Below are 84,902 nucleotides of genomic sequence, written 5' to 3' on the forward strand. Positions count from 1 at the left end.
TGACCACCTGGCTCCGCCTACACGCCTACGCCTACCTACACCTGTTCTGCGCCCGCACCCACCTGACCCACCACCGGCTGCCCTGGGAACCCGCCACCACCACCACCCCGACCCCCGGCCAGACCCGCCGACAGGTTTCGCCCGCTCTACGCAACGCCTGGCAACCACCAGGCCACCCGAAACCCGGCCACCCCGGCCCCGGACGCCCCGCAGGCAAACGCCGCAAACGCCGCACCCGATACCCGATCATCCGCAAAAACGCCATCCACAAGGGCAAGTAACAACCCTCACCACACCACCACCAACACACCCACACCACACCGCCAGACCACCCTGCCCACACAACGGTCAAAACACGAGCGTTGGCCGGCACCCGGTTCGGGTGCCGGCCAACGGCCGTCTGCACCCTCTACCAGGGCAGTCCGGCGATGAACTCGATCCCATCAGTGCGACCAGCAGCACTCAGAGGCTCAACAGAAGGCGGGAGCATCCGCCGCCAGCGGCAAGCAGGGACCCAGACCCCCGAACGCGCCGACAGGATCAACGAAGGCCGACCAGGTCAGGCTGGGGCGACCGTGCCCGGCGTAGGGATCAAGCCGGACCGCCCGAAGCCGGGCACGGTCGCCCCAGCCCAAACCGCAACCACCCAAGAACAAAGCCGCAGAGCCGAGCACAATTCACCCCAGGGACGATCAAAGGAGGGGAAGAACCCCGACCACATCCCCCACCACCACGACCGCCGGCGGCCGTACCCCCGCAGCCGCCACGTCCTCTGCCACCGAACCTAGCGTCGACCGCAGGGTTCGCTGCCCCCCGGTGGTGGCCTCCTGGACCACTGCCGCCGGGGTGTCCGCCGGTCGCCCGTGTTGAAGCAGGGTGGCCGTGATCGCCGATAGGTTCTTCAGCCCCATCAGGATCACCAGGGTGCCGCGCAGGGCGGCCAGCGCCTCCCAGCGCACCAGCGAGGCCGCCGAGTCGGGCGCTACGTGCCCGGAGACCACGGTGAACTCGTGCGCCACTCCCCGGTGGGTGACCGGGATCCCGGCCGCCGCCGGGGCGGCGACGGAACTGGTCACCCCCGGTACCAGGGTCACCGGTACGCCAGCTTCCGCGCAGGCCAGCAACTCCTCCCCGCCGCGTCCGAAGACGTACGGGTCACCGCCCTTGAGGCGGACCACGAAGGCACCGGCCAACGCCCGGTCCACCAGGATCCGGTTGATCTCCTCCTGGGCGCGGGCCGGGCCGTAGGGGATCTTCGAGGCGTCCACCAGTTCCACGCCGGTACGCAGTTCGTCGAGGAGCAGGCCGGGCACCAGCCGGTCGGCGACCACCACGTCGGCCTCGGTGAGCAACCGCCAACCCCGGAGGGTGATCAACTCCGGGTCCCCCGGCCCGGCCCCCACCAGAGCAACTCGCCCAGGTGACCCGGCCCCGGTGTTAACAGGGGACCCCTGCTCTACCGAATCCGTTAACAGGGGGCCCTTCCTTTCACTTTCGCGCAGGAGGGGGCGGATGGCGTCGCGGATGGTCATGGCGCGGCGGGGGTCGCCGCCACCGAGGACGGCCACGGTTACCGGGCCGTGTCGGGTCACCGCCGGGGTCCAGGCGGTGGCCGCCTCCCGGTCGTCGGCGCGTACGCAGAAGATGCGGCGCTGGGCTGCGGCGGCGCTGACGGCGGCGGCGGCCTGCGGGTCGTCGATGGCGACGTGGACCAGCCAGGCGCCTTCCAGGTCCTCGGGGTCGAACGGGCGGGGGATCCAGCGCAGTCGGCCGGCGTCGGCGTGGGCCCGCAGCGCCGGGGTGATCTCCGGTGCGACCAGCAGGAGTTCGGCGCCCGCGTCGAGCAGGGCCGGTACCCGCCGGGTGGCCACGGCTCCCCCGCCCACCATGACGACCCGCAGGCCGGCCAGTCGAAGCCCGAGGGGGTACGGATTGCTCACTTCTCGGTCACGCCGGCTGAGTCGAAGGTGGCGACCTCGTGCAGTACCCGCACGGCGCCGGTGACCATGGGCAGGGCCAGCAGGGCGCCGGTGCCCTCGCCGAGGCGCAGGCCTAGGTCGATCAGCGGGATGAGGCCGAGTCGCTGCAGGGCTACGGTGGCCCCGGGCTCGGCGGAGCGGTGCCCGGCGATCATCGCGCCGACCGCCTCCGGGGCGAAGGCCGCGGCGGCCAGCGCGGCGGAGACCGCGATGACCCCGTCCAACAGCACGGGTACGCGTCGCGCGGCGGCGCCGAGGAGCAGCCCGGTCAGCGCGGCGTGTTCCAGTCCACCCACGGCGGCCAGCACCCCGAGGGGGTCTGTCGGGTCGGGTGTGTGCCGGGCCAGTGCCGCCCGGACCACTTCGATCTTGTGCTGGTAGGTGGGGTCGTCGATGCCGGTGCCCCGACCGGTGGCCTCGGCGGCGTCGACTCCGGTGAAGGCGGCGATCAGCGCGGCGGCCGGGGTGGTGTTGGCGATCCCCATGTCCCCGGTGATCAACAGGGCCGCCCCGGAGTCGATCAGCTCCCCGGCGATCCGGATGCCGACCGCTACGGCGGACCGCGCCTCGTCCCGGGTGAGCGCGGCGGTGACGGTCATGTCCCGGGTACCCCGCCGGACATTGGCCTCGACCAGCCGCGGCACGTCGACCAGCCGCGGCATGTCGTCGGGGGTGGGCAGGGGGGTGGCCACCCCGACGTCGACCACGGTGACCGTGGCGTCGGCTTGGCGGGCGAAGGCGTTGACGACCGCACCTCCGGCCAGGAAGTTGCCGACCATCTGGACGGTGACCTCCTGCGGCCAGGGGGTCACCTGCTGGGCGTGCACCCCGTGGTCACCGGCGAAGATGGCCACGGCCGCCGGGCTGGGCAGCGGTGGCGGGCAGGTGCCGGCCAGACCGGCCAGGCGTACGGACAGCTCCTCCAGGAGGCCGAGCGAGCCGGCGGGTTTGGTCAGCCGGGCCTGCAACTGCCGTGCCGTGCTCATCGCCGCCTCGTCGAGCGGGCCGATCGCCGCGATCGTGGTCTCCAGCATCATGCCTCCAGAAATTTCGCCAGTACCTCGATGAACGCGTCCGTGCAGGCCCGGTCCCGCACCGCGATCCGCAGCCAGTCCGGGCCGAGCCCGGGAAAGGTGTCTCCTCGGCGTACCGCCCAGCCATGATCGCGTAGGACGGCGCGGAGCCGGTCCGCGCCCGGCCGATGGATCAGTACGAAGGCGCTGGTCGGTCGCCCGACCACGCGTACCCCGGGCAGGGCCGACAGGCGGGTCACCAGGTGGTCGCGGTCGGCGGCCAGTTGCGCGGCGATGGCGCGCTCGGCCCGGACCGCGGTGGGGCCGGCGCAGGCGGTCGCGGCGGCCAGGGCGGGGGTGGAGACCGCCCAGAGGGGTTGTACGGCGGCCAGTCGGCGCAACAGGTCCGCCGGGCCGAGCAGGTAGCCGATCCGCAGCCCGGCCAGCCCCCAGGTCTTGGTGAGGCTGCGCACGACCAGCAGCCCGGGAAGGTCGCGGCGGGCCGCCAGGGATTCGGGCTCGCCGTGGTGTCCGGGTGCGGCCGTGGTGTCGGCGAAGGCCTCGTCGACCACCAGCACCCGACCGGGCCGGGCCAGGGCGGCCAGGTCGGCGGCGGGATGCAGCACCGAGGTGGGGTTGGTGGGATTGCCGATCATGACCAGGTCGGCGTCGGCGGGGATCCGGTCGGGATCCAGCCGGAAGTCCTCCGCCGGGTCCAGCAGTACCCGCTGCACCTGGTGTCCGGCGGCCCGCAGGGCGGCCTCCGGCTCGGTGAACTGGGGGTGCACCACCACCGGTCGACGGATGCCGCGCAGTGCCTGGGCGATCAGCACGAACCCCTCGGCGGCACCGGCGGTCAGCAGTACCTCCTCCAGGGGCCTACCGTGCCGGGCGGCTACCGCGGCCCGGGCCGGGCCGGGATCCGGGTACGCGGCCAGGTCGGTCAGGGTCGCCGTGATCGGTTCGGCCAGCCAGCTCGGCATCGGCGCACGCCGTACGTTGACGGCCAGGTCGACCAGCCCGGCACCCACCTCCGCGTCACCGTGATGGGTGAGGTCCGGCTCGGTGGCCGGAATCAGGGGTGCGTGCATGTCCGCGATCCTGCCGGGAAGGCGGCACCGGGGACAGCAACCCGAGGGGTGGGCCGCATCACCACCGCATCACCACCGATCACTTCATGAGTATTTCTCATGGATGATTCGGAAATGTCATAACTTATCGGTGTGAGCAATCGACCCCTTGCTGCCGCTGGTCGTTTCGTTCCCCTGCTCCGTGCCGGGCTGATCGCCGGCCTCGTCGTCGCCGCCGTGGCGTACCCCGTGGTCGCCCTGACCGGTGTCGGGGCCAAGGCGACCGCGCACGCCGTGGAGAACAAGACCAGACTGCTGACCACCGCCCTGCCCGCCGAGACCTCCTACCTCTACGCGCCCGACGGCAAGACCGTGCTGACCATGTTCTTCGAGGAGTACCGGCAGTACACCAAGCTGTCGGACATCTCGCCGCACATGCAGCAGGCGATCGTGTCGGCCGAGGACAACCGCTTCTACCGGCACCACGGCGTCGACCCCAAGGGGGTGGCCCGCGCCTTCGTGGCGAACGCCCGCTCCAGCGGGGTGTCCCAGGGTGCCTCGACCCTGACCATGCAGTACGTCCGGATGGCGCTGCGGGACAGCGCGAGCACTCCCAAGGAGGTGCAGGAGGCCACCGCCCAGACCCCGGTCCGCAAGGTCAAGGAGATGCGGATGGCGGTCGACCTGGAGAAGGAGCTGAGCAAGGAGGACATCCTGGAGCGCTACCTCAACTCGGCGTACTTCGGGCACCGGGCGTACGGCATCTACGCCGCCAGCGAGATCTTCTTCTCCAAGACCCCTAAGGAACTCACCCCGGTCGAGGCGGCCACCCTGGCCGGCCTGGTGAAGTCCCCCTCCCAGTACGACCCGGCCAGCTCGGACCAGAAGGAGGCCACCGCCCGGCGCAACTACGTGCTGGACAACATGGCCCGGCTGGGCTACCTGTCCCCGGACTCGGTGCAGGCGGCGAAGAGCGAGCCGATCCGGCTGCGGCTGACCTACCCGCCGAACGACTGCGCCTCCGTGCCGGAGAAGTGGAACAGCTGGGGCTTCCTCTGCGACTACCTGAAGAACTGGTGGAGTGCCCAGCCGGCCTTCGGAGACAACCGGCTGGAACGCCTGGACAAGCTACGACGGGGCGGCTATCGGATCGTGCTCAGCATGGACCCGAAGATCCAGTCGGCGGCCGAGGACAACGTCGGCACCAAGGGCAACACCGGCAGCCCCTTCGCCAACGGCATCGTGCTGGCCGAACCGGGCACCGGGCGGATCAAGGCGATGGCGGTGAACCGCACATACTCGTTGCAGGTGGACGAGAACCCGCTGAGCTCCAACCCGGAGGCGGGCCCGAAGGTGCGGGCCAACTATCCGAACACGGTCGCACCCCTGATGGGCGGCGGCGACCTGCCCGGCTACCAGGCCGGATCGACCTTCAAGATGTTCCCCATGCTGGCCGCGCTGGACGCCGGCATGACCCTGAACACCGCCTTCAACGCACCGCACCGGTACCAGTCGGAGATCTACGACGGCTGGGCACCGACCAACGCCAGTGGCGCGATGAGCGGCATGCAGACCATGTGGTCCGGTTTCGGCAAGTCCGTCAACACCTACTTCGTCTGGCTGGAGGAACAGGTCGGCGCGGAGCGGGCCGTGCGGCTGGCCGAGCAGTTGGGGCTGCGCTGGCGTACCGACGTGGACCGCGACCACGCCTCCCCCTCGAAGGCCAACAAGTGGGGGGCCTTCACCCTGGGGGTCTCCGACGCCACCCCGCTGGAGATGGCCAACGCGTACGCCGCCGTAGCCGCCGACGGGCGGTACTGCGAGGCGATGCCGGTAACCGCGATCTACAACCGGGACGGCACCCCGGCCACCTACACGACTCCCGGTGGCATCGCCCGGGAGGTGGCCAAGCCCCGCTGCCGCCAGGTGGTCAGCGCGGACGCCGCCCGGGCCGCCACGGACGCCGCCCGCTGCCCGACCGGCGACACCCCGGCCAAGGGTGGCTGCGGTGGCTGGTCGACCGCGGACAGTGTGCGGGGCACGGTGGGTCGCCCGGTGGCCGGCAAGACCGGTACCACGGACAGCACCCGGTCGGCCTGGTTCGTCGGCTACACCCCGGAACTGGCCGCGGCCAGCTTCATCTCCGACCCGGACAACCCGTTCAACGCGGTGGGTGACGGCCAGTCACAGATCCCGATCGCCGCGGTCGCCAACACCCTCCGCGACGCCCTGAAGGGCCAACCCGTCCGGCAGTTCACCCCACCATCGGACCGGATAGTGGGCTGACCACCGGCCCGGCGTCCGACTCGGGCGCCGGGCCCTCCGCCCCCGCCACCGACCCTCCGGATACCAGGGCCGGTCCGCCGGCCACCGCAGGCGAGCCAGCAGGTACGGCAGGTGGGCCAGCAGGTACAGCGGGCGAGCCAGCGGGTACGGCGGGCTGGCCCACGGGCACGGCGGGTGGGCCGGCGGTCGCGGCGGTGACCAGGCGGGTCGCCAGGTGGGGGTACCCGGCCCAGTGCGGGACCAGTTGGGAGGCGTGCACGCCACGCCAGACGAACCCCTCCGGGGCGCCACCGGCCCAACTCCAGGCCGGGCGCGGGCCACCCCGGGGGGACAGCACCCCCCGGTGTTCCTTGTGCCCCACGACCACCTCACCCCGGGTGGTGATGATGCTGTCGCTCTGGGCGGTGGCCTCCCGGTAGCCGACGACCAGTCCGTCGCGGAGGCTGCCGACCGCGTCCAGCACCCCGCACATGGGCAGCCCGTCCACCTCCCGGGCCAGCCACAGCAGGCCGGCCCCTTCGGCGACCACCGGCCGCCCGGTGCGGGCCAGTTCCGCTACCGCGATGCAGAGCCGCCGGTTGGCGGACAACTGCTCGACGTACGACTCGGGCAGGGCGCCACCGACCACCAGGGCCCCGGTACCGGTCGGCAGCGCCTCGTCGGCGAAGGGGTCCACCGTCACCACCTGCGCCCCCGCCGCCCGCAGCAACTCGATCGTCTCGACCTGGCTGTAGGTGCCGCCCGGCCCGCCGACCACCCCGATGATCGGGCCGGGGGTACCCGAGGGCGGCGCCTCGGCGGGCTGGGGTGACCAGGGCGTCAGGCCCAGGGCCGGGGCGGACCGGGCCAACCCGAGCAGCCGTTCCAGGTCGACCGTGGCGGCGACCGCCTCGCCGAGTCGCCGGACCGCCCGGGTGGCCTCCCCGGAGCCGGTCACCACCGGCCCCACCTGGTGCCGCCGCGACGGCAACACCGCCGGCAGATCCTGCCGACGCAGGGCCCCGTAGACCGGCATGCCGATGTCGTCCAGCGCCTCGCGCAGCAACGCCTCGTGTCGGGAGGAGGCGACCCGGTTGAGGATCACCCCGCCGATCCACAACTGCTCGTCGTACGCCCGGAAGCCGTGCACCAGAGCCGCCACCGACTGACCCATCGCGGCGACATCGACCACCAGCACTACCGGGCTGCGCAGGGCGGTGGCGACCGCGGCGGTCGACTCGGTGTCGCCCCGGCCGCTGAGGCTGTCGTACAGGCCCATGCTGCCCTGCACCAGCGCCAGGCCGGTGCCGGCGGCACCGTGCAGCAGCAGCGGGGCGATCCGCTCCAGGCCGACCAGTCGCGCGTCCAGGTTGCGCCCGGGTCGGCCGGAGGCCAACCCCAGGTAGGCCGCGTCGACCTGATCCGGGCCGATCTTGAAGCCTGCCACCTCGGTCCCCCGGTCGGCCAGCGCGGCGAGCAGGCCGATCGCCAACGCGTTCTTGCCGTGCCCGGACGAGGGGGCGCTGAGCACCAGACGCGGCACGACAGTCATCATCGACTCCTCGCGTACGGACGGGCGTGCCGACCGTCGGCGCGCTCCGCCCGCGTGACGATAGCCGAACCGGACGACTGGCACGCACCGGCCGGTACCCCTCCCATTCCGACCTCCCACCCCTAGCGCCCATCGCAGCACCGGTACGGTGCGTCACCGCGCAGCATGGCGGCGATGGCCGACCGGGTAGCCTCTTGGCGTGTACCGGTTCCTGCTGACCCCACGCTGGCTGGGCATTCTCGCGCTGACTCTGGTCGCCGCCACGGTGATGGTGCTGCTGGGCAACTGGCAACTGGACCGTTACCGGGGTCGTACCGCGATCAACGAGCGGATCGACGCCGGCCTGCGGATGGCGGCGGTGCCGCTGCGGGACGCCCTGCCCGCCCCCACCGGGGGTCCGGGCACGGTAGGGCCCCCGCCGGCCGAGGAGCGGACCTTCACCCGGGTCACCCTGACCGGCCGGTACGACACCGACAACACCGTGTTCGTCCGAGGTCGTACGGTCGACAGCAAGGTCGGTTTCGAGGTGCTCACCCCCCTGGTGCTGACCGACGGCACCGCCGTGGTGGTGAACCGGGGTTGGATCCCGCCCGCCCCGGGTGGGGCGCTGGCCCAGCCGGTGCTGCCGACCACCCCGACGGGCGAGGTCACCGTCGAGGGTCGGGTACGCGCCAGCGAGAGCGGGGACGCCAAGGTGTCCCGCCGGGAGGGCCGGTTGGAGAGCCGCCGGGTTTCCCTGCCCCAGCTCGCTCCCCAACTGCCGTACCCGCTGCACGGGGGGTACGTGCTGCTCGACGAGCAGACCCCGGCCGCCGATCCGGTGTTCAAGGCGGTGCCGGTGGGGCACGCCAACAACTGGCAGAACCTGGGCTACGTGGTCCAGTGGTGGATCTTCGGGGGGATGACCGTCTTCGGTTTCGGGTGGATCGCCCGTCGGGAGGCCCGCCGCCTGGCCGGGGTGACCGACGACCGGCCCCGCGACCGCGCCGCCGACCCCTCCCCCGCCTGACCGCCCGCTACGGCTACCCCGCCGGCGGGCGGCCCGCCCGGATGGCGCGAACGGTGTCGATGGTGTCGGCCTCGGCGGCGGACTTGTCCTCGCGGTAGCGCACCACCCGGGCGAAGCGCAGCGCCACGCCGCCGGGATAGCGGGTGCTGGTCTGCACCCCGTCGAAGGCGATCTCCACCACCTGTTCGGGGCGGACCCGGACCACCCACTCCCCCCGCTGGACCGCCAGGGCCAGGAAGCGTTCGGTCTGCCAGCGCAGCATCTCGTCGGTAAGGCCCTTGAAGGTCTTGCCGAGCATCACGAAGTCGCCGGTACCCGGATCGCGTGCCCCCAGGTGCAGGTTGGACAGCCAGCCGGTGCGTCGGCCACTGCCCCACTCGACGGCCAGCACGACCAGGTCCAGGGTGTGCCGGGGCTTGACCTTGATCCAGGCCGCGCCTCGCCTACCGGCCTCGTACGGCGCCTCGGGTGCCTTGACCACGACACCCTCCTGACCGGCGGCCAGGGCGGCGGCCATCGCCTGGCCGGCCTGCTGCGGCCCGGTAACCGCCATCCGTCCCACCAGCAGGGCGGGGTCGACCGTGTCACCCAGCGCCGCCCACCGCTCCCGTCCGGGCAGGTCGATCAGATCCGTCCCGTCCAGATGCAGCAGATCGAAGAAGTACGGGGTGAGCACGGCCGCGCCGGTGCGGGCGGCGACAGCGCGCACCGCCGGGGCGACTTCGGCTGATCCGGTGGTGCGCCGTGCGGCCGCGCTGGAGGTCTGCTGGAAGGGCAGCGGCCGGCCGGTCTCGTCCAGCCCGATGGCCTCCCCGTCGAGGACCAGTTCCCGGGCCGGCAGGGCCCGCACCGCCTCGACCACCGCGGGCAGCCGGGTGGTGATCTCGTCCAGGCTGCGGGTGTAGACCGCGATGTCCGACCCGCTGCGGTGCACCTGGATGCGGATGCCGTCGAGCTTGACATCGACCACGGCGGGCAGGCCGGTGGCGGTCAAGGCCTCGTCGACCGTCGCGGCACTCTGCGCCAGCATGGGGGCCAGGGGCCGCCCGACCCGCAGCCCGAATCCGGCCAGGGCGGCGGACCCACCGGCCAGGGCGGCCACCGCCACCTCCCGCAGGTCACCGGCGAGCAGCAGGGCCCGGCGTACGGCCGTCACCGGCACCTCGGCGGCCCGGGCGATCGCGTCGGCGAGCAGCCCCGCCTGGGCGCCGTGGCGCAGCTCGCCGAGGAACAGGCCGGTCAGCAGCCGTTGCTCGTCGGCGGTCGCCGCCGCGTAGAGGCGGTGCACCAGGGCACGCCGACGGGCCTGCGATCCGCTGCCGTGCACCGCGGCGATCTCGTCGATCGCCGCGTCGACCGCACCGACCGTCAGGGTGGGCTCCGCCGCCGGCGGGGGCAGGTCACGCAGACCGGCCCAGCCGACTCCGGTCTGCCGTTGGCGCAGCTCACCGGCGAGCCAGCCGGCCCCGGCCGGAACCTCGACCGGGTCCAGCCGGCGCAACGCCTCGGCCAGCAGCTCGACCTTGGCCAGTCGGCCGGTGGTGGCGGCGACGGCTGCGGAGGTGGCGGCCAGGTCGAGGAATCGCACGACCCCGATCCTGCCAGCCACCTCCGACAACAGCCGCCGATCGCCGCGCCGTCGATCCCCCAGGGGGCGACGAATCCGCTCACCACCGGCCCGCCAGCCGGAAGCCGGTGCCGCAGACCCGCCGGTCAGCCGAGCCGCCGCTCAGCCGGTGCGGCCGACCCGCCGGTCAGGCCGCCACCGGTTCCTCGACGCGCAGGCCCCGGGCACGGACCCCCTCAGCGATGCGGGACAGCGAGGCGTCCAGGGCTACCAGGGCGGCGGACAGCTCCGCGAGCTGTTCCTTGAGCGTGTCCTCGGACCACGCGGAGACGTCGATGTCTCCCAGAGCGCTGACGGCGGCCCCCAGGCGGGCCATCTCCTCGTTCGTACGCATGTTCGAGAGGCTACAACAGCCCCGCGTCCGACACACCGGAAACGGCCACCAATCGTCGGAAGTTACGGGTCGCGTCGTGAACCGACCTCGGCCACCTTGGCCAGCAACAACGCCTCGGCCAGGCAGACCCGGGCGAACTCCCCCAGGTGCAGGCTCTCGTTCGGCCCGTGCGCCCGGGCGTGCGGATCCTCCACACCGGTCACCAGGATCGCCGCCTCGGGGAACATCTCCTGGAAGGTGGCGATGAAGGGGATCGAGCCGCCGACGCCGATGTCCACCGGATCGGTGCCCTCCCAGGCCGTCCGGAAGGCCGACCGCGCCGCGTCGAACATCGGGCCGCTGGCCTCGATGACGCAGGGCGCTCCGTCGTGTTCGAGGGTGACCTGGACCTGGGCGCCCCAGGGGGCGTACCGGTGCAGGTGGTCGCGCAGCGCCGCGTACGCCTTCTTGGGGTCGTCACCCGGGGCCAGCCGTACGCTCACCTTCGCCTTGGCCGCCGGGACCAGGGCGTTGGGCGCCTCGGCGGTGGCCGGGGCGTCGATGCCGAGCACGGCGAGGGCCGGCTTGGTCCAGAGCCGGTCGGTGATCTTGCCGGTACCCAGCAGGCCCACCCCCTCGACCAGGCTGGCCTCGGCGCGGAACCGGTCCTCGGGATAGTCGACCGTGGCGCCCTCCCGGCCGGTCAGGCCCTGCACCGCCACATTGCCGGCGTCGTCGTGCAGGGTGGCCAGCAGCCGCACGAGGGTGGTCAGGGCGTCCGGCACCGGCCCGCCGAACATGCCGCTGTGCACGGCGTGCTCCAGGGTGCGCACCTCGACGAAGCAGTTGACGATGCCCCGCAGCGAGGTGGTCAGCGCCGGTACGCCGACATCCCAGTTGGTCGAGTCGGCGATCACGATCACGTCGGACTCGAGGGTGTCGCGGTGCTCGGCCAGCAGCCGTTCGAGGGAGTCGGAGCCGTACTCCTCCTCGCCCTCGATGAACAGCACCACCCCTACCGGCAGCCGGTCGCCGAAGGCCCGCAGCGCGGCGATGTGGGCCATGATGCCGGCCTTGTCGTCGGCGGCACCCCGGCCGTACAGCCGTCCCTCGCGCTCCACCGGCTCGAAGGGGTCGGATTCCCACAGGGTCCGATCACCGACCGGCTGCACGTCGTGGTGGGCGTAGAGCATGACCGTCGGCGCACCGGCCGGGGCCGCCTTGCGGCCGATCACCGCCGGCTGCCCACCGGCCCGCACGATGTCCACCTCCAGGCCACAGTCGCGCAGCAGCTGCGCCACCGCCTCGGCGGAGCGTTCCACCTGGGTGTGGTCGAACCCTTCGAAGGCGATGCCGGGGATACGCACCAGGCGTTCCAGGTCGGCCCGTACCCCGGGCAGTTCCCGCTGCACGGCGGCGTGCAGCTCGGCCTCGGTCATGATCGGTGTGGTCATGACCGGCATCGTATTCCGGCCTTACCGCACCCCGACGCCCACATCGCCGACTCCGGTCCCGCCGCCCGCAGTCGACCCCGCCGCCAGGTAGTAGCGGTCCGGATCGTGCGGCAGGCTCGGTGCGCCGTCGACCACCAGGTCGGCGCGGGAGACGGTGCGATCGGCCTCGAAGTGCTCCTGCTCGCCGAGGTGCCACCGCCGCAGCTCAGTCAGGATGGCCGGGCCGTCCCGGGCCACCGCCCGGGTCAGCCGCAGGGGCTGCGGGGCGGTGACGAAGACCGCCAGGCTCAGGTCGGGCTGTGCCTCGGCCCGGGCCGCGCTGACCCCCTCCACGATCAGCACCGGCCCCACCGGCACCGGCACCGGGTGAGGCAGAAACCCCTGCCGGACCCAGCTGTACCGCTGGTAGGCGCCGGCCTGACCGGCCCGGACCGGGGCCAGCACGCCGGACTCCAGGCGGGGCCAGAAGGTGAGTTGGTCGTCCCACCCGTCGAGCAGATCGTCGGTGTGCACCACCGGTGGGCGGCCCGCGTCGGTGGCGGCCAGGGCGTCGGCAAGCCGCGCCGCGAAGGCGGTCTTGCCCGCACCGCTGGGACCGTCGATCGCCACCAACCGGGTACCCCCCAACCGGGCCGGCCGGGCCAGCACCCGTCGGGCCAGATCGGCGTACGCCGCGAAGATCACCACCACGGGCAGGAACGTTACCGTTCGTGTTGTCCCACACCGCTTCCGGCCGCTAATCGCCTACCCAGACGGCACGATCGGATCGTGTCCCATTCCGTGATGAGTCCCGGCGTCGAGGCGTTGCTGGAGCAGGCCCGCGCGGGCATGACCCGGTTGACCCCGCAGGAGACGGTGCAGGCCGCGGCCCGCGGCGCACTCGTGATCGACACCCGTACCGACGCCCAACGTCGGGAACAGGGCGAACTACCCGGCGTTCTCGTGATCGACCGGACGGTGCTGGAGTGGCGGCTCGACCCGGCCAGCGACTGGCGCATCCCCGAGGCCACCGGGTACGACATCGAGGTCGTCGTGGTGTGCCGCCAGGGATACAGCTCCAGCCTCGCCGCCGCCAGCCTGCGCGCCCTCGGCCTGCACCGGGCCACCGACATGATCGGCGGAGTCGACGCCTGGCGCGCGGCGGGCCTCCCCTTCTCCGATCAGCCGGCCGACGTACGTCTCTGAGCCGTCCGGCGCGCGGGCGTCGACGCGGCGGCTGCTCAGGCCGTCATCAGCGTCAACGTCTCCTCCACGTACGCGACCATCAGCGCCTCCATCTCGGCATCTCCGAGCGCCTCAGGTCCGGCCGTGAAGAGTTCGACCATGACGTACGCGTCACCGCGCGCCACGTGCACCTTCGCCCTCCGGCCCGCCATCGGTCCGTACTCGGGGATCTCCTCCTTCTCGACCGGCATGAGCCATATCCAGGCGCCGTCACCGAGTTGCGGCAGTTCATGCCAGGTGCCGAGGATGTCCCGTACCGGTTGCTCCGGCACGGCTTCCCGGGCGTCCTGCGGGGAATCGGCGAGCACCATGAAGACGGTGAGGTCGTGCAGTGCGGTCGGATCCCGCTGCATGACCCCGAGCGCGCATTTACGCGCCGGATCATCCGCCCGCGACGGCCAGTCCCGGGTCGCCGTGGTGCCGCCATACAGATCGAGCAACGGCTGCGGGTCGAGCTTCGCGCACAGCTCGTCCACCAGTTGATAGGTCGGCGGAGACGGCTGCGGGGTGGCCAGCTCCGACGGGGGGCCGGCGCAACCGGCCAGCAGGGTGCCGAACAGCGCGGGCAGCAGCACGACGGCACGCCGTGGCAGACGGCTGGGAAACGTCACGGCAAGATCATGTCACGGCTTTCCGGTACGAGGTCAGCCCAGCGTTCCTGCGAGCGGTGCTCCTGGCGGGACGACGAGGGGTGCTCCTGGCGGGACGAACGGGAGGCCGGTCGGCGGGCCGGACTCGATCAGCCGCCACAGGGCGGTCGTGTCCAGGTGTTCCTCGACCAGGTCACCCAGCAGGTCGAGGGTGCGTTCCCGGGCGGTGGCGAAGGAGGTGTCCGGGGCGACCCGGAAGCCGGTACGCCCGGCGAGGCGGGCCACCCGGGTGAGGAACCAGCGGCGGAACTCGTCGGACTCGAAGGCGCCGTGCCAGTGGGTGCCGTGCACGACCCCGTGGGCCGCACCCTCCCCTACGCCGTCCAGGCCCCGTAGCAGCGGAGTCAGCTGCGCATCGGCGGCCGAGACGTACCCGTGGTGGATCTCGTACCCGCGTACCGGCCGGTCATCGGAGAAGGTGCCGGCCGCCGGGCGGACCGTCTTGCGGGGAGCGAAGGTGATCTCGATGGGGAGCAGACCCAGGCCGGGTACGGTGCCGTGTCGACTCTCCACCGGGTCGTGGATGGCGCGGGCGAGCATCTGGAAGCCGCCGCAGATGCCCAGCAGTGGCCGACCCGCCACCACATGAGCGGTGACCACCTCGGCCAGGCCGGTCTGCCGCAGCCAGGCCAGATCCGCCACGGTCGACTTGGATCCGGGCAGCACGATCAGATCGGCGGCGGCCAACTCGGCCGGCTCGACGGTCAGCCGCACCCGTACCCCGGGCTCGGTCGCCAGGGCCTCGACGTCGGTGGCGTTGCTGATTCGGGGCAACCGCACCACGGCCACGTCGAGCCACTCGGTGCCGTGCGGGGCGGCGGGTCGACCGAGTGCCCGGCCGTAGGCGAGGGAGTCCTCCGCGTCCAACCACAGGTCCACCGACCAGGGCAGCACGCCGTAGGTCGGGCGTCCGGTGAGCTGTCCCAGCATCGCCAGCCCCGGTTCCAGCAGGCCCCGGTCGCCACGGAACTTGTTGACCACGAAACCGGCGATCAGTGCCTGGTCGGCGGGATCGAGCAGGGCCAGGGTGCCGAACATGGCGGCGAACACCCCACCCCGGTCGATGTCACCGACCACGATCGTCGGCAGCCCGGCCTGCCGGGCCAGGCCCATGTTGACGTAGTCACCCTCCCGCAGGTTGATCTCCGCCGGGCTGCCGGCCCCTTCACAGACCACCACCTCGTACGCCGACCGCAGCTCGGCCAGCGCGGCGTAGGCGGTCTCGGCAAGGCGCGGACGCAGCGCCGGGAAGGTGTCCGCGGTCATCGTGTCGACCGCCTCGCCGAGCAGCACCACCTGGCTGGACAGGTCACTGCCCGGCTTGAGCAGCACCGGGTTGAACCGCAGATCCGGGGCCAGTCCGCAGGCCGCCGCCTGCATCGCCTGGGCCCGCCCGATCTCGCCGCCCCGCCCGTCCGGACCGACGACCACGGCCGAGTTGTTGGACATGTTCTGCGCCTTGAACGGCGCTACCCGCACACCCTGGCGGTGCAGCCAGCGACAGATGCCGGCGGTCACCACGCTCTTGCCCGCGTCCGAGGTCGTACCGGCGACCAGCAGACCCCCGGTCATCCCCGATGCCCTGCCCGGCCGGCCCTAGCCCCGACAGCCCGGCGGGCTACGGCGGCGGTCAGCCGGCCGACCGTCAGCGGGTAGGCCGCCGCCAGCCCGAGCGCCGCCAGCCCTACCGCACCGGAGATCCGGGCGGCCCGGGGCAGGTGACGGGCCTCCGGACGTGGCCCGTCACCGAGGAACGGACGCGCCTCCGAGCGACCGAAGTAGACGTTGCGCCCACCCAGCCGTACGCCCAGGGCCCCGGCCATCGCCGCCTCACACTGCCCGGCGTTGGGGCTCGGGTGGTCGGCGCGGTCCCGCTGCCACACCCGCCAGGCCTGCTGCCGGTCGCCGTGCCCGACCGGGGCCAGGGCGACCGTCAGCAGACCGGTCAGTCGCGCCGGCACCAGGTTGAGCAGGTCGTCCAGGCGGGCGGCCGGGGTGCCGAAGCGGGCGTACCGGGCTGAGCGGTGACCGACCATCGCGTCCAGGGTGTTCGCCGCCCGGTAGCCGAGCAGCCCCGGCAGCCCGGCCACCGCACCCCAGACCAGGGGGGCCACCACGGCATCGGAGGTGTTCTCCGCCACCGACTCGACCGTGGCCCGGGCCAACTCGGGCTCGTCCAGGGTCGAGGGGTCCCGCCCACAGAGGTTGCCGAGCCGTTGCCGGGCGGCCGGCACGTCACCGGCGCGCAGTTCGCTGCCCATCGCCCTGGCCTCATGCCGCAGACTGCGCCCACCCAGCACCGCCCAGGTCCCGGCGGCGACCAGGGCCGCGCGGGCGATCGGCCGGTGTCGGGTGGCGTAGGCAGCGGCGGCACCCACCAGCACCGGCGCGCCGACGGAGAGCGCGGTGAAGGCGGCACCGGACAGCCGGTCGGGCCGGTAGAGACGGCGCTCCAGGGTGGCGGCGGCCCGGCCGAACCCGGCGACCGGATGCCCGCGTCGAGGGTCACCGAGCAACGCGTCCAGCGCGTACCCGGCGACGAGCCCTCCCGCATTCGCCACCGCACCCGCGAGCCGCACCACACCACCTCCGGCCGGCAGCCTAACCGAGCCCGGCACGTCGATTAGCCCGATGCCAGGTCACGACAGCCCGACCGGCAGTCGACAAGAGGCGATCAGCCCGATGCAGTTACTGCGTCTCTTCGTCGGCCAGCCGCCGGCCACGCCGTTCGGCGTAGGCGCGCACGTCGGCAGCATCCCAGATCCGGCCAACGGTCAGGGTGTCGATAGGCGCGGGGAAGTCCGGTCGGTCGACCAGGATTGCGGCACGCTGGCGCGATACGCCGAGGTGGTCGGCGACCTCTGCTAGCGCCATGACTCGCACGGGCGGACCTTCCGGCGACACGGATAGGCAGGTTGCCACCGGGGACGTTTGACTACCCACCCGCCCCGGGCCCGTGGCTTCCCCCGTTCACGGGTCCGGGGCGGGGCCCGCGCGCCGAGATGCCCCGGCGCGCAGGTCGCTGGCCGCGCGGGTCGCCGGGCCGTGCACCACCCGGACCAGCGCGGTCAGGCTGGCTGCGGCAACCGTCCGCGACCCCGCCGGCTTCGCCCGGCCATCGCGACGTCCGCCTCCGCCGAATCCGCCTCGGGTTCCGCGCCCTCGGGGGGCGACGGCGCCAACTCGTCGGTGGACGCCTGCTCGCTGTCGGCAAGCTCGTCGAACGGATCGGACGGAAGCAGGTCGCCCTCGTCGGGGCCGACGCCCTCGCCGTAGCTGCCGGTTCCCGACAGTCCGGTACGCGGCGAATCGAAGCCGGGCACCTCGAAGTCCTCGTCGACCGGGCCCTGGTCGAAGCGGGCGGGGGCCTCCTCGTCCGGTACCGACTCGGTCGGCTCGCCGTGCACCCGCTGCTCGGCCTCGGCGTCGGAGACCGCACTGGTGCTCAGGCTGGGCCGGTTACGCAGGAAGCGACCCCGCCCCCGGGACAGGTCGTGCCCGACGGCGACGGCCTCCAACTCGTAGAGGGTGCGGTGGTTGCCGGCCTCGTCGGTCCAGTCCCGGGTGTAGAGGCGCCCGCAGACGACCACCGGATCGCCGACCATCACCGAGGAGGCCACCCCCTCGGCGAGCTTGCGCCAGCAGTTCACGCGTACCCGCAGACTGTTGCCGTCTACCCACCGGCCGCTGTCCCGGTCCAGGCGCCGGGCGGTCGAGGCGACCTTGAAGTTGGCCACCAGGGTGTTGCTCTGGGTCGTACGACGCCACTGCGGCGCGGTCAGCACGTTGCCGACGATGGTGACATAGGTATCGAACATCGCCCCTCCACCGGGGTCCGGGGCTCACCTGCGTGAGCCGACTCGCCACCGAGCCTGCGCCGCCGTCCGCCGTCGGTCAGCCCCGTACGGAGGATCTGTGGACAGCCACGACCCCTGTGGACAAACGCCTGATCAAGGTCCCGGTGTGGTAGGCCACCCGGCCCTGTCACCCGCCCGCCCGACCGGGCAATGATCGAGACGCACCAACGTTCCGGATGACTCTCGACGGGGTAGGGATCTCCCCGACCGCGACGTCGAACGAAAGGTCAGCGATCATGAGGATGACCATCAGCCGTTGCACCCGCGTCCCCGGTGAGGTGCGGCGATGACCGCCAACCCGGCCACCGTGGCGCAGTGCCTGCGGCTCAACGCCGGCTTCTCGCAGGCCGACCGGGACTGGATCGCCGAAGAGTTCGCCACCCTCGACGCCCGGCTGGCCGGCTTCCACGCCGACGCCACCGACCTGGAGTTGTCGATCAAGAACCGGGAGGCGCGGGGCCAGCGGGTCACCCTGGAGTGCCGGATCGCGGGCCGCGAGAAGATCGTCACCACCTCCTCGGAGGAGGACCTGCGCGCCGCGCTCCACGACGTCCGCGACGACCTGCGCCGCAAGCTCAACGACGCCAAGACCCGGCAGGAGCCGCGCAACAACAAGCACCTGCGGGTCACCACCCCGCCCGGCCCGGACACCCCGGTCGAGGGCGAGGAGTTGATCGAGGCGGGGACGACGACCGACGAGAGGTGAGGCGGTCGCCCCGGCGCCTTTCGGGAAAGCCCGAGGTGAGCCCCGTCCGTCAGCCGTGGGCGGACGGGGCTACCACTCGGTAGGTGGGGCGGCGTACCGTCGGCGATGTGGAACCGGATCTGCTGGGACCGCCGTACGAGCGGCACGTCATCGACCTGGGCAACGACGACGAGGGCCGGGTGGTCGCCACCCTGGTCCGCCGCCGGGCCGAGAGCCCGAGCCGGCGGGCCGTGCTGTACGTGCACGGCTTCGTCGACTACTTCTTCCAGACCCATGTGGCGGACTTCTTCGCCGCCCGAGGCTGGGACTTCTACGCCCTCGACCTGCGCAAGTACGGTCGCAGTCTGCTGCCGCACCAGACCCCCAACTTCTGCCGCGACCTCGGCGACTACTTCCCCGAACTGGACGCCGCCGCCGAGATCATCCGCAATGAGGACGGGCACGACACCCTGCTGGCCATGGGCCACTCCACCGGCGGCCTGATCGTCTCGCTCTGGGCGCACGACCGCCGTGACGCCGGCCTGGTCGACGGCATCGTCCTCAACAGCCCCTTCTTCGACCTCAACGCCCCCTGGCTGGTGCGTCGGCCCCTCGTGGCCGCCGTCGCGCGCCTGGGCCGCCGGTCGCCGCAGCGCGTCCTTCCGTTCAGCCTGGGCACGGTGTACGGCGAGAGCCTGCACGCCGACCATCGCGGCGAATGGCGGTACGACCTGGCCTGGAAGCCGCTGGCCGGGTTCCCCGTGCGGGCCGGCTGGATCAACGCCGTCCGCACCGGCCAACGCCGCCTGCGGGCCGGACTCGACATCCAGGTGCCGGTGCTGCTCGCCTGCTCCACCCGGTCCTTCCGCGGCACCAAGTGGCACGAGTCGGCCACCCTGGCCGACGCCGTACTCGACGTGGAACACATGGTCCGCTGGGCCCCCCGCCTCGGCCCGCACGTCACCCTGGCCCGCTTCGACGGCGGCCTGCACGACCTGACCCTCTCCGGCCCCGCCGTACGCGAGAAGGTCTTCGCCGAGGTCGGACGCTGGGCCGACGCCTTCCTCGGCGCCGGACCGACGCCGACCGACCCGCCCGTGCCCGACCCCCGCCGCGCCACCTCCGGCGACGACGCCGCGGCCGAGCCCGCGCAGGCCGATGCGACGCCCTGAACACGGCCGACAGCCCCGAGTAACCGAGTGCGCGACACCCCGACGCGTGCGACGCTGACCCGGCCACCCATTCCGTCGCGCGGGGCAGGGACGGCGGTACCCTTCTCGCGCGATATCACGGCGCGCCCGTAGCTCAGCGGATAGAGCAGGGGACTTCTAATCCCAAGGCCGCAGGTTCGAATCCTGCCGGGCGCACAGCCACTTTCTTCCTTCGAGCCCCTCGCGTGGGCTATTCGTGGTGCCAGCGGGCTACGGCCCCGCGGCAGCCTCGAACGGACGCACCAAGCGTCAGCGCGGCGAGATCGAAGCCCTTAGCCGACCGGCCGGTCGCCCCTGCTCGGCATGATGGGTCTATGCGTCTGCTGGTGCTCGGCGGAACCTGGTTCGTGGGACACGCGATCGTCACCGCTGCGATCGATGCTGGCTGGGAGGTCACGACGTTCAACCGAGGCACCTCAGATCCCTTCCTGGAAGCCGTACGGCCCATCCGGGGCGACCGGACCGATCCTGAGGACGTAGCTGCCCTCGCCGCTGCTGGCCCTTGGGATGCCGTGCTCGACACCTCGGGCTACGTGCCGAGGAATGTCCTCGACGTGGCTCGCGCCCTCGCTCCCGTCGCCGATCGCTACGTCTTCATGTCCACGGTCAGCGTCTACCGAGACTGGCCGCTGAAACCCCTCAGCGAGCAGTCGGAAGTGCTCTACTGCCCGCCTGACGCCGGCCCCGAGACCGAGGACGGACCGAGCCCGTACGGCTACCGGAAAGCCGGCTGTGAGGCAGCGGCCGTCGCCGCGTTCGGTGCTGACCGGACAACGATCCTGCGCCCCGGTGTCGTGCTGGGTCCGCGTGAGTACGTCGGCCGCCTGCCATGGTGGCTGCGCCGCGTGGCTGCCGGTGGAGAAGTCCTGGCCCCCGGCTCCCCCGACCGCATGATCCAGCCGATCGACGTACGCGACCTGGCCGCGTTCACACTCCACACCATCACCGAAGAATCCTCCGGCGCGTTCAACGTCTGCGCCCCGATGGGTGGCGCCACCTTCGCAGGACTACTGGCGGACTGCGCCCACGCGACCCGGGCTGACGCCATCTTCGACTGGGTGCCCGACGAGGTGTTGCTCAGCCATGGCGTACGGCAGGGGTCCGAGCTGCCCCTCTGGCGCACGTCCGGCGGCGTGTGGCGCGTCGACACGACCAGGGCGCAGGCAGCCGGCCTGCGCTGCCGGCCGCTCTCCCTGACCGTACGCGACACCTGGCGCTGGATGGTGGAGAGCGGCGAGGCCGGCAACCACGATCAGGCCGCCGAGATCGGCATTGGCAGGGAGAAAGAGGAGCAGGTGTTGGCTGCCTGGCACTCCTCAGGTAGGCGGACGGGCTAGGCGTTCGACGGCGATCACCACTGCATCAGCGGAGGAACTTGAAGATCGTTTCGGTGGCGTCCAGTGGACGCGGGCCGGCTGCGAGCCGGTGAACGCCGACAGGGAATCGCACATCGTCCGGAGCGTGGAATGCCTCCTCCGCGAGGCCGGCATCTCTATCAGATCAAGGCGGTCCGCAGGCGGGCCGCGCCGGCCTGCGGGCAGGCACCGATACTTGGCCAATGGACGAACATCTCGCACCGGTTCTTCGGGTCACCGATGCCGACGCCTCCGCCCGGTGGTACGAGAGGCTCGGCTTCGTCAAGCAGTGGGAACACCGGTTCGCGCCTGACCTGCCACGCTACGTGGGGATTACCCGAGGAGGCATGCACCTGCACCTGTCCGAGCACACAGGTGATGCCCGCCCCGGCACATTGGTCTACCTCTACGTCGGAGACGTTGATGCGATGGCCGCCGCTTGTGGCATCTCGGAGGTCGATGACATGGAGTGGGGACGCGATTTTGAGGTGACCGACCCGGACGGCAACAGGTTGCGCGTAGGCACACCGAAGACGGCAATCTGATCCGCCACTCAGGTCTCGGAGTCCTCTCGCTGCGCAGTGCAAAGGGCACACCGGGCAACAGCAACATGGCAGAGTGGCATACCTTCCTGGAGCCGTCGCACCGGAGGCATCATGAGCAGACCGATTGATCGCCACGCTGTCGGCGCGGTTGTCGCCTGGGTGGTGTTCGTCGCGCAGGTGCCCGTCATCTACGCCGGACTGCTCGTGTACGTGTGGATCACCGATGGGGATCCCGGTGGCCCACTCGCCCTTCCGGCGATCTGCTGCTCGGTGGCGTGCTTGGGTGCCGCCCTGGTGCCGCTGCTGTTCGTGCCGGCGGTCTGGGTCGGCGAGATTTCCGCGAAGAGCGGACGGCTTTACGCGAAGTTGCTGGTCGCGTTCGCCGTCGCCGCAGCGCTGGCAACGTTCTACGTAGCAGGCATCGCAGCACTGACCGACGGATCGACGGTCGTTGCCACACTGTGGGTGTGCCTTTTCAGCGCGGGCGCTGTGCTTGGCCCTACTGCGGCCTACGTCGCCGTAGCCCACCGCAGGCTGAGAACGGGTTCGAGCTAGCTGCTTTTCCGGCTGCTGCCGCGCCATCCGCGCGCCAGTAGCACCGTTGCCGCGCCAGCACTACTCGCGGCGGTCCGCCAGCGTGGCGACGCATGTCGAGCCGGGTCAGGGCCGAGCAACTTTCGGTATGGCGGCCGACCGCGTCGGCCTACGAGGTGTGGGCGCGGGGCGCTGTAGCCGTAGTCCGGCCGGCTGTACGAAGATCGATCGGCGGACCACGGCGTCGCCCTTGGCGTTCAGCTCATACACATCGAGCCAGCACCACCCGTCGTACGTGGTCCAGTCGAGCACTCGGATGACTCGGCACATGATCGGCTTGATGAACTGCACGCTGGCCGAGCCGGTCACTCGCACCAGGTCGCCGGCCCTCGGTAGCTGGGAACTCATCGCCATCCCCAGAGGTGGCGGAATCTGCGCCACACCCTGATCCGGGCACGGGCGACCTCCAGCGAGGGTGGGGAGGTCGGAGCCCAAGCGCCAGTTCGATCCGGATAGACGGTGGCCGGGCCGGTCCGGTCTAGCGGCGGCGACTGCGCTGGGCAGCCGACCAGTCGGCGCAGGACACGTTTGATCACCGGACGCAGCGTGAGCATTCGAGTCCTCTCCGTTGTTTACCGCTCACGCAAAAGGTAATGCAGCTGGCCCTAGAAGTCCAGGAGGTACAACTTGTCTAGTACGTACAAGACTTACTCGATGACTGGTGCTTCCTGGTCGTACGTAGGTTGACGTGATGGTCGATCAGTTCTCGCCGACGCCCCTGTACGTGCAGCTCGCTGACCTGATCACCAAGCGCATCGAGTCGGGAGAGTTGCAGCCACTCAAGCCACTCCCGAGCGAACTCCGGCTACAGCAGGAGTACGGCGTGGCGCGCGGCACGGTCCGCGCTGCGATCGCGCTATTGCGGGAGCGGGGGTTGGTCATGACCATGCCGCAGCGCGGAACGTACGTGACGGAGCGTCAGCCCGAGGCGTAGACAGCAGCCGGGTAGCCGCCCACCGATTTGGCCGCCGGTGTGCTGACGCCTTCCCCGGTCTTCTGCTGAGGGCCGCGCGAGCCGCAGCGGCTCCGGTGGCCAGATGCTCAGCGCACTACCACCTGCTGGCCGTTCCAGAACAACGCACCGCCCTGGAACCGCTGGATGCGTCCCCCTTCGTGGTCTTCCTCGTGGGAGATCGGGTATCGGAGATGACTTTTCTCGAAGCCCATCTCCGCCCACTTCTGGCGGATCCCGCCGTACACCTCATGGGCACCGGTCTGCTGCGTCCAGTAGATCGAGGCGTCGACGGGCCCGTTCGGCGTGAACGCACGGAAGTGGTTGAACCGGCCGATCCCGTCCGGGGTGGCCGTCTCGTCCGTGATGGGGTAGCCGAACTGCTCCTTGCCGATCTGGAGCCAGCGCTCGCCGATCAGGCCCCAGATGACGAAGGCCCCGATCTGGGGGTGCCAGTAGATCATTCCGCCTTCGAAGTTCTGGAACCGACCGACTCCGTCGGCCACGGCGCCCTCGCTCATGACCGGAAACTTCAGCGGACTGTTCGAGTACCCCATCGACGCCCACTTCTCCAGAATGGCGCCGAAGACGGCGTGGCCCCTCGTGTCCACCGGGCGTAGGTGGTACTTCACGTGCGCCATGTCGCCCGATCCCGCGATGCAGTCCAGGTGGAACGCCAACCTGTCGGCACCGTCAAGGCGGGCGTCGCAATCCACCTCGCCGACGAACGGATGGTTCCAACCGATTCGCACCGTCGTGTTGGAGTCGCCGAGGCGATAGGTGACCGAACCGTTCGTTCCGGTGGCGAAGGAGTCGGCCTTGCTCTGCGAACCGAAGATGTCGATCGTCTCAGCCGGCACCTCGGCACTCGGCGGCTCCGCGAACCCGCCGTGATCGTGGGTGTGGGATTGTACTCGCAGCACATGCCCTGTCCGGTTCGTCAACTCGATCAGACAGGAACGGGAGCCGTGGAGCAGGTCCGCCACCCTCTTCGACCCCTCGTTGATGCCCGCAGTCCCAGCGGCGGCAGCCAGCGCTACTCCCACACCCATCACCGTCTCCCCTTCGACCATGGGTCGCTCAAGCTGCGGGCGGTTACCCCGGCGGATCGGGAATACACGGCATGAACGAGCCGCATCGCTCACCGTTCAGGGGTTCTCGGACACCTCCCGGCGGGCCGGGCCGACGATCGAGTACGTGACCAGGCCGCCCAGGGCGAGTGTCGCGGCGACAAGGGTGGCGGCGTCGCTGTCGGGTGGCTGGCTCTGCCAGGTCGCGGCGGCTCCCCAGGTGCCGGTCATCGGATAGAGGGCCGCGACGGTGGTCCAGCCCAGCGGCAGGAACCACGACCGGGCGGCACCGACCACGCTCGCGCACAGGGCGGTCAGCCCGAGCAGACCGGCGGCGTCGCGGACCACCAGGGCGACCGGCCCGAACCGGGCGCCGGTGTACCGGGTGACGAGCAGGACCCCGAGCGCGACAAGCAGTACGGCGAGCAGGTGTGCCGCGCGTCGCCAGGGCCACCGCATCGAGGCGGTCCGGTCCAGGTCGTCGTCCGGGCCGGCGAGGGTCGGTGCCAGCACCGCGACCATCAGCAGGACGGTCATGACGACCACCGTCGAGGCGACGTCCCGCTCCTCGGCAAAGGCCAGACACAGGGCCCAGACCACTGTCGCGCCGCCGAGGGCCGCAGCCAGAGCCAGGGGTACCCGCCGCGAGCGCAGGTACAGCATCGTCCAGGTCACCGGGCGCTCCCGGGCAGGATCCCGCTGATGTCCGCGCAGTCCAGGAGGGCGTCGCGGACCGCCGTGACCCGGGCCAGCGCCTCGTCGTCGGGCAGCTCCCGCAGCCCCTGCCAGAGCGTGACCGCCTCGGTGTTGATCTCTGGGTCCTCGAAGATGAGTTCAGGAATCACTCCGACATCCGACTGCGGCTCACGGCCCAGGAGCCAGTAGGCCGCCGCACGTTCGACCACCTCATCGCGGTTCTGGCACTGCAGCTCGTACGAGACTCCCAGCCCTTTGACGATCTCGATCAGCACAGCGTCCGGGTGGGCTAGCTTGCCACGTTCGTCGATCCGGACCGGGATCGTGACGGCATCGCTCCGGGGCGGCCTGACCTCGTCGAGCATGTACATGTGGGTGTCCTCGTGCACGGCGGTCGGTGCGTTCGGCAGTTTCGCCAGCACCGTCAGGCCCTCTCGGGCCAACGGGGTCAGCGCGTCGAGCACGTTGGCGTGGATCCGACTGACGCACACCGTCGGGGTGTCGTCGGTACAGACCAACTCCCGCGCTACCGGGTCGACCGGCCAGTTCACTACGTCTTCATCCCGGGGTACGACCGCGATCGCCGCGGTGAGCCCGAGCACCAACGGCACCACCGCCGCCGTACGGGCACGCCAGCCACCGGCCACGAACAACAGCAGGCCGGTGACGGCGAGCGCGGCCATCGAGATCGCGAGCGCACCGCTGACCCGGTTGTCGATCGTCTGGTAGGCGTGAAACATGCTCGAACCGTGGACCGGGTTGAGCGCCGCAGCCAGCCAGTCGTCCAGCCGGATGGCGCTGAGGAAGACCAGCAGGACGCCGGCCACCGCCAGGGCGGGGGCGGTCACCAGGGCGGGGAGCATGCGCCCGATCCCCAGTCCGAGCCACGCCGCGGCGATCAGGGACAGCGCACCGACTCCGGTCACGACGGCGAAGTTCAGCACGGGCAGGTGCTGGGCGGTGGTGATGATCCCGATGATGCCCGCCCCGGTCACCAGCAGGTAGGCGACCGCGAGGGTGATGGCCATCGCACCGAGGACCGGCAGCATCCGCTGGGCGCGGGGCCGGGCGGTGGTGGTGAACAGTTCGCCGACCTTCGCCCGGTGCTCCCGGCGGCCCTGCCAGGCACCGGCGGCCAGGGCCAGCGGCCACAGCAGGAGCAGGTACTCCCGGATGGCCATGGCCAGCGGCATCCAGCCACTCGACCAGCGGCCGGTTGCGCCATAGAGCGCGCCGACCCCGATCACCACCGTGGCCAGGGCCGCACCCAGGGCGGCGGAGCGGCGCAGTTCGATGCCGAGGATGCTCATCGGGCGGCCTCCGTACGGCTGCGGCGCAGGATGGCGGAGTAGCCGCGTTCGGCCGCGCTGTCGCCGGCGTACTCCTGGCCGCCCTGGGCGATCAGCATCTCCGGGGTGCCCTGCCACTCCAGCCGGCCCTCGTTGACCAGCAGGACCTCCGTGCAGGCCGCCGCCACGTCCTCGACCAGGTGGGTGGAGACCAGCACGCAGCTGTCGGTGCCGATCTCCCGCAGCAGTTCGCGGAAGTCCAGTCGCTGTTCCGGGTCCAGGCCGACGGTCGGCTCGTCGAGCAGCAGGATCTGCGGATCGTTGACGATGGCCTGCGCGATGCCGGCCCGGCGCAACATGCCGCCGGAGAGGGTCTTGAGTCGGGCGTCGGCCTTGGCGGTCAGCCCTACCCGGTCGATGGACCGCTGTACGGCGGCGGGGATGCGCGTCTTGGGCATCTCCTTGAGCCAGGCCATGTACGCGACGAACTCCCGCACCGTGAACCGGGGGTAGAAGCCGAAGTGCTGTGGCAGGTAGCCGAGGGTGCGGCGCACCGCTCGCAGGTCGGCGCGGCCGTCGACCGGTTGCCCGAGCAGGGTCAGCCGACCGCCGGACGGGGCCAGGACGGTCGCCAGGGCCCGCATCAGGGTGGTCTTCCCGGCGCCGTTGGGGCCGAGCAGCCCGTGCACCCCGGGGTTCAGGGTCAGGTCCAGGCCGTCGACGGCCAGGTGCCGTCCGGCGCGGACCCGCAGGCCCTCCGCGTGGATCACCCAGGGATGGGTGGTGGGGGCCGTTTCGGCCGTACTCAGGGCACGCATCATCGTCTCTTCTCAGTTCGGTGGTCGGCGGGTTCGCCTAGTCGTGGTGGGACAGCCGCCGGAATCCGTTGACCCGGAGGATCGCGCCGACGGTCAGGACCGCCGTGGCCAGCGCCCACACGGTGGCGCTTTCCGGTTCCAGGAGCACCGGCATCCGGGCGGTGGCCAGGCTGGGTGCGACCACGACGATCGTCCAGGTCAGGATCAGCCCAATCGCGGCTCGCCGTACCCCGACGAGGGTTCCCAGCAGGAGGGTGGCGACCGTGAAGGCCAGGCAGGGCAGCAGGATCAGCGCCAACGACACCCCGGTCCCGGCGCCGACGAGAGCGAGCCCGGGAATGACAAAGGCCAACACCACAGCGGTACGCCGCAGCAGGGTGATCAGGCCGGCAGCGGGTGTGGCGGCGACCACTTCCCAGGCCGGATCGGCCCGGCGGTGCCAGGCGACCGCCACCCCGGGCAGCGGGGCCAGCGGTGCGATCAGCAGCACCAGGGAGGGCAGCCCGGTCCGCAGCCCGCTGAGCAGGGCGGCGCAGGCGATCACCGCGGCGGTCATCGCCAGCCAGGGCGCCAGGGTGCCGACCAGCCACCGGTGCCGCAGCACCGACCAGGGTCGGGTACGGGTGTCCGGAGCCGGTGACGCGGCGATCTCCCGGGCCAGGCCGGCCGCGACCCGCTCGATCACCGCCCGGCTGTCGCCGGTGGTGCTACCGGCCAACCGGGCCCGGCAGTCCGCGCACTCCTCCAGGTGCACCTCGATCGCCCAGACGCTGGGTTCGTCGAGGGCGGGATCCCCGGCGGCGTACCGGTCGAGCTGTGACAGGGAGACGTGGGTGCTCATGACAGGGCCTCCCGCAGGGCGATCCGCGCTCGGCGGACCCGGGATTTGACGGTGTTCTCCGGTACCCCCAGCAGCACCGACGCCTCACGGGAGGAGAGTCCGTCGAGGACGGTGGCCCGCAGGGCGGCACGGACCTCGGCCGGCAGGGCGAGCAGGGCCTGTTCCAGTTCCTGCCCGACCCGGGCGGCCATCACCTCGTCCTCCGCCGCGGGGGCGGTGGCCGGCATCAGGGGTACCTGCGGCCGCTGGGCCCGGCGGGCCCGGCGGCGGAAGGCGTCGACCAGGTGGTGGGCGGCGATGGTCCACAGCCAGCCCACCGCGCTGCCCCGCGCCCCGCCGCCCCCGCGGCCGGCGAAGCTGCCCGCGGCCCGCCACATGGTCAGGTAGGTGTCCTGCAACACCTCGGCGACCAGGTCGGGATCGGCGCACCGGCGGCGGAGGCGCACCTCCAGCCACGGCGCGGTACGCCGGTAGAGCTCGTCGAACGCCCGCCGATCTCCCCGGGCGATCCGACGTACGAGTTCTCCCTCGTCAGCCGCGTCCATGCCTGCTTTCACAACCGGTAAGACGACCGGCGTACCGGCTTCGGGTCCCGATTCGGCGTGACCGCCGTCACATCGACTGTCCGGGGTGGGCAACAAGGTGCGGCCCGGCCCGCACCGCCGACCGGGCGGTGGCGGGCTGGGCCGCACCAGGGTACGTCGAGGATCGCTGGTGGTCAGCCGACCTGACAGGTCGTGCCGTTGAGCCGGAAGTCGTTGGGCGGGTTGTTGGTGCCGGAGTAGGTGGCCTGGAAGCCGAAGCTCGCCGTGCCGTTCGTCGGCAGGGCGGCGTTCCATCCGGCATTGCGTGCGGTCACGGTACGCCCGGACTGGGTGATCTCGGCGTTCCATCCTCCGGTGACCTGCTGGTTACCGCTGAAGGACCAGGTCAGGGTCCAACCGTTGAGGGCGGCGCCCCGGTTGGTGACCCGTACCTCGGCGGTGAAGCCGGTGTTCCACTGGTTGACCGTCCAACTCACCGTGCAGGCCGCCGGCCCGGAGGTGGGCGGCGGGGTGGTCGGCGGAGGCGTGGTCGGCGGCGGGGTGGTGGGCGGAGGCGACGTCGGCGGGGGCGTGGTGGGCGGCGGGGTGGTGTCCCGGGGCGGGAAGCGCAGGATCCGGTCGTCACTTGCCGCCGGGGTGCCCCGGCCGTCGCGGTTGCTGGTGGTGACCCAGAGCCAGCCGTCCGGGCCGTATTCGACCGTCCGCAGTCGACCGTAGGTGCCGAGCAGTTCCGCGGTCGGGGTGCCCACCGACCCGGATCCGGTCAGCGGCACGTTCCACAGCCGGTTGCCGCGCAGGGCGGCCACGAAGAGCCGGTCTCCGGCGATGGTGGCGCCGCTCGGTGAGGCCTCGGCGGGGGTCCAGGTGATCAGTGGGTCCCGGAAGCGGGGGTCGCCGGCCCGCCCCTCGACGGTGGGCCAGCCGTAGTTGCCGCCCGCCACGATCAGGTTGACCTCGTCCCAGGTGTTCTGGCCGAACTCGGTGGCGTACAGGCGTCCCTGGGCGTCCCAGGCCAGCCCCTGTACGTGCCGGTGGCCGAGGCTGTAGACGGGCGAGCCCGCGATCGGGTTGTCCGGCGGCACCGTGCCGTCCGGTCGGATCCGCAGGATCTTGCCGTTGCGGCTCTGCGGGTTCTGCGCGGTGGCGGTCTGTCCGGCGTCACCGACCCCGACGTAGAGCATGCCGTCCGGCCCGAAGGCGATCCGGCCGCCGTTGTGGATCGAGGCCCGGCTCAGCCCGGTGAGGATGGGCTGCTGGGTCTGCGGGGCGGTCAACCGGAAGCGGGAGATCCGGTTGTCGGTCGCGGTGGTGAAGTAGACGTAGATCCAGCCGTCCTGGGCGTAGGTCGGGGAGACCGCCAGGCCCAGCAGGCCCCCCTCGCTCGTGGCACTCACCCCGGAGATCTGGACGACCGCCTCGGGCTGCTGACCCGGCCGCACCCGGACGATCTGCCCGGTGGGACGTTGGGCCACCAACGCGCTACCGTCCGGGAGGAAGTCCATCCCCCAGGGCACCTGGAGCCCGGTGGCGACCGTTTCCGGCCGGGAGAAGTCGAAATCGCCGACGGCGAGCGCGGCCGGCGCCCCGGCGGCGACTGCGGCGGACGGACCTTCGGCACCCGGGACCGCACCGGCCAGCCCGGCGAGGCCGACACTGCCGGCCACCAGACCGGCGGTGAGTGCGGTTCCGACTGCTAGTCGGATCTTCATGCCACCCCCTGACGCATCGAGATTGATCAATGCATATTACGTCAGGTGCGGGCTGCCCGCGAACCGAGGCCACGATCAACAACCTGCGGCGGGTCGCCTCCTGACGCGCGGGTTCGACACTCCGCCGCCAAAGCCGAACGGCACTCCCACGGTCGCATTATGTTATTCTCCGACGTCGATTTCTCAGCGCGTACCCGGATCGGGTCGTTTGTCGCGAAGGACGCCTTCACCCGATGCCGGCACTGGCCCCACTGACCGCACCGCCCTCCACAGTCGATCCTCCGGCGACCGGGGCCTTCGCCTTCGTCTTCACCCGGTTACCGGCACTGCTGCGACTCACCTGCGGGCTGGTCTGTGCGGTGGTGGCCCTCGCCGTGCGTACCCCACCGGTGCACACCGACCTGCTCGTGCCGGCGGTGGCGGTGCTGACCGCCTGGTCGATCTGGTACGCCGCCCGCGCCTGGCACCACGGCATCGGCGCACCCCTGATCGTCGGGGAGGTGGCCCTCACCGTGGCCGCCTGCCTGGCCATTCCGGTGCTCGTCGCGCCGGAGGTGCTGCCCGGAGAGGCCAGTTGGATCGCGGTGCTGGCCAGCGGCACTGTGATCAACACCCAGGCCACTGCTCCGGCCCGCTGGTCGATCCCGGCGGGGTTGCTGGTCACCGTGGCCTACGCGACCGGCGCCCAGGCGGCCGGCAATCCCACCGAGGCGCGGGCCCACGCGGCCACCCTGCTGGCCCAGACCGCCATCACCGCGATGTTGACCGCGGTGATGCGCCGCCGGATGGCACGGGCGGACACCGACTTCGTGGCCGCCCAGCGCGCCTCCCGGGCCGCACTGGTCGCCCGTAACGCCCGGGAGGCGGAACGCCAGCAGAACCGGGACCTGCACGACACCGTCCTGGCCACCTTGACCATGGTCGGACAGGGGGTGGTCAGCGGCCCCTCGACGGCACTGCGCGAGCGGTGCGCCGCCGACCTGCGTACCCTGGCCGCCCTGGCCGAGGCCCGGTCGGTGCCGGCGGACGCCACCCGGCGGCTGGACGAACGGCTGCGGGAGATCCTGGCCCGCCTGCCGAGCCTGCCGGTCAACGCGGACCTGCCGCCGTGCACCCTCCCGGCCGCGGTCGCCGAGGTGATCGCGGAGAGCGCCCACGCGGCGCTGGCCAACGCGGCTCGGCACGCCCCCGGCGCCGCCACCACGCTGCGCCTGCGCAGCCGCGCCGGCCAGGTGATGGTCGAGGTACGCGACGAGGGTCCGGGCTTCGACCCGGCCACCGTCCCCGCCCACCGGTACGGGCTGCGCGAGTCCATCATCGGCCGGATGGCCAGCATCGACGGTCGGGCAGAGGTGGACTCCGCCCCCGGACAGGGCACCCGGATCCGGCTGGAGTGGTCCGATGTCGGCTGATCCGGAGGCCGTCCGCCTCTCCCCTGCCGTCATGCCGACCGCCGGCGCGTACGACGGCAGGGCGGCGACCACGGCGGTGAAGGTCGGGGTGGGGCAGGCGGCCGCTGCGGTGGCCCGCATCTCCGACCGGGGTGCCCGGATCGTGGCGGTCACCATCGCGCTGGTCTGGCACCTGACGATCGCCTTGCCCGCCGTGTTGGGCACCCGTGCGGAACTGGCCGCACCCCAGGTGGTGCTCGGCGGATGGGTGCTGGTGGGGGCCGTCGGGCTGCTGGCCGGGGTGCGGCTGTTGCGGGACGACCCGTTGCCCCTGCCGCCGCTGGCCGGGCTGCTGCTGGCGGTCGACGTGGCGGTGTTCGCCGCGGTGGGACGCGCCCACCTGTTCGGCCCGGCCAACTGGGTCTGGGGCACCCTGGCCTGGTTCTTCCTGGTGGTGCTCTGGGGCCGGCCGGTGCGGTGGCTGCTCGCCCTGCTGGCCGCGCACGGGGCCACCGCCCTGGCCGCGGTCGTGTTCTACGACGCCACCGGAGGGGCCGATCTGGCGCGCGCCGCGATGGCGCTCTACGGCACCTCGTCGCTGCCGGTGGCGGTCTTCGCCGGGGCTCGGGCGCTCGGGCTGCTCTCCCGGGACCGGGCGGCCAACGCCGCCGCGGCCAATGTGATGCTGGCCGAACGGGAGGCCGCCGAGCAGGCCCGCAGGGAACGGCACGACCGGCTGGCCGTGGCCAGCGAGGCCGCCACCGAGGTGTTGACCGAACTGGCCCAGGGGCGGGCGGATCCCTCCGACCCGCAGGTCCAGCGCCGCTGCGTACGGGCGGCGGCCCGGCTGCGGCGGCTGATCGTCGAATCCGACGATGTGCCCCATCCGCTGCTGCACGAACTGCGGGCGGCGGCCGACCTGGCCGAGCGCGAGGGCCTGTCGATCGATCTTGTCACAATCGGTACACCACCAGCACTTCCGGTGCAGGTTCGTCGTCGGCTGGCCGAACCGCTCACCAGCACCCTCGCCGACGAGCGTGACTGGGCGCGGTTGACCATCGTCGCCGGGCCGGAGGAGGTGGTGGTCAGCCTGGTCGTCCCGGACCGGCCCGGCCCGGACACCGCCGGGCCGGCACCGGAGCGGGACGACGAGCAGGTGGAGCACCTCTACGAACGGGACGGGGAGATCAGATGGACGCAGACCCGCTGGCGTCGTTGACGCCGGGGCGGCCGGTCGGGGTGGCGATCGTCGACGACCACCCCGTGGTCATCGACGGCATCCGCGCCTGGCTGGCCATCGAGCCGCGGCTGACCGTGCTGGCCACCGGCGACGATCCCGACGTGGTGCTGCGGGCCGCCCCCCATGCCGATGTCGTCCTGCTCGACCTGCGGCTGCACGGCCGCCTGGTGCTGGACAAGCTGGCCGAGCTCAGCGCCACCGGCCGACGGGTGGTGGTCTACTCGGAGCACTCGGATCCGCCGACCATGCTCGCCGCACTGGACGCCGGAGCGGTGGCCTTCCTCGCCAAGCACGAGGGACGGCAGCACTGTGTGGCTACCGTGCTGGCCGCGGCCAGTGACCGCCCGTACGTGGCGCCCGCACTGGCCGGGGCGATGGTCGGCGACTCACGGCCGGGCCGACCGGTGTTGTCGGACAAGGAACGTGAGGCGCTGCTGCTGTGGTTCCAGTCGATGTCCAAGGCCTCGGTCGCGCGACGGATGCGGATCAGCGAGCACACCGTCAAGCAGTACGTCGACCGGGCGCGGATCAAATACAGCCGGATGGGTAGGCCGGCGGCCACTAAGGCGGCCCTGCTGGCCCGGGCGATCGAGGACGGTCTCATCCGACCGGAGGAGATCGGCATCTACCGGTCGCAGGCGTCGACCGAGTGGCCGACCCCCTAACGGGCGTCATGACACCGCAGGTGGCACTGGGCGAGGCTGATGCGCAGATGCCGTCTGCACCGGAGGTTCGTCAGGATGCACGATGACGCGTCCCCCTTCTTCGTCGCGCCGCACCGCTTCGACGCCACGGACGACACCGGCCCGACCCTGGACCGGCGCCACGAGTTGGTGCCGGCCCAGGACGAGTGGGTGCTCGCCCGGCACCAGGTAAAGGTGGCCGGCCATCTGCTCGGCCCCACCGAGGCCCGGCGGACCTGGGCCCTGCCCCACACGGTCACCGTGACCGTCACCGACCACCGGCTGGTGTACGTCGGCAGCACCCCGCGTATGGCCGTCGTCGGCGCCCGGCCACGCCGGGGGGCCTCGACCCTGATCAGCGGGCAGATCCGCTGGCAGTGGCCCTCCCGGCTGGAGTTGTCGAGCCCCGGTTCGGGCTCGGCGGCCCGGCTGCTGGTGGTCTGCGACGCGCTGCGCACCATCCAGCAGCCGGCGCTGGCCCTGATCGGGCCGGGCCCGCAGATCGAGCGGTTGAGCCAGGAGATTCGCCGAGCGGTTGCCACCTTCCGGTTGACCCGTCCCGAACTGGTGGACCTGTCCCCGCCGGAGCGGGACGCGCTGTCCCGGCACGCCCTGGTCTCGCCGCACCCCGGTCAGCCGCGGGTGATCCTGCCCGGGTCACTGCCGGTCGAGTTCCGCTCCCGGGACGACTACTACCGCCCCCGCAGCACCGACCGGATGCGGTACGACGCGGCCTCCGGCCACCGGTAGGGCCGCCGGAGGCGGTCAGCGCGTCCGGGTCTGGCGCTCGGCGGTGTCCAGGGCGGCGGCCTGCTCCGGGGTCGGTGCGGTGCCGCCGAGGTGGGCCGGGAGCCACCACCGGTCCTCGGGGTCGGTCGGCTGGTCCGGGTACTCCCGCTGGGCCCGGTCGACCAGCTCCGCCAACCGGATCTTGAGGTCGGCGTTCATCGCGGTGGGGTCCGGATAGCCGGCCGGGTCCAGGGGTTCGCCGACCAGGATGGTGATCGGGGTGTGCCGGCGGGTGAGGGTGCGGGGACGCCCCTTGGTCCACAGCCGCTGGGTCCCCCACAGCGCCACCGGCAGCAGGGGGACGCCCGCCTCGCCGGCCATTCGGGTGGCACCGCTCTTGAGTTCCTTGACGGTGAAGGACCGGCTGATGGTCGCCTCCGGGAAGACGCCGACCACCTCGCCGGCGCGCAGGGCGGTGAGTGCGGCGGCGTACGACTCGGCACCGGCGCCCCGGTCCACCGGGATGTGTCGCATCCCGCGCATCAGCGGGCCGGACACCCGGTGCCGGAACACGGACTCCTTGGCCATGAAGCGGACCAGCCGCCCGGAATCCAGGGCACCCAGCCCGCAGAAGATGAAGTCCAGGTAGCTGACGTGGTTGCTGGCCATGACCGCCCCGCCGGTACGGGGCACGTGGTGGCTGCCTTCCACGTTCAGCCGCAGGTCGAGCACCCGGAACATGGTCTTGGCGGCGGCGATCACGGGCGGATACACGAGTTCCGGCATGGGCCAACTTTACAACGCGTAGGTTACGCGCGGGTAGGGACCACGGTCCGGCGCAGGTGGCCCCGACCACCCTCAGTCGGCGAGTCTGTGCACGTCGAGGCGGCCACGGGCGAAGGCGTCCACCCGCCCCCAGCGCCCCGGAATGTCCAGCACCTCGATCCGACCCATGCCGACCGGCAGCCGCGGCTCCACCGTCAGGTGCCCGTCGTGCGGCTCCAGACCCAGCATGGTGCGCAGCAGCAGCAGCGGGGCCCCGGTCGACCAGGCCTGCGGGCTGCACGCCGTGGGGTACTCCACCGGGAACCTGGTCTGCTCACGCGGGTAGCCACCGAAGGCCTCCGGCAACCGGCCGTCGAAGTAGCGGGCGGCGTCCAGGATCCCGCTGGCCAGGGTGGCGGCCTCCTCCACGAAGCCGTAGCGACGCAGGCCCCAGGCGCAGAAGGAGGTGTCGAAGGGCCACACCGTGCCGTTGTGATAGCCGATGGGGTTGTACCGGACCTCCCCCTCGGCCAGGGTCCGCACCCCCCAGCCGGTGAAGAGCCGGTCACCCACCAGGTGCGCGGCCACCTGTGCGGCCCGCTCCTCGGCGACGATGCCGCTCCACAGCAGGTGCCCGATGTTGGAGCTGAGCACGTCGCACTGCCGGCCGTCCGGGTCCAGGGCCAGGGCGTAGTAGCCCCCGCCGGCCACCCACCAGTCCCGGTTGAACCGCTCCTTCAGCTCACCGGCCTCCCGCTCCAACTGCTCCGCGTACTCCGGGTCGTCCCAGAACAGGCGGGCCAGTCGGGCCGCGCGCAGCTTCGCGTCGTACGCGTAACCCTGCACCTCGCAGGTGGCCCGGGGAAAGGGCGGCAGGGTGCCGTCGGCGTACGAGATGGAATCCCAGGAGTCCTTCCAGCACTGGTTCTCCAGGCCGGTTTCGGTGTTGCGCCGCTCGTACCAGATGTAGCCGTTGCCGACCAGGTCGGCGCACTCGTCGATCCACCGCACCGCCCGACGACATTCCTGCTCCAACTCCCGGACCAGCGCCACGTCGCCGCTCCACCGCTCGTACTCGTCGAGCAGCACCACGAACAGGGGGGTGGCGTCCACCGATCCGTAGTACGGCGAGTGGGGCTGTTCCTCGAACGCCGCGCTCTCGCCGTAGCGCATCTCGTGCAGGATCCGGCCCGGGTCCTCCTCCCGGAAGTCGTCGAATCGGGACCCCTGCAGGGAGGCCAGGATCCGCAGGGTGGTCACGCTCAGCTCCGGCGTGAACGGCAGGGTCTGCAGGCAGGTCAGGATGCTGTCCCGGCCGAACATGGTCATGAACCAGGGCAGGCCGGCGGCGGGCAGGGTCTGCCCGCCGAGCGACAGCGGGGTGAACCGCAACGCGGCCAGGTCCACCAGGCACCGCTGGTAGGTGGCGGCGACCTGACCGTGCTCGCTGTTGACCTTGGGGGCCTTGGCGATCCACTCCTGGAGATCGTGGTGCAGGGCCAGCCGCTCGGTGTCGTGCACCCGCAGCCCGAACCGCAGGTCCCGGCCGCCGGGACCGAGGGCGTGGGTGCGCACGTCGATGCTTGTGCTCCACTGCTCGTTCGGCTCCAGGTGCAGCCGGTAGGCGAAGCCGTCGCGGTCGTAGGTCGCCGGCTCGGAGGAGCAGATGACGGTCTCTCGCCGGAAGTTGCCCCGCCGGTAGCCCAGCCGCAACCGGTCCGGGCCCGCCTCGGCGTACGTCTCGCCCTTCTTGTTCAGGATCTCGTCCTTGACCTCGAACAGGTCCGCGAAGTCGGCGGCGGCCTCCATCCGGACCTCCAGATCGACCGCCTTCTCGTCATGGTTGAGGATGGTGATGCTCTCCCGGAAGCTGCCCCCGACAACTCGCTCCCTGATGATCGACAACTTGGCGTCGACATAGTGGGTGGCCATCCCCGGCACCAGGAAGAAGCGCGACTCGTAGTACTGGAGGTCGTCGTAGGAGAGGGCGTTGAGCCGCTCGCCGTTGACGGTGAGCAGCCACTTGGACAGGAACCGGGTGTCGATGGCGAAGAGCCCCGTCGGCTCGGTCGGGTTCGCCTCGATGTCCCCGGTGGTCTCGGACACCACGAAGGTGTTGCCGTCCAGGATCCGCACGGTGTTGCTCCGCACCATCAGGGCCTCTCCTTCCGGTAGCGACGCGGTCCCCGGCTGTCCGCAGGCCCGGGGAGGATCCGATCCAGTTGCACGACCAGGCGGGCGTCACCGGTGATGGTCATGTCTCCCCGCAGCAACGCGGCCAGCCCGTTCTCCCGTCCGAGGACCATGTCATCGAACAGTTCCGGGCTGGTGCCGACCACCGTGTCCGCCGCCATGTCCTCCCGGCTGATCCGCAGCCGACCCCGGTCGATCCGGATCAGCCAGTGCGTGGTCTGGGGCCCCTCGTGCAGGTCCAGGCGCACGGTTCCGGAGAGCTTCGCCAGCAGGGGGTCGTACCCCTGCCGGTCGAGTTCCTCGAAGAACCGCACGGTCGCTTCCCCCATCGGGCCTCTCCCTCCCGGTCGGCAGGTCCGGAGTCCGTGCGGGCGGCGCAGGTCCCGCGGCGACCTGCCCGCACCGTCGCAGCAGGGTCCCCGGCTGGTGGACGGGCAATCTAGCCCGAATCGGGTGAGGGGTGCCCGACGCGCGGGGTGAGACAGCCGAAAGCCGGCCCCCCGGAAGATCGGGGAGCCGGCCTACGGGCGTACGGAGTCAGTTGTTCGGGTCGTCGGCGCTGATGTCGGCCAGCACGGACTGGGGTTCCCGCTCGACGGCCAGGTCACCCATGGACACCAGACCGATCAGCCGGTCGTCCTCGACCACCGGTAGCCGCCGGATGGCGTAGGTACGCATCAGGTCGGCGGCGGAGATCACGTTGTCGTACTGGCTGACCGTGATCACGTCCTTGGTGGTGAGCTGGTGCAGCCGGGTGGTGTTCGGGTCCAGGTTCTCGGCCACCGCCCGGATCGTGATGTCCCGGTCCGTGATGATGCCGATCACGTTGTCGCCATCGGTCACCACCACGTCGCCGATCGCAGCGTCACGCATCTCCTGGGCGGCCGCGACAAGGGTGTCGTTGCCGTCCATGGTCACCAACCGGGTGGTCATGAACTCTCCGACCGTTGTCATGGTGCCTCCCTCTCGGTGTAGGGGCGACCATGCGTCTACCCGAGGGCCCCGACCAGTAACGCACCTGGCCGGGGCCGGGGGAAGGCTAGAGTTCGGCGGCGACCAGCTCGGCGATCTGCACGGCGTTGAGGGCGGCACCCTTGCGCAGGTTGTCGTTGGAGCAGAACAGCGCCAAACCGTGCTCGACGGTCTCGTCGGCCCGGATCCGGCCCACGAAGGTCGGGTCCTGCCCGGCCGCCTGCAACGGGGTGGGTACCTCGCTGAGCGCCACACCGGGGGCACCGTCGAGCAGCTCGGCGGCGCGCTGCGGGCTGATCGGCCGGGCGAACCGGGCGTTGATCTGCAGCGAGTGCCCGGTGAAGACCGGCACCCGGACACAGGTGCCGGAGACCTTCAGGCCGGGGATCTCCAGGATCCGGCGGCTCTCGTTGCGCAGCTTCTGCTCCTCGTCGGTCTCCGCCGAACCGTCCTCGACGATCGAACCGGCGAGCGGCAGCACGTTGAAGGCGATCGGGCGGGCGAACGAACGCGGCGCGGGGAACTCCACTGCGGCACCGTCGTAGGTCAGGCCGGTAGCGCCCTCGGCCACCTTGCGGACCTGCTCGTCCAGCTCGGCGACGCCGGCCAGGCCGGCACCGGAGACCGCCTGGTAGGTGGAGACGACCAGGCTGACCAGCTCCGCCTCCTCGTGCAGCGGACGCAGCACCGGCATCGCGGCCATGGTGGTGCAGTTCGGGTTGGCGATGATGCCCTTGGGGCGTACGGCGATGGCGTGCGGGTTGACCTCGGCGACGACCAGCGGCACCTGCGGGTCCGTCCGGAAGGCCGAGGAGTTGTCGATGACGACCGCACCGGCCGCGGCGACCCGGGGGGCCAGCTCCGTGGCGGTGCCCTTACCGGCCGAGAAGAGGACGATGTCCAGCCCCGAGTAGTCCGAGGTGGCCGCGTCCTCGACGGCCACCTCCCCGCCCCGCCAGGGCAGGGTGCGCCCGACCGAGCGGGCCGAGGCGAAAAGCCGCACCTGCTCCGCCGGGAACTCCCGATCCGCCAACACCTGCCGCATGACGCCACCGACCTGGCCGGTGGCCCCCACAATGCCGATCCTCATGCCCGCGAGGCTACCCAGCCAGGCAGGGCGGCTGGGAACGCTTTCCCACCCATCGGCGACCGACATCACATCGGCTACGCCGACGCGTGGTCGATCACCTCCCCCAGCCCGGTGGCCACCAGTTCGTCCCGGATGAGGGCGGCGTCCCCCTCCACCACCAGGGTCAGCGCCTCCGGGTACAGGTGGGTGGCGGCGGCGGCCGAGACCTGCGCCACGTCGGCGTCGAGCAGGGCCTGACGCAGCCGGGCGTGGTAGTCGTCCGGCAGGTCGTGCACCGCCAGGGTGGTCAGGGCCCCGGCGATCGCCCGGGGGCTCTGCAACTCCACCGACAGCTGCCCGGCCCGCCAGGACCGGGCCACCGCCAGCTCGTCCTCGGTCACCCCACCGGCCTGGGTGCGGGCGATCTCCCCGACCGACTCCACCAGGGCGGGCGCGGTGACCGCGGTCTGCACCCCGGAGCTGACCGCGAACCGGCCGTAGCGGCGGGAGGAGGCGAAATCCCCCCGGATGCCGTACGTGTAGCCCCGTACCTCCCGGATCAGGTGATTCAGCCGGGAGGTGAAGGCGCCACCGAGCACCGTGCCGGCCAGCACGATCGGCACATGGTCCGGGTGCCCCCGGTGGGGCCCGGGGTGGCCCAGGCGCAGGGTCGACTGCACCGACCCCGGTCGGTCCACCAGGATGATCCGACGACCGGTACGCACCGGGACCTCGATCGGCCCACCCCGGTCCACCGGCCCACCCCCGGTGCCGGCGAAGGCGGTCGCGGCCAGGGCGTCCAGGTCGATCCGGTCCAGGTCACCGGCGACCACCAGGGTGCCGGGGCGGATGAACCACTCCGAGTGGAAGACGGTGACGTCCTCGACGTCCAGGGCGGCCACCGAGTCCGGGTCCCCGTACAAGGGCCGGCCCAACCGGTTGTCGATGCCGAACAGGTCGGCGCGCAGCACCGCGTCGGCGCGCGGGCCGGGGTTGGCCCAGTCCATCCGCAACGCCGTCGCCTCGTCGTCCCGGACCCGCCGCACATCGTCCGGGTCCAACCTCGGGGTACGCACCGCCTCGGCGAGCAGTTCCACGGCCGCGCCCAGCCGCTCCACCGGGACCTGCACACTGACCTGGAAGCTGTCCCAGTCCAGCCCGGTCACCAGTTCGGTGCCCAGGGCCTCGATGGCCAGGGCGTACGCGGTGGCGTCCCGCTGACTCGTACCCTCCTCCAGGGCCTTGGACAGCACCCCGCCCAGCCCTTCCTTGCCGACCGGCTCCCGGCCCGCTCCCGCGTCCAGCAGCAGCACCGCCACGGCCAGGTTCTGCCCGGGCAGATGCGCGGCGATCACCTGACCGCCGGCCACGGTCCGACGGACCACCTGCGGGAACCGGTACGGACGAGCCGCGCCCGGACCGGGACGTTCGGCGATCAGAGTCATGGCTTCTCCTCGGGGCGGTAGATCAGGGTGACCCGGTCGTCGGCGGTCAGCACCTCGGCGGCCACCTCGGCGATCTGCTCGGCGGTGACCGCCTGCCAGGCCGGCAGCCGCTCGGCTGCGGTGGCCGGGTCGCCGAACTGGGTGGCGTAGCGGCCCAGCACGTCCGCCCGACCATCCACAGTCGACATCTGCCGCCACCAGGAGGTGGTCAGCAACGCCTTGGCGCGCTCCAGCTCGGTGGGGGTCACCGGCACGGTGGCCAGTTCGTCGACCACCTGGGTCAGCCCCTCGGTCAGCCGCTCGCTGCCGATCCCGGGGCGGGCGGTGGCGGTGGCGATCAGGGGTGCCGGGGCGTGCGCCAGATCCACCCCGTACGCCCCGACCAGGTCCGGTTGGGCGATCCGTTCGCCGTCGGCCAGCCGCTGGTAGAGCCGGCTGCCCCGACCGCTGCCGAGGACGGTGGCCAGCACGGTCACCACGTCGTAGCCGGGGCTGCCGAAGGGGTGGGTCCGGTGTGCCACGTACACCCGGGGTGCCGGCACCTCGGTGACCACCTCCTCGACCGCCGGAACCCCGGTGGCCGGCACGGTGCGGCCGTCCGGGGCCGGGGGGATCTCCACCCGGGGCTCCAGGCCACCGAAGTACTTCTCGGCCAGCCGGACCACCTCGTCCACCGTGGTGTCACCGACCACGGTCAGCACCGCGTTGTTCGGTGCGTAGTAGGTCTGGTGGAAGGCCTGGAAGGTGGCCAGGTCGGCGGCGTTCAGGTCGGCCATCGAGCCGATGGTGGCGTGATGGTACGGATGCCCCGGCGGATAGAGCAGCGGCAGCAGCCGCAGCCAGGCGTCGCCGTAGGGCACGTTCTCGTAGCGTTGCCGGCGCTCGTTCTTGACCACTTCCCGCTGGTTGTCCAGCGTGTCCTGGGTCAAGGCCGGCACCAGACCGCCCATCCGGTCGGCCTCCAGCCAGAGCGCCAACTCCAGGTGCTCGGCCGGAACGGTCTCGAAGTAGTTCGTCCGATCCGGATTGGTGGTGGCGTTGAGCGAACCGCCCGCCCCCTGCACCAGCTTCATGTGCTCGGTCTTCGCGACATTTACCGAGCCCTCGAACATCAGGTGCTCGAACAGGTGGGCGAAACCGGTCTGTCCGGTCGGCTCGTGGCGGGAGCCGACGTCGTACCAGAGGTTGACCGCGACCGCGGGTGCGGTGCGGTCCTCGCTGACCACCACACGTAGGCCGTTGTCGAGTCGGGTCGTGGAGATGGGCCAGGGGTAACCGCTGTCGGGCATGGCTCCGACGCTATCCGATCTACGCCGACCGGTGCGGTCGGGACGCGGGCGTGCCGCGCCCCACCGCAGGTTCGGCTCAGTCGGGAGGCTCGATCGGGGTCACCGTCTGCTCCGAGGTACGCCGTTCCAGCACGGTGTCCGGGGCGGCTGCCGGGTTCTCCTCCCGGATGTCGGACTCGGTCAGGATCGCGTCGGCCTGGGCCTCGGGATCCTCGCTGCCGGCGGCCGCCTCCTCGGGCAGCAGGTGGGCTCGGGACTCGATTCGCTCCTGATCGCTCTTCGCGTCACTCATGACTGCTCCCATACCCCCCACCCCCGCTCCCCACTCGTGCCACGATCTCGTCCGGGCTAGGGCGTCCATCGGATACCTCCAGATTGCGGCGTTCGGTGTCGGCGAAGTTACCGAGGGCTCCATCGACGCAGGTAAACTTCGAGGAAAGGCTTTGCCGACCGGTGGGTGAGCGCTCACCCACCGTCGGGTAGGCTTGGCACCGTGACGCGGTCGTATCGATGGTTTAGGCAGCCGGCTCGTAAGCCGGTGACCTCACCATGATCTGACGTCACCGTTTTCGAGCCGGCCGGGCAGGAATGGATTTCCTGCCCTTTTGCCTACGAGCAGCCGGCTCGTCCCGGGTCCCGGCACCGGGTGCGGTCGGCGAAAGGATGCCCACCGTGACGACCCCGGAAAACCGTCGCGTCATCGATCAGCGGATCGACCATGTCGTACCGCTGACCACCCCGGCGCTGCTGCACCACGAACTCCCCCTGGACGAGGAGCTGACCACGGCCGTGGTCGCCGGCCGACGCGCCACCGCCCAGGTCCTCGACCGCGTCGACGACCGCCTGCTCGTGGTGGTCGGCCCCTGCTCGGTGCACGACCCCGCCGCCGCCCTGGAGTACGCCCACCGGCTGCGTACGGCGGCCGACCGCCTCTCCGAGGACCTGTTAGTGGTGATGCGGGTCTACTTCGAGAAGCCGCGCTCCACGGTCGGCTGGAAGGGCCTGATCAACGACCCCGGCCTGGACGGCTCCGGGGATGTCAACTCCGGCCTCCGGCTGGCCCGGGCCCTCCTGCTCGACGTGGTTCGCCTCGGCCTTCCGGTCGGCTGCGAGTTCCTCGACCCGATCACCCCGCAGTACATCGCCGACACGGTGGCCTGGGGGGCGATCGGCGCCCGCACGGTGGAGAGCCAGGTGCACCGGCAGCTGGCCTCCGGGCTGTCCATGCCGATCGGCATGAAGAACCGTCCCGACGGCAGCATCGCCACCGCGGTGGACGCGATCCGGGCGGCCGGGGTGCCCCACGTCTTCCCCGGCATCGACGTCTCCGGCACCCCGGCGATCATGCACACCCGGGGCAACGCGGACGGTCACCTGGTGCTGCGCGGCGGCGGCGGGCGACCCAACTACGACGCCGCCTCGGTGGCCGGGGCCCTGGACCTGCTGCGCGCCGCCGGCCTGCCCGAGCGGCTGGTGGTGGACGCCAGCCACGCCAACAGCGGCAAGGACCACCGCAACCAGCCGGCCGTGGTCGCCGACGTGGCCGGGCAGATCGCCGCCGGTCAGCGGGGCATCGTCGGAATCATGCTGGAGAGCTTCCTGGTCCCCGGCCGCCAGGACCTCGACCCCACTCGGGAACTGACCTACGGCCAGTCGATCACGGACGCCTGCATCGGCTGGGACACCACCGACGAGGTGCTCGCCGAACTCGCCGCCGCGGTACGCGCCCGCCGGGCCACCCGCCCCAGCGCGGACCCGCACGTCCTGACCACCCCCGCCTGACGACGACACCCCCGCACGCCCCTCCCCGCTTCTGGCCGACCGAGCCGGGGCGGGGGCGGTGTGCCCGGGCGGGACGGGACGGGTGTTTGGGGGCAGGGGGCGCGGGTAGCTCACCGAGGTGACCGACGACGTACCCGTGACCGGGGCACCCACCGCGCCGACGACGCAGGCCCGCCTGCCGGAGGCCGTACTGGCCGACGTGCCGGTGGTCGACACCGCCGCGATCGACCCGCCCACCACCGACCTGCCGGGCTCCCTGGCCGCGGTGCCGGACGAGATCGAGGTCGAGGCGGTGGACACCCGCCCCCTGGAGGAGTTGCTCGACGAGCTCTACCACGGTCAGGAGCGGATCAGCCAGGTGGACATCTACCGCCGCGCGCTCGCGGCGGAGCTGCCCGCACAGCTGCTGGCCCGGCTGAACGCGCTACCCCAGGGCGAGTACGCGGTCGACGAGGTGACCGACCTGCTGGGCGGCTCGGCGGGCTGACCCCCGCACCGGCCGACCCCCTCAGCCGACCCAGTGGCGACCAGGAGAGGACCGTGATGTCGCAGCCCGCCGAGGACCAACACGACGACGAGATGCCCGCCCTGGCCCAACCCCCGGAGGGCAGGGACACCCTGCCCGAGGTGGATTTCGCCAACGAACATGAGACCACCGCGGTCGACGACGACATCCTGACCGGCGCCGACGAGGACGAGCGGGAACCGGAGTCCCCCCGCGGCTGGTCGGGAATGCAGCGCTGACCGGCCTTCGCACCCAGACACCGCCGGCCCGGACGGATCACCGGGCCGGCGGCTGTTCTTCGCGGTACGGCTCATTCCTGCTCGGCGTGGTGCCGCCCTTCCGCGCCCTGCTGGGCCATCGCGTACCCCATCTGGAGGAAGTCGGAGGCGGCCACCGCGGTCAGGGCGGTGGCGACCAGCCGGGTCAGTCGGGGGGCCAGCACCAGACCCCCGGTGAACCCGGTGGCCACCCAGACGGCCAGGCAGAAGGGGCAGCTGAGCAGTTCGCCGATCGCGTGCCGGGTGGAGCTGCCGGAGTCGCGTACCTGCTCCATCACCTCCCCGCTGCCGATCGGATGGTCGTAGCGGGTGAAGGGGGCCCGCAGGGGACTGGTCACGGCGTCCTTGGACAGCAACCGGCTGAGTTTGTGGGTGGCGATCGACAGGAGCACCACATCGGAGGTGGCCGGCCGCTCCGGCACGGTCCGTCCGGTCGCCCTGACCAGGGCGGCGATCGCTCCCGCCGCCCCGGCGTAGGTGCCCATGGCAGCCAGGTACCCGCCCAACGGGCGATGCTCGTGCGGGGCGTACGCCTGGCGCAGCCTGTTCACCTTCTGTTTCAGCAAGCTCACCCGGACTCCTTCTGATCAGGCTCTAGCTGTTTCATTCGGCCGGTCAGCCGGCCTGGAGGTTGTCGGCCACCTCTCGGGCCAGGTTCGCCAGCGCTTCGTCGGCCAGCCGGTCGGGTTGGCCCGCACCGGACAGGTCCAGCCCGGCCCGGGTGCCGCCGGTGTCCTGCGGGGTCACCTTCAGCTCCGCCGTCCAGTCCGTGTCGCGCGAACGCCAGCGGGCCCGCAGCCCGTCCGAGTCCCCCTCGCGTACGGCGGATCGCAGCGGCTCGGGCAGCCAGGCGGCACTCCGGTCCGGGTCGGTAGCGGTGTTGAAGACCACCTCTGGCGGTGCGGAGATCCCCCGCTCGGCGTAGACCATCAGACCTCCCGGAGCCGGGTCGGGTCGACCTCCCGACCGGGGTGCCGGGCCAGGTACTCGGTCTCCAGTTCCGCGGTACGCCGCAGGTGGGTGGCGAGCGCCGAGTCGGTGGCGTGCCGCAGGGTGTCCAACCGGGTCCGGTGCAGGCTCTCCATCTCGCGGATGAGGTCCTCCTCGGTCAACTCCTCCGGGTCGACACCGAGTGGTTCGATGCCGGAGTTGGCCGCGGCCACCCGGCCGTCACCCCACAGCGGCATCCGCTGCTCGGGGCTCACCTCGGTGCCGCCGGGGGGAAATCCGTCCGCTGATCGGGATGCTGTCATCTCGCGCCCCCTCGTCCGTAGTGGGCTGGCGTCTGTACGGTTGCCCACCCCCCGGTCGACCAAACCACCGCCACCACTACGACACGGTGTCGGAGAAGAACGAGGTCCCGGTACCCTCGGTGCCATGAAGCGGCTCTGGACCCCGGCGTGGATCGCCCGCCACGCGGCCATGGTCGTACTGGTGACGGCCTTCCTGGCGCTGGGCTGGTGGCAGGTCAGTCGGGCCGCCGCCGGCAACGCCATCAGCTGGGGCTACGCGATCGAGTGGCCGATCTTCGCGGGGTTCGTGGTCTTCGTCTGGTGGCGTGAGGTCCGCCACGCGCTGCGCGACACCCCGGCGTCGTCGGCGACCGGCGACTCCGCGGTCGTCGAGGCGGCCGAGGCCGTTGCGGCGGGCCGGTCCGCCGGGCCGACCGGGGTACGACCACAGCCGGGCATCGGTCGGCCGGTACGGGTCACCCGCACGGTCGACACCCCCGGCGAGGACGACCCTGAGCTGGCCGCATACAACCGCTACCTGTCATGGTTGAACGCCAATCCGGGCGCCAAGCCCGGCGACTATCCCGGCTGAGCCGGCCCGGAAGGACACCAGAAGTGCGCGCTGCCCTCACCCGTTACCGCGTGATCGCCTGGATCGTCGGTGTGGTGCTGATCCTGTTGGTCGTCATCGGCATGCCGTTGAAGTACGGCTTCGACGAGCCGATCGTGGTGGAGACGGTCGGTCAGGCGCACGGCTTCCTCTACATGCTCTACCTGGTAGCCACCTTCGACCTGTCCCGGCGGGTCAACTGGCCGCTCAAGCGGATGGTCCTGGTGATGCTGGCCGGGACCGTGCCCTTCCTCTCCTTCTGGGCCGAGCGCAAGGTGGGCGCCATGGTCCTCGCCGAGCAGCCGGAGCCGGCCCCGCAGCCGGTCGCCGGCTGACCCCCGGCGACTCAGCGCTGGGGCCGCCACAGGTCGGCGTTGGCCAGGGGGTCCTCCCAGCCGCCGTGGCGGTGGATCTCCCGGGCCCGCCGCAGTGCCCGGCTGACCTGGCCGAACTGGTGCTCGTCGTCGCTGGCGAACAGCAGCTCCGTGGCACCTGCCCGCTGCCCCCACAGCTCGTACGCCGGGGGTCGCCACCGGTCGCCGGCCGCCGCGACCAGCACCGGCACCAGGAACACCGCACCGAGCAGCAGGTACGCCCCGGCGGTCAGCCGTTGCAGTCCGCCGGTGAAGCCCAGGGCCAGCCCGATGCCGACGATCACCGCGGCGGAGACCAGGGCGGCCCGGGTGGCCATCCGGTCGTGGGGCCCCCGGGTGGTGTGCAGGTGGGTCAGTTCCGCGACCTGCCAAGTGGTGGTGCCGACCGTGAACCGGTCGGCCGTGACGATGATCCCGGGTCGGGCGTAGAGCAGGGTGGGTTGTCCACCTGCGGTACCCCCCGGTGACCAGGGTGGTCGTGTCCTAGCACCCTCACGCTCCACGGCCCCTCCTCCACTGCTGGTGTCGAGGCGACCGGCGGCCGGCTCCTCGAGGCAGATGTGCGGGAATCCCGGCTGTGCGCTTATTGTGTGCCCGTCTCGCCACCCTGGCCTGGCCGTTTGCGGTGCTCAGCGGCGGGGTGGCGGGCCAGGGCGCCGGAAACACCATGCCGATTCCGGCTTGTCGGATATGGCGCCCCAGGACCCGGGCGTCATGTGCCGCAACGGACCATTCTCACTTTCACTCCATGTCGGCTCATTACCGACGAAAGCAAACCTGATTCCGTCTCACCATCACCATTGGTCCCGGCTTTCACTGCCGCCGACTCCCGTCCCGTACTACCTTGGGCGAGTCGGCCCGGTCGGCCGCCGTCCGCCCCGGACGGCACCGGGCTGGTGCCGCCGCGGAGCGTCAGCAGGCCCGCGTCGGCGACGGGAGAGGAGCATCAAGCTCTTGTCGCCCCTGTTACACACGCTGCGGGCCCTGACCGTCACCGCGTTCGCTCTGGTGCTGATCGCACCGGCCACGGTGGCTCGGGCCGAACCCTCCCCCGCCGAGTTGACCCGGCGGATCGACAAGGCCTCCACCGAGTTGGAGAACGTGGTGGAGGCGCACAACGAGCTGCGCGAGAAGATCAAGAAGAACCAGGCCGCCGTACGCCGACTCCAGCAGCGGATCGGTCCGCTGGAGCAGCAGGCCGAGCAGAGTCGCGCGGATGTCACCGAGTTGGCCACCACGGCATACAAGACCGGCAACCTCGGCGCGGTGGACGCCCTGCTGCACGGCGGGGACTCGGCGTCCGTGCTGGACCGGCTGGGCACCCTGGATCACCTGACCCGGCAACGCCAGGCCACCATCGCCGGTTACACCGCGGACCAGCAGCGGCTGCTCGACGAGAAGACCCGGCTGGATGTGACCCTCACTCAGCAGGCCGCGCGGTCGCGGGAGCTGACCAGCGCCAAGCGCCGGATCGAGCGGGACCTGGCCAAGTTGTACGAGCTACGCCGGCAGGCGTACGGCCGGGCCACCGAACGTGCCACCAACCGGCCGGACAGCGCCAAGGACGCCCCCAGCATCTCCGGCCAGGCCGGTGTAGCCGTCCGGTACGCCTACGGCGCCCTGGGCAAGCCGTACGCGTGGGGCCAGGACGGGCCGAACGGCTACGACTGTTCCGGGTTGACCTCCGCCGCCTGGCGGGCCGCCGGCAAGTCGTTGCCGCACAACACCCGGATGCAGTGGGGGGTGGTCGCCCACATCAGCCGCAGCGAGCTGCGCCCGGGCGACCTGGTCTTCTACCGCAGCCTGGGGCATGTGGCGATCTATGTGGGCGGCGGACAGGTCATCCACGCACCCACCTTCGGGCGGAATGTGGAGAAGCGGGCCGTCGACCTGATGGCACCCTACGGTTACGGCCGGGTGCGCTGAGTCCGCGCGCCCCGGTCAGACCTGGTCCGGCCGGTGCTCATGACGAAGGGCCGGCGTCCCCCTACCGGACGCCGGCCCTTCGCTAGTCATTCCTACCAGGTCAGGCCGCTTGCAGCCCCTCCGCGCGAGCCAGCTCACGTAGCCGCCCGAGCGCCTGGATCTCCAGCTGGCGGATCCGCTCGCGGGACAGCGAGAACCGCGAGGCCACCTCGGTCAGCGAGTGCTCCCGGCCGTCCTCCAGCCCGTACCGCGCCCGCATGATGCCGGCGGACCGGTCGTCCAGGTGGTTGAGCAGGCCCTCGATGCGCTGCCGCTCCAGGCCGGTGAGCACGATCTCCTCCGGCGAGGGGGCGTCGCTGTCGGCTACCAGGTCACCCAGGTTGGTGTCACCGTCGTCACCGACCGGGGTGTCCAGCGACACGGTGTCCTGCGACCAGCGGACCAACTCGTTGACCCGCTCGACGGTCACCCCCAGGGCTGCCGCGATCTGCTCCGGCTCGGGGTCACCACCCAGCTCACGGGTGAGCTGCCGGGCCACGTTGCGCATCCGGTTGACGTCCTCCACCAGGTGCACCGGCAGCCGCACGGTGCGTTCCTGCTGGGCGATCGCCCGGCTGATCGCCTGGCGGATCCACCAGGTCGCGTAGGTGGAGAACTTGTAGCCACGTTCGTAGTCGAACTTCTCGACCGCTCGGACCAGGCCGGTGTTGCCCTCCTGGATCAGGTCCAGCATCGGCATCCCGGAGCGGACGTAACGCCGGGCGATCGACACGACCAGACGGAGGTTGGCGCGGATGAACAGGTCCTTGGCCCGCTCGCCCTCGGCGACCAGTCGGCTCAGTTCCTCCCGGGTGGCACCGTCGGGCACGCGGTCCTCGCCGAGCAGGTGCTCGGCGTACAGGCCCGCCTCGATGGCCTTGGAAAGGTCGACCTCCATGGCGGCGTCCAGCAAAGGCGTCCGGGAGATCTCGTGCAGGTAGACTCCAACCAGGTCGCGCTCCTCGGCAACCTCGTCGGTTCGCATCCCGATGTTCTTGTCCACGTTGCCCACGGTCCCCTCTATCGCGCCGGTTGCCCGGTTCCTTGCCATCCCCACGCTCATCAGCCCCTCCCCCGTAACCTCCGCTGTGCCCATCGGTGCTGACATCTACACAACAGATGAGACGTATCGGGGATTCCATGTCGTGGGTCGAAAGTGTCACGAATGCCTGATAATCAGCTGAGAGCACGGTCCACGTTTGCTGTCAGCACCCTGTCGAATGATCTGGTAGACAGGGACCTCGGTGAGGTCGACGGATCGACGAATCGCTGACCGTACCCGCCCATGGCAACACTGCCCGGCCGACCGATACAGCGACCCGGGTCACCCCCGTGCTGCGATGCTGGTCACTGCCAGACACGCGTACGCGGAACGGTTGGTTCATCCACGCCGGTGGTAATACCCCACGCCCTGATGAACAATCCGTGCCCCCGTTCTATGCCCGGGTTTGCCCCCGCCGTGGGCTCGCGTCCCCCACCACCGACCGACCCGCGGGACGGGCGACGGCAGTAGCGTGTGGCCCATGGCCGTACGCAGCGTGTTGATCACCGGAGGCACCGGCGGGCTGGGCACCGCGGTGACCGCGACCTTCGTCGAGGCGGGCTGGCGGGTGGTGGCGCCACAACGGCACCAGCCGACCCCGAGCCCCGATCCGGGCCGCAACGCTCCGGTACGGCTGGTCGCCGATCTGACCGAGGCGGACGACGTGGCCAGGGTCACCGAGGTGGCCGCCGGGGATCCCCAGGCGCCGCTGCGGGCCGTGGTCAACCTGGTCGGCGGTTACGCCAGCGCCGGTCTGGTGCACGAGACCCCGATCGAGGAGTTCGAGCGGATGCTGACCCTCAATCTGCGCCCCACCCACCTGGTCACCCGGGCCGCCCTGCCGCGTCTGATCGAGGCCGGCGGGGGCGCGGTGGTCTGTGTGGCCTCCCGGGCGGCGGTGGCCCCCTTCCCGGGGGTCGCCGGCTATGTCACCGCCAAGGCCGCGGTGCTCGCCTTCGCCTCGGCTGTCGCGGTGGAGTACAAGTCGGCCGGGGTGCGCTGCAACACCGTGCTGCCGAGCATCATCGACACCCCGACCAACCGGGCGGACATGCCGCAGGCCGATCATTCCCGGTGGGTGGCACCGACCGAGATCGCCTCGGTGATCCGTTTCCTGGCCTCCGAGGAGTCCGCCCCGACCAGCGGCGCCGCCGTACCGGTCTACGGTCGGGCCTGAGCCGGCGCCACCGGGGCGACGGGGGCGACGGGGTTCGCTACCCGTATCCCGCACCAGGCCTGGTCCTGCGCCGCCCACCACCCGGTCAGGTAGGCCTGGATCGCCTGGGCCACCTCCTCCGCCGGCCGGTTCGCGTCCACGACGACGAAGGTCGGATATTCCGGCAGGGTGCGGTAGGCGTGGTCGGCTGCGGTCAGGTAGGTCAGGCTCTCCTGGTCGGTGCCGCGCCGCTCGATCCGCCGGTACGCCTCCGCCGGGTGCACCGCCATCAGGAAGGTCACCTGCGGTTGCGGGAAGATCCGGTACGCCGCCCGGACGAGCCGCTCCCAGCGCTGCCCACCGTGGGCCCGGAGGCTGGCGTACTGGCAGACGGCGTAGCGGTCCATCACCGCCGTCCGACCGGTGAACCAGCCGGCCAGCAACGCCGCCGCGATGGCCAACCAGCGCAGTACGGACTCCACCAGCAGCATGCCGTCCCGCCCGACCAGCCGGTGGGCCTCCCCCCTACCCAGTCGGTGGGCCGCCCGCCCCAACCAGCGTCGGCCGCCCGCATTGCGGTGGTAGGTGGCGTGATGTCCGGCCGCGCTGAGGGCGTCGGCCAGCAACTGTGCCTGGGTGGTCTTGCCGGAGCCGTCGATGCCGACCAGCGCCACGGCGCGGAGTCGGCTCGTCCGACCGCGCTCGGATGAGGGGGCCGACCATGCCGGCAGAGGAGCTTTCGTCGCACTGACCACCCTCGACAGATTATCCGACCCCCGCAGCACCCCTGCGCGTTACCTACTGGTTAGGGGTGGTTCGGGGTGTTCCAACAGCGTGACAGGTGTGGGTTGGCGGAATGCCGGGTACGGATGGGAACCCCCGAGGTGCCCCGAACGAGTCGACAGGAGAGTCGAGATGGCCGAGCGCGACGACGAAACTCTTCTCCACACCCTGAAGAAGGTCGCCGCCGTGCTCAAGCAGGCCGACATTCCGTTCGCCCTGGGCGGCAGCTTCGCCGTCTACGCCCACGGCGGGCACTCCAGCGAGCACGACGTCGACTTCCTGATCCGCCAGACCGATGTCGATACCGCCCTGGAGGCCCTGGTGGCCGCCGGTTTCACCGCCGAGCGGCCGCCGGAGGACTGGCTGGTCAAGGTCTACGACGGCGGCCGGATGGTGGACCTGATCCATCGACCGATCGAGACCCCGGTGACCGAGGAGACCTTCACGGACACGGTGGTGCGGCCGGTCGACGCCATCCACATGCCGGTGTTGTCGGCCACCCAGTTGATGGTGCACAAGCTGCTCAGCTTCTCCCAGCACTACTGCGACTTCGCCCGGGGTCTGCCGTTGGCCCGGTCGCTGCGGGAGCAGATCGACTGGGAGCGGGTACACAAGGACACGCAGCACTCGCCGTACGCGGAGTCGTTCCTGGTGCTGCTGGACAGGCTGGAAGTCGTGCCGTTCGTCGGCACGACCGACGGGAGGGGAACACCGTGACCGTGTACCGCGACCCCGGCGCCGGGCCACCGGACGAGTACGTCGAGGCGGAGATCCAACGACTGCTCTCCGAGGACCCGGCCGTGGCCGAACAGGGCATCACCGTGGTCCGCACGGAACGCGGCCTCATGCTGTACGGCGAGGTGGAGAGCGCGTACCGGCGGGAGGAGATCCTGCGCGCGGTGGCCGAGCGCTTCCCGGAGGTGTCGATCAACAGCGACATCGGGGTGACCCGCACGCAGGCGCCCACGGAGATCGAGCAACTCTGAGGGAGGTTCGATGGTTATCCGGATCGCCGCCGTGGGGGACGTGCATCTGGACGAGGACGTGGTCGGTCGGTTCCGGCCGGCACTGGAGGAGTTGCCCGACCGTGCCGACGTACTGCTGCTCGCCGGTGACCTGACCCGGCACGGCACCGAGGCCGAGGCCCGTTGCGTGGCCCGGGAGTTCGGTGGCCTGGGGGTACCGGTGATCGCCGTCCTCGGCAACCACGACCACCAGTGCGACCAGGTACCGCAGGTGGTCGGGGTCCTGGAGGAGGCGGGGATCGCCGTGCTGGAGGGCACCGGGGTGGTGCTCGACTGCGCGGGTGGGCGGCTGGGGGTGGCCGGGGTCAAGGGCTTCGGCGGCGGATTCGCCGGCCGGTGCGCCAGTGACTTCGGTGAGCCGGAGATGAAGGCCTTCGTACGCACCACGACCGAGAGCGCCGAACGGCTGTCGGCGGCCCTGCGGTCGCTGGACTGCGACATGCTGGTGGCCCTGACCCACTACTCGCCGGTGCCGGACACCCTGGCCGGTGAGCCCTTGGAGATCTATCCCTTCCTCGGCTGCTACCAGCTGGGTCAGGCGATCGACGACGCCCCGACCAACCTGGCCGTGCACGGGCACGCCCACCACGGCTCGGAGCGGGGGGTCACCCCGGGCGGGGTACGGGTCCGCAATGTGGCCCACCCGGTGATCAAGCAGGCGTACAGCATCTTCTATCTGGGCGATGGTCTCGATCAGGCCGACGTTTCCCCAGTCGGAACATCGGGTACTGCGCAACCATGGAGCTGATTCTCTGGATTCTCGCAGTCGTACTGGTGGTTGCCGGCATCCTCGCGCTGTTCCGGCGGCAGATTCTCTGGGGCATCGTCCTCATCGTGGTCGGTCTTCTCGTCGGCCCGGGCGGTGTCAGCATCTTCAATTGACGTGGCGACGACGACGTCGCCCACACCGGACCCGCCGGGGTCGTCATGACCGGAACTCCGTCCTCCCGACTGGAGTCACCGGGCATGGCGACCCCGGCGTGCTGTCCACCCTCCCTGCGGTGTCCGACATGCGACCCTGAGGTTTGCCAACCCTCCGGGGCGGAGAAGCAGCCCTCATGCGGATGACTACGGCACAGACCGAACGGCCCACCGGCGGTGCGCGACAGTGGTGGGCGCTGGCCGGCTTCGGGCTGGCCGTGTTCGCCGCAGCGGCCCTGGGCAGCCTGGCCGTCACCGGCACCACGGCCGAGTACGCCAGCCTGGACCAACCCGGCTGGGCACCACCCTCCTGGCTGTTCGGGCCGGTGTGGACCGTGCTCTACGTGATGATCGCGGTGTCCGGCTGGCTGGTCTGGCGTCGGGTGGGTCTCGGCCCCGCCCTGATCGCCTGGGTGGTGCAGCTGCTGCTGAACGCCGCCTGGACCCCGCTGTTCTTCGGCGCCGGCCAGTACGGCCTGGCCTTCGCCGAGATCCTGGTGATGTGGGTGGCGATCGGGGTCACCGTGCTGTTGTTCCGGCGGGTCAGCGGGCTGGCGGCGGCCCTGCTGCTGCCCTACTGGGCCTGGGTGACCTTCGCCGCCGCCCTGAACTACTCGATCTGGCAGCTCAACGGGTGACCTCCCGCCTGGGCGCGGCGGGTAGCCGCACCGCGCCCAGGCGGTCGAGGAGTCAGCAGCGGGGCACGTTCGGGATGAACCCGTCGTAGCCGGTGTAGGTGTACGCGTCCGCGATGAAGCGGCCGGCGCCGATCCGGTTCCAGATCGAACTGGTGCCGTAGGTGCCGGTCACCGTGGTGCCGTTGGTCTGACAGTTGATGGTGACCTTCGTACCGGTGGCCAGGGAGTCGACCGCCGAGTAGCCGGTGCCCGGGCCGGAGCGGACGGTCAGATTGGCACCGGCGGTGCGTACCGTGCCGGAGCCGGTGGCCGAGGAGCAGCCGTTGCCGCTGGTGTAGTTCCTGGTGCCCCAGTACAGCGCCAGGGTTCCGTTGAACCGGACCTTGATGTCGGCCCCGTTGAGCCGCTGCTCGTAGTGCAGGTGGGGGCCGCTGGAATTGCCGGTGTTGCCGACCCAGCCGATCACCTTGCCGTAGCCCACGGACTGACCGACGGAGACATTGAAGCCCCGCAGGTGGGCGTAGTAGGTGTGATAGCCGTTGCCGTGGTTGATCCGGACGTATTTTCCGTAGCTGCTGCCGCCCAGGTCGGTCACCCGGTCTACCGTGCCGGGGGCGCTGGCCACCACGGGGTCACCCAGGTCGTCGGTGCGGTTGAAGTCGATGGCGTTGGCCGGGCTGTGGCCGCTGCGGGTCTGCCCGGACCAGGTCTGGCCACAAGGGAAGGGCACCCGGAAGGTCGGCGCCGCCATCGCGGGCGAGGCCGGCAGCAGGAACCCTGCGACCAACAACATCAGCAGGGCACCCGCCGCCAGTAACCGGGCGGTGATGGGGCGCAGCCATCGATCATGCATCTAGCACCTCCGACGTCGAAACCTGTCAATGGTTTGGACAAGCCTGGCAGGAATCCTCGGATATCGATAGACCGAGTATTCGCGGAGAACCCGACCGGCCCGATCGACGGGTTTCGGGATTGTTACTTGTCCGTGTCCCGTCCAGGGGTGGACCCCACTGGATGCAAGCGCTTACATGTGAAAACGCCCCATCGGACCGGCGTCATGTTGACCGGATGTGTCCGGTCAGCGCCGGCTAGAAAGGAGGACGGCATGGCGGTCTTTGCCAGGCCACGCCAGGCCCTCGCGATCGCTGGCGTGCTCGGGCTGGCGCTCGGCGTCGGCGCGTGCGGCACCGGAAGCAGCGACAACAGCGGCACCACCAACAACAACGCCGATTCTGCCGAGTGCGCCCCGTACGAGAAGTACCAGGGCCACAGCGGCAAGAAGGTGGCCATCTACTCGTCAATCCGCGATATCGAGGCCGACCGCCTCGACCAGTCGTGGAAGCAGTTCGAAGAGTGCACCGGCATCGACATCAGTCACGAGGGTGCCGGTGACTTCGAGGCACAGCTGCCGGTTCGCGCCGACGGCGGAAACGCGCCCGACCTCGCGTTCATCCCGCAGCCCGGTCTGATTCAGCGTTTCGCCGAGCGGGGCCAGATCAAGGCCGCCAGCGCCGACACCAAGGCGATGGCCGAGGAGAACTACCCGGCCGACTGGCTGAAGTACAGCACGGTCGGCGGCACCTTCTACGGTGCGCCGCTGGGCTCGAACGTGAAGTCGTTCGTCTGGTACTCGCCGAAGACGTTCCAGGAGAAGGGCTGGTCGGTCCCGACCACCTGGGAAGAAATGATCAAGCTCAGCGACACCATCGCTGACAGCGGCACCAAGCCGTGGTGCGCCGGCATCGAGTCCGGTGACGCCACCGGCTGGCCGGCCACCGACTGGATCGAGGACGTCCTGCTGCGTACGCAGACCCCCGAGGTCTACGACCAGTGGACGACCCACGAGATCCCGTTCAACGACCCGCGGATCGCCGACGCCCTAGACCGGGCCGGCACCATCCTGAAGAACGAGAAGTACGTCAACGGCGGCTACGGCGGGGTCCGCAGCATCGCCACCACCTCCTTCCAGGAGGGCGGCATCCCGATCACCTCCGGCAAGTGCGCCCTGCACCGGCAGGCGTCGTTCTACGCCAACCAGTGGCCGGAGAACACCAAGGTGGCCGAGGACGGCGACGTGTTCGCGTTCTACTTCCCGGCCATCGACCCCTCCCGGGGCAAGCCGGTGCTGGGTGGCGGCGAGTTCGTCGTAGCCTTCGCCGACCGTCCCGAGGTGCAGGCGGTGCAGACCTACCTGGCCTCCGGTGAGCACGCCAACAGCCGCGCGAAGATCGGCGACTGGGTCTCGGCGAACAACAAGCTCGACCTGGCCAACGTCAGCAACCCGATCGACAAGCTCTCCGTGGAGATCCTCCAGGACGACAGCTCGGTCTTCCGGTTCGACGGTTCCGACCTGATGCCCGCCGCCGTCGGCGCCGGGACCTTCTGGAAGGGCATGATCGACTGGATCAACGGTAAGGACACCGCCAGCGTCCTCCAGGGCATCGAGAGCAGCTGGAAGTAATTCCAGCGGTGGGGCCGGTCCGCGAGCAGCGGACCGGCCCACCTGCTCCGTGGAGTAACCCCTGGGAGGGTTGATGAACTTCGACTTCGCCGACCAGGCGCCGAAGATGATGATGTTGCTGTGGGGGCTGGTCGCCTTCGCAGTGGTGGTCGGCGGCCTGCTCTTCGTACTCGACGCGGTGCCGTCCTACTTCGCCCGGCGCCGCGAGGCGCAGGTGCTGGCCGCGTACGCCGGCGGGGGGCCGATGCCCCGGCGGACCAAGCCCCGCGAGGGTTTCTTCGCGCTGTTCTTCCTGATGCCGGCGGTGCTGCTGCTGCTGATCGGTCTGGTGGTCCCGGCGCTGCGGACCACCCTGCTGTCCTTCATGGACGGTGGCAGCCAGAACTGGGTCGGCCTGGACAACTACCGCTGGATGTTCGCCGAGGACGCGATCGTCCGGGTGCTGCTCAACACCCTGATCTGGGTGACCCTGGTGCCGCTGGCCGCCACCGCCATCGGTCTGATCTACGCGGTGCTGGTGGACAAGGCCCGCATGGAAGCCCTCGCCAAGTCCCTGATCTTCATGCCGATGGCGATCTCCTTCGTCGGCGCCAGCATCATCTGGCGGTTCGTCTACGCCTACCGGGGCGAGGACCAGGAACAGATCGGCCTGCTCAACCAGATCGTGGTCAGCCTCGGCGGCGAACCCCGGCAGTGGCTGCTCGACTCACCGCTGAACACCCTGCTGCTGATCGTGATCATGGTGTGGATCCAGGCCGGTTTCGCCATGGTGGTGCTCTCCGCAGCGATCAAGTCCATTCCCGCGGACATCGTGGAGGCGGCCCGCCTCGACGGGGTCACCCCGTGGCAGATGTTCTGGCAGATCACCATGCCGAGCATCCGGCCCGCGCTGATCGTCGTGGTGGTCACCATCTCGATCGCCACGCTGAAGGTCTTCGACATCGTGCGTACCACGACCAACGGCAACTACGACACCAGCGTGATCGCCAACGAGATGTACAACCAGGCGTTCCGGTACGGCCAGAACGGGCAGGGCTCCGCGCTGGCGGTGTTCCTCTTCCTCCTGGTGGTACCGATCGTGATCTTCCAGATCCGGAACCTGCGTCAGCAGCGACGGGAGGGCTGAGATGACCACCACCACTCCCCCGGCCGCGGTCGGTGCCCAGCAGGACGACAAGGGTTCCACCCGGGCGTCACGGGTCCGCAAGCGGCTCAACAGCCGTACGGCGACCGTGGCCGCGATCGTCATCGCGGTGGTCTGGACCCTCCCCACCTTCGGCCTGTTCATCTCCTCCTTCCGACCGGAGGCGGAACTGAAGACCACCGGCTGGTGGACGGCCTTCCGGGACCCGCAGTTCACCCTGCAGAACTACCAGGACGTGTTGTTCGGGCAGAACGCCTCCTCCGGGCAACTGGCCAACTACTTCGTCAACTCGCTGGTCATCACCATCCCATCGGTGTTGTTCCCGCTGGCGTTCGCCGCCCTGGCCGCGTACGCCCTGGCCTGGATCAACTTCCGCGGCCGGGACTGGCTCTACATCGCCGTCTTCGCGCTCCAGATCGTGCCGTTGCAGATGGCCCTGGTGCCGCTGCTCAGCTTCTTCTCGCGCGGAGTCAACCTGGGCGGGATCACCCTGATGCCCGCCTGGAACCTCGACGGTGCGCAGAACTTCGCCCAGGTGTGGTTCGCCCACACCTGCTTCGCGCTGCCGTTCGCGGTGTTCCTGCTGCACAACTTCATCTCGCAACTGCCCAGGGACCTGATGGAGGCGGCCCGGGTCGACGGGGCCACCCACCCCAAGATCTTCCGCACCATCGTCCTGCCGTTGGTGGCACCCGCCCTGGCCGCGTTCGCCATCTTCCAGTTCCTCTGGGTCTGGAACGACCTGCTGGTGGCGCTGATCTTCGCCGGGGGCAGCGAGGTCACCGCACCCCTGACGGTGCGGTTGGCCGAACTGGCCGGTACCCGGGGCAACGAATGGCAACGGTTGACCGCCGGGGCCTTCGTCTCGATCGTCGTACCGCTGATCGTGTTCCTGTCGTTGCAGCGCTACTTCGTTCGAGGGCTGCTCGCCGGCAGCGTCAAGGGTTGACCCACCGGTGGTGCCGCCGCCTGAGGTGGCGGCACCACCGGAGGTAGTGAGTGGGGTTACCGTGACGAGGATCGACGATGTCGCCCGACTGGCCGGGGTGTCCACGGCCACCGTCTCCCGGGCGTTGCGCGGACTGCCCACCGTGTCCGCGGCCACCCGTCGGCGGGTGCTGGCCGCCGCCGAACAGTTGCAGTACGCCGTCTCCCCGAGCGCCTCGCGACTGGCCGGCGGGCGTACCGGGGCGGTGGCCGTGGTGGTCCCCCGGATCACCCGGTGGTTCTTCGGGGTGGTCGTGGAGGCGGTCGAGGACTTCCTCCACCAGTCCGGGTACGACCTGCTGCTGCACAACCTGGGTGGACGGGAGCAGAACCGCCAGCGCCTGCTGCATCCGGCCAACCTGCACAAGCGGGTGGACGCCGTGATGCTGGTAGCCACTCCGCTGCGCCCCGCCGATCTGGGTGCCCTGACCACCCTGGCCCTGCCCGGGGTGACCGTCAGCTCCGGCACCGACGTGGCGGGCTGGCCCTGCGTACGCATCGACGACGTGGCCGCCGCCCGCACCGCCACCCGTTATCTGTTGGAACTCGGTCACCGGCGGATCGCGCACATCTCCGGTGACCCGGACGACGAACTGGCCTTCACCGCCCACCTGGACCGGCGGCGGGGCTACCAGGAGGCGCTGCGTGCGGCCGGGCTGCGGCCGGACCCGAGCCTGGATGTGGAGTCCGGATTCGACATCGCCGGTGGCACCCGGGCCACGGAGGAACTGCTGCGCCGGGGTGACCCGCCGACGGCCATCTTCGCCGCCTGCGACGAGATGGCGATGGGCGCGCTGACCGCGCTGCGCGACGCGGGCCTGCGGGTACCCCAGGATGTCAGTGTGATCGGCATCGACGACCATGCCCTCTCCGGGGTGCTGGGGCTGAGCACGGTCGCCCAGCCCGCGGCCGAGCAGGGTCGGTTGGCCGCCGAGATGCTGCTGGACCGGCTCTGCCGACCTGGCGCCTCCGCCCCCGACCCGGCCGCCACCCTGGTGATCCTGCCCACTCGGCTGGTCGTGCGGGAATCGACCGCCCCACCGAGGGCAAACTGAACCGACGGGTCTCCATCGCCCGCCGCCGACCTCGTCCGGACGACCATGGGAGTACGCCCTGAACGAGAACCCGACCCCGCAGACCGCACCCGCCGTCGCGGCCCCCGCCTGGTGGACCGAGGCGGTGATCTACCAGATCTACCCCCGCTCGTTCGGTGACTCCGACGGCGATGGGATCGGCGACCTGCCCGGCATCACCGCCCGCCTGGACCACCTGCGGGAGCTGGGGGTCGACGCGATCTGGCTCTCCCCGTTCTATCCCTCACCCCAGGCCGACGCCGGGTACGACGTGGCCGACTACCGGGACGTCGAGCCGCTGTTCGGCACCCTGGCCGACGCCGACGACCTGATCGCCCAGGCACACGCCCGAGGGCTGCGGGTGATCGTCGACCTGGTGCCCAACCACACCTCCTCGGCCCACGAGTGGTTCCAGCAGGCCCTGGCCGCCGGGCCGGGCAGCCCCGAGCGGCAGCGCTACATCTTCCGCGACGGACGGGGACCGGAGGGCGCCGAACCGCCCAACGACTGGCAGAGCGTCTTCGGCGGACCGGCCTGGACCCAGGTGAAGGACGGTCAGTGGTACCTGCACCTGTTCGACACCGCCCAGCCCGACCTGAACTGGGACGCCCCCGAGGTGCGCACGGAGTTCCTGGAGGTGCTGCGGTTCTGGTTGGACCGGGGGGTGGACGGCTTCCGGGTGGACGTGGCCCACGGCCTGATCAAGCAGGCGGACCTGGCCGACTGGCAGGAGCCGCAGGAGATCCTCTCCGGTCAGGAGGTGGACAAGCCCCGCCCGCCGATGTGGGACCAGGACGGGGTGCACGAGATCTACCGGGACTGGCGGCGGCTGCTGGACGGCTACCCCGGCGAACGGATCCTGGTGGCCGAGGCGTGGGTGGAGCCGGCCGAGCGGCTGGCCCGCTACGTCCGCCCCGACGAGATGCACCAGGCCTTCAACTTCGAGTACCTGCTGGCCTCCTGGACCGCCCCGGCCCAGTACGCCGTCATCACCCGCTCCCTGGAGGCCACCGACTCGGTCGGCGCCCCCACCACCTGGGTGCTGTCCAACCACGACGTGGTGCGGCACGCCTCCCGGCTGGGCCTGCCGATCGGCACCCCCCGCCCCAACGGCATCGGGGCGGACGACCCGCAGCCGGACGCCGCGAGCGGTCTGCGCAGGGCCCGGGCGGCCACCCTGCTGATGCTCGCCCTGCCCGGCTCGGCCTACCTCTACCAGGGCGAGGAACTGGGGTTGCCGGAGCACACCAGGATGCCGGACGAGGCCCGCCAGGATCCCACCTGGGAACGCAGTGGGCACACCCAGCGGGGTCGGGACGGCTGCCGGGTGCCGATCCCCTGGGAGGCCGACGCCCCCTCGTACGGCTTCGGGCCGACCGACGCCAGTTGGCTGCCTCAGCCGGGGGTCTGGGCCGAGTACGCCCTGGACCGCCAGCGGGGGGTGCCCGGCTCGACCTACGAGATGTACCGCACCGCCCTGCGTCTGCGGCGTACCCACGGGCTGGGTCGTGGCACGTTGCAGTGGCTCTCCTCCGGCGACGAGGTGCTGACCTTCCGCAACGGCCGGGTGGTGGTGCTGACCAACTTCGGTGCCACCGGCGTACCGCTGCCCGACGGGGAACTGCTGCACAGCAGCGCCCACCTGGACGAGGACGGCTCGGTCCCCACGGACGTCACCGTCTGGGTGCTCACCGGCTGAGGCTCACAGCTTTTCCGCCCGGGTGTGCAGCAACTGGTTGACCTCGGTGATGTCCTTGGGGGAGGTGCGGGCGGCCAGCCAGTACATGATGCCGGTGGGGATGAAGAAGAGCTGGAAGGCGGCCAGCCCGACGGCGTAGTTCAACGGGGGCGGGAAGGCCGCCCGCAGGGCGTGGAAGGCGACCCCGACCAGCCCGTTGCCGGCCGCCCGCCCCACCCCGTTGACCAGGTTGCCCAGGCTGTAGACCGTGCCCCGGTGCTCCGGAGGGTTGGTGTCCGCGATCAGGGCGAACCAGTTCGGGGAGTTCGCCGAGGTCAGCGCCAGGGCCAGCAGGGCGGCGAGCAGACTCAGCCCGACGGTGGGCTCGGTGACGACACTGGCCAGTACGGCCCGCACCACCGTGCCGGTGCCGGCTCCGTCGGGCACCTCGATGCGGATCGGCACGAAGAACAGCACCAGGTAGAAGGGCAGAGCGGCGAGGATGCCGACCGCGGCCACCGTGGCCCGGCCGGAGAGGGTACGCCGTTGCAGGGCGTCCCCGATCAGACCACCGACGATGGAGAGCACCCCGCCCAGTTGGAACAGGGTGGCGAAGACGCTGCCGACCACGATCGCGGTTTCCATCGAGTAGCCCTGGTCCCGGGCCCGTTCGGCGAAGAGCACCGGCAACCAGACCAGCGACCCGAAGGCGGCCTGGGCGGTGAGGCCCTGGAGGATCAGCCACCGGTTGGTACGCCGACCCAGGATGACCGGCAGGTCCCGCCGGCTGATCCGGTAGTCGTAGTCCGCCCCCTCGGCCAGCGCGGCGGCCAGTTCCGGTTCGCTCTGGCCGCGCCGGATGTCGTACGTGAGCAGGTAGGCCGCGGTGGCGACCAGACCGACGACGGTGAGCAGCAGGAACGGACGCCGCCAGTCGACCGCCCCGAGCAGCCCGCCGACCAGGGTGCCGGCCAGGGTGCCCGCCCCCTGGGACAGCCCCCAGAAGCTCATCACCAGGCCCCGACGCCGGGGCGAGATCAGGTCGGTGACCACCGAGAAGCCGACCGAGCCGACCGCCCCCAGCCCCACCGCGGCCAGCAGCTGGGCGGCCAGGAAGGTGGGATAGTTCCCGGCCAGCCCGCTGCCCCCGGTCCCGACCGCCCAGATCAGGGTGCCGATCATGAGCAGGGGCTTGCGGTGGGTACGGTCGCCGAAGTAGGCCCAGCCCACCGCCGCCACCGCGCTGACCAGGAAGCTGACCGCGGTCACCAGGCCCAGCAGGCGCTGCGACACCGCGAAGGACTCGGCGATCGCGCCGTACAGCGGCGGCACCAGGCCGATCGCCACATTGTCCAGCGAGGCGAGCAGCACGAAGACGACGACACTGTAGAACCGGTGCACCGCGCCGCCGCCCCACACCCGCCCGGCTCCGCCCGTGGTCAAGGTCATGCGGGCAGCCAATCAGGACCGGATGTCGGGCCGTGCACCGGCCCCACCCCCGGATCGAGTGGCTTCACCCCCTAGCGCAGCCACTCGATCCGGGTTTCGAGGGTGGTTCAGCCCTGGGCCTGGCGGTCCAGGTGGTGTTCGCGGGCCTGGGCGTAGCGCTCCCGGATGGCCGGGACCGGTTCGGCGGCGTACTCCCGGGTGCCGGCCGGGGTCCAGTCGGGGGCCTCCGTGGCGCCCAGGGCCAGCCAGGCGGCCTGGCGGGCGGCCCCGTCGGCGACGTACTCCCCCGGCGGGGGGACGACGACCGGGCAGCCGAAGACCTGGGCGGCGATCCGGCGTACGGCGGCGGAGCGGGCCCCACCCCCGACCAGGATCACCCGACGGGCCTGCGCGCCCTGGGCGGTCAGCGCGTCCAGACCGTCCGCCAGGGCGCAGAGCATGCCCTCCACGGCCGCCCGGGCCAGGTGCCCCGGGGTCGAGGTCCGCAGGGTCAACCCGTGCACCGCCCCGGTGGCCGTCGGCCGGTTCGGGGTGCGCTCCCCCTCCAGGTACGGCACCAGCACCAGCCCGTCGGCCCCGGGCGGGGCGGACAGCGCCAGGTCGGCCAGTTCGTCCAGGCCGACCCGCAGCATCCCGGCGGCGGCGTCCAGCACCCGGGCCGCGTTGAGGGTGGCGACCAGGGGCAGGAACCGGCCGGTCAGGTCGGCGAACCCGGCTACCGTGCCGCCGGCGTCGGCGGCCGGGGTCTCCGCGATGCTGAAGACCGTGCCGGAGGTGCCGATCGAGACCAGCACGTCACCGGAGCCCGCCCCCACCCCGAAGCCGGCGGCGGCGTTGTCCCCCGCCCCGGGGCCGAGCAGGGCCTCGGCGGCACCCGGCAGGGCGGCCGGGTCCAGTCGACCGGCGGACTCGGCCGGACCCAGCACGGTGGGTACCCGCACCACCCGGCCCAGTGCGCGTTCCAGCAGGTCGGGGCGGTACTCGCCGGTGGCCGGCGACCAGTAGCCGGTGCCGCTGGCATCACTGCGATCGGTACGCAGGGCCTCCAGCCCGGGAGCACCGGCCAGCCGCCAGGTCAGCCAGTCGTGGGGCAGGCAGACGGCCGACACCCGGTCGGCGATGGCCGGCTCGTGTCGGGCCAGCCACCGCAGCTTGGTGACCGTGAAGCTGGCCACCGGCACACTGCCCACGGCCTCGGCCCAGAACTTCCCGCCCCCGGCCTCGGCTACCAGGTCGGCGGCGGCCTGGGCCGAGCGGGTGTCGTTCCACAGCAGGGCCGGCCGGATCACCTGCCCGGCCTCGTCCAGGCAGACCATGCCGTGCTGCTGACCGGCGACGGCGACCGCGGCGACGTCGGCCAGCCCACCGGCGGCCTCGACCGCCGTCTGGAGGGCGGACCACCAGGCCTCCGGGTCGACCTCGGTGCCGTCCGGGTGCGGGGCCCGGCCCTGGCGGACCAGGGCACCGGTCTCCGCGTCCCGGACGACCACCTTGCAGGACTGGGTGGAGGAGTCCACCCCGGCGACGAGCGGCATCCCGTCCGTCCTCAGCGGGCGCCGAGCAGGTGCTCGACGGCGAGCTGGTTGAGCCGGACGAAACCGAAGCCACGGGCGGCCACGGCCTCGACGTCGAACTCCTCGAAGGCGGTGGTGTCGGCGAGCAGCTCGGCGTAGCCCTCGCCCTCGCCGAGGGTCGGCACGGCCAGCTCGGCCACCTTGCTGGCGGCCAGCGCCTCGGCCACCTCCGGGTCGGCCCGGAAGGCCGCGGCCCGCTCCTTGAGCAGCAGGTAGGTGCGCATGTTGGCCGCCGCGGAGGCCCACACCCCGTCGATGTCCTCCGTGCGGGAGGGCTTGTAGTCGAAGTGCCGCGGCCCCTCGTAGGCGGGGCCCCCGGCCGGGCCACCGTGCTCCAGCAGGTCGACCAGGGCGAAGGCGTTGAGCAGGTCACCGTGGCCGAAGACCAGGTCCTGGTCGTACTTGACGCCCCGCTGGCCGTTGAGGTCGATGTGGAACAGCTTGCCCTGCCAGAGGGCCTGGGCGATGCCGTGGACGAAGTTGAGCCCGGCCATCTGCTCGTGGCCGACCTCCGGGTTCAGCCCGACCCGCTCGGGGTGGGCGAGGGTGGAGATGAAGGCCAGGGCGTGCCCGACCGTGGGCAGCAGGATGTCGCCGCGCGGCTCGTTCGGCTTGGGCTCCAGGGCGAAGCGCAGGTCGTAGCCCCGGTCGATGACGTACTGGCAGAGCAGGTCGACCGCCTCGCGGTAGCGCTCCAGGGCCGCCTGGACGTCCTTGGCGACGTCGTACTCGCCACCTTCCCGGCCGCCCCACATGACGAAGGTCTTGGCGCCCAGTTCGGCGGCCAGGTCGATGTTGCGCAGCACCTTGCGCAGGGCGTACCGCCGCACCTCACGGTCGTTGCTGGTGAACCCGCCGTCCTTGAAGACCGGCTGCTGGAAGAGGTCCGTGGTGACCATCGGCACCACCAGGCCGGTCTCGTCCAGGGCCTTGCGGAACCGGGCGATCTGGGCGTCGCGGGTGGCCGCGTCCGAACCGAAGGGGATGAGGTCGTCGTCGTGGAAGGTCACCCCGTACGCGCCCAGCTCGGCGAGCCGGTGCACCGACTCCACCGGATCGATGGCGGTACGGGTGGCGTGGCCGAACGGGTCGCGGCCCTGCCAACCGACCGTCCAGAGCCCGAAGGAGAACTTGTCGGCGGGGGTGGGACGGGGTGCCATGACAGACCTCCGGTGGTGTCGTCCGCTATTTGTTCAGTGGTTGAATTAAATGGTGGTGATGTGGCAGTGTCAAGAGGTGATCCCCTCCGCAGCCCCGGCCGGCGCGGTGCGCCAGGGCAGCCTCCGCGAACTGAACCTGGCCCTCGTGCTCGGCCGGATCGCCGCCGCCCCCCGACCCCCCTCACGGGCCTCGCTGGCGGCCGAGACCGGCCTGACCCGGGCCACGGTCTCCGCCGTGGTGGAGGACCTGGTCGCCGGGCGACTGGTCACCGAGGCGGAGCCCCAGCCGCGTACCGGGGCCGGCCGACCGGCTCGTGGTCTGGTGCTGGCCGGTGACGGCCCGGCCGGGTTGGGGCTGGAGGTCAATGTCGACTATCTGGCCGCCTGCGTCGTGGACCTCACCGGCGAGGTCCGGCACCACAGCGTGCACCGCGCCGATCTGCGGCCGATCTCCCCCGCCGACGCACTGAGCCGGCTGGTGCGGCTGGCCACCGAGGCCCGGGCCGCCGCCGAGGCGCAGGGCCTCATCCTGGCCGGCGCCGCCCTGGGGGTGCCCGGTCTGGTCGACGACGCCGGGCTGGTCCGCCTGGCCCCCAACCTGGGCTGGCGTGACGTGCCGGTGCCCGAACTGCTGGCCGGGCATCCCCCGCTGACCGAGATGATCGACGGGGTGCCGCCGCTGGTGGTGGACAACGAGGCCAACCTGGCCGCGCTGAGCGAGTTGCACGCCGGCGCCGGTCCGGGCAGCTTCCTGCACATCTCCGGTGAGGTCGGCATCGGCGCCGGCATCGTGCTCGACGGTGCCCTGTACCGGGGGGCCCGGGGTTGGAGCGGGGAGATCGGCCACATCCCGGTACGCCCGGACGGGCCCGCCTGCCGGTGCGGGGGCCGGGGCTGCCTGGAGCAGTACGCCGGCCAGGAGTCGATCCTCGCGGCGGCCGGCCTGGCCGGGGCGGACCTGCCGGCCGACACCGCCCCGAACCGGCTGACCGAGCTGGCCGAGGCGGGCGACGCGCAGGTGCTGCGAGCCCTGCACGAGGCCGGGACGGCCCTCGGGGTGACCGTGTCCAGTGTGGTCAACCTGCTGGACCTGGACACGGTGGTGCTCGGCGGCGGCTACGCCCCCCTGGCTCCCTGGCTGCGCCCGCCGATGCTCGCGGAGATCGACCGCCGGGTGCTGACCGCGGCCTGGTCCCCGGTGACCGTCCGGCCGGCGACCCTCGGGGCCACGGCCGCCGTCGTCGGCGCGGCCGGTTCGGTGGTGCGCCGGATCATCGCCCGGCCGGTGGCCTGGTTGGCCCGGCTGTAGCCCTACCGCCGCCCTTGCGTCCAGGCGGGTCCCGGGGGCACTTCGGTACGCTTGCCCCCAGGCAACCATGACCGTGACCCGGAGGAGCGACACCACCGGCATGCGCACATCCCGACAGCGCAGGGCGCACCGCGAGCCGGAATGACCAGCACTCGTGAGGGCCGAGTCGCCGGCCCCGCCCGCCGTGACGAGGCCGGCCAGGGCAGATCGGACCGACCGGAGTCGGCCGAATCCCTGGACCTGGCCGGTGAACTCCTTGACGGACTGGCCGAGGCGATGCTGACCGTCGACGGCGACGGGCTGGTCGGCACCGCCAACGCGGCCACCCGGAGACTGCTGCCCGAGGTGGGCCCGGGCACCGATCTGGCCACCTGCGCGGTGCCGGCACTGGCGACCGCGACCGCCGCCGGGCACCCCCAGTTCGAGGGGGAACACCGCGGCCGACGCCTTCGCGGGGTACGCCGGGCCCTGCCCGCCGGCCGCTGGGTCTGGTACGTACGTGACGTCACCGAGGAGTGGGCCGGCAGCCAGGCGCTGCTAGCCGAACGCCGCCGTACCGCCTTCCTCGCCGACGCGGGTCGACGCCTGGGCCTGGCCCTGCACCGCGACCAGGCGCTGCGGGCCGCCGCCACCCTCCCGGTGCCCTACCTGGCCGACCTGGCCCTGGTCGTGCACCTGCCGCCCGTTCCCGCCGAGCAACGGCCGCACTGGGTCCGCTACGCCGAGGGGCAGCCCGGTCCGGTGGCCGGGGAGTCCGACTGGAGTCTGACCGCGGCCCTACCCGGGCTCGCCGAGGCCCTGGACGGCGGATGCCCAGCGCCCGGCCCCTGGTCGGTGGCGGCGCAGCAGGACCTGGACCCGGTCTTCGCCGCCGACCTCGACCGGGAGGCGACCCTGCTGGTCAGCCCGATGCCGGGGGCCGGCCGGACGGTCGGGGCCCTGGTGCTGCTGCGACACCCCGGGCGTACCGGCTTCGACCCCCGGGATGTCGAGCTGGCCCGTGAGTTCGCCGCCCGGGCGGGCGCCGCCCTGACCATGGCCGAGTTGTACGACGAGCAGGCCCACCTGGCCCGGGTGCTGCAGAACAGCCTGCTGCCGCCGGAGCTGCCCCGGGTGGCCGGGATGGAGGTCGCGGGGGGTTACCGTGCCGCCGGGGACAGCCTGCGGATCGGTGGCGACTTCTACGACCTCCTACCCTCCGAGGGCGGGGTGTTGTTCGCCCTGGGCGACGTCTGCGGCAAGGGGGTCGGCGCGGCCGTGCTGACCGGCCGGGTACGGCAGTCCCTGCAGACCCTGCGGCTGGTGGAACAGCAGCCGTTGAAGCTGCTGCGGCTGCTCGACCGGGCCCTGCTGGACATGCCGGACGCCGCCCGACGCAGCCAGTTCACCACCCTGCTGCTGGGCAGCCTGAGCCAGGATCCCGAGGGCGGTCTGCGGGTCCGGGTCGCCGGGGGCGGGCATCCGGCGCCCCTGGTGGTCGACCCCGACGGCACGGTGACCCGGGTACCGGTGGGTGGAATGCCGGTGGGGGCCCTGCCGGAGGCCCGGTTCACCGAGGTCGACCTGCGGCTGCCGCCCGGTGCGGTGCTGTTCACCCACACCGACGGGGTCACCGAGGCGCGCGGCGGGCCGCACGGTGCGGAGATGTTCGGCGAGCGACGGCTGCACCAGGCCCTCGCCTCCGGTGCCGGGCTGCCGCCCAGCGCCCTGGTCGAGCGGGTGCTGCGCATGGTCGACGAATGGTCCGCCGGGCAACGGCACGACGACGTGGCGATGCTGGCGGTGACCCCCCGAAAGCCCGACTGACCCCCGGCCAGGCCGGGTCAGGCCGCGCGAGCAGCGGTGGCGTCAGGCCGTACGGGAGACCGGGGTGTCCCCGTTCGACCAGCTCAGCGGAGTGTCGACGACCTCGCGGACCTCCCCGCAGTGCGCGGAGCCCGGCTCCTCCGGCTGCGGCACCAGCGAGGACACCGGCCGGACCACCCGCGCCCGGGCCACCTCGTCGAACTCCTGGAGACCTCGCAGCAGGGCCGTACGCCCCTCCGGGGTCATGTCGCCCAGGATCGCGGCCAGGTGCTGCCGACGGTCCTCGCGCAGCTCGGTCAGGAGGCTGCGGGCCTCGGCGGTCAGGTGCAGGGAGATCTCCCGCCGGTCCGCCCGGCCGGGCTCACGCTCCAGCATCCCGGCGGCGACCAGCCGGTCGCAGAGCCGACTGGCCGAGGAAAGTAACATGTCCAACCCGGCCGCCAGCCGGCGAAGGTTGATCCCGTCCTGCCGCTCGACGAGCATCACGGCACGAAGCTGGGCGGTGGAGATGCGGTTCGCTGTGCGCTCCCGGGCACCGTCCCAGACGGTCAGCAGGGCGCCCGCCGCGACATCCACCTCGGCAGCCATACTCATCTCGGATCCTGGAAAACCATGCAGTTCCGCCATCGTGCGCCTGAGCGTACTCCGATTCTGTCGGTCGATGGGCTTGTGATCAAGGAGATGCCCCATGAGCGATCCGGTCGATCAAGCCCGCACCGTGCTCACCGCCGCCCCCGCGGATCTCCTGCTGAGCCGGATCAGAGAGCTGCTCGACCAGCGGTACGGCATGGTGGAGGTCGACCTGCTCCAGGTCGACTACCGGCTGGCCGCCCTGCTGCCACTCACCGCCGGGGAGGCGGTGACCGAACCGGGCCACCCGGCCTGGCGGTGCTTCGACCACCAGAGCCCGATGTACGTCGAGGGCACGGCCTATCTGCCGGTCAGCATGCGCGGCGAACGGCGTGGCGTGCTGCGGGTGCGGCCGGTCGCGGGCGAGAGCCTGCTGCCGGAGCTGGCCGAGATCGGCACCGCCCTGGCTCACGAGCTGACCGCGGTGGACCCCGGCACGGACGTCTACCGCATCGCCCGGCGTACCCGGCGGCTCACCCTCGCCGCCGAGATGCAGTGGGAACTGCTGCCGGGCCGCAGCCGGATCCGGCCCTCCTTCAGCCTGGCCGGGCAGTTGGAACCGGCGTACGCGGTGCGCGGGGACAGCTTCGACTGGTCCGACGACGGCGACCGGGTGTGGACCGCCACCATCAACGGCATGGGCTCGGGGGTCGCCGCCTCGATGCTCACCACCCTGGCCACCTGCGCCCTGCGCAACGCCCGCCGGGCCGGCATCTCCCTGGCCGATCAGGCCGCCCTGGCCGACCAGGCGATCTACGCCCTGCACCGGGGCGAGCAGTACCTGGCCACCCTGCTGATCGAGGTGGATCTGCACAGTGGACTGCTCACCGCGGTCGACGCGGGCTCTCCCCGGCTCGTCCTGCTCCGGGCCGGCGAGGTCAGGGTGCAGTCGTTGGAGGAGCAGTTCCCGCTGGGCATGTTCGAGGGGTCGCACTATCGCGAGCAGCACCTCCAACTGGAGCCCGGTGACCGCCTCTTCATGATCAGCGACGGGGTGCTCGACGCCACCGGGCAGGAGGTCCGTTACGGGCAGAGCGCGCTGGATCGGATGCTGCGTCGTACCGCCCCGATGAGCCCGCTGGACGCGGTCCGGGCCCTCCTGGGGGACCTGCGGGCCTTCGTCTCGGCCGATCTCACCGACGACGCGGTGATCGTCTGCCTGGACTGGTACGGACCTCAGCCGTGAGCGCCACGGCTCAGTAGGCGCCCCGGCTGTTGACCACCGCGCCGAAGGTCTTCCACAGGATCGTCAGGTCGGCCGCCAGCGACCAGTTCTCCACGTAGTAGAGATCCAGCCGGATGCCGTCCTCCCAACTCAGATCCGACCGGCCGCTGACCTGCCAGAGACCGGTCATGCCGGGCTTGACCAGCAGTCGGCGGGCCACATCGCCGTCGTAGCGGGCCACCTCGGAGGGCAGCGGAGGACGCGGCCCGACCAGACTCATCTGCCCCAGCAGCACATTGACCAGTTGCGGCAGCTCGTCCAGCGACCACTTGCGCAGCAGCCGCCCGACCCGGGTCACCCGGGGGTCGTCGCGCATCTTGAACATCAGGCCGTCGGTCTCGTTGCGCGCGGCCAGCTCGGCCAGCAGGACGTCGGCGTTGACCACCATGGTCCGGAACTTGAAGACCCCGAACTCCTCGCCCCCCTGCCCGACCCGGGTCTGCCGGAACAGCACCGGCCCCCGGCTGTCCAGCTTGATGGCCAGAGCGATGAACACCAGCAGGGGCAACAGCAGAGCCACCGCCACCAGCGAGATGGACCGGTCGACGAAACCCTTGACCAGCTTGCGGGTGCCCCGGAACTCCGGGGCCTCCACGTGGATCAGCGGCAGGCCGGCCACCGGGCGGGTGTGGATGCGCGGGCCGGCGACATCGGTCAACGCCGGGGCCAGCACCAGGTCGATTCCGGTGCCCTCCAACTGCCAACCCAGCCGACGCAGGCGGGCGGCGGTGAGTTCCCCGCTGGCGGTGACGGCGACCGTGTCCGCGCCGATCGCGGCGGCGGCCTCCGGGATGCCCCGGAAGGAGCCGACCACGGGCACGTCGCCGAGTCGCTGGGCCACCGGTGCCAGCAGGGCGTCCGGGATGCAGGCACCGACCACCTGATAACCGGCGTACGGTTCCCGGCGCAGGGTGTGCACCAGTTCCAGTACGTGCGCGGTGTCGCCGACCACCAGCACCCGGCGGGACCAGCCGGCCCCGGTCGAGCGGGCCCGGTGCAGGCGCTTGCGGGCGGCGAACCGGGCCAGCTCAAGGCCGACCAGCCCGACCGCGAACGAGATCGCCAGGAAGCCCCGGGACACCCCGACGTCGGCGATGTAACCGGCGATGGCGACCGCCCCGGCCAGGCGGAGGCTGGCCATGCTGACCCGCCGGTACTCGTCCGCGCCGTAGCCGATCACCCGGTCGTCGTAGCAGCGCATCGCCTTCAGCGACAGCAACCAGGCCAGGACGAGGGCGGGAGCCACCAGGACGTAGGGCACGTGGGTGCCCCGTGGGGCGGCCTCACCGAAGCGGGCCGCGTAGCCGGCGAGCACGGCCAGGGTGAGGACGGTGGCGTCCAGCACCACCAGGGTTCGCACGTACGCCCGCTGCCCACCGCGCAGCGAACTGCTCGATGACGACGTACCGTCAGGGTGTGTTGAAGATCTGGCCGGGGTCAACAGCGTCGCCGAGGTCACCAGCCCTCCCACTTCGCTCGCCGACGGCACGGCTCCAGCTCGACGGTAAGCCGGAACTGCCGGTGCACGACGACATCCTCTCCTGAGAACTATGCCGAGCAATTGCTTCGGACGTATTGCCGTCACTAGCAGCCCCAGCAAACCAGCCGTAATTGGTCTGTGGTATAGGATTCAACCTTCCACCACGGTTCTTACTGAGGCACGACTTAGGCAGGCGCCTTCCGCAGGGCGATGGCTCGTAGGAAGATGTCCCCGATCTTAGTCGGGTCCGCGGCGATGAAGGCACCCCCACCGGCGCTCTGCGCGATGGTGTCCAGCTCCGCCTTGCTGACCTCCGTGCCGATGCCGATGATGATCACCTGGATCGGCTGGTCCGGGTCCTTGATCCGCTTCAGCTCGGCGAGCAGTTGCCGCTGCGAGACGCCGTCGGCGTCCTCGTTCTTGCCGTCGGTGAAGAGGACGATCGAGTTGACCTTGCCCGGTTCCCAGTTCTGCTGCACGTTCTGGTACGCGGCCAGCAGGGTGTCGTACAGGCCGGTGTCGCCGCTGGAGGAGGTGATCGTGTCCAGGCTGCGCTCCAGGGAGCTGCGCTGCCGGGACAGCGGGCCGGTCGGCACGACCTCCCGGTAGTCACGCGCCCCGTCCAGGTTGGTGGAGAAGACCCACAGACCGATCGACCAGGAATCGTCGAACAGGTTCAGGCCCCGCCGGGCGGCTTCTGCGGTGACCTGCTGGCGGGTGGCGCCGTTGGCGGTCGGCACGGCCTTCTTCATCGAGCCGGAGACGTCGATGATGCAGAGCATCCGGCCGGAGAGGGTGGCGATGGACCAACTGGAGACGGCCCGCTCCACCGCGTCCGGGGCCAGGCCACCGGCGGCGATGCCGCCCTGGGGAGGCGGCGCGGCGGAGGAGTCACCGCTGGCCGGGCTGGGTGCGCCCTGCGGGGGCTGGAAGCCACTGCCCCAGTTGCCGTCCGGCCCACGCAGCCCCTGGGCGGCCAGCCGGTCCTTGAACGAGGGGGTGGTCAGCACCTCGAACAGCACCCGCGCGGCGGAGGCCTTGGCCGGTTCGATGCCCGGCAGCACCGCGTACGGGTAATCCAGCGGCAGCGGCGACGGCTTCAGGTACAGCGCCGCCAGCGGCACCGGCGGCTTCTTGGCGTTGTACCGGATGACGTTCTCTTCGGACAGTGCCGCCGCCCCGAGGGCACTGGCCAGGGTGGTGGCGTCCGGGGCGGTGGGGAACTTGGCCAGCAGGTCCTGGCGCAGGGCCGAGGCACCGGAGGCCAGCGCCCGCAGGGCGCCGATGCGGTCCTGCTCGGCGGTCGCACCCCCGGCGGAGGAGGCCGCCGTCATCAGCGACAGCAGTCCGGACAGGCCGGCGGCGTCGCGGGTCGGCTCGACGATGCCGGTCTTCAACGGCCGGTCGCTGTTGACCCGGGTCAGCAGCTCGGTCCAGCCGATTTCCTCCTGCGGCCAGCCCAACCGCTCGGCGGTCGGTTCCGGCATGGCGACCACCACCGGGCTGCTGGCGACGGAGGCACCGTTGCCCGGTGCGAAGGCGGCCGCGCCGCCGGTCTGCAGCCGCAGCAACCAGGTGGAGGAGTCCGGGATCCAGACGTCCGGGCTGACCGCCGTGCCGCTGGCCTGACCGACCCCGGCCAGGGTGGCCCCGTGCTTGGCCGCCACCACCGCGGCGACCTCTACCGCGTCGGCCGCCGCCACGGTCACGTCGATGCAGGTCCCGTCGACCGCGGCGCCGTTCTGCTCCCACTCGGTGGCCGCCGCGTCGACAGCGGGTGCGAGTTCGGTCGAGACCGCCACGGACAGTTCGATCTTGCCAGCGCAGTCCGGGCCGGCAAGCTGCCGATAGCCCACCCACCCACCGGCGGTGACGACGAGCACGCCGACCGCGGCTGCGGCGGCGGCGCCGTGGAAACCTGAACGCATGCGATGGCGGCCTGCTGACACGCTGACCATCTTCCGGACCTGACCATGGGACTGCCATGGCCGTTCGGACGAAAGTTACAGAGGAGAAACAGTTTACCGTGATTTAGTAACTCTGAGTGATGACCCAACGGCACAATGTGGATTCATCAATGTCCAACACCCACGATCAGGGCAGAACGCAAGTAGGGCTGGGAATCGTCAGCGGCTCCCCGACCGCCACCGGCACCCCGCTCTCCCGGTCGATCCGGAAGGTACGCACCATGTCCGCCCGCTCGTCGGCGACATACAGATGGTCCCCGACCATCGCGAAATGCCGGGGCCACTCGCCGCCGGTAGCCACCTCCTCGACCAGTTTCGGCAGCCCAGACCCCAGCGCGAAGACGGCGATGGTGCCTACCCCCCGGTTGGCCAGGTAGAGGAAGCGCCCCTCGGCGTCCACCGCGATCTCCGACGGTTGGACGTGCCCGGCCCGTTCGCTGGCCTCGACCCGCCCCGACTGGTGCCACCCGCCCTCCTCGGTCAGCTCGTAGGCCAGCACCGAGCCGTCCAGCTCCCCGCAGACGTAGCAACGCCGGCCGTCGGGATGCCGGGCCAGGTGCCGGGGGCCGGCCCCGGCGGGGGTACGCACCCGGGGTGCCCGGGGGACCAGCCGCCCGGAGGCCGGGTCGAGGTCGTACCGGTAGATGGAGTCCGTGCCGAGATCCACCGCGAGGATCGGTCGGCCCTCGGCCCCGGGGGCGACCATGTGCGCGTGCGGCCCCTCCTGGCGCTCGGGGTTCGGGCCGTGGCCGGTGTGCTGCACCAGGTCACTACGGTCGCCCGGCACCCCCTCGGGGTCCAGCGGGAAGACCGTCACGCTCCCGCCGCCGTAGTTGGCCACGAGCAGGTTCCGACCCTCCGGCGCCACCGCCAGGTGGCAGGGATCGGCTCCGCCGGTGGCCCACGAGCCGATCGCGGTCAGGTCCCCCTCGGGCCCCACCCGCCAGGCGCTGATCGTGCCCTCGGGCAGCTCGTTGACCGCGTACAGCACGGGCCGGGTGGGATGGCGGGTGAGAAACGACGGCGAGGCGGTGACCGCGACCGTGCCCAGGGAGGTCAGCTCGCCGGTTTCCGGGTCACGCGAGGCGGCGACGATCCCGGTGCCCCGCCCGCCGCTGTGCGCCGTGTACCCGCCGATGTGAACGATCTCGCCTCGACCTGCCACCAGGTGCCACCTCTCCGCCGAACTGCCTAGGTCCCATCAGAACCCTTCCCCCCGACACCGGCGGTTAGACCTGCCGCCGCCGGCCTTCGCCGGGTCAGGCCGCCGGCACCGGTTCGCCCCGCTGCCGGGCCACGTGCTCGACCAGGGAGATCAGCACAGCCTTGCCGGACTGCCGGTCCCGGGCGTCGCAGAGCACCATCGGCACCTCCGGGTCCAGGTCCAGGGCTCGGCGTACGGCCTCCAGGCTGAACCGCTGCGAGCCGTCGAAGCAGTTGACCCCGACGACGAACGGCACCCCCCGCTGCTCGAAGTAGTCGATCGAGGGGAAGCAGTCGGCCAGTCGCCGGGTGTCGGCGAGCACCACCGCCCCCAACGCCCCGAAGGCCAACTCGTCCCAGAGGAACCGGAAGCGGTCCTGCCCCGGGGTACCGAACAGGTACAGCTGGAGGTCCTCGTTGATGGTGATCCGCCCGAAGTCCATCGCCACCGTGGTCGTCGACTTGCCCTCCACCCCGGAGATGTCGTCGGTGTCGATGCCGGCCCCGGTCAGGATCTCCTCGGTCTGCAGCGGCCGCACCTCACTCAGCGCGCTGACCAGGGTCGTCTTGCCGGCGCCGAAGCCACCGGCGATGAGGATCTTCAACGCCAGGGGGACCCGGGGGTCCCGATAATCGGCGTCATAGCGCACGGAGTCCATCCACCACCGCCTTGAGGATGTTGTTGTCGGGCAGGTACGTGGCGCGCGGCGGCTGTTGCACGGCGACCAGTCCCCGGGACAGCAGATCACCGAGCAGTACCCGGACCACACCCACCGCCAGGTCAAGGTCGGCGGCGAGTTCCACCACCGGGGTGCCCCGGCCCGCCAGGGCCACCAACAGCCGGTGCTCGGGATGCAGTTCCGGGAACGCCCCCAGATCCGGGTTCGGCTTCGCCAACACGTACGCGACCAGGTCGAATCCGTCCGCGCAGGAGCGCACCCGGCCACCGGTCAGGGTGTACGGCCGGACCACCGGCCCGGCATCCCCGTCAAGCCACTCGTGCCGGTGCCCGGACAACTCAGTCCGCATCGGCGGCACCCATCGACGCCCGCACCGGTGCCTGGAGGTTCTCCCCCACCCTGGTCACCAGCATGGCCATCTCGTACGCCACCAGGCCGATGTCCGCGTCCGTGTCGCTGGCCACCGCCAGGCAGGCGCCCTGTCCGGCGGCGGTCACGAACAGGTACGCCGACTCCATCTCCACCACCGTCTGCCGCACCGGCCCACCGCCCAACTGTCGGCTGGCACCCCGCGCCAGGCTGGCCAGCCCGGAGGCCAGGGCACACAGATGTTCGGCGTCGGCACGGTCCAGTTCGGCGGAGGAGCCGAGCAGCAGCCCATCCGCCGAGAGCACCACTGCCCGCCGCGCGGCGGGCAGTCGCTCCACCAGATCGTCGAGCAACCAGTCGAGATTGGCACTCTGCCTCGTCGATTGCATCAGGCGTCCCTCTCAGTAACGGTCGGGGATTGCACGGTGACCGGTCCGCCGGTCGACGGTCCAGCCTCCTCGGTGGTCGATTCCCGGCGGGTGGCGGCGATCTGGTCCGATCGGGGCTGGGCGCCCCCTCCCGCCTCCCCGGCGGCCGGGGCCGGTCGCCCCTCGGCCGTACCGGCGGCGGCCTGCCGGCCCCGAGCGGTGCCGGACTGCAAGGCGGACATGAACCGCCGCGCCTCCTGCGGGCTGCGCGGCGTCGGCTCGCCCACCCGGGCGGTGCTGCCGTGGGGTGCCGTCACCGACGGCCGCCGGTCGGCCGGTCGCTGGGCCAGCGCGGGCAGTTGCACGGTGGGTGAGTTCACCCCGGCGGAGGCCTGGTCCGTGCCGGGCGGGGGTGCGGCCGTGGTTGCGGAGACCTCCTCGGCCGTGGCCTTCGTCGGCTCGGCGCCGGGGCCGGTCGTGGCTCCGGCCGGCGGACGTCGCCGGATCCGCCGGGGCAGCCCGTCGGACTCGGCCGGCCCCACGGTCGAGGCCTGGCGCGGCCCGCCCCGGCTCTCCGCGGCCGGCGAGCGGGAGTCCTCCGAGGTCGCAGCCGTTCGGCTGCGGGGTCGGGGCACGGTGGTCAGTCGGCTGGCCCGCGCCAGCCGGCGCTGCTCCATGGCGCCCTCGTCGCCGCTGTTCGCGGCGTCCAGGGCGGGCAGCGGCGAGGGCTCGGTGGTGATCAGGTCGGCGGGGATCAACACCACTGCGGTCATCCCGGCGCCCTCCGACCGGCGCAGCCGCACCCGGATGCCGTGCCGACCGGCCAGCCGGGCCACCACGAACAGGCCGAGGCGGGCGGTCTCGGCCGGGTCGAACTCCGGCGCCCGGGCCAGCTTGCGGTTGGCCTCCTCGATGGCCGCCGCGGTCATGCCCAGGCCCTGGTCGGAGACGGACAGGGCGTACCCGTGTGAAACGTGTTCACCGGAGACCGTCACCCGCGACTGCGGCGGGGAGAAGGTGGTCGCGTTCTCGATCAGCTCGGCGAGCAGGTGGATGATGTCCCCGACCACCCGCCCCGCCGTACCGGCGGACTGCAAGGAGGTGATCTCGACCCGGTCGTACGACTCGACCTCGGAGATCGCCCCCCGGATCAGGTCCACCATGGCCACCGGCTCACGCCAGCCGCGCCCCGGGATGGCCCCGGCCAGGATGACCAGATCCTCCGCGTGCCGGCGTAGCCGGGTGGCCAGGTGGTCGACCCGGAACAGTTCGGCCAGATGGTCCGGATCCTCCGCGTCGCGTTCCAGCCGGTCCAGCAGGGCGATCTGCCGGTGCACCAGGCCCTGGCTGCGGCGGGCGATGTTCAGGAAGACCTCGTTGAGCCCACGGCGCAGGGTGACCTCGACCTGGGCGGCCCGGATGGCGGCCTTCTGCACCTCCGTGAAGGCCTGGGCCACCTGCCCGATCTCGTCGGTGCCCTCGTCGACCACCGGTGCCTCCCGGTCGACATCGACCTGTTCACCCCGGCGCAGTCGGTCCACCACCTCCGGCAGGCCCTTCTCCGCGGTCTCCGTCAGCCGCCCGCGCATCAGGGTCAGCCGCCGGGCCAGTGACCGGCCTACCCGCACGGCCACCACCAGGGACACCACCACGGCGATCAGGCCCAGCACCCCGGCGCCGGCCAGCCGGGCCAGGATGCTCACCGCCATCGGCACCGACCGGTCGGCCAGCCCGTCGGCCTGGGTCAGCTCGAAGTCCCGCAGCGACTGCTGCACGGTGTCGTAGCCGGACTGCCAGGCCCGCGCGTCGACCGTGATCCGGCCCGTCGGACCGGCGGCGATCAGCTCGTCCTGCATCGCGCGCAGCCGACCGAACCCCTCCTGCTCCGCCAGCCGCTGGTAGGCGGCCTGTTCCGGGCCGGGCAGGTCGGCGACCGCCGACTGGATGAGAAACCACTGGTTACCGATGCTCTGCACGAGCATGGTGTGCTCGCCCTTGGCGAAGCCCCCGGCGGCCAAAGCCCCGGCCAGCAGGGCATCGGTCTGCCCGAGCAGCTCCCGGGAGCGGCCCAGGTCCGTCAGGGCCCGCGCCTCCCGGTTGAGATTCTGGTCGGGCAGGTTCGCCAACGCCTCGAAGGTGTGGAAGGCGGCCGAGACCAGGTCGCTGTAGAGGCCTACCGCGCCGATCCGGTCCAACTCCCGGCGGTCGATCGCCGCCCGTCCCGCCGGCAGCCCCGCCAACCTGTCGAGCAACCGGTCCAGTCGGGCTTCGAGCAACTCACCGGCGGCCTCTCGGAACTTCTCTCCGGCCACCCGGCGGCGCAGTTGCTCCACCGCGACGTCGGTACGGTCCCGCTGCTCGCCCAGGGCCGGCACCACGCACCCGGCCGACTGCTTGGCGCAGTCCGCCCGGGAGGATGCCAGGTGCACCACGGACAGCCGCCGCTCGCGCTGCAACTCGGCCACCACGGTCTCGCCGGGCCGCCCCAGGTCGTAGAGCAGGGTCCGGGCGGACAACAGGTCGAGGGCCGGTCCGAAGGTGAGGGTGGTGGCGAAGATCCACAAGGCCAGCAGGGCGGTCACCGGCACGACGACCAGGGCGGTCAGCTTGGAGCGGATCGGCCAGTCGCGGGTGTTCAATCGGACCTCGCCCGGAAGGGTGGCTGGAGGGGCTCCGGCACGGCCGGGCAGCACCTTTGCCGGATGCACCCCAGTTGTCCCCCGGGGCGCCGGCTCGGGCGCCTTGGGCAGGATACGTAATCCGCGCTCGCCGCACTACCGTCCGTCGAGACGACCGGTACGTTGACGAACGTTCGGTTGACCCCCATTGCGCCCGAATCCGTGCGAACCGGTCTTCCGTGCAGGCCCGCGCCGACGGCACCGGGACCGGCAATGGGCAACCTGGGCGAGGAAAGTGCTCCGGAACGGGATTGGCGATCAGTGGACGGAGGGAATACCTGCAGGCGAAGGAGGAGCCATGTCGCCCACGCAGATAGTCGTCACCGTCCTCGTCATCCTGGTCGTCGCCGCCGTCGTCGCGGCCCTGGTGGTGGCCAGCCGCCGCCGCGCCCTCCGGCAGCGCTTCGGCCCCGAGTACGACCATGTCATCGCCGAACAGGACAGTCGTAGCGCCGCCGAGCGGGAGTTGCGCGAGCGCGAGCGCCGGCACGCCGAACTCGAGCTGGTCCCCCTGGACCCGGCCGCCCGGGCCCGGTACGCCGAGGCCTGGGAGGAGCTTCAGGTCCGTTTCGTCGACTCCCCCGCCGAGACCGTCGGACAGGCCGACGAACTGGTCACCCGGCTGATCGCCGAACGGGGCTACCCCACGGGTGACTTCTCCGACCAGATCGCGCACCTGTCCGTCGAGCACGCCCGCACCCTGAGCCACTACCGGGACGCCCACGAGATCCACCTGCGCAACAGCCGGGGCGAGGCCGGCACGGAGGACCTCCGCCAGGCCCTCGTCCACTACCGCGCCCTCTTCGCCGACCTGCTCGGTGAGGAACTGGCCTCTAGGACGCCGGAACAGCGCCAGCCTGACGCCGCCCACGACGCCACCAACCGCTGAGGAGACCACCATGCGGCAGCAAGAACAGCAGCTGAACAACGACCACCCCGAGACCGTACGGTCGGCTCCGGTGCCGGTCCCCGACGACCAGGCGACGGACGATTTCGACCGCAGGGACGACATCGACGGCACGAACGAGTTCGACGGTACGGACGAGCGTTCCGTCCGCGCGGAGTCCGAAACCGACCGGAACCGACCGTGGGACGGCCGACCGGGCGACGACGAGCAGGCCGAGTTCCACGAGCCGGGCCCGGTGCCGTCGGCCTTCGGCGCGACCACGGTCGGCGGGGCGGTGGCCGCCTCCGCGCTGGCCAGCCCGCTTCCGCAGGACCAGCCCGACCCGCGCGCGGAGCGCACCGCCCGACCGGGCGACGGTGCCGCCGACGGTACGGGCGAGGGGCTGCGGGCCGACCCCACGGCCGAGTTCGACGGACGGCACGACGAGGTGGACCCCGCCGAGGTGCGGGAGGCCGAGGACGTCAACCGCGACGCGGGCAGCCACCGCGCCGACGACGAGGACTCGGACCGGTCCACCCTGCCCGGGACCGACACCAAGGCGGCGGCGGCCGGCGGGGCCGGTTACGGCAGCGCCACCTCGGCGATGGTCGACCCGGACACCCAGACCACCGAGACCGCCGGGTCGAACGGTGCCACCGCCGCCGTACCGGCGGGGGCGGCGACCCTGTTCGACGACAGTACGGCCCAGGGATTCCGGGACCGCTGGCGCGATGTCCAGCTGCGTTTCGTCGACGACCCCCGGGGGGCCGCCGGTGAGGCCCAGACCCTGGTCGACGAGGCCATGCAGGCGCTGTCGGCCGCGTTGACCCAGCACAAGGAGAAGCTCGGCAGCTGGCAGGAGGCCGGTGCCACCGACACCGAGCAGCTGCGGGTCGCCGTGCGCGAGTACCGCGACTTCCTGGACCGGGTCCTCGGTCGCTGAGACCACCGCCGACGGCGGGTGTCCTGTGGGGGCACCCGCCGTCGGCATGTCCGCTGACCTGGCGGGTATTCCGGCAGGGGCCAGGTGATTCGGCTGCGGACAGGGAGGTGGCGACGATGACCGATCGTGGGCGGAAACGACCGCTTGAGGAGAGCCCCGAGGTGGCCGCAGCGGTCGATGACGACTCCGGGGTGCCCCAGCTGATGACCGGGGGCGGCCCCGACGCGGACACCCCGACCTTCACCGAACCGGGCGGGCGGGACGACCCGTCCGACGAGCTCATCGGTGATCCGTACGCCGCCGGTACCGGGGCCACCGGCACCGGCACCGGGGCCGCCGAGGACAACATCCGCACGGGGGCGGAACAACCCTGGGATCCGGAGGATCTGGTGGCGGCCCGGGGGCAGGAACCCACCCCGAAGAACATCGAGCGGGCACGGCGGGAGCTGGCCGAGAACGGTCGGGCGGCGGTCGAGAAGACCGTGCCCTGACCTCACCCCTTGGCGGGGATTCCTCGCTGGAACAGGGGTGGGCCCCTGGTCCGACCGGTGCGGTCGGACCAGGGGCCCGGGTAACCTGCCGCCGCAGTGCCTCACCTACCGCTGGCGGCGGGTGTGCCTGACCGTCAGGACAACGGCGGGTAGGCGTTCGCCATCAGCTCGGCGAACTGCGCCGGGAACCAGGCGCCCGCGATCGGGGCGTCCGGCAGGGCGCCGCTACGGCTGTTGCCGTTGCGGTCGTTACCGGTGTAGGTCGGGTCGCACATCCGGTCGAAGCCCTTGCCGTCGTTGTTGGGGATCTCGCGGCTGGAGCCGTCCGACTCACCCGGGGGCTTCATCCAGACGTACGCGTCGATACCGGTCGCCGGCGCGGCCTTCGGCCGCTCGCCCATACCCGCACCAGCCTGGTTGCACCAGTTGCCCTTGTGGAAGCGGCGGTCGACCCGGCCACCGTCGATGAAGGCGTCCACGCTGGTCGTCGGACCCGCGGCGGTGGGCCGGTTCGGGCCGCCCCAGCCGTTACGGGAGGTGTCGATCAGCATGCCGATGTCGCTGGGGAAGCCCTGCCGGACCAGTTCCTGCCGGAAGGCCTGAGCGAAGCTCTGCTCGTCGTTGTAGAAGTTCCAGTCGATCCACTTGGCCTGCCGGACCGTCTGCCCGTTGATCTGGGTATCGATCTTCGCGTACGGCTCGATCAGCGCGGAGTAGTTCGCGGTGTTGGTGATGAAGCCGTGCACGTGGTTGACGGTGCTGCCGGAGGCGGTCGCGGCCTGCTTCAGGACCTGGGCGCTCGGGACGAAGTTGCTGTCCCAGCCGAGCCAGCCGTGGTGCCCGGCGTCGACGTAGTTGTAGACGTTCGGGATCGCGCCCAGGGTGGCCAGGGCGTAGCCGACACCGTTGACGTAGGCGCCGTTGGCCTTCACCGTGTCGCACATGACCGTGCCACCCGGGTTGTTCGAGGTGTTGGTCACCAGGTTCGGCAGCGAGTCGACCTCGATGACGTTGATGATCCGGATGTTGCTGTACTTCGTGTCGCGCATGATCGCCGCGATCGGGTCGATGTACTCGGCCTTGTACTTGGGCAGCTCGTTCGGCCCCAGCTCACCGTTGGAGGCGAGCGCCGCGCAGTCGCGGCCGGGGAGGTTGTAGATCACGAACTGGATGTAGTCCGCACCCTGCCGCAGGGCCTCGTCCAGGTGGTCCCGGATGCCCATCGGGCCGTTGGACTGGCTGTCCTCGGTGCCCTCGATCGCCGCGATCCGGTCGATCCAGACGGCGGTCGAGAGGTTCGACACCCGGTTACCACCGGTAACCGACTCGGCCTTGGCCTTCCACTCCGGGTTCACGTAGCCCTTGGCGTTCAGGTACGGGTTGTCCACGCGGGTGCCGGGGGGCGGCGGGCTGGTGGGCGGCGGGCTCGTGGGCGGAGGGCTCGTGGGCGGAGGGCTGGTCGGCGGAGGGCTGGTCGGCGGGGGGCTGGTGGGCGGCGGGCTCGTGGGCGGCGGGCTCGTGGGCGGCGGGCTCGTGGGCGGAGGGTTGCCGCCGTTGCAGGTCACGCCGTTGATGGTGAACGAGGTCGGACGCGGGTTGCTACCGCTCCACGCACCGTTGAAGCCGATGCTGGCGGTGCCGCCGGTGGAAAGGTTCCCGTTGTAGGACTCGTTCTGGGCGGTCACGTTGCGGCCCGACTGGGTCCACCGGGCCGACCAGCCGTTCTGCACCCGCTGGTTGCCGTCGGGGAAGGTGAAGCCGAGGGTCCACCCGTTGATCGGGTCGCCGATGTTCCTGATCGTGATGTTGGCGGTGAATCCGCCCGGCCAGTCGTTGGTCGTGTAGGCCACGTCGCATTGCGTCGCCGCGTACGCAGCCGAGACCGGCAACGTCACCAAACCGCCCGCGACCAGCGCGCTCGCGCCGGCCAGCGCGACCGCCCGGCGAGGGCCGGACAGTTTTCTCCACACGTTCATGCCACTGATCTCCTTGGGCGAGACCGGATCCGCTGTACGGCCCGGCACGTGGCCCCAGGGCGTCCTACGCGGGACAGCCGCCGGTGCCAACGGGATTCTTGTTGAGCGCCCGACCCGGACGGGCGTGGTGGTGGTGCGACGATCGGGGGCTGACCCGGTCGTTTCAGTGGGTGGTCGTCCGGTCTGACCGGTGCCCTCGACTCCCTGCTGCGCGGTGTGGCTCCGCTAACCGCGTGGAGCGATTCTTGCATGGGAGCGCTTCCATGGCAATGGCTCGATACTTTCGGAAGTCTAGCGGACAAACCGCCCAAGCCCCTTACCGGCGCGAACACCCTCTCAATGGCGACGCCAGGCCAACCTGGGGACAAGCCGGCACGGCGGGATCGATCCCTGCCACCGGACGCACCTATCGGACTAATGCGAAAACACGAATCTTTCCCTGCATAAGTCATGAACCGGTCTAACGTCGGTTCTGGCGCGGTTGCAACCGGCCGCAGGACAAATCAGGGATGGAGTGACACAGGTCATGGCTAAGAAAATGCTCGGGAAGGTCGTGGCAGGCGCTGCGCTAGGCGGTGCCTCCCTGCTGGTGTTCGCGCCGGGAGTCGCGTTCGCCGACGGTCCGCCACATGAGCCCGAGGGCAAGGTCTTCGCGAAGCCGCACGCCGGCAAGCCCGGTGAAGAGATCAAGCTGGTGGAGATCTGCGAGAAGCAGCAGGAGAAGCCCTTCGTCTGGTCCAAGGTCACCGGCAAGGTCGAGCTTAAGCCGGCCCGCGACGGCGGCAAGTGGGACCGAGGCGACTCGAACGGCAAGGACTGGAAGCCTGGCGAGGACAAGGGCGACTGGAAGCCCGGCGAAGACAAGGGCGACTGGAAGCCCGGCGAAGACAAGGGCGACTGGAAGCCCGGCGAAGACAAGGGCGACTGGAAGCCCGGCGAAGACAAGGGCGACTGG

General features: G+C 71.4%; 83 protein-coding genes, 1 tRNA gene and 3 pseudogenes. 39 read left to right on the forward strand and 48 right to left on the reverse strand.

Annotated features, from left to right (window positions below; translation table 11 throughout):
- A pseudogene (locus ABZ795_RS08850) lies at positions 1–281 on the forward strand (hypothetical protein); the annotation flags it as partial.
- A 411-nt stretch (positions 282–692) separates the two neighbouring features.
- Here the strand turns inward: ABZ795_RS08850 and cobA are convergent.
- The 3 genes from cobA to cobC are packed head-to-tail and all read right to left on the reverse strand — an operon-like array spanning position 693 to position 4,083.
- Complete coding sequence (gene cobA, locus ABZ795_RS08855) at positions 693–1,889, reverse strand: uroporphyrinogen-III C-methyltransferase (protein WP_357530012.1); 1,197 nt, start codon at positions 1,887–1,889, stop codon at positions 693–695.
- Between the two features lie 47 nt (positions 1,890–1,936).
- Complete coding sequence (gene cobT, locus ABZ795_RS08860; RefSeq protein WP_357529875.1) at positions 1,937–3,013, reverse strand: nicotinate-nucleotide--dimethylbenzimidazole phosphoribosyltransferase; 1,077 nt, start codon at positions 3,011–3,013, stop codon at positions 1,937–1,939.
- Positions 3,013–4,083, reverse strand: a complete 1,071-nt coding sequence (gene cobC, locus ABZ795_RS08865) for an Rv2231c family pyridoxal phosphate-dependent protein CobC (protein ID WP_357529876.1) — start codon at positions 4,081–4,083, stop codon at positions 3,013–3,015. The genes cobT and cobC overlap by 1 nt, the downstream gene beginning before the upstream one ends.
- 132 nt (positions 4,084–4,215) lie before the next feature.
- Here cobC and ABZ795_RS08870 point away from each other — a divergent pair, with 132 nt between their 5' ends.
- Positions 4,216–6,348, forward strand: a complete 2,133-nt coding sequence (locus ABZ795_RS08870) for a transglycosylase domain-containing protein (protein WP_357529877.1) — start codon at positions 4,216–4,218, stop codon at positions 6,346–6,348.
- Here ABZ795_RS08870 and ABZ795_RS08875 read toward each other — a convergent pair.
- Complete coding sequence (locus ABZ795_RS08875; RefSeq protein WP_357529878.1) at positions 6,317–7,879, reverse strand: cobyrinate a,c-diamide synthase; 1,563 nt, start codon at positions 7,877–7,879, stop codon at positions 6,317–6,319. The two genes, ABZ795_RS08870 and ABZ795_RS08875, sit on opposite strands and share 32 nt — an antisense overlap.
- Before the next feature lie 199 nt (positions 7,880–8,078).
- Here ABZ795_RS08875 and ABZ795_RS08880 point away from each other — a divergent pair, with 199 nt between their 5' ends.
- Entirely contained in the window at positions 8,079–8,888 is an 810-nt protein-coding gene (locus ABZ795_RS08880; protein WP_327024438.1) for an SURF1 family protein, read from the forward strand.
- A gap of 13 nt (positions 8,889–8,901) precedes the next feature.
- On the opposite strand, the gene ABZ795_RS08885 is transcribed toward ABZ795_RS08880, so the two are convergent.
- The 4 genes and pseudogenes from ABZ795_RS08885 to ABZ795_RS08900 form a co-directional block, all read right to left on the reverse strand.
- Entirely contained in the window at positions 8,902–10,476 is a 1,575-nt protein-coding gene (locus ABZ795_RS08885; protein WP_357529879.1) for an ATP-dependent DNA ligase, read from the reverse strand.
- A gap of 166 nt (positions 10,477–10,642) precedes the next feature.
- Positions 10,643–10,849: a hypothetical protein gene (locus ABZ795_RS08890; protein ID WP_327024436.1), complete on the reverse strand. Its 207-nt coding sequence runs from the start codon at positions 10,847–10,849 to the stop codon at positions 10,643–10,645.
- Between the two features lie 62 nt (positions 10,850–10,911).
- Positions 10,912–12,282 carry a dipeptidase gene (locus ABZ795_RS08895; RefSeq protein ID WP_357529880.1) on the reverse strand — a complete coding sequence of 457 codons (1,371 nt, stop codon included), beginning with the start codon at positions 12,280–12,282 and terminating at the stop codon, positions 10,912–10,914.
- A pseudogene (locus ABZ795_RS08900) lies at positions 12,260–13,023 on the reverse strand (hypothetical protein); the annotation flags it as partial. The pseudogene ABZ795_RS08900 and the gene ABZ795_RS08895, both read right to left, overlap by 23 nt.
- 42 nt (positions 13,024–13,065) lie before the next feature.
- Between ABZ795_RS08900 and ABZ795_RS08905 the strand changes: the two are divergent.
- Entirely contained in the window at positions 13,066–13,467 is a 402-nt protein-coding gene (locus tag ABZ795_RS08905; RefSeq protein ID WP_327027462.1) for a rhodanese-like domain-containing protein, read from the forward strand.
- Between the two features lie 35 nt (positions 13,468–13,502).
- On the opposite strand, the gene ABZ795_RS08910 is transcribed toward ABZ795_RS08905, so the two are convergent.
- The 5 genes from ABZ795_RS08910 to ABZ795_RS08930 all read right to left on the reverse strand — a co-directional run bounded on the left by ABZ795_RS08910 (position 13,503) and on the right by ABZ795_RS08930 (position 17,974).
- Positions 13,503–14,117 carry a hypothetical protein gene (locus ABZ795_RS08910; protein WP_357529881.1) on the reverse strand — a complete coding sequence of 205 codons (615 nt, stop codon included), beginning with the start codon at positions 14,115–14,117 and terminating at the stop codon, positions 13,503–13,505.
- A 33-nt stretch (positions 14,118–14,150) separates the two neighbouring features.
- Entirely contained in the window at positions 14,151–15,728 is a 1,578-nt protein-coding gene (locus ABZ795_RS08915; protein ID WP_357529882.1) for a cobyric acid synthase, read from the reverse strand.
- Positions 15,725–16,735 (reverse strand): cobalamin biosynthesis protein, encoded by a 1,011-nt coding sequence (locus ABZ795_RS08920; RefSeq protein ID WP_357529883.1) that lies wholly within the window; start codon positions 16,733–16,735, stop codon positions 15,725–15,727. The genes ABZ795_RS08915 and ABZ795_RS08920 overlap by 4 nt, the downstream gene beginning before the upstream one ends.
- A gap of 109 nt (positions 16,736–16,844) precedes the next feature.
- A complete protein-coding gene (locus tag ABZ795_RS08925; RefSeq protein ID WP_327024431.1) occupies positions 16,845–17,030 on the reverse strand; it encodes a hypothetical protein in 186 nt (61 codons plus the stop codon).
- A 194-nt stretch (positions 17,031–17,224) separates the two neighbouring features.
- Positions 17,225–17,974, reverse strand: coding sequence for a single-stranded DNA-binding protein (locus tag ABZ795_RS08930; RefSeq protein WP_327024430.1), 750 nt, complete (start codon positions 17,972–17,974; stop codon positions 17,225–17,227).
- Between the two features lie 325 nt (positions 17,975–18,299).
- Here ABZ795_RS08930 and ABZ795_RS08935 point away from each other — a divergent pair, with 325 nt between their 5' ends.
- The 6 genes from ABZ795_RS08935 (at position 18,300) to ABZ795_RS08960 (ending at position 22,364) form a co-directional block, all read left to right on the forward strand.
- The gene (locus tag ABZ795_RS08935) at positions 18,300–18,719 is read left to right on the forward strand and encodes an HPF/RaiA family ribosome-associated protein (protein WP_327024429.1); all 420 of its coding nucleotides are present in this window, start codon (positions 18,300–18,302) and stop codon (positions 18,717–18,719) included.
- 107 nt (positions 18,720–18,826) lie between these two features.
- The gene (locus ABZ795_RS08940) at positions 18,827–19,870 is read left to right on the forward strand and encodes an alpha/beta hydrolase (protein WP_357530013.1); all 1,044 of its coding nucleotides are present in this window, start codon (positions 18,827–18,829) and stop codon (positions 19,868–19,870) included.
- A 122-nt stretch (positions 19,871–19,992) separates the two neighbouring features.
- Positions 19,993–20,065 (forward strand) — tRNA-Arg (locus ABZ795_RS08945).
- Between the two features lie 158 nt (positions 20,066–20,223).
- Positions 20,224–21,246, forward strand: a complete 1,023-nt coding sequence (locus ABZ795_RS08950; protein WP_357529884.1) for an NAD-dependent epimerase/dehydratase family protein — start codon at positions 20,224–20,226, stop codon at positions 21,244–21,246.
- A 221-nt stretch (positions 21,247–21,467) separates the two neighbouring features.
- Positions 21,468–21,809, forward strand: a complete 342-nt coding sequence (locus ABZ795_RS08955; RefSeq protein ID WP_357529885.1) for a glyoxalase superfamily protein — start codon at positions 21,468–21,470, stop codon at positions 21,807–21,809.
- Between the two features lie 111 nt (positions 21,810–21,920).
- Positions 21,921–22,364 (forward strand): hypothetical protein, encoded by a 444-nt coding sequence (locus ABZ795_RS08960; protein WP_357529886.1) that lies wholly within the window; start codon positions 21,921–21,923, stop codon positions 22,362–22,364.
- A gap of 105 nt (positions 22,365–22,469) precedes the next feature.
- Here ABZ795_RS08960 and ABZ795_RS08965 read toward each other — a convergent pair whose 3' ends face one another.
- Positions 22,470–22,751 (reverse strand): hypothetical protein, encoded by a 282-nt coding sequence (locus tag ABZ795_RS08965; RefSeq protein ID WP_327024425.1) that lies wholly within the window; start codon positions 22,749–22,751, stop codon positions 22,470–22,472.
- A 343-nt stretch (positions 22,752–23,094) separates the two neighbouring features.
- Between ABZ795_RS08965 and ABZ795_RS08970 the strand changes: the two genes are divergently transcribed.
- Positions 23,095–23,337, forward strand: coding sequence for a winged helix-turn-helix domain-containing protein (locus ABZ795_RS08970; RefSeq protein WP_327024424.1), 243 nt, complete (start codon positions 23,095–23,097; stop codon positions 23,335–23,337).
- Between the two features lie 107 nt (positions 23,338–23,444).
- Here the strand turns inward: ABZ795_RS08970 and ABZ795_RS08975 are convergent, their stop codons facing one another.
- The 7 genes from ABZ795_RS08975 to ABZ795_RS09005 all read right to left on the reverse strand — a co-directional run bounded on the left by ABZ795_RS08975 (position 23,445) and on the right by ABZ795_RS09005 (position 30,323).
- Positions 23,445–24,500 (reverse strand): hypothetical protein, encoded by a 1,056-nt coding sequence (locus tag ABZ795_RS08975; protein ID WP_357529887.1) that lies wholly within the window; start codon positions 24,498–24,500, stop codon positions 23,445–23,447.
- Positions 24,501–24,503: 3 nt separating this feature from the next.
- Positions 24,504–25,100: a hypothetical protein gene (locus ABZ795_RS08980; protein WP_357529888.1), complete on the reverse strand. Its 597-nt coding sequence runs from the start codon at positions 25,098–25,100 to the stop codon at positions 24,504–24,506.
- Positions 25,097–26,431, reverse strand: coding sequence for a hypothetical protein (locus ABZ795_RS08985; RefSeq protein WP_357529889.1), 1,335 nt, complete (start codon positions 26,429–26,431; stop codon positions 25,097–25,099). The genes ABZ795_RS08980 and ABZ795_RS08985 overlap by 4 nt, the downstream gene beginning before the upstream one ends.
- Positions 26,428–27,228 (reverse strand): ABC transporter ATP-binding protein, encoded by an 801-nt coding sequence (locus ABZ795_RS08990; RefSeq protein ID WP_357530014.1) that lies wholly within the window; start codon positions 27,226–27,228, stop codon positions 26,428–26,430. Before ABZ795_RS08990 ends, ABZ795_RS08985 begins: the two co-directional genes overlap by 4 nt.
- Positions 27,229–27,265: 37 nt before the next feature.
- Positions 27,266–28,069 carry a hypothetical protein gene (locus tag ABZ795_RS08995; protein WP_357529890.1) on the reverse strand — a complete coding sequence of 268 codons (804 nt, stop codon included), beginning with the start codon at positions 28,067–28,069 and terminating at the stop codon, positions 27,266–27,268.
- Positions 28,066–28,614 (reverse strand): RNA polymerase sigma factor, encoded by a 549-nt coding sequence (locus ABZ795_RS09000; RefSeq protein WP_357529891.1) that lies wholly within the window; start codon positions 28,612–28,614, stop codon positions 28,066–28,068. The genes ABZ795_RS08995 and ABZ795_RS09000 overlap by 4 nt, the downstream gene beginning before the upstream one ends.
- Before the next feature lie 173 nt (positions 28,615–28,787).
- Complete coding sequence (locus ABZ795_RS09005) at positions 28,788–30,323, reverse strand: PQQ-dependent sugar dehydrogenase (protein ID WP_357529892.1); 1,536 nt, start codon at positions 30,321–30,323, stop codon at positions 28,788–28,790.
- Between the two features lie 233 nt (positions 30,324–30,556).
- On the opposite strand from ABZ795_RS09005, the gene ABZ795_RS09010 reads away from it, so the two are divergent.
- From ABZ795_RS09010 to ABZ795_RS09025, 4 genes are all read left to right on the forward strand, one after another.
- A complete protein-coding gene (locus ABZ795_RS09010; protein ID WP_357529893.1) occupies positions 30,557–31,735 on the forward strand; it encodes an ATP-binding protein in 1,179 nt (392 codons plus the stop codon).
- Positions 31,725–32,933, forward strand: a complete 1,209-nt coding sequence (locus tag ABZ795_RS09015) for a hypothetical protein (protein ID WP_357529894.1) — start codon at positions 31,725–31,727, stop codon at positions 32,931–32,933. Before ABZ795_RS09010 ends, ABZ795_RS09015 begins: the two co-directional genes overlap by 11 nt.
- On the forward strand, positions 32,906–33,619 hold the full coding sequence (locus tag ABZ795_RS09020; RefSeq protein ID WP_357529895.1) for a response regulator transcription factor: 714 nt from the start codon (positions 32,906–32,908) through the stop codon (positions 33,617–33,619). Before ABZ795_RS09015 ends, ABZ795_RS09020 begins: the two co-directional genes overlap by 28 nt.
- Before the next feature lie 75 nt (positions 33,620–33,694).
- Positions 33,695–34,387 carry a hypothetical protein gene (locus ABZ795_RS09025; protein ID WP_357529896.1) on the forward strand — a complete coding sequence of 231 codons (693 nt, stop codon included), beginning with the start codon at positions 33,695–33,697 and terminating at the stop codon, positions 34,385–34,387.
- Positions 34,388–34,402: 15 nt separating this feature from the next.
- Here ABZ795_RS09025 and ABZ795_RS09030 read toward each other — a convergent pair whose 3' ends face one another.
- The 8 genes from ABZ795_RS09030 to ABZ795_RS09065 form a co-directional block, all read right to left on the reverse strand.
- Positions 34,403–35,152, reverse strand: a complete 750-nt coding sequence (locus tag ABZ795_RS09030; RefSeq protein ID WP_357529897.1) for a lysophospholipid acyltransferase family protein — start codon at positions 35,150–35,152, stop codon at positions 34,403–34,405.
- Positions 35,153–35,224: 72 nt separating this feature from the next.
- Positions 35,225–37,282 (reverse strand): glycogen debranching N-terminal domain-containing protein, encoded by a 2,058-nt coding sequence (locus ABZ795_RS09035; RefSeq protein ID WP_357530015.1) that lies wholly within the window; start codon positions 37,280–37,282, stop codon positions 35,225–35,227.
- A gap of 2 nt (positions 37,283–37,284) precedes the next feature.
- Positions 37,285–37,653, reverse strand: coding sequence for an SCP2 sterol-binding domain-containing protein (locus ABZ795_RS09040; protein WP_327024412.1), 369 nt, complete (start codon positions 37,651–37,653; stop codon positions 37,285–37,287).
- Between the two features lie 208 nt (positions 37,654–37,861).
- Positions 37,862–38,278 (reverse strand): CBS domain-containing protein, encoded by a 417-nt coding sequence (locus ABZ795_RS09045; RefSeq protein WP_327024411.1) that lies wholly within the window; start codon positions 38,276–38,278, stop codon positions 37,862–37,864.
- Positions 38,279–38,363: 85 nt separating this feature from the next.
- Complete coding sequence (locus ABZ795_RS09050) at positions 38,364–39,386, reverse strand: aspartate-semialdehyde dehydrogenase (RefSeq protein WP_327024409.1); 1,023 nt, start codon at positions 39,384–39,386, stop codon at positions 38,364–38,366.
- A 74-nt stretch (positions 39,387–39,460) separates the two neighbouring features.
- Positions 39,461–40,810, reverse strand: a complete 1,350-nt coding sequence (locus tag ABZ795_RS09055) for a pitrilysin family protein (protein ID WP_357529898.1) — start codon at positions 40,808–40,810, stop codon at positions 39,461–39,463.
- Positions 40,807–42,099, reverse strand: coding sequence for a pitrilysin family protein (locus tag ABZ795_RS09060; RefSeq protein ID WP_357529899.1), 1,293 nt, complete (start codon positions 42,097–42,099; stop codon positions 40,807–40,809). The genes ABZ795_RS09055 and ABZ795_RS09060 overlap by 4 nt, the downstream gene beginning before the upstream one ends.
- Positions 42,100–42,175: 76 nt before the next feature.
- On the reverse strand, positions 42,176–42,391 hold the full coding sequence (locus tag ABZ795_RS09065) for a hypothetical protein (RefSeq protein WP_357529900.1): 216 nt from the start codon (positions 42,389–42,391) through the stop codon (positions 42,176–42,178).
- A 371-nt stretch (positions 42,392–42,762) separates the two neighbouring features.
- Between ABZ795_RS09065 and ABZ795_RS09070 the strand changes: the two genes are divergently transcribed.
- The 3 genes from ABZ795_RS09070 (at position 42,763) to ABZ795_RS09080 (ending at position 44,625) form a co-directional block, all read left to right on the forward strand.
- Positions 42,763–43,881 carry a 3-deoxy-7-phosphoheptulonate synthase gene (locus tag ABZ795_RS09070; RefSeq protein ID WP_357529901.1) on the forward strand — a complete coding sequence of 373 codons (1,119 nt, stop codon included), beginning with the start codon at positions 42,763–42,765 and terminating at the stop codon, positions 43,879–43,881.
- 244 nt (positions 43,882–44,125) lie between these two features.
- Positions 44,126–44,368, forward strand: coding sequence for a hypothetical protein (locus ABZ795_RS09075; protein WP_357530016.1), 243 nt, complete (start codon positions 44,126–44,128; stop codon positions 44,366–44,368).
- 56 nt (positions 44,369–44,424) lie between these two features.
- Positions 44,425–44,625 (forward strand): hypothetical protein, encoded by a 201-nt coding sequence (locus tag ABZ795_RS09080; RefSeq protein ID WP_357530017.1) that lies wholly within the window; start codon positions 44,425–44,427, stop codon positions 44,623–44,625.
- A 71-nt stretch (positions 44,626–44,696) separates the two neighbouring features.
- On the opposite strand, the gene ABZ795_RS09085 is transcribed toward ABZ795_RS09080, so the two are convergent.
- From ABZ795_RS09085 to ABZ795_RS09095, 3 genes are read right to left on the reverse strand one after another with little or no spacing between them, the layout of a single operon-like run.
- Complete coding sequence (locus tag ABZ795_RS09085; RefSeq protein WP_327024403.1) at positions 44,697–45,236, reverse strand: DUF1360 domain-containing protein; 540 nt, start codon at positions 45,234–45,236, stop codon at positions 44,697–44,699.
- A gap of 43 nt (positions 45,237–45,279) precedes the next feature.
- Complete coding sequence (locus ABZ795_RS09090; protein WP_357529902.1) at positions 45,280–45,594, reverse strand: SRPBCC family protein; 315 nt, start codon at positions 45,592–45,594, stop codon at positions 45,280–45,282.
- Complete coding sequence (locus tag ABZ795_RS09095; protein WP_327027456.1) at positions 45,594–45,851, reverse strand: DUF6158 family protein; 258 nt, start codon at positions 45,849–45,851, stop codon at positions 45,594–45,596. The genes ABZ795_RS09090 and ABZ795_RS09095 overlap by 1 nt, the downstream gene beginning before the upstream one ends.
- Positions 45,852–46,041: 190 nt before the next feature.
- On the opposite strand from ABZ795_RS09095, the gene ABZ795_RS09100 reads away from it, so the two are divergent.
- A complete protein-coding gene (locus ABZ795_RS09100) occupies positions 46,042–46,488 on the forward strand; it encodes a hypothetical protein (RefSeq protein WP_327024401.1) in 447 nt (148 codons plus the stop codon).
- Between the two features lie 23 nt (positions 46,489–46,511).
- On the forward strand, positions 46,512–46,841 hold the full coding sequence (locus ABZ795_RS09105; RefSeq protein ID WP_327024400.1) for a DUF3817 domain-containing protein: 330 nt from the start codon (positions 46,512–46,514) through the stop codon (positions 46,839–46,841).
- Positions 46,842–46,852: 11 nt separating this feature from the next.
- On the opposite strand, the gene ABZ795_RS09110 is transcribed toward ABZ795_RS09105, so the two are convergent.
- Positions 46,853–47,383, reverse strand: coding sequence for a DUF6232 family protein (locus ABZ795_RS09110; RefSeq protein ID WP_327024399.1), 531 nt, complete (start codon positions 47,381–47,383; stop codon positions 46,853–46,855).
- A gap of 451 nt (positions 47,384–47,834) precedes the next feature.
- Here ABZ795_RS09110 and ABZ795_RS09115 point away from each other — a divergent pair, with 451 nt between their 5' ends.
- Positions 47,835–48,806: an NlpC/P60 family protein gene (locus tag ABZ795_RS09115; RefSeq protein WP_357529903.1), complete on the forward strand. Its 972-nt coding sequence runs from the start codon at positions 47,835–47,837 to the stop codon at positions 48,804–48,806.
- A gap of 100 nt (positions 48,807–48,906) precedes the next feature.
- On the opposite strand, the gene ABZ795_RS09120 is transcribed toward ABZ795_RS09115, so the two are convergent.
- The gene (locus ABZ795_RS09120) at positions 48,907–49,896 is read right to left on the reverse strand and encodes a sigma-70 family RNA polymerase sigma factor (RefSeq protein WP_357530018.1); all 990 of its coding nucleotides are present in this window, start codon (positions 49,894–49,896) and stop codon (positions 48,907–48,909) included.
- 472 nt (positions 49,897–50,368) lie between these two features.
- Here ABZ795_RS09120 and ABZ795_RS09125 point away from each other — a divergent pair, with 472 nt between their 5' ends.
- Entirely contained in the window at positions 50,369–51,064 is a 696-nt protein-coding gene (locus tag ABZ795_RS09125; protein ID WP_357529904.1) for an SDR family NAD(P)-dependent oxidoreductase, read from the forward strand.
- On the opposite strand, the gene ABZ795_RS09130 is transcribed toward ABZ795_RS09125, so the two are convergent.
- Entirely contained in the window at positions 51,049–51,717 is a 669-nt protein-coding gene (locus tag ABZ795_RS09130; protein ID WP_327024395.1) for a thymidylate kinase, read from the reverse strand. The genes ABZ795_RS09125 and ABZ795_RS09130 overlap by 16 nt on opposite strands.
- Between ABZ795_RS09130 and ABZ795_RS09135 the strand changes: the two genes are divergently transcribed.
- From ABZ795_RS09135 to ABZ795_RS09155, 5 genes are all read left to right on the forward strand, one after another.
- Positions 51,701–52,543, forward strand: coding sequence for a nucleotidyltransferase family protein (locus ABZ795_RS09135; RefSeq protein ID WP_327024394.1), 843 nt, complete (start codon positions 51,701–51,703; stop codon positions 52,541–52,543). The two genes, ABZ795_RS09130 and ABZ795_RS09135, sit on opposite strands and share 17 nt — an antisense overlap.
- Complete coding sequence (locus ABZ795_RS09140) at positions 52,540–52,812, forward strand: hypothetical protein (protein WP_327024393.1); 273 nt, start codon at positions 52,540–52,542, stop codon at positions 52,810–52,812. The genes ABZ795_RS09135 and ABZ795_RS09140 overlap by 4 nt, the downstream gene beginning before the upstream one ends.
- Before the next feature lie 10 nt (positions 52,813–52,822).
- Positions 52,823–53,599, forward strand: coding sequence for a metallophosphoesterase (locus ABZ795_RS09145; protein ID WP_357529905.1), 777 nt, complete (start codon positions 52,823–52,825; stop codon positions 53,597–53,599).
- The gene (locus ABZ795_RS09150) at positions 53,590–53,733 is read left to right on the forward strand and encodes a GPGG-motif small membrane protein (RefSeq protein WP_007464364.1); all 144 of its coding nucleotides are present in this window, start codon (positions 53,590–53,592) and stop codon (positions 53,731–53,733) included. The genes ABZ795_RS09145 and ABZ795_RS09150 overlap by 10 nt, the downstream gene beginning before the upstream one ends.
- Before the next feature lie 176 nt (positions 53,734–53,909).
- Positions 53,910–54,410, forward strand: coding sequence for a TspO/MBR family protein (locus ABZ795_RS09155; protein ID WP_327024390.1), 501 nt, complete (start codon positions 53,910–53,912; stop codon positions 54,408–54,410).
- Positions 54,411–54,462: 52 nt separating this feature from the next.
- Here the strand turns inward: ABZ795_RS09155 and ABZ795_RS09160 are convergent, their stop codons facing one another.
- On the reverse strand, positions 54,463–55,263 hold the full coding sequence (locus ABZ795_RS09160; RefSeq protein ID WP_327024389.1) for a peptidoglycan DD-metalloendopeptidase family protein: 801 nt from the start codon (positions 55,261–55,263) through the stop codon (positions 54,463–54,465).
- A gap of 252 nt (positions 55,264–55,515) precedes the next feature.
- Between ABZ795_RS09160 and ABZ795_RS09165 the strand changes: the two genes are divergently transcribed.
- The 5 genes from ABZ795_RS09165 to ABZ795_RS09185 all read left to right on the forward strand — a co-directional run bounded on the left by ABZ795_RS09165 (position 55,516) and on the right by ABZ795_RS09185 (position 61,774).
- Positions 55,516–56,871 (forward strand): ABC transporter substrate-binding protein, encoded by a 1,356-nt coding sequence (locus ABZ795_RS09165; protein WP_357529906.1) that lies wholly within the window; start codon positions 55,516–55,518, stop codon positions 56,869–56,871.
- A 73-nt stretch (positions 56,872–56,944) separates the two neighbouring features.
- Positions 56,945–57,997, forward strand: a complete 1,053-nt coding sequence (locus ABZ795_RS09170; RefSeq protein ID WP_357529907.1) for a sugar ABC transporter permease — start codon at positions 56,945–56,947, stop codon at positions 57,995–57,997.
- Position 57,998: 1 nt separating this feature from the next.
- The gene (locus ABZ795_RS09175; protein ID WP_357529908.1) at positions 57,999–58,964 is read left to right on the forward strand and encodes a carbohydrate ABC transporter permease; all 966 of its coding nucleotides are present in this window, start codon (positions 57,999–58,001) and stop codon (positions 58,962–58,964) included.
- Between the two features lie 61 nt (positions 58,965–59,025).
- The gene (locus ABZ795_RS09180; RefSeq protein WP_357529909.1) at positions 59,026–60,057 is read left to right on the forward strand and encodes a LacI family DNA-binding transcriptional regulator; all 1,032 of its coding nucleotides are present in this window, start codon (positions 59,026–59,028) and stop codon (positions 60,055–60,057) included.
- Between the two features lie 124 nt (positions 60,058–60,181).
- On the forward strand, positions 60,182–61,774 hold the full coding sequence (locus ABZ795_RS09185; RefSeq protein WP_327024384.1) for a glycoside hydrolase family 13 protein: 1,593 nt from the start codon (positions 60,182–60,184) through the stop codon (positions 61,772–61,774).
- Positions 61,775–61,777: 3 nt separating this feature from the next.
- On the opposite strand, the gene ABZ795_RS09190 is transcribed toward ABZ795_RS09185, so the two are convergent.
- From ABZ795_RS09190 to xylA, 3 genes are all read right to left on the reverse strand, one after another.
- Positions 61,778–63,202: an MFS transporter gene (locus tag ABZ795_RS09190; RefSeq protein WP_357529910.1), complete on the reverse strand. Its 1,425-nt coding sequence runs from the start codon at positions 63,200–63,202 to the stop codon at positions 61,778–61,780.
- Positions 63,203–63,309: 107 nt separating this feature from the next.
- Positions 63,310–64,737, reverse strand: coding sequence for a xylulokinase (gene xylB / locus ABZ795_RS09195; RefSeq protein ID WP_357529911.1), 1,428 nt, complete (start codon positions 64,735–64,737; stop codon positions 63,310–63,312).
- An 11-nt stretch (positions 64,738–64,748) separates the two neighbouring features.
- Positions 64,749–65,936 (reverse strand): xylose isomerase, encoded by a 1,188-nt coding sequence (xylA, locus tag ABZ795_RS09200; RefSeq protein WP_327024380.1) that lies wholly within the window; start codon positions 65,934–65,936, stop codon positions 64,749–64,751.
- 76 nt (positions 65,937–66,012) lie between these two features.
- Between xylA and ABZ795_RS09205 the strand changes: the two genes are divergently transcribed.
- Complete coding sequence (locus ABZ795_RS09205) at positions 66,013–67,245, forward strand: ROK family protein (protein ID WP_357529912.1); 1,233 nt, start codon at positions 66,013–66,015, stop codon at positions 67,243–67,245.
- Positions 67,246–67,386: 141 nt separating this feature from the next.
- On the forward strand, positions 67,387–69,051 hold the full coding sequence (locus ABZ795_RS09210) for a SpoIIE family protein phosphatase (RefSeq protein ID WP_357529913.1): 1,665 nt from the start codon (positions 67,387–67,389) through the stop codon (positions 69,049–69,051).
- Between the two features lie 42 nt (positions 69,052–69,093).
- Here the strand turns inward: ABZ795_RS09210 and ABZ795_RS09215 are convergent, their stop codons facing one another.
- Positions 69,094–69,645, reverse strand: coding sequence for a MarR family transcriptional regulator (locus ABZ795_RS09215; protein ID WP_327024377.1), 552 nt, complete (start codon positions 69,643–69,645; stop codon positions 69,094–69,096).
- Positions 69,646–69,739: 94 nt separating this feature from the next.
- Between ABZ795_RS09215 and ABZ795_RS09220 the strand changes: the two genes are divergently transcribed.
- A complete protein-coding gene (locus tag ABZ795_RS09220) occupies positions 69,740–70,867 on the forward strand; it encodes a PP2C family protein-serine/threonine phosphatase (RefSeq protein WP_357529914.1) in 1,128 nt (375 codons plus the stop codon).
- 10 nt (positions 70,868–70,877) lie between these two features.
- Here the strand turns inward: ABZ795_RS09220 and ABZ795_RS09225 are convergent, their stop codons facing one another.
- The 7 genes from ABZ795_RS09225 to ABZ795_RS09255 form a co-directional block, all read right to left on the reverse strand.
- Entirely contained in the window at positions 70,878–72,365 is a 1,488-nt protein-coding gene (locus ABZ795_RS09225) for a sugar transferase (protein ID WP_327024375.1), read from the reverse strand.
- Positions 72,366–72,571: 206 nt separating this feature from the next.
- The gene (locus ABZ795_RS09230) at positions 72,572–74,335 is read right to left on the reverse strand and encodes a substrate-binding domain-containing protein (protein WP_327024374.1); all 1,764 of its coding nucleotides are present in this window, start codon (positions 74,333–74,335) and stop codon (positions 72,572–72,574) included.
- 145 nt (positions 74,336–74,480) lie between these two features.
- Positions 74,481–75,518 carry a lactonase family protein gene (locus ABZ795_RS09235; RefSeq protein WP_357529915.1) on the reverse strand — a complete coding sequence of 346 codons (1,038 nt, stop codon included), beginning with the start codon at positions 75,516–75,518 and terminating at the stop codon, positions 74,481–74,483.
- A gap of 94 nt (positions 75,519–75,612) precedes the next feature.
- Positions 75,613–76,215 (reverse strand): ATP/GTP-binding protein, encoded by a 603-nt coding sequence (locus tag ABZ795_RS09240; protein ID WP_327024372.1) that lies wholly within the window; start codon positions 76,213–76,215, stop codon positions 75,613–75,615.
- Positions 76,196–76,585: a DUF742 domain-containing protein gene (locus tag ABZ795_RS09245; RefSeq protein WP_327024371.1), complete on the reverse strand. Its 390-nt coding sequence runs from the start codon at positions 76,583–76,585 to the stop codon at positions 76,196–76,198. Before ABZ795_RS09245 ends, ABZ795_RS09240 begins: the two co-directional genes overlap by 20 nt.
- Positions 76,575–76,994, reverse strand: coding sequence for a roadblock/LC7 domain-containing protein (locus ABZ795_RS09250; protein ID WP_327024370.1), 420 nt, complete (start codon positions 76,992–76,994; stop codon positions 76,575–76,577). The genes ABZ795_RS09245 and ABZ795_RS09250 overlap by 11 nt, the downstream gene beginning before the upstream one ends.
- Entirely contained in the window at positions 76,994–79,612 is a 2,619-nt protein-coding gene (locus ABZ795_RS09255; RefSeq protein ID WP_357529916.1) for a nitrate- and nitrite sensing domain-containing protein, read from the reverse strand. Before ABZ795_RS09255 ends, ABZ795_RS09250 begins: the two co-directional genes overlap by 1 nt.
- Before the next feature lie 337 nt (positions 79,613–79,949).
- On the opposite strand from ABZ795_RS09255, the gene ABZ795_RS09260 reads away from it, so the two are divergent.
- The 3 genes from ABZ795_RS09260 (at position 79,950) to ABZ795_RS09270 (ending at position 81,971) form a co-directional block, all read left to right on the forward strand.
- Positions 79,950–80,540 (forward strand): hypothetical protein, encoded by a 591-nt coding sequence (locus ABZ795_RS09260; protein ID WP_327024368.1) that lies wholly within the window; start codon positions 79,950–79,952, stop codon positions 80,538–80,540.
- A 10-nt stretch (positions 80,541–80,550) separates the two neighbouring features.
- Complete coding sequence (locus tag ABZ795_RS09265) at positions 80,551–81,480, forward strand: hypothetical protein (RefSeq protein WP_357529917.1); 930 nt, start codon at positions 80,551–80,553, stop codon at positions 81,478–81,480.
- Positions 81,481–81,596: 116 nt separating this feature from the next.
- The gene (locus ABZ795_RS09270; RefSeq protein WP_357529918.1) at positions 81,597–81,971 is read left to right on the forward strand and encodes a hypothetical protein; all 375 of its coding nucleotides are present in this window, start codon (positions 81,597–81,599) and stop codon (positions 81,969–81,971) included.
- A gap of 134 nt (positions 81,972–82,105) precedes the next feature.
- Here the strand turns inward: ABZ795_RS09270 and ABZ795_RS09275 are convergent, their stop codons facing one another.
- Positions 82,106–83,947 carry a glycoside hydrolase family 6 protein gene (locus ABZ795_RS09275; protein ID WP_357529919.1) on the reverse strand — a complete coding sequence of 614 codons (1,842 nt, stop codon included), beginning with the start codon at positions 83,945–83,947 and terminating at the stop codon, positions 82,106–82,108.
- 526 nt (positions 83,948–84,473) lie between these two features.
- Here ABZ795_RS09275 and ABZ795_RS09280 point away from each other — a divergent pair.
- A pseudogene (locus tag ABZ795_RS09280) lies at positions 84,474–84,902 on the forward strand (hypothetical protein); the annotation flags it as partial.

The sequence above is a fragment of the Micromonospora sp. NPDC047134 genome (genome assembly GCF_040643455.1).
GTDB lineage: Bacteria > Actinomycetota > Actinomycetes > Mycobacteriales > Micromonosporaceae > Micromonospora.

Coding starts and splice junctions, on each gene's coding strand:
- ABZ795_RS09240 (WP_327024372.1), bottom strand. CDS start 76,215: ATGGACTCCGTGCGCTATGACGCCGATTATCGGGACCCCCGGGTCCCC.
- ABZ795_RS09210 (WP_357529913.1), top strand. CDS start 67,387: ATGACCAGCACTCGTGAGGGCCGAGTCGCCGGCCCCGCCCGCCGTGAC.
- ABZ795_RS08930 (WP_327024430.1), bottom strand. CDS start 17,974: ATGTTCGATACCTATGTCACCATCGTCGGCAACGTGCTGACCGCGCCG.
- ABZ795_RS09160 (WP_327024389.1), bottom strand. CDS start 55,263: ATGCATGATCGATGGCTGCGCCCCATCACCGCCCGGTTACTGGCGGCG.
- cobT (WP_357529875.1), bottom strand. CDS start 3,013: ATGCTGGAGACCACGATCGCGGCGATCGGCCCGCTCGACGAGGCGGCG.
- ABZ795_RS08990 (WP_357530014.1), bottom strand. CDS start 27,228: ATGCGTGCCCTGAGTACGGCCGAAACGGCCCCCACCACCCATCCCTGG.
- ABZ795_RS09145 (WP_357529905.1), top strand. CDS start 52,823: ATGGTTATCCGGATCGCCGCCGTGGGGGACGTGCATCTGGACGAGGAC.
- ABZ795_RS09015 (WP_357529894.1), top strand. CDS start 31,725: ATGTCGGCTGATCCGGAGGCCGTCCGCCTCTCCCCTGCCGTCATGCCG.
- cobC (WP_357529876.1), bottom strand. CDS start 4,083: ATGCACGCACCCCTGATTCCGGCCACCGAGCCGGACCTCACCCATCAC.
- ABZ795_RS09090 (WP_357529902.1), bottom strand. CDS start 45,594: ATGGTCTACGCCGAGCGGGGGATCTCCGCACCGCCAGAGGTGGTCTTC.
- ABZ795_RS08935 (WP_327024429.1), top strand. CDS start 18,300: ATGACCGCCAACCCGGCCACCGTGGCGCAGTGCCTGCGGCTCAACGCC.
- ABZ795_RS09270 (WP_357529918.1), top strand. CDS start 81,597: ATGACCGATCGTGGGCGGAAACGACCGCTTGAGGAGAGCCCCGAGGTG.
- ABZ795_RS09070 (WP_357529901.1), top strand. CDS start 42,763: ATGCCCACCGTGACGACCCCGGAAAACCGTCGCGTCATCGATCAGCGG.
- ABZ795_RS08890 (WP_327024436.1), bottom strand. CDS start 10,849: ATGCGTACGAACGAGGAGATGGCCCGCCTGGGGGCCGCCGTCAGCGCT.
- ABZ795_RS08985 (WP_357529889.1), bottom strand. CDS start 26,431: ATGAGCATCCTCGGCATCGAACTGCGCCGCTCCGCCGCCCTGGGTGCG.
- ABZ795_RS09125 (WP_357529904.1), top strand. CDS start 50,369: ATGGCCGTACGCAGCGTGTTGATCACCGGAGGCACCGGCGGGCTGGGC.
- ABZ795_RS09150 (WP_007464364.1), top strand. CDS start 53,590: ATGGAGCTGATTCTCTGGATTCTCGCAGTCGTACTGGTGGTTGCCGGC.
- ABZ795_RS09045 (WP_327024411.1), bottom strand. CDS start 38,278: ATGACAACGGTCGGAGAGTTCATGACCACCCGGTTGGTGACCATGGAC.
- ABZ795_RS09000 (WP_357529891.1), bottom strand. CDS start 28,614: ATGGACGCGGCTGACGAGGGAGAACTCGTACGTCGGATCGCCCGGGGA.
- ABZ795_RS09220 (WP_357529914.1), top strand. CDS start 69,740: ATGAGCGATCCGGTCGATCAAGCCCGCACCGTGCTCACCGCCGCCCCC.
- ABZ795_RS09040 (WP_327024412.1), bottom strand. CDS start 37,653: ATGGGGGAAGCGACCGTGCGGTTCTTCGAGGAACTCGACCGGCAGGGG.
- ABZ795_RS08960 (WP_357529886.1), top strand. CDS start 21,921: ATGAGCAGACCGATTGATCGCCACGCTGTCGGCGCGGTTGTCGCCTGG.
- ABZ795_RS09175 (WP_357529908.1), top strand. CDS start 57,999: ATGACCACCACCACTCCCCCGGCCGCGGTCGGTGCCCAGCAGGACGAC.
- ABZ795_RS09135 (WP_327024394.1), top strand. CDS start 51,701: ATGCCGACCAGCGCCACGGCGCGGAGTCGGCTCGTCCGACCGCGCTCG.
- ABZ795_RS08905 (WP_327027462.1), top strand. CDS start 13,066: ATGAGTCCCGGCGTCGAGGCGTTGCTGGAGCAGGCCCGCGCGGGCATG.
- cobA (WP_357530012.1), bottom strand. CDS start 1,889: ATGGTGGGCGGGGGAGCCGTGGCCACCCGGCGGGTACCGGCCCTGCTC.
- ABZ795_RS09100 (WP_327024401.1), top strand. CDS start 46,042: ATGAAGCGGCTCTGGACCCCGGCGTGGATCGCCCGCCACGCGGCCATG.
- ABZ795_RS08875 (WP_357529878.1), bottom strand. CDS start 7,879: ATGACTGTCGTGCCGCGTCTGGTGCTCAGCGCCCCCTCGTCCGGGCAC.
- ABZ795_RS09050 (WP_327024409.1), bottom strand. CDS start 39,386: ATGAGGATCGGCATTGTGGGGGCCACCGGCCAGGTCGGTGGCGTCATG.
- ABZ795_RS09005 (WP_357529892.1), bottom strand. CDS start 30,323: ATGAAGATCCGACTAGCAGTCGGAACCGCACTCACCGCCGGTCTGGTG.
- ABZ795_RS09020 (WP_357529895.1), top strand. CDS start 32,906: ATGGACGCAGACCCGCTGGCGTCGTTGACGCCGGGGCGGCCGGTCGGG.
- ABZ795_RS09260 (WP_327024368.1), top strand. CDS start 79,950: ATGTCGCCCACGCAGATAGTCGTCACCGTCCTCGTCATCCTGGTCGTC.
- ABZ795_RS09275 (WP_357529919.1), bottom strand. CDS start 83,947: ATGAACGTGTGGAGAAAACTGTCCGGCCCTCGCCGGGCGGTCGCGCTG.
- ABZ795_RS08955 (WP_357529885.1), top strand. CDS start 21,468: ATGGACGAACATCTCGCACCGGTTCTTCGGGTCACCGATGCCGACGCC.
- ABZ795_RS09025 (WP_357529896.1), top strand. CDS start 33,695: ATGCACGATGACGCGTCCCCCTTCTTCGTCGCGCCGCACCGCTTCGAC.
- ABZ795_RS09190 (WP_357529910.1), bottom strand. CDS start 63,202: ATGACCTTGACCACGGGCGGAGCCGGGCGGGTGTGGGGCGGCGGCGCG.
- ABZ795_RS09265 (WP_357529917.1), top strand. CDS start 80,551: ATGCGGCAGCAAGAACAGCAGCTGAACAACGACCACCCCGAGACCGTA.
- ABZ795_RS09120 (WP_357530018.1), bottom strand. CDS start 49,896: ATGGCAAGGAACCGGGCAACCGGCGCGATAGAGGGGACCGTGGGCAAC.
- ABZ795_RS08925 (WP_327024431.1), bottom strand. CDS start 17,030: ATGGCGCTAGCAGAGGTCGCCGACCACCTCGGCGTATCGCGCCAGCGT.
- ABZ795_RS09250 (WP_327024370.1), bottom strand. CDS start 76,994: ATGCAATCGACGAGGCAGAGTGCCAATCTCGACTGGTTGCTCGACGAT.
- xylA (WP_327024380.1), bottom strand. CDS start 65,936: ATGGCACCCCGTCCCACCCCCGCCGACAAGTTCTCCTTCGGGCTCTGG.
- ABZ795_RS09245 (WP_327024371.1), bottom strand. CDS start 76,585: ATGCGGACTGAGTTGTCCGGGCACCGGCACGAGTGGCTTGACGGGGAT.
- ABZ795_RS08970 (WP_327024424.1), top strand. CDS start 23,095: ATGGTCGATCAGTTCTCGCCGACGCCCCTGTACGTGCAGCTCGCTGAC.
- ABZ795_RS08895 (WP_357529880.1), bottom strand. CDS start 12,282: ATGACCACACCGATCATGACCGAGGCCGAGCTGCACGCCGCCGTGCAG.
- ABZ795_RS09165 (WP_357529906.1), top strand. CDS start 55,516: ATGGCGGTCTTTGCCAGGCCACGCCAGGCCCTCGCGATCGCTGGCGTG.
- ABZ795_RS09065 (WP_357529900.1), bottom strand. CDS start 42,391: ATGAGTGACGCGAAGAGCGATCAGGAGCGAATCGAGTCCCGAGCCCAC.
- ABZ795_RS09030 (WP_357529897.1), bottom strand. CDS start 35,152: ATGCCGGAACTCGTGTATCCGCCCGTGATCGCCGCCGCCAAGACCATG.
- ABZ795_RS08950 (WP_357529884.1), top strand. CDS start 20,224: ATGCGTCTGCTGGTGCTCGGCGGAACCTGGTTCGTGGGACACGCGATC.
- ABZ795_RS08965 (WP_327024425.1), bottom strand. CDS start 22,751: ATGAGTTCCCAGCTACCGAGGGCCGGCGACCTGGTGCGAGTGACCGGC.
- ABZ795_RS09055 (WP_357529898.1), bottom strand. CDS start 40,810: ATGACTCTGATCGCCGAACGTCCCGGTCCGGGCGCGGCTCGTCCGTAC.
- ABZ795_RS09010 (WP_357529893.1), top strand. CDS start 30,557: ATGCCGGCACTGGCCCCACTGACCGCACCGCCCTCCACAGTCGATCCT.
- ABZ795_RS09155 (WP_327024390.1), top strand. CDS start 53,910: ATGCGGATGACTACGGCACAGACCGAACGGCCCACCGGCGGTGCGCGA.
- ABZ795_RS08915 (WP_357529882.1), bottom strand. CDS start 15,728: ATGACCGGGGGTCTGCTGGTCGCCGGTACGACCTCGGACGCGGGCAAG.
- ABZ795_RS09215 (WP_327024377.1), bottom strand. CDS start 69,645: ATGAGTATGGCTGCCGAGGTGGATGTCGCGGCGGGCGCCCTGCTGACC.
- ABZ795_RS09080 (WP_357530017.1), top strand. CDS start 44,425: ATGTCGCAGCCCGCCGAGGACCAACACGACGACGAGATGCCCGCCCTG.
- ABZ795_RS09095 (WP_327027456.1), bottom strand. CDS start 45,851: ATGCCGCTGTGGGGTGACGGCCGGGTGGCCGCGGCCAACTCCGGCATC.
- ABZ795_RS09170 (WP_357529907.1), top strand. CDS start 56,945: ATGAACTTCGACTTCGCCGACCAGGCGCCGAAGATGATGATGTTGCTG.
- ABZ795_RS09060 (WP_357529899.1), bottom strand. CDS start 42,099: ATGCCCGACAGCGGTTACCCCTGGCCCATCTCCACGACCCGACTCGAC.
- xylB (WP_357529911.1), bottom strand. CDS start 64,737: ATGCCGCTCGTCGCCGGGGTGGACTCCTCCACCCAGTCCTGCAAGGTG.
- ABZ795_RS08995 (WP_357529890.1), bottom strand. CDS start 28,069: ATGAGCACCCACGTCTCCCTGTCACAGCTCGACCGGTACGCCGCCGGG.